This window comes from Labrys sp. E2SS-1L, from assembly GCF_057073705.1.
In genome coordinates this window covers 854402-969744 of record NZ_CP172713.1, presented here as the reverse complement: position 1 = coordinate 969744, position 115343 = coordinate 854402, and the positions used below count along the sequence as shown (strand labels likewise).

Genomic DNA, 115343 nt, shown 5'->3' with positions numbered 1-115343 from the left:
ATCTGGTAGCCGAGGAGCGGGCCGACCAGCAGGATGACGACGAGAACCACGACCAGCTTGACGGTCTGCGGCAGGCTCTGGTCCTGGATCTGGGTCAGTGCCTGGGCAAAGCCGATGAGCAGGCCGACGACCAGCGCCGCCACGATGGCAGGCCCGGAGAGGATCAGCACCATCCATAGGGCACTCTGGACCTTGGCAAGAATGAAATCATTGGCCATCGGGCGGTCCTTGCGGTGCAACCGTCAATTGTAGCTGAGGATCAGGCCGTGCATCAGGCGCGACCAGCCGTCGATCGCCACGAAGAGCAGCAGTTTCAGCGGAATGGATATCAGTGTCGGCGAGACCATGATCATGCCCAGCGTCATCAGCACATTGGCGACCACCACATCGATGATGAGGAACGGCAGGTAGAGCAGGAAGCCGATCTCGAAGGCCCGCGTCAGTTCGGAGGCGACGAAGGCCGGCACCAGGATCTGCAGGTCGTCATCCTTCACTTCCGCCCGTGCCGGTTCCGGCCACAGCCGCTTGGTGCCGTCCAGGAAGAACTGGCGCTCCTGGGGCTGGGTGTAGCGCAGCAGATGCTGCTTGAGCGGTTCGCGGGCCAGCTCGGCCGCGCGCGTCAGGTCCTGCGTGGTCTGGAACTGGATGTTTTCCTGCTGCAGACGTCCCGAGATCTCGCCGATCAAGGGCGTCGTCACATAGACCGTCAGCACCAGGGCGATGCCGTAGATCACCAGGTTGGGCGGTGTCTGCTGGACGCCGAGCGCGTTACGGATGAGGAAGAGGACGACGGAGATCTTCAGGAAACCCGTCATGGTCACTACGGCCAGCGGCAGAATGCCGACCAGGCCGACCGCGACGAGAAGGCCGAGAAGATTGGGCGAGCCCTCAAGCATCAGTTGCCGTGCGAACGATACGCACTCCCATGCCGTCACCGACCTTCACGATCTCTCCGCGACCGATGCGCTTGCCATTGGCCACGAGATCGACCGCAGGCTCGGAAAGCTCGGGGAGCGGCACGATGGAACCGGCAGCGAGCCGGCTGACCTCGTGCAAAGGCATCGTCATGCGGGCGAGTTCGAAGACGACCGTCACCGGCAAATCCTCCAGGCCCGCGTCGTCAGGCTGTCCGCTTGCCGATTGTGGTTCATCCATGATCCATCCCCATCTCGTTTTGCTGATCGGCATCGGCGCCGAAACAAGTCTGCCGCTCTGTCCGATCGGCTCCGCCAGCGCCGCCCGGCGCCCGGCCAGCACCACCAGGACCGTTTGCGCTCCGCGGGTCCAGCCATCGGTCATGACGATGTCGCCGGGCTGGAGGGTACGCAGTTCCCCCACCGAAAGGCTGGTCGCGGCCCACCAGAGGCTGACGGGCAGGGGCAGATCGAGCCGGCGAACGGCAGGCTTGCCCGATGCGGTGTCGAGGATACGGCCGATCCTGGTGGCGAGCGTGGTGTCCGCCTGCAGAAAGCAGGCGCTTTCGGCCTGGCCAGTGGGCCGGAGGGCAAACGCGAAGGGCATATCGGGCGGGGAGCTGAGCCCGGTGGCTGCGATCAGCTCGATCGTCCCGTCCAGTTGCTGTTCCAGCCAGGCGATCTCATCCCGCAGGTAAGATTCCAGCAGCAGGGCAGCATGCGCGGGGGCCGGCGGCCCGACTGTGGCGCCGGGATTGGCCCGCGCCAGCCAGCGTTCGAACTGTGCAGGCGCGAGACAAAGACGGCCCGTTGCGGCACCGACCTTGAAGTCGATGGCGGTGGTCGTGTCCGGATCCACCGCCGGTTGCCACAGGACGGAAAGCAGGAACTCCTCACCGGCAATGCGGATCTTCACAGGCGGACGATGGCGATAGAAGGCGTTGAGGGCCGCGGCATCCGCAGGGGTGATCGCTTGCAGGCGGGCCGCCGAGACCGGGGGGGCGGCCGCAGGGCGCTGTCGCGTTTTTCCAAGTGCCGCTAGTCTCTGATGCATGCGAAAATCACGCTCTTCCTGGCTTGAGCTTTGACGCGGCCGCGAGGGTCGCTTCCTCCTCGATCGTGATTTCCTCGATCGCCTCCAGCCGGCGCCTGCTGCGCGATCTCATCTCGTCGACGAGACGGGTCAGTTTCTCGACGGCCTTGCGCCGGGCGTGGTGGTCCTCGCGTACCTGCATCAGCTTTTGCTGCTGCCCGGCTTCAGCCTGCCTCGCCTCTTCCGTCGCCTGCCGCAGCTGCTCCACTTCGCTGGCGGTAAGCTGGAAGCGGCCGCGCAGCGCCAGCAGGTCCTGGGCCGTCAGCGGCCGGCCCATGAGATCGACGAAGGAGGCTCGTTCGTCGGCCGCAGCCTGCTCGAGGCGAGTGGCGAGCGCGCTGGCCGCCGATCGCGCCCGATCCTGTGCTTCGCGAGCCAGGCGCTGCTGGTGGGCAACCGCTTCCAGGGCGCGTCGCTCGCGCAAGCTGCGGATCCTGTGGAGCTGGGAGATGATCGCCGGCCTAGCCATTGACGATATCCCGCAAGCGTTCGGCAGTGTGTTCCATGGCTTCCTGCTGGTCGGAGGGCTGACGCAGGAAGGCATTGATCCGGTCGATCTTGGCGACGGCTTCATCGGCGACGGCGTCGCTGCCTTTCTGGTATTCGCCGATGCGCACCAGCAGTTCCACCTCGGCGTGGCGCGACATCAGCTCGCGTATGTGGGTCGCGTCGGCGCGGTGCTGCTGCGAGACCACCGCATTCATCAGGCGGCTTCTGCTGCGCAGGATGTCGATGGCCGGGAAATGGTCGCGCCGGGCCAGATCGCTCGACAGGAAGACATGGCCGTCGAGCAATGCCTGCAGCTCCTCGGCCACCGGGTCGAGCGTGCCGTCCCCTTCGAGCAGCACACTGTAGAGGCCGGTGATGGTGCCGATCTGCCCCGGGCCGGCCCGCTCGAGCAGGCGCGGCAACGCCGCGAAAAGGGAGGGCGGAAAGCCGCGCCGTGTCGGCGGTTCGCCCGAGGCCAGGCCGATTTCGCGCTGGGCTCGGGCGAAGCGTGTGATGTTGTCCATCGCCAGCAGGACATGCTGGCCCCGGTCGCGGAAATATTCGGCGATGGTGGTGGCGACGAAGGCGGCCTTGACGCGTTCGATCGCCGGCCTGTCCGAGGTTGCCGCAACGATGACGGTACGCGCCATGCCCTCGGGGCCCAGCGCATGCTCGACGAATTCGCGCACTTCGCGGCCGCGCTCGCCTACCAGCGCGACCACAGCCACATCCGCGTCGGTGCCGCGTACGATATTGGCGAGCAGGGTCGATTTGCCGATACCTGGCTCACCGAACAGGCCGATGCGCTGGCCGCGGGCACAGGTAAGCATGCCGTCGAGCGCGCGGATGCCGAGCTGGATCGGTTCGCTGATCAGCCCGCGCGAGAGCGGCGACGGAGGGAAAGCGTGTACGGGGCGCCGGTCATCGAGGGTATCGCCATAGAGCGGCCGGCCGTCGAGCGGCTCGCCAAGAGCGCTTACCACGCGGCCGAGCAGGCCCGGACCGACGCCGATCTGCAGCTGGGCCGCCACCGGAATCACTTCGGTCAGGCTCGACAGGCCGGCCAGGTCGTCGAGCGGAACCAGCACGGCAGAACCATCGGCAATGCCGACGACCTCGGCCCTGACGCGGCGGCCCGTCTTCGGATCGACCAGGTCGCAGATTTCGCCGAGCCGCGCCTCTTCCACCGTGGCATGGATGACGACCCCGACGACTTCGCGCACCCGCCCGCTTCGTGTTCGCTGGTTCTCTTCCCGCAGCCGCTTGCCGAGGCGCGGAACGATGTCGGCGAGTCTCGCGTCGATGTCGATGGAGGCGTCGGTCATGACGCCGCCTTTCTCGCCGACCCGAGTGCAGCGGCGACGGCATCGAGCTGGGTTCCGATACCGGCATCGATCACGGCGGCCTCACTCGCTACGATGCAGGCATCACGCGCGAGGGCAGGATCGGTCTCGACCTCGATGGGGAAGCCGAATTGCCGCTCCCGCGTGAGTGCGTCGAGTTCCTCGCGAACCCTGCCATATGAATCGGGGTGAACGGTGAGCCTGAGATATTTGGCCTGCCTGACCTCGGCGACGGCCTGGCGGGCGATCTTGGCGACGAGTTCGTCGAGATCGAAGCTGCCCAGCAGGCGCCGGGCGACTTCCAGTACCAGGCCGCTGACCTGGTTTTCGACACCCTCGAAATAGCGATCGAGCTTGGCCGTCGTCTCGGTGACGAGACGTGCAGCCTCCCGTTTGCCTTGGGCAAGCCCGTCTTCATAGCCCTGCGCATATTCGGCGGCATAGGCCCGCCGTCCTGCCTCGCGCAGGTGTCCGGCGTCCTGCCGCGCGGTTTCCAGAAAGCCATAGCCGTCCTGCCAGGCCCTTGCCTCCGCCGCGCGCAGGATGCGCCCGGTCGGGCGCCTGGGTCGATCGGCCAGGGGGCCTGTGTCCTGCCCTGCCATCTTCTACCTCGAGCCAGCGGCCCGCCGCACGATCGGCGGGCCCAATTGCGTAGAAGGCGCCGGTCCGATGCCATCGAGTTCCGGACGGGGCGGCAGCTTGAGGCGGACCCGCATCCCGACACCCGCCGGCAGGGCATCGCACCAGGCGCCGAGGCAGCGCCAGCCATCGGCCGTGACCCGCCCCGCCAGGCCGGCGATCGGATCGAGGTCCTGTTCGGGACCGGCAAGGTCGCGATTGACCACCGCGAATTCACAGAGCGCTTCGCCGAGTTGCGCATGCAGTGCCGCCGTGGTCTCACGGCGGATCACGCCGGCGAAAGCGGCGGCCCAGTAGATCGCGCCGGCTTTCAGCGCGATATCGGCCAGCGCGTCCGGGTCGCAGAGCGCGATGGCCCGGTCGCCTTCATCGACCTGCGGCTCCTGGGGAGAAAAGCCGTAATGCTCGCCGATCAGGCTGGAGAGCCTTGCCTCCAGCCGCCCGGCAGTCAGCATATGGGCGCAAGCCTCGTCACCCAGCGAGCCGCCGAAACAGGGAACCAGGCGCGCCGCAATCGCATGAAGGGCCGGCTTGTGCAGAAAGGACTGCCAGGCCTGGTCAGCATCGATCTTGCCGGTCATGGCGCCCTCTTCACGGCGCGAAGGGGAGGAGCGCTGTCGAGAGTGTAGACATCGCGCCGCCGCCGCCAGTGAAGATAGGCCAGGCTCCCGACCAGGAGCACGACCATGGCGATCAGCCCATAGACGATCCACATGGCACGCGCGAGGTCGTCGGGATGCAGCCAGATGCCCATGAAGTTCGTGAGGCCCGGCTCGCTCGTGGTCGGCTCGACCGCCGCCGCGACCGGCACGAGGATGACCGAAACATTGTCATAGGTCAGGCCGGCAACGCCGTTGGCAACCAGCATCTTCACCTGCGGCACCAGTTCCTTCATGTCGACCGAGGTGCGATGGCGGATGAAGACCGATGCCGAGGACGGCACCAGTTGCTGCTTGAGCGGATCGTTCTCCGGCAGGACGAGATGGACGCGGGCCGACAGCACGCCGTCGATGTCGGAGATGGTTTGCGAGAGTTCCTGGCTGAGGCCGTAGATCATCGCCGCGCGTTCCTCCACCGGGGAGGAGACGAGCCCGTCGCGCTTGAACACCTGGCCGAGGGTGGCGAATTTCTCCTTCGGCAGCCCGATCGCGTCGAGCACGGACATGGCTTCGGCAAAGCGCGCCTTGTCGACCAGGACGGTCACCGTACCTTCCTTGTCGATCTGGCGCTGGGCGGGAATGCCCTTGCGCACCAGGGCGGCGACCACTTCGTTGCCCTGGCGCTGGCTGAGGCCGGTATAGAGTTCCACTGTGCAGGCCTGCAGGAACAGCACGCCGACAAGAGCAAAGACGGTGCCGAACCGGCGCAGCCAGGCCGGCAACCGATGCATCGATACTGGCCTCACGGAGCCCCCGCCACGCACTATTGCTGTTTGATCAGCGTGTTGACCGAGCCGGTGGCGGCCGTCACGCTGTTGATGGCGACGGAGACATTGGCTGCCGCCCACATGAAGGAAATGGCGCGATCCAGCGTCAGATCCGCGTTCGGCTGGCCCGGTGGCCCTTCATTGCCGGCCGCCGCATTGCCGGTTCCTTCGCCGGCCGGCGGGGCGGAACCCGTCTGGGGCCCGTTCTTGGCAAAGGCCGACTGGGCCTGCTGCACCACCCCTTCGAGCGAGTGGAGGGCACCGCCGACGAGGGCGGCGGGATCATTGGGCTGCCCGGTTCTGCTAACGCTCTTTTCCATCTCCACGAGATAGTCGAAGAGCTGATGCTCGACATTCGCCTGTGGCTGGGGCGGTTGGAACTGGGTGGGTGCCGCCGAAACCGCGCCTATGGCAGCGTCTGCAAGCTGCATGTTCATTCCTCATCGATCGCCGATTGGGGCCTGCCTTCCGGTTCCAGCTCAGCCTTCCTCGTTGCGGGCCTGCTGCATGCCTTCCAGAGCCCGGTCGCCCTGCTGCTGGGCCATGCTCACGGCGAAGTTGGCGAGGGTTTCTTCCATCTGCTTCTGCAGGGCCGCTTCCTGGCTTTCCTTGCTCGGGTCGGGCTGATTGGTCGGGCTGATGCCGTTGCTCTCGATCTTCATTTGCTCTCTCCTGGATGCTTGGCGGCGGGCGGGGTCTCGACCTCGGCGCGCCGGCCTCGGAAAACACGCACCGGCACGACATTTTCGGCCGAACCGTCGACTTCGCGCGCCCGCGTCGGACCGGATGGCTCGGTCAGCACGCCGAGCGCCTTGCGGACGGCGTCGATATAGGCAGGCGGGCCGGAAACCGAGACGACCCGCTCGTTCTGGGCGATCTTGATGGGGTAGCGTGCATCGGCGACGCCGAGTTCCCGCAGTCGGCCGGGGATGCCGGGCAGGGTGGCTGCGTCGACCTTGAACATGTCGGTACGCATTTCGGCTTCGGTCGCCACGGCCAGGCTGGAGCCATCATAATACCAGACCAGTCCGTAGCGGTCGCAGACCCATTGCAGGAACTCGCGCGCCGTGCCTATCGGCATGCCGGCACTCAGGCGACCTTTCACCCCGTCGCTGAGCTTTACCGGAACGTGGATGTTGCGGCCGAACTCGGTCAAGGCGTCGCGTACCGACTGGTCGATGGTGATGTATTTGTAGGGACCGGCAGGCCAGTCAGGCTCGGCTGCGCGCGTGGGCAAAGCCGCCACGCACAGGCAAAATCCGACTGCGAAGCCGAGAATGGCAGGGGAGCGACGACGCGTTCCCATAGCCATCCTGCTGGTCTCAAATTCCATGCCCCTTACCTGTGCAACGACGCGTCCGCTCTTCGAGCGTGAGTCCCATGCGGCATGATTTGCCTGCCAAACCGTGCCGCACATTATCGTGATCGTCGCTGAAATGAAAGTCCAATTGGATTATAGAGCCATAGGCAAGTGCCAAACGCTTCAGATTCGTGCTGCGGATGGAGGTACGTTGTTACGGTTTTCGAACGAGGCGACGCGCAGGGGAGAGCAGGGAAAATGACGGTCGAAGCAGGGCGTCTTCATGCGTGCCGCTGGCTGCGAGGCAAACCCATGATCCTACAATCCGTCATGCGCAGAGCCGCGATGGCTGTCGCTGTCGCCGGCACCTTGTCATTGTCGATGATGGGTATCGCCGCGGCCCAGGCCGGCGGCTACGATCCGCGCACATGGGTCTATGACGGCGAGGATGACGTGGTCATCGCGCCCTCGGACAATCCGGGGGATGTCGTCGGTGAGCCCGCCCCTGGGGCCGCCCGTCAACCGGCGACGCGGCGCACGCCGCCGATCGCGCGCCAAATCGTGGCCTTCGCCGAACCCCATCCCAAGGGATCGATCATCGTCGACACCGGCGAGCGCCGCCTCTACTACGTGCTCGGCGACGGCAGGGCGCTCAAATATGCCATCGGGGTCGGACGCGAGGGTTTTTCCTGGTCGGGCCGGGACCGCATTCTCGACAAGAAGGAATGGCCCGATTGGCGTCCGCCTGCCGAAATGCGGGAAAGAGAGGCCGCACAGGGACACTACCTGCCGGTGCGCTTGGCCGGTGGGCCCAACAACCCGCTCGGCGCGCGTGCGCTCTATATCGGCAATACCCTCTATCGCATCCACGGCACCAATGCGCCCTGGACTGTCGGCACGGCCAATTCTTCGGGCTGCATCCGCATGACGAACGATGACGTGATCGATCTCTATCAACGCGCCTCGATTGGCGCCGAGGTCGTCGTGCGGTAGTCGGAGGTACGAAAATACTGATAAATTCTTGTAGAAATTGCCGACAAGGGCGCTCCGCAACCCTTCCGGGTGCTGTGTTGGCTTCCAGGGCCGAGGCTGGCGTTTGGGACGAACCTATCGGATGCACAGAGCCATATTCGGGAAGAGGATCCGGTTTCTGGCCCACGCTTTGGCATAAATCATTGTTTTGGCATCATTTTTTTAGGTCCGACGGTCAGTCTTCCCGGGAAGGTCGCCCTGGAAGAATCAGGTCTTCTTTCCGCCTGCCCAGAAAGCCGCGATCACGCCGACGGCGATGAAGATCATCATCGCGAAGAACACCTGGGCGATCTGGAAATTGAGGGAATCCCTGGCCACGAAAAGAGCGGCGACGGGCGCCGCCACGAACAACAACAATCGAATGATCACGCCCATCTGTGCCTCCATGGCTCGCTTCGAAGCCAGGGAGCAGATTGGGCTTGTCATCGGTGCCTTGCATTGACCTGAATCAAGGCGAGATCGGACTCCTGCGGGCTCGGAATGCTTCCGAACTCATCTCATGCCGTCGCGCCAGGCAGGTAGATGCGGTCCCCGGCAAAGATGACGTCCGGGATAGCGATGTGGCCCATGTTGAGCAACACCGTTTCCCGCACATCGGCCGAATGGTTGCGCGCGATGCCGCCCATCGTATCGCCGTCGCGGGCGATGATCGGCTGATAGCCCTGGCGTTCGAGTTCGGGATTGAGACGTCCCTCGCCATCCTGTGCTCCGGCCGGATGGGTCTGCACGAAACTGGCTTCGACCCAGCCCTGATGCTCCGTGCCATCCGCGCCATGGGCACTGACGGGAACCCAGGTCCTGCCGGATTCGTCGGTTTTGGAAACGCCCGTTTCCTTGACCAGGGAACCTGGCCGGATCACCGTCTCCACACCGGAATCGCCAGCCGGCTCGTCCCGCAGATTGAGCCCGTCATCCGCCGAGACGACGAACTGGGCCGGCGTCGCCTCCGATGTGCCGGGTTCTCTCGGCAGAGGCTTGTTCGGGCCCGCTTTCGTCGTGGTCGGCGAGGGAGTTGAGGAACTGGTGGCGGTAGGCGAGGTGGTGGGCGTTGGCGTCGTCTTTGACGGCGTTGGTGTTGGCGTTGCTGGCGCCGGTGTCGTCGGCGTCGGGGTCGGCGTGGAATTGTTGCCGGAGGGCTGTACCCCTGGGGCATTTGCCTTGTTCTGCTGATCCAGCCAATTCGCGATCACGATGCCGCTGAACAGGATCATGCCGCCGCCGAAGGTGACACCGAAGACGACACGATCGAAGCCTGACATGCTAGGCTCCCATTTCCCGCGTCCCAGTCCTGTCCGGGCACCGCGTGCCCACAGATAGGCCGAACCGAGGAGGAAGGCGGCGTTGTCGACCGTATCGGCGGCGCCCGGAACGAAGTCGAACCCTTTTGACACGAAATCCGGCACGCCAGGCAGGCTCGAGAGGTTCGAGCCGTCCTTGGGGATGGAATCGCCGAGCGAGAGGCCGCTCCCGATCGCATAGGAGGGCAGGTTCCATTTGTCGGCCATCGGCATGGTGGGCCGGCCGGTGCGGGCTTCGCGCACGGCCTTGGCGAAATAGAAGGCGTTGCTTCCTTCAAACAGGGCTCCGCCGGCACCGCCCAGAGTGACCGAGGTCGGGATGCCGGCCGCCTGGGTCGGCAGATAGCTCAGCGCATCGCCGATCTTCATGATACGGCCCAGCGGCGTGTGGAGCGCCGTCCATTTGCCCGGCAGGGCCGCAGCGGCGCTCATGGTCAGACCGCGCCAGGCGAGACCACCGGCTCGCATGTAGGCTTGGACATGCGGTGGCAGGGCTGGCCAGACGGCGGCAAAGGTGGCCGTGGCGGTCGTGGTGAGAACGAGATCGTCGACGCCCATCGCGCGCATTTTTGCCAGCGCCCGCACTGGCGCCGAGGCGGGCGTGTAGCCGTTGAGGGCCGAGCGCTGGTTGCCTTTCAGCAGGGCGGTCTGGAAAGGCTTGAGCACATCGACCTGGGCTGGCGTGAGGGCCTGCAATTGATCGTCCTTCAGGCCTGCCAATTGGTTCGGCCTGAGTTTCTTCACCTGCTCCGGCGTCAACTCAGCCAGTTGCGAGGGGTTGAGCTCGGCCAGATCGAGATATTTGATGCGTTTGGGCGCGATGGCGCGCAATTGGTCCGGCGTCAGATCCCTCAATTGATCGGGCGTGAGATTGACGATTCCACTCGGCGAGAGGCGGGCGATGTCATCCGGAGACAGGTTGCGGACCTCGATGAGTTCGTCCAGGAGCTTGCGCCCTTCCTCGCTCATCGCTTTCTTCTGGGTGTCGCCAACTGCCTCCATCTGCGCCAGCGTCAATTCGGGAATCTGCTTGCGTGTCAGGGTGGCTGCCATATCGGCGACAGATGCATTGGGCAGAGCGCGCAGCTGTTCGCCGGAAAAGGCTCTGATCTGCGACTTGGTCAGTGCCGAAAGCTGATCGGGTTTCAGCCATCCGGCCTGCTTGGCGTCCAGACTGGCGATATCGAGATATTTGACGCGATTGCTCGGGATCGCGCCGATCTGGGCCTGCGTCAACTGCCCCTGCAGGCCGGACCGCTTGAAGGCTTCCCATTGCTTCAAGGTCAACCAGGAGACCTGCTTGGGCAGCATGGAGCCGATATTCAGGTCTGCAATACGGTTCTCTGGGATCGAGCGCGTTTGAGCCCGCGACAGATGAGGCAGCAGCCCCGCCTGATTGAAGGCTTTCCATTGGCTGTTGGTCATTGCCGCGATCTGGGCCTGAGAGAGACCCCCGATCTGTCTTTTCGTCAAACTGGCGCTATCGAGATATTGGACGCGATTGTCGGGTATCGCCCCGATCTGGCCCTGAGTCAGGTGCTCCTGCAGGCCGGCCTGATGGAGCCCCTGCAATTGCTTGCCATTGAGGGCCGCGACCTGAGCCTTGGTCAGCGAGCGAACCTGGGATTTCGTCAGGGATCCGGCGTCGATATTCCTGATCCTGTTTTCCGGAATCGCCTGCAATTGGCCGCGCGTGAGCGAACCCTGCAGTCCGGCCTGTTTAAAGGCTTCCCACTGCTTGGGCGTGAACGCGGCGACCTGATCCGGCTTCAGCCAGGGCACGTTCTTGGCGTTGAGCTGGGTAAAGTCCAGCTGTTTGGGATCGGTGGCTTGCAATTGCTTGCGCGTGGGAGGCGTGATTTTCGGCGATTGGCCCGAAGGGGTGGGGCCGGTCTTCTTGCCCAGGGTGATCGGGTCGATGGGGCCGTCGCCGGCACCATGTACGCTGCTCGGGGAGGCAGGAGGCGCCGCATCCCTGCCGCCTCCAAACCAGAAGTCGCTCTGGGCGGCATGGTTGGGCTGCTGGAGCGTTGCGCCACCGGAAACATCGGTTAGCGGCAGTCCGGGCAGTTCGACCACCTCCTTGCCTCCTTCGGCAGGCTTGATGGCGTCGGCAAGCTCGACAGGTCCGTCATAGGCGCGCGTCCGCACGCCGAGCCTGTCGGCCACCTCGCCGGCGAGGGACCGCGTGAGGGGACTGCCGGTTTGATGGTCGAGGGAACCGGCGCGGCAGGCGAGGATCGTGATGCCCTGGCCGTCGCGATAGCCGGCATTGCGCAGGTCCTCGATCAGCTGGGTCGCGCCAGGCAGGTTGGTCTCGTCGGCGATCACCAGGAAAGTGTCCTTGTCGACCGCGCCCTTGTTGGACAGCCCGATCGACAGGTCCTTGGCAGCCACAGGCTGCCCGCCGATCGTCACCGTACCGTCGGGAAGATAGTTCAGCGTGCGGCCGTTTTCCGAGCCGAACGAGCGTGTATTTACCGAGGCAGGCAATGCCGTCGAAGGGGACCCGCCGGCCGACTCGTCGGCCGCGGCGAGCGGCTTGGTGGCTCGCAGCCCCTTGACGCCCAGGCCCGTGCCGGCGACGCCGACGCCGAGGCTGGTCAACGCGCTGGCGAATTCAAGGCCGCTCATCTGGTCGCCATAAGCGGCCAGGTCATGGGCCGACACTGCCGTCAGCGGCACGCCCGTGCCGATGGCCGCCCAGTCGAGGCCGCGCGCGGTGCGGTTCAGCCCGCCCGAACTCCTCATATAGGCGTCTGCCGTCGTGGCGACGGAGCTGCCTTGCCCGGTCATGCCGATGCTGGCCCGGAACGCCTGCGTCACCGACAATTCCGTGGTTTTCGCCATGCCGATGGTGCGCAACACGCTCGATCCCATCGGCAGGACGGTGGTGGCCACCGTGCCGATGTTCATCATCGATTCCATGTCGCCCAGCTCGCCGCCATGCTGGAGATAGTCCACTTCCTTGATAACGGCGCGGGTGCCGAGATAGGCGCCTCCGGCATAGGCCACGCCGGCAGCGAGCGGCGAAAAGGGATTGGGAATGACGGCGACGGCCGTGGCGAGGGCGGTGCCGATGCCCACGATCGGATCGATGATCTTGTCGAAGGTCGAGACATTGCGGGCCTGCACGACCTCCAGGTCGATCTTGCCGTCGGCCCCGGGCTTCATGCTGAGGCCAACAGGCACGATCAGCTTGCCGCTTTCCTGGAACTGGCGGTTGTTGTCCTGGAAATCCTTGATGGACTCGAATTTCTGGCCGGTGGCATCGACATACCAGGTCTTATCGCCATCCTGGACGGCGAAAAGCGAGACCTGTTGCGCACCGACCTTGTCGTCGACATAGAACAGGGGCACGACCTTGACCGAGGCGGTGTTGCCGCCGATGTCGCGGATCTCGTCGACGACCTTGTCGAGGGTCGTGCGGCCATCGTCGCTGGAAGTGTCGATGCCGAGGGTGCGCGCAACCAGCCCTTCCTGGGCCTGGCGCCCCTCGAGCGGCGTGAACTGGTCATTGTAGCCGGAATTGTAGAGGTTCTGGAACGTGGCCTGGTAGACCGACATCGCCTGGTCGGGATGGTCGTCGAGATAGACGCTCTGCAGATGGGCATAATAGGGCGCCGATCCCGCATCGTCCAACAGCTTGAGCGGCTGGGTTAGCAGGAAGGAATACCATTGCTCGGAGCGCTCGGCCGATTGGCGGGCATTCTCGACGCTGGCGCGCTGATCCTGCGCCGCATCGAGCCGGATCTGGGCCGCCGCGACGTCGGGATGGACCCATAACCACTGGCCATTGATCTCCATGCGAACAGGCTTGCCGCTCTTGACGATGGCATCGATGCCGCCGCGCTGCACGTCGCCGGCCATGTCCGGGGTCACCTGCACCTTCTGGCCATTGACCGTGACCTCCACGGGCTGGGTACCCTGGGGCAGCAGGCCTGCCGGCGCCTCGACACTGCCCGGGCCGTGCTGCTTGAGGGCGCCATCGAGATCGGTCTTCAGCCCGGTGATCTGCTTGTCGAGACCGTCCCGCACCAGACCGAGCTGGTCCTTCATCATCGCCTGGATCTGCTGGCCGGCCGAAACCTGCGCAGCCTTGGCCGCCGCCAGGCCTCCCCGGCCGTCGGCGTAGCACATATTGGCGTTGGCGGGGTTGTTGAGAAGCGCCTGCCACTGCTTGTTGAGTTCGCCGTTGCGCAGGTCCTCGCGGATGTTCTTGTCGCTGGTCGTGAAGGTCAGTTGGACCCGTTTGGTATCGTGCTCGTATTTGGTCTCCAGGTAGAGCTGATGATCCTTGGGATCCTCTATGACGTGCTGTTCCTTGATCTTGCCCAGATAGTCGCCGCCATAGGTGGAATATTCCTTCTCCATATCGAAGGAGCCAGGATTGGCGGCGCGGTACTGTGCCAGAATCTTCTGCCGGAGATCGGTGGCCTGAACTTCCTGGCCAGAAAGCGTGCTCGTGGCCGAATAGAAGTTGGAATAGGTCGTGGCTGCATCGACCTGCTTGCCGGCATTCTCGCTCAATGTCTTGGCATCGCTGAGATTTTTCTCAGCCGCCGTGCGCTCCGGCGTGCCCGGCTTGGTGGCGTTGACCTCCTGCTGCCGGACGCCGACGAGATAGTCCGCCAGTGCCTTGTCGCCCTGGCTGGAAGACAGCCCCGCCTGGTAGAACAGCGCAGTGACGTCGTCATGGGCCGCCTTGGACTGGGCGTCCTTCAATTCGTAGTTGGTATGATCGTCGGCGGCGGTGGCCCTTACCGTCGTCTGCCCGGGGAGGGGGGGCGGAGGCGGCAATGTCGCCTGCTTGCTGATCGCCTGGTCGAGAAGGCGTTGGGCCTTCTCGTAGTTCTCGCGCGCCGTCGTCGCATTGGTGAGCTGGCTGTTGGCATCGGTGAGGGCCTTCTTGGCGTCGGCGAGCGAGCCCTCCGGCGTCGGCGCGTTCCATTGCAGGCCGAAGGGGGCCAGCTTGTCGTCGAGCAGGACCTTGGCGTCGGTCATCGCGCCCTTATAGGCGGGATCGAGCGCGTAGACGTTCAGCTGTGCCTGTGACTGATTGACCTTGGCACTGGCCTCGGCCCGCTGCCCGATGGCGACGTTTTCGGCGTCCATCGCCTTGGCGACCACCGGATCGACCCATTTGCCGTTCTTCGGCACCCAGTCGCCTCCCGACGGTGCCTTGCCGGGGGGCGGGGTGCCATAGGGGTTTTCCGCCGTCGGGTTGGTTCCAGGCTGGCCCTCGCCATATTTTGCGATGGCGTCCTGGGTTTTCTGGTGCAGGTCGGTGACGGCCTGCTGCAGGCTTGGCAATTCCTCGCCGGCGAAGATGCCGTCGAGGGTGGTCTTGATGATCTCGGCCTTCTTGGCTTCCTGCGGATCGGAGCTCTTGGGGTCGATGGAGACGAGGGTCTGGGCGAGCGCGGCCTCGGCGCTGTCGGGCTTGACCTTGACGTCGCGCCCGGTGGCGTCGTCATGCAGGGTCATGCTGCCATCCGGCTTGGTGGTCAGCGTGTAGCCGTTGAAGGTCACGGAGACGGTGGTGTCCTTGCCCTGCTTCACGGTGCGCGTGGTGCGACCATTGCCCTCCACGACGCTCTTGGTCTCGGTCCCGTTGGCTTCCGTGCTGGTGGTGACCGCATTGCCCTTTTCGTCGGTCGTGCGCACCGTTCGGGAATCGTGCTGATAGTCCTGGTAGTAGCCGGTGACCGTCTTGCCAGTCTTCTGGTCGACGATCTCCGTCGATTGCACGTCGCCATTGTCGCTGGTGGGCTGGCTCGTCTTGACCTCCAGGCCCGCGGCCGCGAGCTGCGCGGTCACCTGCTCCTTGGTCAGCCCGCGTTCGGCGGCGATCTGGTCGATGCTCTTGCCGGCGGCGACATCCTTCCCGATGCCCTCGGCCCCCTTGCGGGTTGGGTCCTGGCTGGCGGCAAGCGTGGTCTTCTGCCCCTTGGCATCGGTCACCACCGTGGTGGACTTGCCGTCCGCGCCGGTCGTCTTCACCGTCGTCACGCCATTGGAGAGCTGCGTCGTCTGGGTGATCGTTCCCGTTCCCAGATCGTCCTCGCGGCGGGTTGTCGTCGTTCCCGTCTTCGGGTCGTAGTTGGTGGTGATCTTCTGGCCGGATTCGTCGCGCACCGGCGTGTCGGTCTCCTTGCCCTTGGCGTCCTTCACCTGGGTGTAGTAGGTGCCGTGCTGGAAATCGTAATATTCGGTGACGGTCTGGCCGGTCTTGGGGTCGCTGATCTCAGTGGTGCGGACGTCGCCATTGTCGCTCTTCGGATCGGTTGTCTTGATGTCGAGGCCGCCGGCCTTGAGCTCATTGAGCACCTGGTCGCGCGTCAGCCCGCGTTCGGTGGCGATCTGGTCGACGCTCTTGCCTGCCTGAACGTCCTTGACGATGGCGCCGGCATCGGCCCCCGGCTTCGGCGTATCGACGGGAGCGGGATTGTCGACGAGGGTAACGGCCGGCGTGCCGCTCTGGGGCGTGACGAACAGGGCCGGGGTCACCGTCGGCGTACCGGATGAAGGGAGCAGAGGCGTGCTGTTGGCAAGGGCCAGCGGCGTGACGACCGGGCTTGGTGCCGTCGCCGGCGGTTCGAGTTTCGTCAGCTCCGTATTGGTCTGCTTGAGTTCCTTCTGCAGCTTGGTGGCCTCTTCGGCCTCGCCCATCTTCTGTGCGAGTCGGATCTGCTCGCGCAGCTTCTGCGCCTGGGCCCGAAGTTCTGCGATGCGGTCGATGTCGTTCTTGGGCGTGATCTTCGGCGGAGGTGGCGGCGGCAGAAAGATGGGACGAACGACCATGCGTTGAATCTCCAAAGGCAGCCCGATTTCCTGCGCACCTCCACCGGAACGCCTGAGCCGGGTTTCAAAGTGGCTGTGGCGCCCTCATCGCGAGGGCGTCCAGTAGACATCGTATTCGCTGAGATGCTGCTCCACGGCGCGCATCGCTTCCTTGACGTCGACGCCGGACCGTTGAGCGATGAGAGCGATGAGGATCTCCGCCGCCGCGAGGGCCGGGGTGACGCTCCTGAAGAAGGAATGGGATTCGACCGTGACGATGACGCTGGCACGCGCCAGGCGTGCCAAAGGCGACACGCGGCTGTCGGTGATCGCCACGATGGTCACGCCGCGCTTGGCCGCACGGCGTGCCACCTCGACCGTGGCGCGGGCATAGGGCGCCATGCCGACCACCAGCATGACGTCTCCGGGACCGGCATGACGAAGGGCATCGACCTCGCCCTTGGCGGCGGCATCGAGCAGCGTGCCACGATCGTCGAACAGCGAGAGCAAGCGGGAAAAGTGAGTCGCGACGACCTGTTCCGACCGCAGTCCCAGGCAATAGACGCGCCGTGCTTCGATCAGGATGTCGGCGACGGCGACATGCTGCATGGCGCTGGTATATTCGCCGAGGCGGGCGACCTGGGCGGCGAGCATGTCAGTGGTCGCGCTGACCGTCGAATAGCCCTGGCCGTCCTCCGCCACGCTCGGTGTCTCCACCGCTTCGGCCGGCTTGGCGGCCGATTTGGCCCCCGGCTCGCGCAGTGCCTGCGCATAGAGGGCCCGCATGTCCTCATAGGCTTCCAGGCCCAGCCAGCGGGCAAGGCGCATCATGGTGGAATGCGAGACACCGGCCCGCTGCGCCTGCTCGCGCATCGATATCAGCGCAACCTCCTGGGGGTGGTCCAGCACGAACCGGGCCGCCAGCTTCAGTTGCGACGGCATGGTCTCGAACCGCTCGACCAGGAGCTGCGTCAACGGACCTTCTCTCATTGCGGCGACCCAAATCTGTTGATGACAAGAGTATGACATGGCCTTCGCCAATGCAACAATTGGAACTTATTAATAGCGTGCATTCCAAATGGACTTTCATTCCGAGATTCACTAGCATGCCGGCGACGGCGATCCGAGCGATGCCCTTCGCAGTCTTGTGATCTCGCCGTTCGAAGCGCGATTCAAGGAGTGAACGATGTCCGTGTCTTCCCTAAATCCAAACGCATCCAGCACCCCCAGCGGGGCTGTCGACGATGCGATCGCGAAAATGGAAAAGATGTTCTTGCTGAACCTGAAGCTTCAGGTGGCGACGACTGAAATCGGCGTCAAAAACAAGGCCGCCGACAACATCACCCGCGGCAGCAAGACCTGAATGACGAGCGCCGCCGGCCCCGGCCGGCGGCGCTCGAACCGTATTGTCCGAGCCGTTTTCCGAAGGCGCAGATCGGAAAAGGTGGCCCGACTGGGGATTGGGGACTGGAACGATGCCCACCGGAATGATCGACAAGGCTCAAGGTGAGGCGCATGCCCTGCGTCGGCCCTCGCCACCGCCGGCTGCGGACAAGACCCGATTCGAGCCCGAATCGGCCGTGAATTTCCAGGTGACCGATGGCCTCCACAAGGATGCCAGCCTCGGGTTGGACGAGGCGGAGCATACGATCGGTTCCGGCAGGGATGCCGACATCGTCCTGAGGGATGCGGGGATTGCGCCTCTTCATGCGCGCCTGCGCTACCGGGGCGGCCGGGTGGAGATCGAGGCCCTCGGTGGGGCGCTCAGCCTTGCAAAGGGCGAGATCCTGCCTGAGGGCCATGGCCGCCGCTGCCGCCTGCCGCTCGAAGTCGGCATCGGTGAAGCGCGGTTTCGCCTGGAAGCCCGGCGTGGATCGTCAAGGGCCGCACGTTTGGGTGGCGGAACCTGGCTCGGGCGCTTGCTTTTCGCGAGCGGTGCCGTGATCGTCACGGTGGTGGGAGCCTCGCTTGCCCTGAACTGGCTGCCGAGCGCCACGGCATTTTCCTCCCAGCCCCACCGGACGGAAGCACCGCAGACGCTTGCTGACATCACCGAAAAACCCGCCGCACAGCCGGTCGTCGCGAGCTCGACCGATGCGGCTGCTCCGGCGAGCCGTGCTCGTGACGACCTCGCGGGCCGTCTGGCGGCTGCGGGATTCTCCAATCTGACCATCGCCACGGAAAAAGACCGGCTGGTCGTCTCGGGGGTGCTGCCGGCGCAGCAAGGCGAGGCCTGGCGCGACGTCCAGGCGCGCTACGACCAGGCTTATGGCGACCGCGTGCCGCTCGTCTCGCGTGTCGAGACGGGCAAGCCCGCACAGTCGCCGCCGCTCACGCTGCGGGCGATCTGGTTCGGCGAGCGGCCCTATGTCATCGCCAGCGACGGCGCTCGCTATCACGAAGGGGCATTCGTCACCGGCGGCTGGACCATCGAGAAGATCGGCGAAGATGATCTGCGCCTGGCCAAGAACGGCTCGACACTCACCTTGAAATACCGATGACCCGACGGCTGGATGCCATTCGCCTCGATGCACCCCATCTCGGTTCGTCCAGTCAGGAGACGAACGTCAAGGGCTTGCAGGGGCCTCCGGTCAACCGGCGGCGACTGCATTCGATCGAGTCACGCTCCGAAGAGGCCGGCAAGGCCGGTAGAAGCGAGCGTTCGGAAGCCACGCCGCGATCGGCGGGCAGAGCGGCCGGACCATCGGCCAAGCGCTCCCTCGACGACGAACTGCAGGATCTGGTGATGCCCAAGGGAGCCGGCTCGGCCATTCTGCGCCGTTCGGTACCCATCCTGCGCTACTGCATCACCGATCTGGTGCCCCAGTTGGAAGGTGGAGACCAGCTTCGCAGCCTCGCCCGATCGCTGATGGAAGAGGAAATCGAACGTCATCGCGACCTGATGGCGCGGCTGCAGAAGGAAACCGAGAGCTGACCGACCGGCAGGACACCGTAAAGCTGCTGCACCTGCTGGGCTATCTCTATGGTCGCCACGGCCAGGTCAAGCGCGGCACGGCCTATCTCCTGATCGCGGCGCAGCTCGAGCCGGCGAATGCAGAAGTCCTGCAGACCCTGGCCCATCTACTCGTGCTGGGCGGCGAGGCAGGCAAGGCGCTCGCCACGATCGAAAGGCTGGAGGAACTGGAAAGCGCCGACCATCCCGCCCTCGCCTTGCTCAAGGGCAAGGCCTTGCTGGCGGCGGGGCGCCCCGTGGAAGCGCGGCGGTCCTTTCAGGACTTTCTGGCGCAACGAGAGCTGAATGAGCATGCCTGACCGCCTTCTGACGTTCCTTGCCAAGGCCGCCAAGCGCGCCGATCTCGTCATCGCGATCATGATGCTGGTCGCGGTGATCATGATGCTCATCCCGTTGCCGACAGAGCTGGTCGACGTGCTGATCACCATCAACATCGCCATCAGCGTGCTGGTGCTGCTCGCCGCGCTCTACGTCACCCATCCGCTCGATTTCTCGTCCCTGCCATCGGTGATCCTGGTGGCGACGCTGTTTCGCCTCGCCATCACCATCACCACGACCCGCCTCATCCTGCTCCAGGCCGATGCCGGCCAGATCATCACGGCCTTCGGCACCTTCGTGGTCGGCGGCAGTATCGCAGTGGGACTGGTGGTGTTCCTGATCATCACCATCGCGCAGTTCCTGGTCATCGCCAAGGGCGCGGAGCGGGTCGCGGAAGTCGCCGCGCGCTTCACTCTGGATGCTCTGCCGGGCAAGCAGATGAGCATCGACGCCGAATTGCGCAATGGCGACATCGACAAGACGGAGGCGCGCCGGCTCCGGCAACGTCTGGAGCGCGAAAGCCAGCTCTTCGGCGCCATGGACGGTGCCATGAAATTCGTCAAGGGCGACGTCATCGCCGGCATCGTCATCATCCTGGTCAACCTGATCGGTGGTATCGCCGTCGGCACCCTGCAGCACGGCATGTCGGTTGGCGTGGCGGCCTCCACCTATGCCCTGCTGACGGTAGGCGATGGCCTGGTAGCCCAGATCCCGGCGCTGCTGGTGGCGGTGGCTTCGGGCACCATGATCACCCGCGTTTCAGGAGCGGAGGGCGAAGGCGATCTCGGCGGCCAGATCGCCGGGCAGCTGTTGCGCGATTCGCGCACGCTGGGCCTGGCTGCGGTCATCCTGGCCGGTCTCAGCCTCGTGCCTGGCTTCCCCACCATCATCTTCCTGATTCTCGGTGCCATATTGGGTGTTGGCGCCTATGCCCTCCATCGCAATGCCAAGGGGACGAAGGAGGAGGGACAGAGCTCGAACTCCGCGATTGCCTCCGATGTCGCGCGGTCCGGCAAGGCTTCCGGTTCCCTCACGGCCGAGGAAGGGGAGGAGACCCTGCCTTCGAGCCGGATCCTGGTTCGCTACGGCAAGGGCACGCTGCTCGACAGGGCCGTGCTGGACGAGCATGTGGGCGGTATTCGCCAGCGCCTCTACGATGATCTGGGCGTAGAGCTGCCCCGTATCGGGGTCTATGAAGACCCGGCCGTGCCGGGCCAGCACATCCGGATCGACGTGGAGGAGGCGCCGGTCCTGGAGGCGGATCTGCCCGAAGGCCGTATCAAGGTCGAGGGCGATGTCGCCAACCTCGCTCTGCTCGGCCTCGCCTACGAGGAACATCCCGCCGGCCCGCGTGACCAGGCCTTGTGGGTCGACGCCGGTGCGGCACCGGCCTTGGCAGAGGCTGGACTGGTCTCCTCCGAGCCGGGAGAAGTCGTCGGCCAATGGGCCGAGGACGTGTTGAGGCGCTATGCCGGGCACTTCGTCGGCATCCAGGAGACCCGGGCACTGCTTTCCGAAGCCGAGCAGGACTATGGCGAGCTGGTTAGGGAAGCCCGCGAAACGGTGCCGCTGCAGAAGATTGCCGAGGTGCTGCGCCGTCTGGTGGCGGAAAACGTGCCGATCCGCAATCTGCGCATCATTCTGGAAGCCTTGGTGGATGCAGGCGCCCACCAGCAGGATCCGGCCCTGCTTGCCGAGCATGTGCGCGTTGCGCTGAAGAGGCAGATCAGCTTCCGAGCCGCCGACCGCAACCGCGTCATCGCCGCCTATGTCATGCAGCCCTCGGCAGAGGAACTGCTGCGCGCTGGCCAGCAGACGGCGGCGATGGGCGGCTTCCTCGGCCTGCCGGAGGAGCAGGCCCAGTCCATCGTCACGCAGATCGGCCGGGCTCTCCGGGAAACTGCGCCCGATGCCGCACCGGTCGTCCTGACGGCGGGAGACGTCCGGCGGCACATGCGCACTTTCCTGGCGCAGCACGGCATCGAGCTTGCGGTTCTGTCCTATCAGGAGCTCGCACCGGAATTCAACGTGCAGCCGCTCGCCACCATCACCAGCCTGCAGGGCCAGGGCGCTGCCCGGCCTTCGCTCGCAACCACCCGCCCGGCCAAACAACATGAGGGGGCCGCCTGACACGGGGCAGGCACGGGCGCCATCGGTAGACGACAGGAGAGGAACGGAATGACAAGTCACGGCAGGGCCGGCCTTTGCATGGTCACACATGCAACGGGTCTCGCCCCGGAAATCGGTTGGTCTCTCCTGTATCGGCAACTGGCCGTGCTTGCCGCTTTCGCGCTTCTCCTGCTGGGCCTGGTGCAAGGCGCCTATGCCCAGACCATGACCAGCCTGCCGAGCAAGCCCAGCGTCGACCTCGCCGTGGGGCAGGGGCGGCTGTTCCGCTTCAAGCAGCCGGTCGAATCCGTCCTGGTCGCCGATACCACCATTGCGGATCTGCAGATCGTCTCGCCGCAACTGGTCTATGTCTTCGGGCTGAAGCCGGGCCTGACCAATCTGATCGCCGTGACGGCCGACCAGAAGGTCGAGGCGACCACGGAATTCCGGGTCAGCACCGATCCCCGACCTGCCCAGCGGGCCCAGAAGGTGATGCAGCCGCGCGGGGCGACCAATCTCACGATTTTCGGGGACCGCATCGTCGCCAGCGGCAATGCCGGCAGCGTCGACGAGGCGCTCGATACCGACGATGTCGCGCGTACCTACTCGCAGCCGGATCGGCCGCCGATCAACGACACCACCATCTCCGGCTCTCAGCAGATCAACATCCGCGTGCGCTTTGCGGAGATCTCGCGCTCCGAATTGCTGTCCTTCGGCGTCGACTGGGGCGTCTTCGCCAATTCGGGCAACTTCTCCTTCGGCCTCTTGAAGACCGGCGGTGTGAGCGAGGGCGGCGGCAATCTCGGCATTGGCCTGCGATCCAATGCCGTCAATGTCAGCGCGCTCATCGAGGCGCTGCAGCGCAACGGCATCGTCAAGATCCTGGCCGAGCCGAACCTGACCGCGGTCACCGGCCAGACGGCAAGCTTCCTCGCCGGCGGCGAGATCCCCGTGCCGATCCCGCAAAGCCGCGATACCGTGACGGTGGAATACAAGTCCTTCGGGGTCTCGCTCAACTTCACCCCGACCCTGCTCCCCAACAACCACATTGCCATTCACGTCAAGCCGGAGGTCAGCTCGATCTCCGATTCCGGCGGTGTCAGCCTGAACGGCTTCAACCTGCCGAGCTTCGTGGTGCGGCGTGCCGATACCACGGTGGAAGTCGCAAGCGGGCAGACTTTCGCGATCGCGGGGCTGTTCCAGCAGAGATTCGCGAAAAGCCTGCAGAAATTCCCGTTCCTGGGTGACGTGCCTGTGCTCGGCACGCTGTTCCAGTCCGAGCGTTTCCAACGCGAGGAAACCGAACTGGTGATCCTGGTGACGCCCTATCTCGTCCAGCCGGTGCGAGGCCATGACCTTGCTACCCCGATCGACCGGCCCGCCCGAAACAAGAAGGCTCGCAAGCCAGCGAATACCGCCGGCATGGGCCTCATCGTGAAATAGGAAGGACGGGAGCGATGCGCGCGAATTTGCTGCGGGCGGGTCTTTGCCGGGGTGTGGCTCTCCTCGGCGTGATGGGACTGGCCGGTTGCTCGGCCGGCCCGACAGCCGATTATTCCCCCGGCTACAGTTATGTGGCGACCAATGCCGGCCATGGTTCGGCCAAGGGCGCGACAGGTTCGGTGCTGGTGCCCGATGCCTGTCTTGGCCCCCCGGCCGATGTCCAGCGTCCGGCCTGGGGCACGGTGGAAGCTGCCATGCCCGATCTCGGAGCCCATCTGCCGCCGGGCTGCGCCAATGCCTATAACCTGCAGCGCATGACCGAAAGACAGGGGGATCTCGTCGAAGGCCGGCGCATGGGGCCGGCTGCCGGGGTCACGACCGCGCGCGCGGCCCGCAAATATCTGCTGGGAGAGAAGGAGGGGGATGCATCCTCATCGGAAAATCTCGGCGGTGCCGGCGGCGGCGCGACGCAGCAGTCCTCCGACTAGGGCCGGATTCGGACCGAGGGAAGGACCGGGCCATCGCCTAAAGCATTTTCCAGGAAATTTGACAGACTTTTCGGCTAAGAAAATGCGTCAGAACAAAGATCTAGAGAAGAATGACAATTCGGAGAAAAGTCGTTTTTCCCTAGCTGGCGCTGGCCCCGCCGTTCATCAGGCCGAGCGCCTCGGCGCGCTCCTTGGGACTGGACTTGGCGCGGATCGAGCGGGTGCGGGCCAGCAGCGCATCGACCTCGCTGCTGGAAAGGCCGACAGGCGGAGCGGAGCGGACCTGGCTGTCCTGGCCCAGCAGGCCGTAGCAGACCACGAGGTTGCGTTTGTGATGCAATTGCGCGTCCGGAGCCGCGGCGACCTGCTGGATGAACGGCATCGCCTTCGGCGCGTCGCCGGCGAGGGACGCGGCGAGCGCCATATTGGCCTTGATGTCGAGGTCCGCGGGCGACAGCGCCAGGGCGCGCGAGAAGGAGGCCTCGGCCGGGCCGGTCTGGCCGGCCACGGTCTGCGCGACGCCAAGCCGATTATAGGCGCTGGATGTGTTGACGATCTGCGCGCCCTCGCCGAGGGCGCGGAGCCCGGCCTCGTTGTCGCCGGTCGCCATCATGGCCGAGCCCAACCCAACCAGGGCCTTGCCATCCTTCGGCGATTTCGCCAGCGCGGTGCGATAGGCGCTTATCGCGCTGGGATAGGAGCCGGCACGGACATAGGCATCGCCGACCTCGACATTGGCCGTCGCGGAGGCGTCCGGCGCTGCAGCTGCCCTTTCGTAGAGGGCGAGCGCAGTTCCCTTGTCACCATGCGACTCGACATCGGCAGCCAGCCGCATCAGGCGGGAGGATTGCGTGTTCGATGCGCTCCCCAGGCCGACAGCGGGCGTGTTGGCAGTATGCGCCGTGGTGCAGGCCGAAAGCACCATCATCGCAAAGACGGGACAAAACGCCGTGCGCAGCCGCATGCCGATCCTCCTGAAAGCCGCCGGATCATATCGCAAGCCTCCTGCCGCGGAAACCATATACGCAGGTCATCCACGAGGAACCTCGCGAACATGCACAATCGCGCAGGAAATAGCGTTATCGCGCATGGTATAGGGCGCTGAGATGTCCCAGGAAAGCGAAGAGAAAAAGCTTCCCGCTTCGGAAAAGAAACTGCGCGATGCACGGCGCAAGGGCCAGGTTTCCAACAGCCGGGACCTTGTTTCAGGCTTCTCGATCTTCGCGGCGCTGGCTTTTCTCTATATTGCCGGGTCCGGCATCATGGATCGCATCAAGCAATTCGCCGAGCTTGTCGCGAGTGCGCAATCGGCTCCCTTCGCCCAGACCGCCAGTGCCCTCATTCATCAGGCCATGCTCACGCTTCTCTATATCGTGGTGCCGCTGGCGGGTGTCGTCGTTGCCGTGACGATTCTGGTCAGCACCATCGCGACGCGCGGGCCGGTGTTTTCCTTCGAACCGCTCAAGCCGCAATTCGAGCATGTCAATCCTGCCAAGGGGTTGAAGCGCATCGCATCCCTGCGCAATGTCGTCGAGTTCGCCAAGAGCCTGATGAAGACGCTGCTGCTAGCGGCCGTCTTCGTCGCCATCATGGCCGCCTGGCTGCAACCGCTCTTCGAGGTTCCAGCCTGCGGCCAGTCCTGCCTCGAGCCGACGCTGCTGGCCATCCTTACGCCCCTGGGGGGGGCGGCGGCGCTCGCCTTCATCGTGGTCGGCCTCGTCGACATGCCGATCCAGCGTGGCCTCTTTCTGCGCGACATGCGCATGACGAAGACCGAATACAAGCGAGAACACAAGGACTTGGAGGGTGATCCTCTGATTCGACAGGAACTTCAGCGCCAGCGTCGTGACACGGCCAGCCGGCCCTATAGGCTCGGCCTTGCCAATGCGGTGCTGGTCATCGCCGGCCCGGAGCGCCTGGTGGGTTTGCGCTATGTACGCGGCGAAACCCCCGTTCCCGTCCTGGTCGGCAAGGGCGAGGGCGCTGCTGTGCCGGGCCTGCGTGTGCAAGCCCGCGAACTCGACCTGGCAATCGTCGAGGATGGAGCCCTGGCCGAAGTCCTGTTCGAGCGCACGGCTCCCGGCGCCTATGTCGAGCCCGACTATTTCCCGGCCATCGTCGCCCATCTGGTCAAGAACGGGCTGGTCTAGAGCAAAGGGCGTTCAGGCTGAAACGCACTTTTGCTCTAACTATTTGTTTTAACGAATTTTCTTGAGCGAGAAGTCTGTCGGCTTTTCTGGAAAACGCTCCAGGACATCGTCGCCGGTCAGGCCACCGGGACGGCGATGCCGAGCGCCGCGAGAGCGACATCGATCTGCGCCACAGAAGCCGGTCCGGCATTGCCCTTGCGAACCTTGGAGGCGGTGTTGTCGATATGCACGGTGACTTCGCCCGAACCATAGTCGTCGGGCGCCGTGAAATCCTCCCGGGCGTTGAAGCGCGAGGGATCCGTATAGGTGGAATCGGACGAGGCGGTCTGCGGAAGTTTGGTGGCATCGCCTTTAAGGCCCGCGAGCGTATGGTGCAGATTGCTCACCAGCGTGTCGCGCGCCGCCTTGGGCATGGCGTTGATCCAGTCGATGAAGGCCTGCCGGCTGGTGGGGTCGTTCATCTTGAAGCCCTTGAGTTCGCCATATTGGATGAGGAGAGGCACGGGGCTGTAGCCTTCGCGGCTCTGGTTCCTCAAGGCGGTGGCAGCCTCTTCCGACAGGCCGGCATGCTTGAGGAAGGCAGTCGCGTCGGCGGTCTCGAATTCGTGATTGTCGCGATTGCCCGCCACGACGAACTGGGCGATTACCGCGCCGATGACGACGGCCAGCCCGATCGGTCCGAAGGCGGTGCCGGTGCCGAGCGCGGCCATCACCGTGCCGCCGCCGGCGACCAGGGAGAGGCTGCCCATCGTCGGATCGCCCGCCTTGAAATAGTCGACCGCGTTCCAGACATCGAAGATGGCGCCGACCGCACCGAGAACCTTCACCGCCGGCTTGCTGCTGGATCCGAACACCTCCACCGTCTTGTTGCCGCCCGAGAGAAGGCCAAAGCCGTGCGAGAGCTCGATCGCACGCTGGCTGACGCCGGCGGCATCGATCACCATCTTGAGGCCGCCCTTCCAGGTCGGATTATTGGCAAAGTTGACGCCGGTATTGACCAGGCCCGCCAGGGTAGCGGCAGTGCCGATAATGCGCAGGATCTTGCCCGGCGTCGTGTCGTTCTTGAAGGCCTTGATGCCATTGGTGTCGGTGATGTCGTCCAGCCCTGCATTGAGCTGGCGCATCTTGCGCTCCACTTCGGCGGGCGTGTCACCGGCCTTTGGCAGTGAATCCTCGACCAGCTTGACGGCCTTGTCGAGCTCGCTCTGCTTGACGCCGAGCATCTTGGCCATGCTGCCGTCCTTGAAGGAGACGAGCGCATCGTCGACCTTCTTGAACGTCGCCGGATTGCTTGGGTCGAAATCGGCGAAGCCGGGGATCACGGTGCGGCGGATCAGCTGGGTTGCCGCTTCCTCGACGATCTTGCGGCCGCGGTCCGTCAGGCGCAGCGTGCCTGCCAGCTTGTCGAACTTGGGCAGGCCGAGCAGGGTCGGCTCCTGCGTCAGCGTCATGTTGAGCGCCATCGCGGTCTTGTCGTCGGCGAGCAGTTTGGCGACGGCGTCGTTGGCCTGTTTCTGATACCGGGCGAGCTCGGGCGGCAGATTGCCCAACTGGTCGATCTGGACCAGGAGCTTCTTGCCGTCCTCGCGGATCTGGGCGGCGAGGTCCTGCTCCTTCTGCTGCCATTGCGGGCCCTTGCCCGTCTTGTAGTCGGCGATCGCCTGGGTGAGCTGCTCGGGCGTCATCAGCGGGCCCTTGCTGGCGATCAGATATTGCAGCTCCTTGGTGTGTTCCAGATAGGCATCGACATCCTTGTTCACGGTGCCGGCCGCAAATTGCTGCACATTGGGAATGACGGTTTCGTCGACCGGGTAGCCGAGGGCAAGCGGGTAATCTAGGCGCGAGCCGCTGGCGATGGCCTGGGGGATGGAGTTGATGTCGTAGCTTCCGATCTCGGCGAAGCGCGTGACGATGGTCGATGCGCCTGGTGCGTCGCCTATCTTGTCGATGATCGCCATCAGGTTGGACAGGCCTTCCATGCCGATCAGATCGGTGCCGATCTCGCGCTGACGCGTGGCATTGGCGGCCTCGATGGTGGGCAGGGCGGCCTGCATCAGCTTCACGGCGAGGTCAGGGTCGGCCTTGTCCACCAGGCCGCGCAGATTGTACATCACGGTCGCGGCATCGCCCTGGTCGCTGACCGCCGTCTTGGGATCGTAGTTCTTCAGCTGCTGGGTCGCTTCGTCGGCAGCGGCCTGGATGAGGGTGAGGGCATCCTGCGAATTGGCGATGGCCCGCTTCACCTCGGGTGTCGCCTTGGCGTAGCCCTCCGCCATTTTCTCGAAGGCCTTGCCGGGGCTGCCTGCGGCATTGGCGTCGTCGATGATCTTGCGCGCCGCGGCCTCCACCTGCGGCCCGGCATGGCCGGAGGGGCGCAGGGCGATGCCGAGATCCTTGCCGGCCGCTTCGATGGCGCTCTGCGCCGGGCCGCCATCCGTCCAGTCGCGATCGAACAGGCGCTGCAGCGCGGCCGGCCGCGCGGCTTCCGGCAAGCCGCCCAGATAGGCCTTGGTGTCGGCAGTGAGTTGTTTCTGCTCGGCCGCGAAATCATAGTTCGGATCGTCGGAATCGGCGCCCTTGTTGCCGCGTTCATAGAGGCCTTTCGCGAAAGCCTCCTCCGGATCGGTCTCCAGCCCGCGCTCGCGAATGGCCGCTTCGGCGCTGGCCTTGGCCGGGCCGCCATCCGACCAGTCATAGGCAGCGATCCTGAGGGCAGCCGCCTGGCGCTGGGATGGCGGCAGGGCATCGAGATAGGTCCCGATATCGGCCTTGATCGCCGCACCACCGGCCTTCAGCTCCTCCAGGGAGATTCCGTCCTGGTAGCCGAGCTTGTTGCCCTGGCCATAGAGATCGTCGAGGAACGCCTTTTCTCCGGACGGCACGCCGCCGGCACCGGCTGCGGACTTGGCAACCAGCTCGGGCGCGCTTTCAGGGACGATGACGACATCATTGGGATGCAGCACCTCGCCATTGGCGTCGAGATGCCCCTTATTGGCCGCGATAAGGTCCGCAAACTTGACATTGCTCTCGGCCGCGATCTTCCACAGGCTGTCGCCCTGTTCGACGATAACCGTCTTTTCCGTTTTCGGATCGAGCTGCTTGGGCCCGCCGGCATCGGCACGCTCGCGCACGGCCTTGTCGATCTGCGATTCGAAGAATTTCTGCTGCTGCGGGGGGAGCGCGAAGCTCACATTCCGGATCGGATCGAAGCGAAACCGTGCGTTCGGATCTATACGAAAAGACATGCTGCGTTACCCCGCCAGAATCAGTCGTGCCATGGCGACGGCGCATCCGCCGCGAACGGCTGCGCGGCCAGTTTGTGGGCAGCACTATGGCCGGGGGTGGATGATGGTTTGATGACACGCCGGGACCATCCGGCGCGGGCCTGGTGGATTCCGCGAGGCGAAGGCGGACACGTCAGATCCTGGACTGGCCCATTGGGAAAGGCTGGACTATCGTCGCATCTCACTTGTGATATCGGTGAGTTGATTGCCGGAAGATTTCCATCTGCGATGGTCGACGGCGAATAGTCCGATCAAGATTTGGGGCCGGTATGGGTACGATCTGGCAATCACTCCTGGCAAACCTTGCACTCGTCTCGATATTTCTGGTGGGATGGGACATCATTTCGGATCTCGCCAGGCGGACGTCCAGGAAAGTTCAGGATCTCCTCCTGGGTGCGGTGATGGCGGGCGGGGCCATAATATCCATGCTGTTGGCCATGCCGATCGCCTCCGGCTTCATCGTCGATCTGCGGTCCGCCTTCATCGCTTCCGCCGCCTTTTTCGGAGGATGGAGAGCGGCTGCCATTGCCACCCTGTGCGCGATCGCCTTCCGGCTCTATCTCGGCGGCGCAGGGGCATGGCCGGGTGTGACAGGCATCCTGATCTCGGCAGCCGTCGGGCTGGGCTATCACTACGCCATAGGCGGCCGGCGCCGGAAGTCGGTGGATATTCTCGGGTTGGGTGCTGCGGTCGCTGCCGGCAGCGCCATCGGCTTCATGCTGTTTCCATCACATGCGGGTCTCGAGATTTTCAAACAGGCCGGTTTGCCGCTGTTGTCGTTCGTCTTCGTCAGCCAGATCATCATTGGCGTCCTGCTCGACAGGCAATGGCGTCGACGCGAACTGGCGGAAGCCAATTTGATCTTCAGTGCGATGGTGCGAGAGCTGCCGGATTGCCTCAATGTGAAGGATAGTCAGGGCCGTTTCATCGCCGCCAATCCCGCAACGGCCAGATTCATGCGGGCCGGTTCGGTGGATGCCCTGATCGGCAAGACGGATTTCGATTTCTTTCCCACGGATCTGGCGGAGAAGTTTCGACAGGACGAAGTGTCGACCCTGGAGCGTGGCGAGACGGTGCGGATCGATCAGCCGGCCGTGTTTCCGGACGAGCGGAAGGGCTGGATAGCGACATTGAAAGCGCCGTTCCGTGACGAGGCCGGGCGGATCGTCGGCATCATCACCTATAATCGCGACGTGACCGAGCAAAGGCGTGCGGCCCAGCTCAAGAACGAATTCATCTCCACCGTCAGCCATGAATTGCGGACGCCGCTGACCTCGATCCGCGGCTCTCTCGGCCTCATCGCCGCCGGTGTCACGGGCGCACTGCCTCCAAAGGCCGCCAATCTCGTCAAGATCGCCCACACCAACAGCGAGCGGCTGGTTCATCTCATCAACGATATCCTCGACATGGAAAAGATCGAGTCGGGCAAGATGGTGTTCCAGGTCACCAGGACGGCGCTGCGCCCGGTTCTGGAGCAAGCCATCGCGGGCAGCACCAACTACATGTCCGAAAAGCAGATCCGCATCGCCCTGATGGACGACGCCCCTCGTGCGGAAGCCGTTCTCGATCCGGATCGGCTGCATCAGGTCCTGGCCAATCTCCTGTCGAATGCCATCAAGTTCTCACCCGACGGCGAGACGGTAATCCTCCGATTGCAGCGCCAGCCGGGCAGAAAGCTGCGCATATCGGTGATCGATCGCGGCAGCGGCATTCCGGACACTTTCCAGGATCAGATTTTCGAGAAATTTGCCCAGGCCGATGCCTCGAACACCCGCAGCAAGGGTGGCACCGGCCTTGGCTTGAGCATTGCCAAGACGATTGTCGAAAAGCTCGGCGGCAGCCTCTCTTTCGAAACAGGAGAGGGAACCGGCACGGCCTTTCACGTCGATCTCCTGGAAGCGGAACGGCCGCCCAGGCCGGAACCGGCCGTCATCGTGCGCAAGCGGGACAACCGGCTCAGGGTACTGATCTGCGAAGACGAGGCCGACATTTCCGCTGTGCTTGCCATGCTTCTCGATGCGGAGAATTTCACCAGTGATGTCGCCCCCGACATCGCCTCGGCCAAGACCCTTCTGCGCACACGCGACTATGTGGCGATGACGCTGGACATCAAGCTGGCCGGGGAATCGGGCATCGAGCTCTTCCGCCATATTCGAGCCTCCGCCACCAATGCCGACATTCCGGTCATCGTGATCTCGGCAGTCGCCGACGAAACCCGGCGCTCCCTCAACGGATCGGCGATCGGGATCGTGGACTGGCTGGAGAAACCCGTCGACCCCGATCGTCTTCATGCCGCGCTAGAAAAGATCGTCACCCGCAAGCTCGATCGGCGGCCCAACATCCTGCATGTCGAGGATGACGAGGGTGTCCTGACCGTGATGTCGGAAGGGTTGGGGCCGGATGTCTGCATTTCCTCGGCCCGCTCCTTGGTGCAGGCCCAGGAGGCGATTGCGCTGCAGCGCTTCGATCTGGTCATTCTCGACATCGGGCTGCCGGATGGGTCCGGGCTCGACCTCCTGAAGGATCTGCCGCCCGAGACGCCGGTCATCGTGTTCTCGGCCGTGGAGCTCGACCAAAATCTCGGCGATCGCGTCAGGGCCATCATGACCAAGACCAAGACGTCCGAGCTGGATGTGGCAAGGCTCGTCAAGAACTTGCTACCGACCTTCGATATTCATATCCATGCGACGACCCCCGGGGAGTGAATCGATGCCGACCAAGATCCTTTATGTCGACGACGAGGATGACATCCGGGAAATTGCCCAGATCTCCCTGGAGCTCGAACCGCAATTCGAGGTGCGTTCGTCCGCCTCGGGCAGCAGGGCGCTCGTCGATGCCGCAGAGTGGCAGCCGGATCTGGTTTTGCTGGATGTCATGATGCCGGGCATGGACGGACCGGAAACGCTGCGCCAGCTGGCTGCATCGGCCCGAACGGCTGCAATTCCGGTCGCCTTCGTCACCGCCCGGACCCAAACGCATGAGGTCGTGCGATATCGTGCCATGGGCGCGATCGGCGTGATCGCAAAACCGTTTGATCCCATGGCGTTGGCGAAGGATGTGAAGAGACTGCTTCAGGAGCGTGGATCAGGCCGGCAGCTTTTGTGAAGGTCTGACTGGTGCGGTTCATTCGGACAGGATGGAAAAATCGGGCTTGTTCGCTAGCCCTGTTCGCTGCCATTGAGATCATGTGCTTGTCTCCGTTCATGTCGGTTGCCTTCGCCTCGGAGGGCAAGGAATGGTCCTTTCCCATGCCAGGTCTTACGGCCACACCCGAAAAGCTCGTCGTCATCGGTGTGAAGGAGAATGGACTTTTCAAGCCGACCGAGGTCGTCCGGCCTGGGCAGGAGGACAGCAAGCGGCCATCACGGCCGGCCTCCTTTCCCTTCGAGGCCAATTTGCTCCCTCTGCTCGATCATCGCGTTTTTGGGGTGGAGGAGCGCGTCCAACTGTCGTCGGATACAGCGGGGGTCGTGATCCGATGCTCCCCGGGGCGTCGACCGGCCGGCGTGGTATTCAGCGCGGCCGGATACCGGCTCCCGCCCGGCATGCGGGGGGCGTTGCGCATCGAGGGGCAAGGTTCGACCGGTTTCGGCCTAGCCCTGACCGCGCCGGGCGAGGATGCGCCCGAGCGCCCCTCCGGCGGCATGCAGGCCCTACCTTCGTCCATCCCTTCGGCAACCTGGCGCAACACCGACGGTGTCCGCAACCTGGTCGTGACCTGCCCGCAGGGCGACGCGACGGTGACGATCTCGGCTTTGCACCTGGTCCCCGATAGTGTCGGAGACCATCGGGGCGTCGGGAGCTGGATCTGGGACCTGCGACCCTGGCTCGCCGATCCCGGCCGGTTGGTGGACGAAGCCCGGCGCGAGGGGGTCGATCGTCTCTATGTGCAATTGCGCATCGAGGGGGGGCAGGTCGAGGACGCTGCCCAGATTGTCCGTTTGATCGAAGTGCTCGCTCGCGCCGATATCGCCGTGCATGCGGTGGAGGGCGATGCGGCAATGGCCACGTCTGCCGGGCGTGCCCATGCACTCGACCGGGCCAGGATATTGCAGCGCTTCAAACAGGCCGCTCCTGGGCTGCGTTCGTTCCAATATGATATCGAGCCCTATCTCCGGCCCGAATATGCCGCCGATCGTGCTGCCGGATGGCGTGAGTGGGCGACGACCGTCAAAGTGCTTTCGCAGGTGTTTGGCGAGCCCATCGAAGTGGTGCTGCCCTTCTGGATGATCGATGATGCGGCGGGCGAGCAGGCTCTGGAAAGTGTGCGTGGATCGATCGGGTCAATTGCCGTAATGGCCTATCGCACCGACCCGGCAATCGTCGAGCAAATCGCGCAGCCATGGCTGAATTGGCAGGGCGCTGATGCAATTCCGGTTGGCATCGCGCTCGAAAACGGTACAGTTCCTGACGAATATCACAGAACATATGTTCGAGCTCGGCGCGGCGAGGTTCTGCTTGATCGCTCAGAAGATGGGGGCGCTGTACGAATACTGACCGAACAGATCTCCGATTCAAAAACTAAACCTGTTTTTTCGCTAAGTCACGAAGTTGAGGTGAATTCATCGCGAATCAGCTTTATGAATGCTCGCCAGACCCTGGCAGAGGCTCGAAGAAGGCTTGAGCGGACATTGTCGGCATGGCCTGGGTTCGGTGGCTTGCTGATCCATGAATTGCTTGGGCCGGGGCAGTGACGGTTGACGTAGGACAGTGCAAGTGAGTGCTGCGAAGACAAAGGTCCTGATCTGCGACGATGACCCCTTGTTGCTGGAGCTCATGGAGTTTCGGCTGCAGGCAAAGGGCTATGACGTCGTCAAGGCGGTCGATGGTGCGGAAGCGCTTTCCCGGGTCGGAGGGGAGCGGCCGGATATCGTCGTACTCGATGCCATGATGCCGAAATCGGACGGATTCGAGGTTCTGGCCCGCATCAAGAACGATCCCGACCTGTCTGCGATTCCGGTTGTGATGCTGACGGCCCGCAAGGGGGAAAAGGACATCGTTTCCGCTCTGGAGAAGGGGGCGGACGACTATCTGGTCAAGCCCTTCATTCCCGAGGAATTACTGGCGCGGCTGGCACGCCTGGTTTCGCGGCGGCAGGGCAGGCGCGGATGAAAGGGCGGGCGGGCGCCGTCGCATTGACGCTTCTTCTGGCGCTCGGGCAGGCTGCTTCGGCCCAGACCTCCGATGAGCTCTATGCTTCCGGCGTCAAGGCCCGTCAGCAGCAGCATTTTGACGAGGCTGCCGATCTGTTCAGACGTGTCCTGGCACAAAAGCCCGACAATACAGATGCCCTCGTGCAATTGGGCTTCGTCGAACTCGGCCGCAACGATCTTGCGGCTGCCCGCGAATCCTTCGCCAAGACGCTTGCCCTCGCACCTGCCTATGCGGACGCCAAGTTCGGGCTGGCGGAGATCGAGTTCCGCTCCGGGAATTTGGATGCGGCGCTCGGGCTCGTCGAACCGCTCGCGCAGGAGCATCCCGACAATGGCGATTTTGCACAGCTTCTCGCCAATCTCCGCAAGGCGCAGGCAGCGAAGAAGCAGGCGGCGACCGCGAGGCCTGTAAAACCCGGCCCCGCCAAGGCTTTTCACCCATCCAAGCCTCACCCATCCAAGCCTCGTCCGGATCCCGTTGGGGCCTTGCTGGAGAAGGGCCGGAAGCTCAGAAATGCCGGGCGCTTTGCCGAGGCCGAGCAGGTCTATCGCGATGCCCTCAAACGTGCACCGGGCAATACGGACGTGCTGGTGGCGCTCGGCCTGGTCGCGGGCTTCCAGCAGAAGTTCGAGGAGGCAGGCCGTTTTTTCGATGCCGCTCTTCGGATCAGGCCTTCCTTGCTCGACGCCAGGCTCGGCAAGGTGCGGCTCGCTCTTTGGCAAGGCGATGTCGCGCTTGCCAGGACCCGCATCGACTCCGTCCTGGCCGACGCACCCGGCAATTCGGAAGCCCTTGTCCTCGCGGGGCGGATCGCCATGCTCGAAGGCGACCATGCTCGCGCGGCCCGGGTCTACCAACAGGTCCTGGCGCGGGAGCCTCGCAACAGCGAGGCCCTGGTGGGGTTTGGCGATATCAGCCGGGCAGAGGGCGATGACGATGCGGCGCGACAGGCCTATCGCCAGGCTTTGGCCATCGAGCCCCATTCCCAGGATATCGCGCAGCGACTGGCCGTGCCGCCGCCTCGCAAATGGCGTTTCGACATCGGCAGCGAGGTCAGCGCCTTGACGGCGGGGCAGGGAAACTGGACGGATAGCATCGTCGGCCTGTCCTACCGCCTGACGCCCAGCACCACCGTTTCGGGCAAGACCCGTCTCGCCACGCGTTTCGGCCAGACGGACCTGCAGGTCGAAGGGCGTGTCGACCACGCTTTCTCCTCGCGATTTTCGGCCTATGCCCTGGTCGCTGCGACACCGAGCGCGGATTTTCTGGCCCGCTATTCCGTCGGCACCGGTGCTTCCTGGCAGGCGGTTTCCCGCACGAACGGCGTCGGCCCGCTGTTTCTCAATGTCGATGCCCGTTATGACGATTTCGCAGACACGCGGGTGACGACGATTTCGCCCTGGATCCAGGGTTATGTCTTTGATGGCCGCCTCGGCCTATCGGCCCGCTGGGTGCACGCACGCGATGATGCTGATACCCGCGCCGACGGCTATGTGCTTCGGGCCGATGTCGTGGTGACGCCGCGATTGTCGCTGTTCGCGGGCTATGCCGATGCTCCCGAGATTTCGGACGGCTCCCTGGTGCCAACCCGCTCCGTCTTCGGTGGTGCTGCCTATGACCTTACCGACGACCTGACGCTGAGGGCCAGCTTCGCCCATGAAAGGCGCCGGGCCTTCGATCGCAATACCTTCGGTCTTGGCCTGACCGCCCGGTTCTGATCATGCTCTGGCTGATATGGTCCATTTCGATTGTCCTGAGCGTCTTGTCGCTCCTGGTCATGGGCATGCTGATCCTTCGGCGCCTGCTCAAGCAGCGCCGGAAGGCGGCCGAGGCACAAGCCCGCCAGACCGTGCTCAGGGCATTGATCACCTTCTCCCACGACCGCGACCGTCAGGTCCTGAAGCAAGTGGTCGCCAGCGTTCCGCCACGCGTGGCCCTGGATGCGGGTTTCGAGTTCCTGGCCCTGTTGCGGGGAGATGAGCATGATGCCGTCATCGCACTTTTTGCCGAGTGTGATCTGCCCGCCGAAGCAGGTCGCCAACTTCGCAAGGGCAATGCCGCCGCGCGCATTCATGCCGCCGAGATGTTGGCCAAGTTCAAGTCGAACGACACGGCAGCCGCGCTGCAGACGGCTTTGGAACGTGATCGCTCTCGGGAGGTGCGTCTTGCGGCTGCGATCGCTCTTTGCGATCTTGACGCGTTGCCTCCACTCGATGCCGTCTTGCGCCAGATCGGCCTGACCGGCCAGCGCTCCCGGCGCCTGGTCGATTTGTTCAGGCGTCTGCCGGCCGATCGTTTCGATGAATTGAAGGCCCATATTGCCCGTCCCGATACCACGGCCTTCGTCAAGTCTGCGGCGATCGAGGCCCTGGCCCGGACGGGCGACCATCGGCTCAATGACCTCTTCCAGCAGGCAGCCAAGGAGGCCATTCCCGACGTCGCGGCAGCGGCAGTCCGGGCCCTGGGTTTGCTCGGCCATGCCGATGCTGTCCCCGTTCTCACCGAGGCCATGGCCCATGGCGACTGGAGCGTCCGGGCGGAGGCGGCCGAGGCCGCCGGTCGCCTGGGGCTGCCGGATTTCGTCGCGCCTCTCCTCGTGCTGCTGGACGACGATATCTGGATGGTGAGCTACACGGCCGCAAAAGCCATGCGCGGCATCCCGCCATTGGGCGAGGACAGATTGCGCGAAGTCGCCGCGGGTGAGACCTCCCTTCGCCAGCGCATCGCCTCGCTCGTTCTCGCGGAAGGACCTGCATGATGTCGGACTGGGCTCACTACGCTACGCTAGGAGCGGGCATCCTCGCCTGGCTCATCATTGCCCTGGGCCTGATTCAGACGCTGGTCTATCTGCTGCAGCTCTTGGTGGCCGCTTATGCGCTTTCGCGGCGGCCGCCCGTTACGCGCTCGGCTCTGCTATGGCATCGCTATGCCGATATCGCGCCGCCGATCGCCCTGATCGTGCCTGCCTATAACGAGGAAATGAACATCGTCGAGAGCGTCCATTCGATGCTGGCGCTCGAATATCCCAATTTCGAAGTGGTGGTGGTCAATGACGGCTCCAAGGATCAGACATTGCAGCGTCTGATCGAGGGCTTTCGGCTGGTGAAGTTCCAGCGGCCACATGAAGACGCCCTCAAGCACAAGCCGATCCGCGGCCTCTACTCCTCGCCCATGAACGAAAGGCTGTTCGTGGTCGACAAGGAGAATGGCGGCAAGGCGGATGCGCAGAATGCCGGCATCAATGTCTGCCGGGCGCCTGTCTTCTGCGTCATCGACGGGGACTCGATCCTGGAGCCGGATGCGCTGATGCGCGCCGTCCAGCCCTTCATCGAGGATCCGGAGCGTGTGATCGCAGTGGGCGGAACCATTCGCATCGCCAACGGTTCGCGCATCGAAAGCGGCCGGGTGCAGGAGGTCAACCTGCCCAGGCGCTGGCTGCCGCTGTTCCAGATCGTCGAATATCTGCGCGCCTTCCTGATGGCACGGCTGGCCTGGAGCCGCATCAATACCTTGATGCTGGTCTCGGGCGCCTTCGGGGTGTTTCGCCGGGCCGAGGTCGTCGCCGTCGGAGGCTTCACCAAGGGCTCGATGGGCGAGGATCTCGATCTCGTCATCAAGCTTCATCGCCACATGATCGATGCGGGGCGGCCCTATCGCATCCAGTTCATTCCCGAACCGGTATGCTGGACGGAGGCGCCGGAAACGCTTGGCGTTCTCGGCCGCCAGCGTTCACGCTGGCAACGTGGCGCGCTCGAATGCTTCTTTCGCTATCGCTCGATGCTGTTCAGGCCGCGCTATGGCCGCGTGGGCTTCCTCGGCCTCGGCCACATCCTGGTGGTCGACGTGCTCGGGCCGATCGCCGAGGTGCTGGGCTATGTCCTGATCCCGGTGAGCTGGTTCCTCGGCTTCCTGTCCACGCCCTATATGTTGGCCTTTGCCGCGCTGGTCTTCGTCTACGGCGTGTGCGTCAGCGTCGGGTCGCTGGTGCTGGAGGAAATGGAACTGCAGCGCTTCCCGCGAGCGCGTGATCTGGCCATCCTGACCCTGGCTGCCGTGGTCGAGAATTTCGGCTACCGTCAGCTCAACAATTTCTGGCGTATCAAAGGGTGGTGGCAATATCTGCGTTCCGACCAGAACTGGGGCGAGATGACCAGGACGGGTCTGTCGGGGGCAGGCAAATAGCGCTTTGCCGCCCCATCATGCCAAGGCTGATTCGAGTTCCGCGATAAGCCGAGCGAGGTGCTGCTGAATGGCGACCTGATCCGTGCCGTCGGGCGCCGTAAGGGCCGTTTCAAGCTCGAATGCGCAGCGGCTCACCTCGGGAAAGCCGAAAGTGCCGCCGGCACCCGACAGCGAATGCGCGATCCTGACGAGATCTGCGTGTTTTTCCGAAGGAACTGCTATTTGGTCGTCGGCAAGCGTCTTCAGGGCAGCGAGCTGGCCATGCGCGCGTTCGATAAACCGCAGCCGCAGGCGCGCAATGGGATCTTCAATAATCGAAGCCTCCTGTGTTCGGGACGAAGCGGACCCATCCTACAGCGCCGGGCGGCGCGCAGCACACAATCTATTGGGCGCGAATGCGATCCAAATTCATCTTGTTGTTCCTGTATGTCGCGGCAAGCGACGTGCAGTTTCGTGGCGCAGCCCTCTGCTCACCAGGACGGGCCGGCACCTGTGGTTGCAGGCATTTGTCCAGGCGCCGCTTGGTGTCTGCTGCCTTGCGTTCGGCAGATCTGACATCGTCAGCCTTCATGTCCGCGGTGTTGGACCTGAAGGTGAAGCAGCTCTTTGAAGGGCTGGTATTGCCGGCGTAGTTGCAGTTTCCGAAGGTGAAATAGATACGGCCACCGACATCGACGACTTCGTAACCCCCGACATTGCGTTGATAGGTCACTTTCTGGAATTGCCGCAGTTTGATGCAATCGGAAGGAAGCGGGCGTCCTGACTTGATTTTATCGAGGGAGACGAAAAGCGTGCAGGCCGGCTGGTCGGGATACCGCGTGTATTTCTCGCCGAGCATCTGCGCAGATGCCGATGTTACTGCCGCAAGCGACAACGACAAGATCGCGACGAGAGACGAACTATGCATGACTCGCTCCTACTCAACCGTGGTTGAACAAATGTGATCATCCAGGTGTGGAGTAAGTGAGGCCTGAGGCTGCTTGCGAGGCTTCGCAGCATGGTTTTGCGCCAATACAGCCTGCCAAAGGCGACCGTGAAGTCGCTTTTCTAGCCGCGAATCTGGCCCAGGACCGCATCGCAATGGTCGACGAAGGCGTCGGCGTGCTCCCGGCGGAAGCAAAGGGGCGGGCGGATCTTCAGAGTGTTGCCATAGGCGCCTGCGGCGCCGATCAGGACACCGCGCTCGCGCAGCCCGTTGATCATGGCGCTGGCCGTTTCCGGCGCCGGCGTCTTGCTTTCGCGGTCCGTGACGAATTCCAGGCCGATGAACAGGCCGGCGCCGCGCACTTCGCCGATGGCAAGATGGCGGTTGGCGATCTTCCTCAGGCTGTCGCGCAGATAACGGCCGACATCGCGGGCATTCTCGATGAGACCCTCTTCCCTGATCACGTCGAGCACGGCGAGGCCCGCGGCCGCGGCCACGGGATTGCCGCCGAAGGTGTTGAAATATTTGTCGCGGGCGTTGAACGCGGCGAGCAGGTCTGGTCTCAGCGCCATGCCGCCCATGGGGAAGCCGTTGCCCATAGGCTTGCCCATGGTGACGATGTCGGGGACGATGCCGTGGCGCTGGAAGCCCCAGAGCGCATCGCCGGTGCGCCCGAAGCCCGGCTGGACCTCATCGGCGATGAAAAGGCCGCCCTGGGCGTGGACGGCGGCGATGACCGGGGCCAGCAGGCCGGGCGGGTCGGCGTGGACGCCATCGCTCGAGAAGATGGTATCGGCGATCATGCCGGCAAAGCGGATGCCCTTGCTCGCCATCTCCTTGATTGCCGCCATCACGGCGGCGGCCATGACCTCGCCGGGATGTTCGTCCGGCTTGCGATAGGAATCGGGCGCCGGGACGGTGCGCACATGCGGTGCGAGCGGGCGGCCGGGGCGCGACGACGGCGAAATGTCGGTCACGGCCGCCGTGTTGCCGTGATAGGCCATCTCGCTGACGATGAAGCCGGTGCCACCGGTCGCCGCCTGGGCGACACGCAGGGCAAGGTCGTTGGCTTCACTCCCGGTACAGGTGAGGACCAGATTGCCGATCGCCTCCGGCAGGGTCGCCAGCAGGCGCTCGGCATAGTCGTCGACGACGGCATTGAGATAGCGCGTATGGATGTTCAACCTGCCGACCTGCTGCCGGATCGCCTCCACCACCCGCGGATGGCAATGCCCGACGGAGGGTACGTTGTTGTAGACGTCGAGATAGCGCCTGCCATCCGCCCCCTGGATCCACACGCCCTCGGCGCTCACCGCCTCGATGGGCTCCCGATAGAACAGCACCGCGCCTTGCCCGAAAGTGCCAAGGCGCCGCTCCACGGCGCGGCGCGCCTGCTCGTCGCTCGGTTTGGCCGCTTGCGGGTCATAGGCGTTGAGGGCGAGGATTTCCTTCTCGATCTGCATGGCAGGGTCCAGGCGGGTTCGGGGGATGGCTGACGGCATCTCCCGGAGGAGACGAGCAACTTTGCAACCACCATCGAGTTGTGTGTGAGGTTCCACAATCTTCAAACACCCTCAGCACAGACTTTGAAGAATATCAGGAGCGGGTGTCATCGCATCTCTCAAACTATGCAAAAAACGACGCCAAATTTATCCGTTTGGTCAATACATGAAACCGGCCGGGTTGGATGATTGCATGTGGATGTGAGGAAAGTTCCGCATTTTTTGTGGACATTCCACATTTATCGGCACAAGATCATGAGAGAGGACGCCAAGTCCCGTTTCCGGTAGTGACGCCAATTGGTGGGGTTCTCGATGGCAAACGATGCGCCGTCCGCGGAGAAGGAAGACAGATATTCCCGTTCGGTCCAGCCGAACCAGGAACGGGACCGGCTTTCCAAGGAGGTGCGCCAGCAGCGCATCATCGCGCAGCTCTCCGCCGCACCGACCTTGCGTGCCTCGGAACTGGCCGCAGCCCTCGGCGTTTCCGGGGAGACGATCCGGCGTGACCTGCTCGAACTGCATGAGCAGGGCCTGATCAATCGCACCTATGGCGGGGCCTCGCGTCCCTTCGCCCACGAACCGTCACGCAGCGACCGCCGCCACGTGATGATCGCCGAGCGCGAGGCGATCGCCGCCGCCGTCTCGGCCATGATCCTGCCCAAGGAAGTGCTGATGCTGGGCGGCGGCACCACGACCTATCACGTCGCCCGCTTCCTGGCTGCCCGCAACCGCGACATCACCGTCATCACCCATGATTTCGCCGCCGCGATGGCGCTCGGCACCAACCCGACCATCCGCGTGCTGTTCTGTGCCGGCCGCCTCCATGCCAGCGAAGGCTATCTGTTGGGGTCGCAGACCATCGCCAGCATCAACGGCTACGAGGCCAACCGCGCCATCGTCGGGGCCACGGGCCTGGGCGCCCGCGGCATCTACGATGCCGACGAGGAGGCCGGTGCCGTCTACGCCGCCATGGTCCAGCGCGCCGCCGAGGCGATCGTGGTGGCCGATCATGCCAAATTCGACCAGCTCGCGGTCGCCATCTGCTCGCGCTGGGATGCGATCGACCGCCTGGTTACCGACAGGCAGCCGCAAGGCTCGCTCGCCGGCGGCCTCAAGGAGGCCGGCACCGAGGTGATCGTGGCCGGTCCACGAAACGAGAATGCCGGGGAGGGCGCACGCTAACCCTTCACGCCAGGTGGCCGCAGAGCCGCTGACGGGCCCGGTCATCACCAGATTGCCGGCCAGCCATAACAAGATCGAACATCATCCAGACAGACGGAACGGGGCCACCTCATGCATCATCCTGCCATCCGCACGCGACCCGCGGCATCACGGCCGATCCATATCGGTCGGCTCACGTTGGAAATCACGCAGGCCGAGGGGGAACGGATCTGTCATTGCGAGCCGGCCAAGGGCGCCAGCGAGGCCTGCTACATGCTCCTGGTCCCCTTGAGCGGCAGGCTGCACTATGCGCAGGCCGGCCGTACGGGCAGTGTCGGGGCGGGGGAATATGTGCTGCTCAGCCAGATGGAATTTCACGAATTCGCTGCCCAGGCCAATACTGCGCTCATGGTCCTGCGCATTCCCGTGCTGGAATTGCGGGGGCGGCTGACATCGGTGGATGATCACATCGGCCGCCGCTTCGGGGCCAATGTGCAGATGACACGCCTTATGGTGGATCTGCTGCGCAGTGTTGCGGAGGTCTTCGTTGATTGCCCGCCGCCCAATCCGGAAGCGCTCGCCACCGAGATCTTCAGTTTCGTGGCACTTGCCATCGGTGCCGAGGATCGCGGCTCGACCGTGGATGTCCGCAATGCGCGCTACCATCTGCGCCGGCGTATTTTCGAGTTCATCGAGAAAAACCTCGGCGACCAGGAACTGACGCCCCGCAAGATCGCTGCCAGCAGCAGGATTTCGCTGAGCTATCTCTACAGCCTGTTCAACGACGACGACACCACGGTGAGCCAGTTCATGCAGCTCAGGCGCCTGCAGCGGGCCTATGAGCTGCTCGTGGCCGATCCGGGGGGGCGCCTCACGGTCTCGGAGATCGCCTATCAGGTCGGCTTCAAGAACGTCTCGCATTTTTCGCGCAGCTTCAGCCGCCAGTTCAACATGGCGCCGCGCGATGCCCGCCGCACCGCGCAGGAGGCGCCGGAGCTGAAGATGCCGCTGCCGGCGGTGGAGACGCAGGAGCGCCTGCCGCGCCGCGGCTTCACGGCCCATACCCTGCAGGCTTCGCCCTGAGGGCGGGTCTTCGGACCCGCTCAATTGCAACGGCAAGCCCGGCGCTTCCGAGTCTGTTCGGACGCCCTGACTAAAGAACTATGCAAAGGTCGAGAAAAACACCTTTCGTCATGCCCGGTACCGGCACATCAGCCTGATTTCAACGCTCCGTCATGCTACCGCGTCATACCCTCGCCAACGAGACAGTGCCTGGCGCCTTCGTCACGGTTCAATCCCACTTGGAAAGCTGGAACCGCCGGAAAGTCCGGCGCGGTTCAGCTCCAAAGCGCGATCCTGTCTTACTCTGACGACGGCACCTGCGGGATCTTTGCATCGGGAATAGCCGGCTGCGCTCCGGTACGCAGCCGCTCCCTCAGCCCTTGGAACAGGACGTAAAGCGGAGGGATCACAAAGATGCCGATGAAGGAAGCGAGTATCATACCGCCGAAGACGGGTGTACCGACGTTCCGCCGCGCAATCTCAGAGGCGCCGGTGGCGACCACCAAGGGATACAGTCCGAGAATGAAGGCAAGCGACGTCATCATGACGGGACGGAAACGCAGCCGTGCTCCCTCCGTTGCGGCCTCGAGCAAAGGCACCCCCCGCTCGCGCTGCTCCTTTGCGAACTCAACGATCAAAATGCCATTCTTGGCGGCAAGGCCGATCAACACAATCATGCCAATTTGACCATAGAGGTCGAGTGTAAGGTGGCCGATGGTGATCGCGGCAAAAGAGCCGAGAATACCGACCGATACTGATAGCAAGACGGGAACCGGGATGGTCCAGCTCTCATAGAGGGCCACCAGAAAGAGGAAGGCGAACAATACGGCGAAGGCGAGGATGAATCCGGTCTTGCCTTCAGCTCGCTTTTCCTGGAATGCCGTGTCCGTCCACGCTCCGCTGTACCCGTCGGGCAGGGTAGCGGCTGCAACGCGTTCCATCGAGGCAAGTGCCTGCCCCGATGACACGTCAGGAGCGGGGGCACCCTGTATCGTCACCGCTCTCTTGTTGTTGTAGCGAATGAGCGAAGGCGGCCCGACAACGACGCGCACTTCGACGAAGGAACGCAGGGGCACCATCTTGCCGTCCGCGTTGCGGACATTGATGCGATAAATGTCTTCCACAGACTTGCGATCGGCAGCTTCGGCCTGGACCTGGACCTGCCAGGTCCGCCCGAACAGGTTCATATCGTTGACATAGTAGCCGCCGAGCGAGGCCTGAAGGGCCTGGAAAACATCGCTGAGGGAAAGACCCAGGATCTGGGCCTTCTCACGATCGATATCGAGGAACAGCGACGGATTGTTTGCCGAGTAGGTGCTGAATACGCGTGTCAGTTGCGGATCCTGATTGGCCGCCACAGTGAGCCCGCGAACAACTTGGGCCAAGGCCTTCGGATCGCTGCTGCGCAAGTCTTGAAGCACATAGGTGAAACCGCCGCCTGTCCCCAAGCCGACGATCGGCGGAGGGGCGAGCGGAACGACCGAGCCATCCCGAATTTGCCGAAGCTCTGGCCCCAGCCGGGCAATCACCGCGCTGGCCGAGAGGGACCGGTCTTTCCGATCTTCAAATGGCTTGAGCGTTACGACGATGAAGGCGGCGTTAGGCTGAGAGTAGTTGTCGATGAAGTTCAGTCCGATGATCGATGTGTAATCGGCTACGGCGTCCTCCTTCTTCAAGATCGTCTCGGCCTGTCGTATCACATCGCTGGTGCGTGCGACGGACGCTCCTCCCGGCAAGGAAACAACGACGAAGAAAGCCCCCTGATCGTCCTCGGGAAGGAATCCGGTCGGTGTCTTCTTTCCCAGGAGAAAGACGCCCCCCATCGCAGCGCCCACGCCAACGATGCCGATCACGGCAAAGCGTACCAAACGCGCTACGACGGCGCCGTACCCGTCCCGGATCCGGTCGATAGCGCGCATGACATAGCCGATCGGGCCACGCTTGGGGCCATGGGATCCCGGTTTTAGGAGAATGCCACACAGTGCCGGGGACAATGTCAGGGCGTTGATTGCCGATAGCAGCATGCCAACGGCGACCGTGACCGCGAATTGCCGGAACAATTCACCGGAAATTCCAGGAATGAATGCAACCGGAACGAACACCGACAGGAGGACGAGGGTAACGGCGACGATCGGGGCGGTGATCTCCGCCATGGCTTTCTTGGTGGCATCGGCAGCCGACAGTTCCGGGTGCTCTTCCATGATGCGTTCGACGTTCTCGACGACCACGATCGCGTCATCGACGACAATGCCGATGGACAGCACGATGGCGAGCAGGGAAACGGTATTGGCCGAGTAGCCGATCGCATTCAGAACGATGAAACTGCCAATCAAGCTGACAGGAACAGCCAAGGTCGGGATCAGCGTCGCCCGGACGCTGCCCAGGAAGAGATAAACGACGAAGACGACAAGAATGAACGCCTCGATCAGCGTCTTCTGGACCTCATGGATCGTATCCTTGACGAAGACGGTCGGATCATAGGTCACCTTCCAATCAAGATCGTCCGGAAATTTTGCGGCAAGCTCGGTCATGCGCGCCCGCACCGCGTCGAGGGTGGTAATGGCGTTGGCCCCCGGCGATTGATAGAGCGCGAGCACCGCCGAAGGACCGCCATTGAAGAGCGTCTCACGATCCAAATTGGCAGCGCCGAGTTCCAGCCGGGCGACATCTCCCAGATGCAGGAGCGACCCGTCGGGATTGGTCCGCAACACGATTTTCTGGAAGTCCTCGATCGAACTGAGCCGCCCCTTGGTCTGCAAGTTCAGCTGCAGCTGCTGATCGTCCGAGATCGGGCGTGCGCCGATCCGCCCCACTGCTGCCTGGACGTTCTGCGCCTGGATTGCACGAATTATGTCGCCAACCGCGAGATTGAGTCCTGTCAGGCGATCTGTGCGCACCCATGCTCTAACGGCATAGTCCTGCGGTCCCCACAGACTGGCATCACCAACGCCCGGTATGCTTTTCAGGTCGTCGAGGAGGTTGATTGTGGCGTAGTTCGAGATAAACAGAGGATCATAAGTGTGCTTTGGCGAGTATATGGCCAGAACACCAAGGAGCGCCGAGGACTTCTTTTTGACGGTGACGCCCTGCTTCTGGACGTCTTGGGGAAGCTTGGAAATCGCAGTCTGGACGCGATTATTCATATTGACGGTATTGATGTCCGGATCGGTTCCAAGTTCGAAAGAGCCGATGAGCGAATAGCTGCCATCATTGCCGCTGACGCTCTTCATATACATCAGCTTATCGACACCCACGACTTGCGCCTCGATAGGCTGTGCAATCGTCGCATCGATAATGTCGGCGGAAGCGCCTGGATAGGATGTCGTGACCGAAACCTGCGGCGGGACAATGTCTGGATATTGCGCGATAGGGATGACAAACAAGGAGAGCAGACCGGCTATCACCGTGATGATGGCAATGACAATTGCCAGGCGCGGCCTATCGACGAAAACCGAGGAGAGCATGGCTTACTTTCCCTCGCCTATGATCGTCGCAGGTGTGGCTCTCACCGGTGTTCCCGCGCGAAGGCTTTGGAAACCCTCCGTGACCACCTGTTCTCCACCGGACAATCCATCGGCAATGATTGCGCTAGCGCCACTTTCGCCCGCTGTCTTGATGCGTTTGACGACAGCCTTGCCATCCTCCACCACGAAGACGTAGATGCCGGCTTGATCGGCAATCAGCGCAATCTGGGGCACGAGCACTCGTTCTTGCGGTTTACCTGTCTGAAGCTCGACCTTGACCAATTGCCCATCGATCAAGGTGCCCGATGGATTCGGTATATCGGCCCGGATAACGACCGTGTCCGTGAGACGATCGACTGTCACATCAACGAAATTTATCTTACCGACCTGGTCGTAGAGTGTCCCGTCGGAGAAGCGGACCCTGACTTCGACAGCTTTGCCCTCGCCGGTTTTTCTCGCTTGGCTCAGATCTCGCTGGCTGACCGGAAAGGTCACATGCATCAGGTCTTGACTGACAAGTGTTGCCAGAACACCGCTGTCTGGCCCAACAATATTGCCCTTGGTCACGGCAGTTCTACCAATGCGGCCAGCGATCGGCGCGTAAATATCGGTGTAGCCAAGGTTGATCATCGCTGTTTGAAGGCTTGCTTGCGCCGATGTTACGCCACCTTTGGTTTGGGCCTCCTGGGCAACGGCCTGGTCTCTGGCGACGACGGTTCCCGCATTGCGTGCAACGAGGTCTTCCGCGCGTTGGCGCTGGATGGTTGCGAGCGTCAGTTCGGCCTTCACCCGCTCAAGAGCGCCTTGAGCTTGTTCGACGTCGGCCTGAAACAGCGATTTCTCGATCTTGTAGAGGGGGGCTCCCACAGCAACGGTGTCGCCTTCGCGAAACGACACGTCATCCAGCACGCCCTTGACGCGGGCCCTGATCTCGACACGCTCCGGCGCCTCGATACGGCCAACGAAGTCGACCGATTGCGTGACAGGGCGACGCTCGGCAACGACGGTGGAGACCGGCACCGCCGGGACATCCGCGGCAATCGAAAAAGCCGAAAAGGAGAAAGAAAACGAAAGACCGATTATTGAAGCATAGCCTCCACGCCGCACAGCGTTTAACCAGCTCATCGACTTTTCCTTCCATAAATCTCTTACACGGTGTCAGATCTTGAGTTTCAGTTCATGAGATAGGCTTTAGTGTGCGTTTTCTATTGCGGCTTACATTATGCCAGTCGTGTGAAAGAGATAAATTTCGGGCCTTTTCAGTAAGATATTTGGTTTTTGGCGAGTGTTTCTTTCGTGTACGCTTATTTTTGAAGATTTATATTAGAAACAAATTGCCATTTCAGTGCACGGAGTAGTTGTTCATTCCAATTTCGTAACAGTGCGTGTCCCGCTGTAAAAATAGAGCTTCATGATGGGAGCCACTCAAAGGGGCGGCGCACCCTGGGCCAGTTTCGAACAACCACATTTTTTCTTCCAACCACAGTACCCCTGCGAACCACCCGTCTGTTTCCCGGAATGATCCTCCGATCTCCTCGGCGAATATGGGGTCTGCCCAGCGGATGGCGTGCCATGGCCCGGCGCGCTGCGATTTGAGTCGTTCCGTTATTCAACAACGCCTGACTGCCATCGACGCCGCCAGCCGGCATGGCTTGGGCGATATGCGACGAAGCAGGCGCTATAACGATGGCAAGCAATCCGCCTAAGCATCTCACAATTTAGCTCCCTCATAGGCGTAACAAGCACCCTTATATGAGGTACATCACCAGTTCGGCCATCTAAAGCGAACCTCCTGATTTTTTTAAAAAAACTAAACCAACACTGGTGCTATTTCCACATATATTTTTAGAGCTTTTCATGGATGATGAGTTGATCTTAATCCTTCAAACTCGACCGATTTTGTTTGGATTTTTCACCTAATTTTCTCGATTGGAAAAATGAGCGGAAGACGATGAAGGCGTCGAAGTTCTCGGCCGCGTAGAAAATGGCTCTACTGAAGCAGGGTAATGAGGGTATCTCACCCGCAGATATTTGCGGCGCAGTGAGCGACAACCGGCGCTGATCTACCTTAATTGTAAAAATATGTAGGCACACTTTCGCCGGAGATGAAGAAGCCAAAGCAGCAAGAGGATAAGCGCGTGCGGTTGAAGAAGACCGCCGTGGACCCAACGCCGGATCGCGAACGGTTGCAGGACGTCATTCGTCGAAACCTCCAAGGCCTGCCTGGAAGCGGCAGGTGGTGCATGGCATGCCCTGCGATTGGATGATTTCGGTCTGCTCGACGGTATCGTTCGTCGCCCGATATAGGCTGTGCTGGGTCTGGGCCACCATCTGAGGGATTGGTTCGCAGAACACCGTACTCGGCCGGACCCTGTTGGCATCGTCCAGAGTCGATCGCGGCACCGCAACCCCGCCGACATGGTACAAGCGGGCAGCCGTAGGCTTGATCCGGGCATCCCGATCGCGCTTCTCGTCGAGATCGCGCACTCGGATCTACACCGGACACCTCGTCCGGCGGGGGACGAGCCCGGTGATGACAAAATGTCGAGGTTGCTGCGACTGGCGGGCAGCTTCAGATCTGCCGCAGCCAGCTTTCCCAGCGCGGGTCGTACATTACCTGGCGCGCGCGCATATATTTCCACACGCCATATTTCTGATAATCGAAGTCCCAGCTGTTGAGCTTGCGGTTCACCACGGCCCAGCTTGCCCATTTGACGTCGGCCAGCGCCCGGTTGAGCATGACGCGGGCCACCATGTCGGGCCGGACCGAGCCGCAATATTCCTCGATCAGTTCCAGGGTCTTCTGCTCGTCGTAGAACATCTCGGCGAACAGCACGCCGAGCTCATAGGCGCGTTCATTGTTGGAAGCGAACTCGTAGTCGATCAACTTCATCGGCCGCGAGTTGGGGGCACCATCGGCACTGATCAGGAAATTGCCGGGCATGGGATCGTTGAAACAGGGCACGAGATCGAGCCCTGAGGCGAGGAAGGCGGCCTTGGCCTGGCGATAGCGATGCTCGATCCACGGCATGGCCGGCGGGAAATGCGCGCCGAGCTCGCGGCCCTGCTCCATATGCTCCTCGATCATGTCGAAGATGGTCTTGGTCAGCGAAAGCGCCGGGCTTGCATGCAGGCGGCGATAGATGCCGAGCACGTCGACCTGGATGGCGGGGTCGGAGAAATCGGCATTGGTGCAGGCCCGATAGCCATCCAGGAATTCGCTGATCTCCAGCCCATCCGCTGCGTCGAAGAACACCACTTCCGGCGCCACGTCGATGGCGTGGGCGTTGCGCGCGGCTTCGTTGGCGGCAACGCGGTCGATGAACATTTCGGATCCCGCGCCGGGCACCTTGATGAAATAGCGCCTGGTGTCGCCCTCGATCTCGGCGACCCAGTTCTGGTTCATCAGCCCGCCGACCAAAGCGGTGTAGTGCACGCCGCGGCCCTGCCAGGACGGTACCCTGGCGACGGCCTGTTCCAGACGGTGTTCGGCTTCGCTTGCGGCCTCGCCGAGGTGTTTCTTGACGGACATCAGATCCTCCGCAGCGCTTCGCCGAAACGCGGCGAGTGCACGGCCATGCGGCAGCGCACCAGGCGCCAGCTGGCGAATTTATGGAATTCCAGGGTGTTGCGCGGCGAGCGGGCGGCGACCAGCGTGCCGATCAGGCCCCAGCGCAGGTCATCTGCCACGCCATAGAGCCAGGCTCGGTTGTAGGCGGCCTCGTCGAAGCCGCCCTGGCTGCGGGCGAAAGCATCGCGCGCCTCCGGTTCCTGGTCGAAGGCCTCGGCGAGGAAGCTGCCGAGATCCTCCAGCGGGTCGGCATTGCCGGCCCTGTCCCAGTCGACCAGGCGAATGTCGCCGGCCTCGCTGATCATGATGTTGGAGACGTTGCCGTCGCCATGGCTGGGAACCGCGGCCTTCCGCCCCGGCACCAGCGCCTCGCCGGCATAGCGAAGTTCCGCCAGCAGCCAGTCGGCATCGACAGGCAATTGGCCCTTGGCTGCGCGGGTATCCCGATGGAAACGCTCGATCTCGTCGAAGACACTGGCGGTGCGGGGGAGGGCTGGGCTCGCCTGGAAACGTCGTCGCGCCGCCAGGACGCGATCGACAATATCCTCCTCGAGCAAGCGCTCCAATGTGGCGGTGCGCCAGCCGGCGTCGAGATCTTCCGTCACCAGGCCACCCGTGCTCTCGTCCGCAAGGTAGACATGGGGACCTATGCCGAGTTCGGAGGCCTGCCGCGCCGCCTGGAAGGCGCAGGCGACGTCGATATAGAAGGCGGCGTCGGGATGCATGAGCTTGACGAACAGGCTGTCGCCGCTCGCCTTGTCGCGTACCCGCCAGGGTGAACCATCGACACCCCGCCAACTCGGTGAGGCAAGCACCGGTATGGCGGGTTCCGTGGTGATCGTGCGCGCCGCCCAGCCGGGCAGCTGTCGGACATGGGCCTCGACCCGTGCCCGCTCCTCCTCGAACATGCTCATTCCGTCGTCGGTCCCCCGGAGCCTCTGCGAAGTCGCCAAGACCTTTGCGACATCTCTGGAATCGCAAAGGCATGTCGAAACAAGGAGCTAGGGCCGGAGCGTTTCGTTTGACGCATTTTGCCCTAGCGATGGTGATTTTGGAGGCGATGGCGCAGGCCATTGCCCCGATCCTATCTTCGCCGCGAAAGGCTGCGGTGAGGATGCCTGATGCTCCATGATTTCTTGTCCGGCAGACCGCGCCTCTACCCGAGCTTCGGCAAAACCCGTTAGGTCGGGCGATATCACCGGCGCCCCTATCCGCGCCGGAACAGGGAGCCTTTCATGTCCATCACCAGCCTTGTCGCCATGAGTGTCGGTGAAATCGTCGACGCCTATGCGGCGGGGGAGCTTTCCCCGGTCGAGGTCACGCAGACGGTGATCGAGCATTCCGAGGCGACCAATGCCGCGGTGAACGCATTGTTCTGCCTGCGGCCGGACGAGGCGCTCGCCACGGCCCGGGCCTCCGAGGCCCGCTACCGGGCCGGCACGCCGGCCGGCGTGCTCGACGGCATCCCGGTCACCGTCAAGGACAGCGTCGCCATGGTGGGCTGGCCCTATACCCACGGCATCGCCGCCAATCGCGACCAGCCGGCCTCTACCTACAATTCGCCGCCGGCCCTCGCTCTCATGGAGACCGGGGCTCCCATCTTCGCCAAGACGACCATGCCCGATTGCGGGCTGATGGCATCCGGCATCAGTTCGCTGCACGGGATCACCCGCAATCCCTGGGGCCTGTCCTGGAACACCGGAGGCTCCTCGGCCGGCGCCGGCGCCTCGGTCGCTGCAGGCATGGGGTTCCTATCGGTCGGCACCGATATTGCCGGCTCGGTGCGCCTGCCTGCGGCCCATTGCGGACTCGCCTCGCTCAAGCCGAGCCATGGCCGGGTGCCGCATCTGCCGCCCGATACCATGCGCATGGCCGGCCCGATGGGACGGCGCGTCGAGGATATCGCCCGCATGTTGAGCGTGCTGACGCGCCCCGACGAGCGCGACACCTGGAGTTTTCCGGGGGACGGTATGCAATATCACCGGCATCTCGAGCGCGACCTCAAGGGGCTGCGCATCGGCGTCCTCACTGATATGGGGTTCGGGCCGAAGCCGGAGCCCGCCGTGCGGGCCGCCGTGGAGGCCGCAGGCCGGCTGCTGGAGGGGGCAGGGGCAATCGTCGAGCCCTTCGTCTCACCGCTCGATCAGGACGCCTATGCGCCCATCGACCTCTATCTGCAGGTTCGGGGCTTCGTCGAGTATAGCGATTTGCCGCCGCATGACGGCAACGGCATCAACCAGTATGTGCGGGACTGGGCCCTGCAGGGGGCTTCGCATTCGGGCGAGGATCTTTTCCGCAGCCTCGGTGTCATCACGAAGATGAAGGCAGCCCTGCTCGCGGCCTTCGAGGGCTGGGACTATGTGATCGCCCCGACCCTGCCCGTGGTGAATTTCCCCGCCGAGGAACCGGGCGTCTCGCGCGAGGTACCGCTGGCGCACACCGTGTTCACGGCTCTCTTCAACCAGACGGGCCAGCCGGCCTCCACCGTCTGCACCGCCTTCGACGATCGGCATCTGCCGATCGGCATCCAGGTCATCGGCCATCGCTGCGACGATCTCGGCGTCCTGCAGGTGACCAAGGCGCTGGAGGACCTCAGGCCGATCACCATGGACTGGCCGCTCCAGCCCCGGGCATGAGGCGCGCATGAGTTCGACATTGAACCAACTGCTGCAGATCTTTGCAAAGATCGGCGCCACGCCGGATGGTGGGGTCTGCCGTCTCACCGGAACGCCTGAAGATGGCGGAGCACGGGTGCGGCTTGCCGCCGAGATCCTCAACCGTCAATTCGGCCTGCATGTCGACCCCATCGGCAACATGTTCGGCATCGCCACCCTTGCCCCATCGTCGCAGGAGGCGGTGATCGTCGGTTCCCATCTCGACAGTCAGCCGACCGGCGGGCGCTACGATGGCGTCTATGGCGTGCTGGCGGGCCTGCTGGCCGTCGAGGCGGTTGTCGCACGCGCGGCGGCGGAACCGGGCAAGGCCAGGCGCAATCTGGTTGTCGCCAACTGGACCAACGAGGAGGGCGCCCGCTTCCAGCCGAGCCTGACCGGCAGCTCGGTCTTTGCCGGGACGCTGGCGCTCGACGCTGCGCTCGGCCTTATCGACGGGGCTGGCGTCGCCCTGGGCGAGGCGCTGGCCGCCATCGGCTATCGCGGTACGGCAGACTTGCCCCTGCAGCCCCGGCGCTATGTCGAGCTTCATGTCGAACAGGGCCCTCTGCTGGAAGAGGAAGGTATCGAGATCGGCGTCGTCACCGGCTGCTGGGCTGCGCGCAAGCTGTCTCTGGTCTTTCACGGCGAGCCCTCGCATACCGGCCCGACGCGCATGGCGCGTCGCCGCGATGCGCTGCGAGCCGCCGCCAGGGCGATCGAACTGCATCATCAGCTGATCGAAGCGAGCGGCAGCGGTGCCCATGCTTCGGCGGCCCGCATCACCGTCGATCCCAATTCGCCCAATGTGACGCCGAGCCGGGTCCAGGTCTGGTTCGAGTTCCGCCATGAGGAGGCGGCTGTGGCCGTTGCGCTGGGCGATGCTTTTCTGGCTGAGGCGCAGGCTGCGGTGGCGCCTCTGGGTGTCGACATCGAGATCGCGGTCGATGAGCAGCGCGGCACGGCGAGCCTCGATCCGCACGGTGCGGCATTGACCACGGCGGTCGCCCGGGAACTGGATCTGTCTTCTATGGAAATGAAGACGATCGCAGGCCATGATGCGCTCGCCCTTAACAAGCGCATGCCGGCGTCGCTGATCTTCGTGCCGAGCCAAGGCGGCCTCAGCCACAACCCCGCCGAATTCACCGACGAAGCCGCGCTCGACAAGGGGCTGGCAGTGCTGACGGAAGTGCTCTGGCAGCTGGTGACGGAGGAGTAGGGTTCGGGGTACTTGAAACCCGACCGGGAGAGGTGCAATCAGCCTTCTCCCCTTGTGGGAGAAGGTGGCCGAGCGTGCGAGGTCGGATGAGGGGTGAAACGCAGCCTTGCAGGCTATTCGTGCCACCCCTCATCCGCCCCGTTGGGGCACCTTCTCCCGCAAGGGGAGAAGGTTATTCGTGCTTTATTTTGGACCGCTTAGTCTATTCAAGCCGCTGCCGATTTCTCCCCCGCTTCGGCATCGAGCAAATGGCAAGCGGCGAAGCTGCCCGGGCGGTGTTCCCTTAAGGCGGGCGTCTCGGTGCGGCAGCGCGCGAAAGCCTTGGGGCAGCGGGAGGCGAAGCTGCAGCCGGGTGGGATGTCGATCGGGCTCGGCGGCTCGCCTTCGAGCAGGTAGTCCTTGGGATCGAAGGGCTTTTCTTCCAGCGTCGGGGCCGCCGAGAGCAGGGCCTTGGTATAGGGATGCTGAGGCTCGAAGAAGAGATCGTGATTATCGGCGATCTCGACCATTTCGCCCAGATACATCACCGCGATGCGGGTACACACTTTCCGGACCATGGCGAGGTCATGGGAGATGAAGACATAGGTAAGATCGTTCTTCTCCTGCAGGCTGGAGAACAGCTCGATGAGCTTGGCCTGTTCGCGCTGGTCGAGGGCGGACAGGGTCTCGTCGAGGATCAGCAGCTTGGGCGAGAGCACGAGGGCGCGGGCGATCGAGATGCGCTGGCGCTCGCCGGTGGAGAGGGCATTCGGCAATTCATCATAGAGGCGTGGCGACAGGCCGACCTCCTGCATGGCCGCGATCACGCGCTCGCGCAGGGCCTTGCCGGAATGGCTGCCGCGGATCAGCAGGCTTTCCTCGATCATCCGCCCCACCGTTGTGCGCGGCGGCAGGGCATTGTAGGGGTCCTGCAGCAGGAGCTGGAACTCGCCGCGCTTGGCCAGCAATTGCTGGGCGGAGAGCGTGCGCAGCGAGACCCCGCCGAGGATGATGTCGCCCTTGTCCGGCGCCTCCAACCAGGCGAGCAGGCGGGTCAGGGTCGACTTGCCGCAGCCGGATTCGCCGACAATGCCGAAATTCTCGCGCGGCAGGATGTCGAAGCTGACGCCGCGCACCGCCTGGATATGGCGGTAGGTGTTGAAGGTGCCGCGCTTGCGGGCAAGATAGGTGCGATGGGCCTCGGCCACCCGCATCAGCGGCGCGTCGGCGTCGTTGCGGCGCGAGAGTGGTCGTTCGCGCGTCGACCAGATGCGGGGCACGCTGGCGATGGCGCGGCGGGTATAGTCGTCCCCGGGGGCCTGCATCAGCGCAGCAAAGGGCTGTTCCTCCACCAGCCGGCCCTGATGCAGCACGGCGGTGCGGCCGCCGAACTGGCCGAGCGTCGCCAGCGAGGACGACAGGTAGATCGTCGCCGTGTTGTGGCGTTGGCAGAGGTCATGCAGCAGCGCCACGATCTGGGCGGCGATGGTGACGTCGAGGGGCTGGGTGATGTTGTCGGCGATCAGCACGGCGGGTTCCGCGCAGATGGCGTCGACGATCATGGCGCGCTGCATCATGCCGCCGGAGAATTTGGCCGGATATTCGAAATAGCGCTCCTTGGGGGAGGGAATACGCACCTCGCCGAGCAGCTGGATGACGCGCTCCTCGCATTCCTTCCGGCTCCAGGCCGGGCGTACGCTGCGCAGCTTCTCGCAGATCTGCACGCCGACCGGCTGGGTCGGGTCGAGCGAGCTCTGGGGCTTGGAACCGATATAGGCGATGTCGCGGCCGACGATGAAATTATCGCCGGCGGCGTCTCCGGTGATGTCCTTGCCGGCGAACAGCACGGAGCCCCGGCGATAGGTGAGGCTCTCGGGCAGCCAGTTGGCGAGGGCACGGCTCAGCACCGTCTTGCCGGCGCCGCTCTCGCCGTAGATGCCGAGGATTTCGCCGGTATGGAGGGTGAGGGCGATGTCGTCGAGCACCGGCGCCTCGTCGCGCGGCGAGCCGACGGTGAGATGACGGGTTTCCAGGATCGGGGAATTGTCCATCTCAGGCGCCTCCATAGATCTTGTTGCGCGCCTTTTCGAGGGCGGATCCCATCAGGTTGATCGATGTCAGCGCCAGGGCCAGAAACACGCCGGGGCTGGTGGCGATCCACCAGGCATTGATGAGATATTTGCGGCTGTCGGAAATGATCGAGCCGAAGCTCGGCGTCGGCGGCTGGATGCCGAGGCCGAGGAAGCCGAGGATCGCCTCGAAGATCATCATGCGGGCGACGTCCAGCACGGCGACGAAGGCGATCGGGGGCAGGATGTTCGGCGCCGCATAGAGTAGCAGGATGCGCCAGTCGCCGGCGCCCAGCACGCGCAGGCCGCGCACATATTCCTTGCCGCGCTCGGTAACGGCGGCGCTGCGGGCGACGCGGGCATAGAGCGGCCAGCCAGACAGGGCCAGCACGATGATGATGGTGTGCACCTCAGGCTTGGTTACGCCCAGGATGGTGATGGCCAGGATGATCATCGGGATCGAGAGCTGCGCGTCGGTGATGCGCATGATGATGGTGTCCCACCAGCCGCCCTTGAAGCCGGCGAGCAGGCCGAGTCCGCAGCCGATCAGGAAGACCAGCGCCACGGTGACCACACCGATCAGCAGCGAATAGCGCAGGCCGATCAGGCAACGCAGCAGCATGTCGCGGCCGAGCTGGTCGGTGCCGAGTGGATGCAGCCAGGTCCATTTCTCGCCCAGGAACAGCGGCGGAAGGAACTTGTCCTTCACCACCATCTTGGTGGCTGAGATCGAGGAGAGCTCCGGATAGATCGCCGAGGTGAGGAGCAGCGCCAGGAAGACGAACAGGCCGACGCGAAAGCTCGGCATGGCCCAGGCGCTGGCCAGGATGCGCCGGCTGATCGACTGGGCCCGTTCATAGGTGGGCGCGGCGTCGCTGGTCACGATGCTCATGCTCAGATCTCCACGCGGGGGTCGATGAGATAGGCCACGAGATCGACCAGGATGTTGATGAAGACGAAGACGGCGCTGGTGGTGATGGCGATGCCCTGGATCACCGGAAAGTCGCGGCCGAGCACGGAGACCACGGTGAGATTGCCCAGGCCCGGATAGTCGAAGATGTATTCGATCACCAGCACGCCGCCGATCAGGGTGGAGAGCTGGATGCCGAGCAGGTTGACCAGCGGCACCGAGGCGTTGCGCAGGGCGTGGGAATAGACGATGCGCCGGCGCGACAGGCCGCGCACGCGGGCTTCGTCGATGAAGGGCGCCTGCATCACCTCGCCCAGGGAGGTGGTCAGGGTGCGGATGATGAAGGGCGAAATCTCGACCGCCAGCACGAAGGCCGGCAGCAGCACATAGCTGAAGCCCTTGTAGCCCAGCGCCGGCAACCAATCGAGCTTCACCGACAGGAACAGGATCAGCACGATGGCGAGCCAGAAATTCGGGATGGAGACGAAGAGCGACTGCACGCCGAAGGCCAGGGCATTGGGCCAGCCATGCTGGTTGAGCCCGCCCGCGAGCCCGATCGGAAAGGAGATCAGCAAAGCGAAGACCAGGGCGACGCCGGCCAGCTGCAGGGTCAGCGGCAGGCGCTCGAGGATGAGGTCGGCCACCGGCGCCATCTCGGCCTTGGTCGGATCGACATATTGCCCGCCCGCCGCGACGCCGCCGCTGCGCGGCCTGATATAGGATTGACCGAGATCGCCCTTGGCCAGGCCCATCATGTAGCGGCCATATTGCACGATGATCGGATCGCGCAGCCCCATCTTGGTGGCGACTTCCTCGACGACATTGTCCGGCGCCATGCCGCCCACGATCAGGCGGACGGGGTCGCCGGGGACCACGCGCAGCAGGGTGAAGATGATCAGCGACGTCAGGGCCACGATGAGCAGGCCCTGGGCGATCCGCTTGATCAGGAATTCGACAATCAGCATCGGCAAACAGTCTCGCGTCCAAACAACCGCTGGAAAAAAGTGGAGCCGGCCGGGGGGACCGGCTCCAGTCCCTCGCGGCTCAGGCCAGGTTTGCCTTGCTCATGTCCTGCATGCCGTTGGGATAGATGTAGAGACCGTCGAGCTTCTTGGAGTAGGCGTGGATGAACACCGAGGTGAACAGGGCCAGCGCCGGCGCCTTGCGCGCGATGGTCGGCAGGGTTTCCGTCTGCAGGATCTTCTTGCGCTCCTCGATGGAGCCGGCGTTGCGCTCCTTGTCCAGCACCGCGTCGATCTCCTTGTCGACGATGCCGGTGATGCGCTTGGAGGAGGAGTGGAAGTGGGTGCGGATCACCAGGTCCGGCTCGGGCGAGCCTGTGCACCAGCCGCAATCGATCATGTTGCCTTCGCCGCCGCCCGGCTTGTCGTAGAGCAGATTGCCCCAGGCCGCGACTTCCAGGGTCTGCAGGTTCACCTTGAAGCCCTGCTCCTCCAGCATGCCGGTGATCAGCTCGGCATATTCCTTGGTCTTGGGATAGAAGCCGACCGAGGAATAATAGGTCAGTTCCGGCAGGCCCTCGCCCTTGGGGAAGCCCGCCTCGGCCAGCAGGGCCTGGGCCTTGTCCGGATCATATTCGGGATAGTCGGCGACTTCGGTGTAGCCGAACTTCACCGGCGAGATATGGGCCTTGGAGAAGGTGCCGGAGACGCCGAGGACTTCCAGCACCTGCTTGCGGTCGATCGAATGGCAGGCGGCGAGGCGGATGCGCGGATCGTCGAAGGGCTTCTTGGAGCAGCGGAAGAACAGATATTTGTTCTCGACCGAAACTGCCTTGTGGATGGCGAAACGATCGTCCTTGGCGATGGTGTCGACCTGTTCCTGCTCCAGGCGCTCGATAATGTCGGCCTGGCCGTTGAGCAGGGACAGCGTGCGTGTCGTGGTGTCGCCGACGAAATGATATTCGACGCCGGGGATCTTGGGCGCGCCGAATATGAAATCGGTATTGGCGGCGAGGATGGTGGTGTCGCCCTTCTGGTCGACATATTTGAACGGGCCGGTGCCGTTCATGCGGGCCGAGAGCTGCGCCTTGTTGGCGACGTCCTTGGCCGCCATGACGGCAGGAAGGACGAGAGGTAGTAATAGAGCGCGGCCGGATAGCCATAGTCCTTGGTGTTGATATGGCAGGTGTGCTCGTCGACGATGTCGACCTTGACCTGGCCCGGATACCATTGCGCCGGCCTGTCGGCTTGGGAGCCATATTCATAGGTGGCCTTGACGTCGGCCGAGGTGAAGGGCGTGCCGTCATGGAACTTCACGCCTTTACGCAGCTTCACCTCGAGCGTGTAAGTGTCGATCGGCTTGAGGGACTCCGCCAGCTCGAACACCAGCTCTTCCGGATTGTCGGGCTTCATCGGTGCCCGGGTCAGATAACCGAACACGAAACCCTCGACGATGAGCTGGCCGAGATTGGTATGGGTGGTCGGGTCCCAATTGCCGGTCAGCGCCTCGGCGCCCAGAAAGCGCAGGGACCGGCCTTCGGCGGCGAAGGCCGAGTTGACCAGGAAGTCGGGGTTGACGCGGCCGAAGCCGAAGGCGCCGGCTCCGGCCAGCGCGCCCAGCATTAGGTCTCTGCGGTTGATCATCTCTCGTTCCTCTGAATGGGGGCGCAGAAGTTTTTCGGGCTCGCCTTCCGATCCGACGCAGTGCCGAGCCGTCCCGTCTTGTGGTTGGCGGGTGATGAAACTCTAGACCAGATGGCGCCGGAGCCTGATGCCTACAGCTCCACGATTCCATTGCTGACCCTTCTCGCGCCATGCCCAATCAAGAGGCATGGAAACAGGGCCATGCAGCGGGCGGCTGCCGGCACAGGAATGCAGGAGTTCAGGCAATAGGCGCTGCGTGCCCGGCCGGCCTATGATCCCAGCCGAATCGTGTCAGGGAACCTCGCCGATGCCGTCATTCCAATCCATGAATCTGAAGGGGATCGTTTCGGATCTCGACGGAGTGGCCTATCGCGGCGACAGCCCGATTGCCGATGCCGTCGAGGCCTTCCGGCGCTGGCGTGCGGATGGCATTCCCTATGCGTTCGTCACCAACAATGCCACGAAATCGGCTGCGGATTTCGCGGCCAAGCTCACGCAGATGGGGATTGTCGCCGAACCGGAGCAGGTCTTCTGCGCGGTCTCGGCCACGGCAAGCCTGATGCGCCGTCGCTGGCCCAAGGGGGCCCGTGTTTTCGCCATCGGCGAGCAGCCCTTGTTCGAGGCGCTTGAACAGGCCGGTTTCACCCCGGCGGGGGACGATGCCGAGGTCGTGGTGCTCGGCTTCGACTATCAGCTGAATTACGCGAAACTGAGCACCGCGGTGCGCGCCGCCCTCGGTGGAGCTGCGGTGGTGGTGACCAATCCCGACCTGCTGGTGCCCGTCGAGAATGGCTACGAGCCCTGCGTCGGCGTGCTGATGGCGGCCGTCCAGGCGGCGGTGCCGTCCTGCCGGCCGATCGTGGTGGGCAAGCCCGAGCCGCTGATGATCGAGGAAGCGCTCGGCTTTCTCGGCACGCCGCGCGAGGGGACGATCATGATCGGCGATCAGATTGCCACCGATATCCTGGCCGGCCAGCGGGCGGGCCTGCGTTCCGTGCTGGTGACGACCGGCGTGGCGGCTGCCGCCAGGCCGGATGTGACACCGGATATCGAGGTGGCGAGCTTGCTCGATTTGATTGGGAGCTGAACCTCGACCTTTGTCGTCACCGGGCTTCGTCCCGGTGATCCAGAAGCCACGAACTCATAGAACTGCAGTGAATGGATGCCCGGGACGAAACCCGGGCATGACAAAATGGAGCATTTCTCGGCCCAGCCTCGGTCTCTGAGTCAAGCTGCGGGGACTCGCCCCCCGATCTGAACCCTTGTCCACTCTCAGGCGAAATAGATGCCCACCGAGCCATAAGGACCGAAATCGGCGTGGATCGTGTCGCCATGCCGCGCCTCGATGGGGCGGATGAAGGAGCCGGCGAGCACGATCTGTCCGGCCTCGATGCCTTCGCCATAGTCAGCCAGCCGGTTGGCGAGCCAGGCGATGCCGCGCGCCGGCTGGTTGAGCACGCCGGCGCCGAGTCCGGTTTCCTCGACCTCGGCATTGCGCGTGACGATGGCGCCGATCCAGCGCAGGTCGACCTGATCCGGCCGCATCGCCCGACCACCAGCGACGATGCCGGCATTGGCGGCATTGTCGGCGATGGTGTCGACAATGGTGCGGGCCTTCCGGGTCTGAGGATCGACGCGCACGATGCGCGTATCGAGGATCTCGAGGGCAGGGGTGACATAGTCGGTGGCTTCAAGCACGTCGAAGACGGTGACGCGTGGGCCCCGCAGCGGCGCCTTCATCACGAAGGCGAGCTCGGCCTCAATGCGCGGCTGGATGAAGCGGTCGGCCGGAATGGTGGCGCCATCCTCGAACACCATGTCGTCGAACAGCACGCCGGAATCAGGAATGTCGATGTTCAGCGCCGACTGCATCGCCTTGGAGGTGAGGCCGATCTTCCAGCCGATCACCCTGGCGCCGCGATCGATCTTCTTCCTCGCCCAGGCGCCCTGGATCGCATAGGCATCGGCCATGTCCATGCCGGGATGTCTGAGGGAGAGGAGGCCGGTCTGGCTGCGGGTGCGTTCGGCCTCGTCCAGGCTTGCGGCGGCGGCGGCGATGTCGTCTGGCGTCAGCATCTCAGGCCTCGTCGGCGATGGTATTGGTGAGCGTGCCGATACCCTGAGCGCTGACTTCGACGACGTCGCCGGGCTTGAGCCAGATCGGCGGATCGAAGCGTGCGCCGGCACCGGTCGGCGTGCCTGTGACGATGACGTCGCCGGGAACCAGCGTGGTGAAGGTGGAGATATAGGCGATGATCCTGGTGAAGGAGAAGATCATCCGGCTGGTGCGGTCCTTCTGGCGAAGCTCGCCATTGACGCGAGTGGTAAGCTCGATGTCGGCGAGCTGGGCACTGTCCGTGTAGGGAATGAGCCAGGGGCCGATCGAGCCGGTGCGATCGAAATTCTTGCCCTGGGTGACGTTGAACTTGGCATGGCGCACCCAGTCTCGGATCGTGCCCTCATTGCACAGCGATAGCGCGGCGATATGGCTGAGCGCCTTGGCCTCGGCAATGCGCCGGCCGCCCTTGCCGATGACGATGACGATCTCGCCCTCATAATCGAGCTGCGGGCTTTCAGGCGGGCGGATCAGCGGCTGGCCATGGCCGGTGAAGGAACGGGGGAAGCGGATGAAGAGGGACGGATTGGCCGGCGTCGCCTGGCCGTCCTTGTATTCCTCGTTGCGGTCGGGAAAGTTCACGCCCACGCAGATCAGCTTTTCCGGCGCGGGGATCGGAATTTCGAAGGTGATGTCCGACAGGGCATAGTCGGGGGGCAGCGATGACGCTTCCTCGGCGAGTCGTGCCAGGGCGCCGGCTGCGATCACCTCGCGCAGGCTTGGCCAGCGTTCGCCATGGCGCTTCGACAGGTCGATGATGCTCTCGCCCTCAGCGAGGCCGTATTTCAGGGTTCCCTGATGGGAGAAGGCGGCAAAACGGGGCCTGTCGGTCACGATCGTCTCCTTGAAGATCTGGGCGGGGCGCATTCAGGACCGAACACGCGCCTTTTCGGTGTTTCCGGGGGCAGCGATGTCCAGGCTGGCGATCAGGGAGCGATAATCGGCTGGGCCTTGAGGATGGAGTCGATGACGGGTGTGCCGGCGAACTGGCTGCCATGCTCGAACCAGGATTTGGGGGCGGGAGCGCCCCACAGCGTCTGGCGTTGCGGGTCCTTGAGGTCCCATTTGATCGGCTCGAGGTCGGGATCGACCGTCTGGTAATCCGAGCAATAGATCTCGATGCGGTGCCCGTCCGGATCGAGGATATAGAGGAAGAAGGCGTTGGAGATGCCGTGGCGCCCGGGACCGCGCTCGATATTGGCGACCCAGCCCGATGTCGCCATCAGGTCGAGCAGGTCGATGATGTTGAGCGGGGTCGGCACCCAGAAGGCGGTATGATGCAGGCGCGGCCCGCGGCCATTGGTGAAGGCGATGTCGTGCACGCCGCCCTTGCGATGAGTCCAGGCCGCCCAGAGCCGGCCGGTCTCCTCGTCCTCGGTATATTCGGTGACGCGAAAACCGATCTCGTTGTAGAAGGCCACCGACGCGTCGACATTGGGCGAAAAGCAGTTGAAATGGTCGATGCGCAGCGGCTTGACGCCGCGATACAGTGCATATTTCTGGTGGATCGGCGGCAGGCGGTCCATCTTCGAATAGAATTCGAGCGGAATGCCCTGGGGATCGCGGGTGCGGAAGGTCCGGGCCTGGTAGGGCCGTTCGATCCAGTCGACCGGCAGGTTCCTGTCCTTGAAGAAGTGAGCGGCCCTGTCGAGGTCGTCCTCCGAAAAGACCTTGAAGCCGAGGTCGCGGGCCTCGGCGGTGTCAGCTTTTTTGAGGATGATGCAGTGATGGCCGCGCTCCTCCATGGCCCTCAGATAGACGGTATCCGCCGTCTCGTCGGTCACCTGCAGGCCGAGAATGTCGACATAGAAGGCGCGCGATTTGGCAAGGTCGGTCACCGCCAGCTCGACATGGCTGAGCCTGACGATGTTGAAGGGTGGATGGAGAACGGGTTGGGGTATGGGCATCGGATCTTCCTCCCGCCCGCTCCCTTGAGGGGCGGGCTGTCTTCTATGGCGGCCAGGCCTGGGGCCTGTTCCTTCGAGCGGTCAATCAGCCGCCCAGCTTCGTGATGGCGTGGGGCTTGGTGGCGAAGGCGATGTTCTTGGTCTCCATGTAGAAGTCGAAGGACCAGTCGCCGCCGTCACGGCCGATGCCGGAATTCTTGACCCCGCCGAAGGGCGTCGGCAGGTGGCGCACATTCTCCGAATTGACCCAGATCATCCCGGCCTCGAGCGCATCGGTGAAACGCAGGGCCCGGCCGAGGTCGGAGGTCCACAGATAGCCGGCCAGGCCATATTGGACGTCGTTGGCCAGGGTCAGGGCCTCGTCCTCGTCGGCGAAGGGGATCGCCGTCAGCACCGGTCCGAAGATCTCTTCCTGGGCGATGCGCATACGGTTGTTGGCAGCCGTAAACAAGGTTGGCGCGACATAGCAGCCCCCGCCCGGCCCTTCGACCTTGGTGCCCCCCGCGGCAACCTTGGCACCTTCGGCCTGGCCGATGGCGATATAGTCGAGCACCTTCTTCTCATGCACCGGGTGGATCAGCGGACCGACCACGGTTTCCGGATCGAGCGGATGGCCGACCTTGATCCGGCTGGCCTTCTCGGCGATCAGCGCGGTGAACTTTTCGTAGATGCTTGCCTCGACGAGCAGGCGCGAGGAGGAGGTGCAGCGCTCGCCGTTCAGAGAATAGATCATGAAGACGGCGGCGTCGGCCGCCCGTTCAAGATCGGCATCGGCGAAGACGATCACGGGGTTCTTGCCGCCCAGCTCGAAATGCACGCGCTTCAGGGTCTCGGCACCCTGGCGCATGATCATCGCGCCGGTGCGGCTCTCGCCCACGAAACCGATCGCCTTGATCAGGGGGTGCTCGGTGAGGGCGCGGCCGGCATCCTCACCAAAGCCGTTGACGAGGTTCCACACGCCCTTGGGCAGGCCGGCTTCCTCGGCGATCTCGACCAGCAGCCTTGCCGTCAGCGGCGAGAACTCGGCCGGCTTGTGCACGACGGTGCAGCCGGCGGCGAGGGCCGGGGCGATCTTCCAGGTCGACAGCATGAAGGGCGTGTTCCAGGGGGTTATGATCCCCACCGGCCCGATCGGCACGCGCGTGGTGACGTTGAACTGGCCCTCGGCGCGCAGCGACTTGCCGTCGCGGGCTTCGGGTGCCCGGTCGGCGAAGAAGCGGAAATTCTCGGCGCCGCGCAACGCGGCCTTGGCCATGAACTTCAGGGCCTGGCCGGTGTCCATGCATTCGACGAAGGCGATCTCCTCGGCGCGCGCCACGATGGCGTCGGCGATCTTGTGCAGGAGCTTCTTGCGCGTCGTGCCCGGCATGGCCGCCCAGTCGGCGAAGGCTGCCTTGGCGGCCTTGGCGGCGCGATCGACATCGGCGGCCGAGCCGCGCGTCACGCGGGCCAGGGGCTTCAGATCGATCGGCGAGAGCGTCTCGAAGGTCGCGCCATCGGCGGCTGCGACGTCCTCGCCGCCAATGCGGTTGGCAACCACGCCATGCTTGAAGTGGTCGAGATAACTCTCGGCTTTGGTTAGGTTTTCCTGCAGTCTGGACATGACAAATCTCTCGCAAATCGGCCGCGGGTACCAGGGCTCAGGCCCTATTGTCCGCGGAGGCGTGGGTGGATGGCGTTGCGTTTCCAGCTCAACTCGGAATCGATTTCCCGGATTTCCAGCGAAAGCGCGAAGTGAGGAGTTTCGAACAGGGGAGCGAGGACCTCGCCCGCGACCGCAAAAAGGGCCTCGCCGGTCCGCCTCTTTTCGTCCGCGCTGCGGCCCTTGCCGATGCGAAAATTGAGGTCGACGAAGGCATTCTCCGGCAATCGGTCGGCAATGGCGAAATGCTCCGCGTTCAAGGCCCGGACGCGGATGGCACCGAGTTCGAACAGGCCGGTAGCCAGGATCGCGGCGTGCAGCCGGTTGCAGAGTTCGCCGATATCGGCGCGGCCTTCGAGATTGCCGGAATATTCGATGGTGAGATGCGGCATGGTTCCCAGCGTTTCCCGATCTATTTAATTAACATGTTAATAATTTAACCGGCGATGTCAAGCCTCGATTTGCAGGGTATCGGCGAGCTGGAGGCTTTCCTTCAGATAACGCGACAGGCGCCCGGCCGCGTCCGGGGTGTCGGGCCTCTGCGCCAGCCAGCCGATATAGGTCAGGCTCCGCAAGGTCAGGAACAGCGGCAGGGCGGCAAGGGTTTCATCGCTCAGATCGCGACGGCTGCGATAGCCGGCGATCAGCGCGCGCTCGATGGTGGGATAGGCAGGCTCGCGCCGGTTCTTCAAAAGCGCCGTAGCGATATCGAAGAGGCGATAGCCATGGCCGCAATCATCGAAATCGATGAAGGCCACGCCGCCATTGGTGATGAAGACATTCTCACGCACGAGGTCGGCATGGATGAGGCCGTAGTCGAGGCGAGGGGCATGGCTGTCGAGGGTCTGGCGGAGCCGGACTCGGAGCGCGGCAAGCGCTTCACTTTCTTGTGGCGAAAGGCCCGGACACTCCCAGAACCGTCCCCAGAGTGGCCGCCCGCCCACGAGCCCCTCAGCATCCCAGGCCGGCCGGTGGAAACCGGGTGGCTGCTGCCAGGCATCGGCGAGATCATGCATGGTGGCCATGGCCTGGCCGATCCTGAAGAAGAGTTCGGTCTGTTTGCCCGGCGACTGCGCCAGGGGTGTTCCCGTCTGGCCGAGCGGCATACCCTCGACCCAGCTGACGACATCGGCATGCTGGGCAGCAAAGCGGGCATTGCCTGCCAGGGGCACGAGGCTGCGCCCGTCGGCAGCCGGAATGGACGCCGGCACGGCCAGTCCACCCCGCTTGAGAGCCGTCATCCAGGCAAGCTCGGACTGCAGTGCCGCTTCGTCGTGATAGCCGGCGCGGTGCAGCCGCAAGGCGGCCGGTCGACTGTCGGCGAGGACGATGCCGAAAACCGCATTCTCCCGGTATTTGAGGAGCTGCGCCTGCTGGGCCGGCACCGGCCAATGCCGGAGCGCTTCGCCGGCCCGTTCCAGCAATGCGTTCTTCAGCTCTTGCGTGAGATTGTCGGCCATTGTCGCCTCATGAAACTGCTCGCCGGTCGGTATTCTTAGCCTCCCCTGGAGGGGGAGGGTCGACGCGTAGCGGCGGGGTGGGGTGATTGTCTCAACCGTCGCATTTTTCACCCCACCCCGGCCTTTCAGGCCGATCCTCCCCCTCCAGGGGAGGGGTAAGTCTCATAGGCTGGACAACACGTCATCGAGGGTCGAGAGCATCAGGTCGGCATGCTCGGTCGAGAACGGCATGGGCGGGCGGATCTTGGTGGCGCATTGATGCACGCCGATCTTGCCCATCAGCACGCCGCGCTCGCGCATGGCGTTGACGATGCGGGTGGCCAGATCCGGGGCCGGTTCCCTGGTTGCCCGGTCCAGCACGAATTCGGTGCCCATGAACAGGCCGCTGCCGCGGATGTCGCCGATAAGGGCGTGCTTGCCGGAGAGCCGCTCGAAGCCGGCCCGCGCATGGGCGCCGACGGTGCGGGCATTCTCGATCAGCTTCTCTTCCTCGATCACGTCGAGGACGGCCATCGCCGCGGCGCAGGAGACCGGATTGCCGCCGAAGGTGTTGAAATAGCGGAAGGCCTTGCGGAAGGCGTTGAGCGTATCGATGTTGGCGACCACGCCGCCGACCGGATGGCCATTGGCCATCGGCTTGCCCAGCGTGACGATATCGGGAACGAAGCCGGCGCGCTGGTGGCCCCACATATGGCTACCGGTGCGGCCGAAGCCGGGCTGGACCTCGTCGGCGATGACGAGGCCGCCGGCCTTGTGCACGGCCGCCACCGTCCTGTCGAGGAAGCCCGGGGGCAGGTCGGGAAAGCCTTCATTGGCGAAGAAGGGATCGATGATCAGGGCAGAAAAGCCGTGCGGGCTTGCCTGCAGCGAGGCGATCGCCTCCTCGACCTTGCCGGCAAAGGAGACCGCGAAGGCCTCGCCCGGCACCCCGCCCAGCGGGCGGTAGCTGTCCGGCGCCGGCACATGGCGGACATGGCCGCCAAAGCCGCCGACCGGCGGCATCCGGGTGGAGAGCTGCGACACCGCGGCGGTGTTGCCGTGATAGGTATGGTCGGTGGCGATCACGCCGGTCCGGCCAGTCACCGCCTGCGCCATGCGCAGTGCGACGTCATTGGCCTCGCTGCCGGTGCAGGTGAGGATGGCGGCGTTCAGGCTGGCGTCGAAGGTCGCGGTCAGGCGCTCGACATAATCGAGGATGCCCTCATGCAGGTAGCGCGTATGGGTGTTGAGGGTCGAAGCCTGGCGCGTGATTGCCTCGACCACGCGAGGATGGCAGTGACCGACATGCGGTACGTTGTTGTAGCAGTCGAGATAGCGCCGGCCCTCGTCATCCCAGAGCCAGACGCCTTGGCCGCGCACCAGATGCACCGGCTCCTCATAGAACAGCGACATGTTCCGGCCGAGCAGCCTTTCGCGGCGGGCGAGCAGAGCGGCGTTGCCGGCCATCTCAGCGCCCTCCCGCGGCGCTCAGCCCGGCATCGAGGGCGGCGACGATGCGCGCCACGTCCCCGGCCGTGATCACAAGCGGCGGTGAGATGATGACATTGGCCCCCGAGGTACGCACCAGCACACCTGCCTCATAGGCGATGTCCTGCACCTTCTGCACCACATCCTTGGCGGCAGGCGTCTTCCTGGCGCGATCGCCGACCAGTTCGAGCGCCCACATCAGGCCAATGCCGCGCACGTCGCCGACGAGTTCGTGCCGGGCCTTGAGCCCGTCGAGACCCTGGTCGAGCTCGGCGCCACGGGCGGCAGCGTTGGTGGCCACGTCGAGCCGGCGGATTTCCTTCAGCGTGGCGATAGCCGCCGCCGCGCCGATGGGATGGCCGGAATAGGTGTAGCCATGGCTGATGGTGGCGAGCGTGTTCTTGTTGCTTTCGAAGGCCTGCGCGATCGTCTCCGAGATCATCGCCACGCCGAAGGGGAAATAGCCGTTGGTGATTGCCTTGGCCGTCGACATCAGATCGGGCTTGATGCCCCACAGGCGCGATCCGGTCCAGGCGCCGGTGCGGCCGAAGGCGGTGATCACCTCGTCGGCGATCAGCAGGATGCCGTGCCGGTCGCAGATCTCGCGCATCAGCGGCAGGAAGCTCTCATGCGGCACGATGATGCCGCCCGAGCCGAGCACCGGCTCGAGGATCAGGGCCGCGATGGTATCGGCACCCTGGAAGGCGATTTCCTCTTCGAAGAGCCGGCCGATCGCCGCCGCGATCTCGGCGCCGTCCTCGGTGCCGAACGGATTGCGGTAGGGCCAGGGTGCCGGCAGATGGTATACGCCCGGCAACAAGGGCTCGTAGTTGCGGCGGAAGTGCTGGTTGCCGTTGACGGAGGCGCCGCCGAAATGGGTGCCGTGATAGCCCTTCTTCAGGGCGATGAACTTGGTGCGCTCGGGCTGGCCGTTGACCCGGTGATATTGGCGCGCCAGCCGCAGGCAGGTTTCCACCGAATCCGAGCCGCCGGAGGTGAAGAAGGCGCGGCTGAGTCCGTCCGGCTTGAACCACTCCGCCAGCTCATAGGCGAGCTCGATCGAGGGCGCGTTGGTGGTGCCCCGGAAGGTCGAGTAATAGGGCAGTTCATCGAGCTGGTCCTTGATCGCCTGTTTGATCGGGTCGCAGGAATAGCCCAGATTGACGTTCCACAACCCGCCGACGCCGTCCAGCACTGTCTTGCCGTGGATGTCGGTGATCTCGACGCCCCTGGCGGAGGTGATGATGCGCGGCGGATTGGCCTGCATGTCGGCCGGATGCGCCATTGGATGCCAGAGCTGACGGGCATTGTTCTCGATCAGGAAATTGGTCTCACGCATCGTTCATTCCTCTCAAAGGCCGAGCATGGCCAGGGCCTGGGCATAACCCTCGGCTGGCCGGGTGACGTCGAAATGGACATGGGGCAGGCGCACCGCTCTGGCGCCCTCGATGTTCTTCAACTGGTCGTCGACGAAGACACAAGCCTCCCGGGCGATCCCGAGCTCGGCGAGCACCTGCTCATAGGCGCGCGGGTCAGGCTTCAGGATGCCGGTATGGGTGGCATCGACGATCACGTCGAAACGGTCGATCAAGGGAAAGCGTCGGCGGAATTCGACGCCGTAGAACAGGTCGAGTTCGTTGGAGAGGATGGCGAGCTTCAGCCCCGCCGCCTTCACCTGCAGGATGGCATCGCGCGCTTCCGGGCGCAGCACCAGTTCGGGCTCGGCGCCGCGGGCCCGGCGCACGAAGGTCTGCATATCCGTCCAGTCCTCGCCGACCATCTGGCCGACCTCGCGGGCCCGGGTGAGCCAGTAGTCGCGCTCGCTGATCTCCTGGCGCTGCATCGAGACCCAGAGCGGATCGGTTTCCGGGGCGAAGGGGCCGCGCCAGGTAAGCGTATCAGGCTTCAGGCCGAGCGTGCGCTCGGTGACGTCATGCGTTTCGAACAGGGTGCGGGTGACGACGCCGCCGAAATCGAGGATGAGGGCGCGCTCGCCGGTCATGGCCGTCCCTCCGGCACGATGCCTTCGACCACCCAGGTGTCGAAGAGCGCGAGCGCGACGTCCGAGAAGTGCGGTGCGTTGATATGAGCGTCGATCTCCCGCAGGGCGACGCTCGGCGGCAGGACCTTGCGGATCTCGTCGACGAAGGCCGCATGTCCCGCCGGATCGTGCAGCGGCTCGCCCGGCTTGTCCCATTCCTGCAATCCCTCGATCGGCAACAGGAAGGCCGTCTTGCCGGTGGCTCGCTCGAGCTTGGCGGCGACCACGCGCGCGATCTCGCGCCGGCCTTCGGGCGAGGCGGTCACCGAGCCGATCAGGCGGTTATGGGCGTGATAGGGACGGTCGGCCAGGATCGGCGGCGGCTCGCGCCAGGACGGCAGGTCGACCATATCGACGGCGCCCGGTGCGACGATCTGGGGAATGCCGGCGCGCCCTGCGTTTTCAAGCCGGTCCGGGCCGGAGGTGACGATGCTGCCGTAATGATGGTTGCTGACTTCCTGGATGCAGAAATCGAAGACCGCCGCGAAGCCGCCCTTCTCGGCAATCGCCTCGAAAGCCCGTCCGCCCATGCCGGTGGCATGGAATACCGCCACGTCATAGCCGCGCCGTTCCAGCTCCGGCTTGAGATGTTTCATATATTTGAGGCAGGTGGAGCCGAGGGAAGTCATGCCGATCAGGGGGCGGGCGGCATCCGGCTTCCGGGCGTGCCGGGCCGCTCCCACCACCGCGCCGCAGGCCTGCGAGAGCACGGCACAGCAAATGCCGCTGAGGCCGTAGAGGCCGCCGGCCCACAGGATCATCATCAGGTCGGGCGCGATGCGCTCGGGCGGAACGAGGTGGGAATAGGCGATCGTCGAGACGACGAATTTGGGGATGCCCACTGGCAGGACGGCCGATACGTCGAGGGCGAGGTCGGTGCCCATCGAGCCGCCGAGCGCGATGATGCCATCCACCTTGCCGGCCCGGTAGAGGTCGAGGACGAGGGCCGACGCGCCCTGTGCCATCAGGGCCATCGCGCTGTTCTCATCCCCGCTGGTGATGATGGCATCGATGGAGGTTCGGGCAGCCGCGGCGACATCGTGCCTGGAGTGATCGGGGAGATAGGGCGGATCACCCAGGATGCTGACATCGAGCATGACGGGGCGTCCGCCCGCTTCCCGGATGACGGAGGCCATGAACTGCAGTTCGTCCGATTTGGTGTCGCCCGTTCCGATGACGAGTATTCTGGGCACCGAGACCACCGTGCTCATCAGGCAGTCCTCCCAAGACGAGTGGTACCAAGACGAGCCTTGGCTTCAGCGGGGCGTTCCAGACCGTAATATTTTTCCGAAATGGCCTCGGCAGTGGCGACGGCCTGAGCACCCAAGGCCTGCAGGGCCGTCTTGCCGACACGTACCGTCGGGGCGGCAACGGCGATGCATCCGATCGGATGGCCGTTGGGTGCAAGGATCGGGGCGGCCACGCTGACCACGCCGATCTCGAAGCCCTGATGGCCGATCGAGAAGCCGCGAGCCCTGGTTTCTCCGAGCAATTCGCCAATCCGGGCCGGATCGGCGATCGTATGCTCGGTGAAGCGTTCCAGCGGCGATGCCAGGGCAGCCGCGATCTCCGCCGCGGGGCGGAAGGCCAGGAAGGCGAGCCCCGACGCCGTCGCGTGGAAGGGCAGGTTGCCCCCGACATCGACGATGACCCGATGAGCCCGTGGTGAATCCTCGACGTGGATGGTGGCGAGCTGGCCGCCCGAAAATTCGGAAAGATGCACCGTCTCGGCCGAGGCCTCCGCCAGTGCCTTGATATGGGGCAGGGCGATGCGCAGGAAGGGATAGCGGGCCTCGCGAATGCGGGCGAGGCGCACCGGCGCCGCCCCGATGCGGTATTTGCGTGTCACCAGATCCTGCTCGACGAAGCCATGCTTGGTGAGCTCCACCAGGAAACGCCGTGTGGTGGCCTTATCGAGGGCGCAGAGCCGGGCGATGTCGGTCAGCCCCGCCTCCTCCTCAAGGCGCGACACGGTGTCCAGCAATGAAAGGGCCTTGCCGATCGTGCTCATTCTTCCTCCACCGGGGTCGGTTCGTGTCGGCTTCCGGTGCACCGGGAGCCTTGCGGGTTCTTCTGCCGGGACCCGAGATAATTAACATGCGAAATAACTTGACAGCTGCCGCGGTTCTTTGCAAGTCTATATTTGAAGTAACGGTTCAAATATTGAACCGAAGTTTGCGCATCAATACAGACGGCCAACAAGAATAAGGGGCAGCATCGTTCATGCCGTTTCAGACGAAACGGCGGGCGGGCTTCCCCATGCATGCCGGCGCCTTCAACCAGGGGAACGAACACCCATGACCGTGCAAGATTCGCGGCAAGATTCGCGGCAAGACACGCGACACGACTCGCAAAGCCAACCATCCAACCAGCTCCGCAAGAACAGCCTCGGCGTGGGGGCGATCACCTTTCTGGTGGTCTCGGCTGCAGCGCCGCTGACGGCGGTCGCCGGCGGTGTGCCCCTGTCCATGTTGCTGGGCAATGGCCCCGGCATCCCGCTGACCTTCGTGCTGGTCACCCTGATCCTGCTGCTCTTTGCCGTCGGCTATGTCGCCATGGCCCGCCATATCCGCAACGCCGGCGCCTTCTATGCCTATACAGCCCAGGGGCTTGGCGGCCTGATGGGCGGCGCGGCGGCCCTCATCGCCATTCTCGCCTATAATTGCATGCAGATCGGCGTGTTCGGCATGTTCGGCGCGGCGACCAAGGGCTTCTTCGCCGAACAGTTCGGCCTGGACCTGCCCTGGTGGGTCTGGACTTATGTCGGCATCGCCGCGGTGGCTGTTTTCGGCTATCGCCGCGTCGATCTGTCGGCCAGGATCCTCACCGTGCTGGTCGCGCTGGAATATCTGGTCGTGCTGGTCATCGATGCGGCGATCTTCTTCAAGGGCGGCGATGCCGGCCTCACCCTCACGCCCTTCACGCCGGCGGCGTTCTGGAGCGGCACGCCTGCCATCGGCATCCTGTTCTGCTTTGCCGCCTTCATCGGCTTCGAGGCGACCACGATCTACAGCGAGGAGGCCCGCGAACCGCACAGGACCGTGCCGCGGGCGACCTACATCTCCGTGCTGATCATCGGCGTGTTCTACATGCTGACCTCATGGCTGATGGTGAACGGTGCCGGCGTCGACAAGCTCGTGCCGCAACTGCAGGGCCTTGCCGATCCGACGACCTTCCTCTTCGGCCTCGCCGAACGCTATGTCGGACACTGGATCACCGTGGTGATGAGCCTTCTGTTCATCACCAGCCTGTTCGCGGGCGTGCTCGCCTTCCACAATGGCGTGGCGCGCTACATCTATGTCGCCGGCCGCGAGGGGCTTCTGCCGCGCTCGATCGGCGTGACGCATCCCCTGTTCCAGAGCCCCCATGTCGGCTCGATGATCCAGACCGTCATCGCCGTGCTGGTGGTCGCGCTCTTTGCCGCCACCGGCCAGGATCCGGTGCTGGCGCTGTTCTCCTGGCTCACCAATGTCGCGACCCTGGCGATCATCCTGCTGATGGCCTTCACGGCGTTGGCGATCGTTACCTTCTTCACCCGCAATCCAGGGCTCGAAGGCAATGTGCTGGTGACCAAGATCCTGCCGGTGGTGACCGGCCTGATCCTGCTGGCCCTGGTCTATTTCATCGCGGTGAATTTCGGGGCATTGGCGGGCGCCAATGGCGTGCTCGCCGTGTTGCTGCCGGGCCTGGTGCCGATTGCTGGCATCATCGGCTTCCTTGCGGCTGCCCGGCTGAAATCCGCCGACGCTACTGCCTTTGCCAGGCTGGGCGTCGGCCAGGAGGCGTAGCCTGACAGCCGCAAGAGCAAATCTGGCCTTTCGCGAGAGGCTGCCTGAAGGATCGGGAAACACGACCTTTGTCATTGCCGGGCTTTGTCCCGGCAATCCGGAGGGCAACGCGACCTGAAACAGCGAGGACTGGATGCCCGGGACAAAGCCCGGGCATGACAACAACGGAGCTTTTCTCAATGAGCGACTGTGGTCGTGGGTTGAAGACGGGCGATCGCTCCAATCCTGACGGTGGACATACGCCCACCGTCCCCATCCGTGAGAGTTCAGAAATGCAGGACCAGATCGACCGCCTTCGACATAGTCCCATCGCCCCGCAATCGCTGTTCATTGGTGGCAATTGGAGCGAGCCGCAGGATGGCGCCGTCCTCGACGTCATCTCGCCGATCGATGGGCAGAAGTTGACCACAATCGGCGATGCCGGGGCTGGCGATGTCGACCGCGCCGTGCGCGCCGCCCGCCTCGCTTTCGAGAAAGGCTCCTGGTCGAAGGCGGCGCCCTCACTGCGCAAGAAGGTGCTGCTGCGCATCGCTGAACTGATCGAGCGAGATGCCCTCGATCTTGCCGTGCTGGGCGTGCGCGACAACGGTACGGAAATGGCCATGGCGCTGAAGGCCGAGCCGGGCAGTGCGGCGGCGACCTTCCGCTACTACGCCGAAGCGATCGACAAGGTCTACGGGGAGATCGCGCCCACGGCCAGCGACGTGCTCGGGCTCATCCATCGCGAGCCGGTCGGCGTCGTCGCCGCCATCGTGCCGTGGAACTTCCCGATGATGATCGGGGCCTGGAAGATCGCACCGGCGCTGGCGGCCGGCAATTGCGTGGTGCTGAAGCCGGCGGAGGGAGCTTCGCTGAGCCTTCTCAAACTGGCTGCCCTGTGCGCCGAGGCCGGCCTGCCGGAAGGCGTACTCAACGTTGTCACGGGCAGGGGGGCGGTGACAGGCGAGGCGCTCGGCTTGCATGGCGATATCGACGTCATAGCCTTCACCGGTTCGGGCGTCGTCGGGCGCAGGCTGCTCGAATATTCGGCCCGCTCCAATCTCAAGCGTGTCTATCTCGAGCTCGGCGGCAAGTCCCCCAACATCGTGTTCGCCGACGCGCCCGATCTCGATCGGGCGGCAAAGCTCTCGGCCCAGGGCATCTTCCGCAATGCCGGCCAGGTCTGCGTCGCCGGTTCGCGCCTGCTGGTGCATCGTTCCATTCACGAGCCCTTTTCCGAAAAGCTCGCCGCCATCGCTTCCACCATGAAAGTCGGCGATCCGCTGGAGCTCTCAACCGAGATCGGCGCCGTCTCCAGCGAGGCGCAGCTGAAGAAGGACCTGGCCTATGCCGAGCAGGCCCTCGGCGAGGGCGCGCGCCTGCGCACGGGCGGCCGGCAGATTCTCCAGGAAAGCGGCGGCTTCTACATGCAGCCGACGATCTTCGATGTCACGCCCGGCATGACGCTCGCGCGGGAGGAAGTCTTCGGCCCGATCCTGTCGATCATTCCCTTCGAGACGGAGGCCGAGGCGATCGCTATCGCCAATGCTAGCGATTACGGCCTCGCTTCCGCTGTTTGGACCGCCGACCTCTCGCGCGCCCATCGCATGGTTCGCGCCCTGCGTGCCGGTGTGGTGCATGTCAACACCTATGGTGGTGCCGACAATACCGTGCCTCTCGGCGGCGTAAAGCAGTCCGGCAACGGCCATGACAAGTCGCTGCACGCTTTGGACAAATACAGCGATCTCAAGACGGCCTGGATCCAGCTTTGACTGAACGCGTGGTCATCACCAGGGCGCCAGGCCTGGCGCCCTGGTGGGTGGGCCAAAACTATTGATTGATCTCCGGCTCGACCAGCCGCGCCAGGTTGCGCAGCGAGTCCTGCCAGCCGAGATAGCAGGCCTCGGGTGGGATGAGGTCGGGAATGCCGGCCTGCTCGATGTTCAGCTCGGTGCCGCAGGACACTTTCTTCAGCGCCACGGTCACCACGATCTCGCCTGCCAGATTGGGATCGTCGAACTTGTCCGTATAGCGCAGCCGCTCGCCTGGCACGAGTTCGAGATATTCGCCGCCGAACGAATGGCTATGACCCGTGGTGAAGTTGCGGAACGACATCTTGAACGTGCCGCCGACGGTCGGCTCGGAATGATGCACCGTGCAGGTGAAGCCGTTCGGCGGCAGCCATTTTGCAAGGGCATCCGCTTCGAGGAAGGCCCGATAGACCTTTTCGGGGCTGGTGGCGAGAACGCGGTGCAGGCGGATGGTGCTGGGCATGGTCATTGTCCTCTTGACTGAGAGAGCGGAAAGTCATGGGCGAAGGCATTTGCCATGCCCCGAGGACGAACACCGCTCCACCGGTCCGACAGGGCGGCACAGATTTTTTGGCACCCGCCTCCATCGGCCAAGGCCTCGCGGGGATTCCATCGAGGCACAGCTCGGTCGATGGCGGCGTTCACATCCCTCCGGAAGGCAGGCCCTCCGGCAAGCGGATCTGCCTGGCTTCGCCGCCGCCGCTCCAGCTTTCCAGATCGAGCTTCCACAGCGGCGGCAATTTTGCGAAGGGAGGCGTGGTATGGGCGATCACGATCGCCGCGCGCCGGCTGTCGGAATCGACCTTTAGGTTGATCGCCTTGACATGGGCCTTGATGGCGTCGAGCCCGATCTCGAGGATACCCGCGATCTCCTGGTTCGACTTGCCCTGGGCGATCCAGGATGCCACCTCGACCTGGCGCGGCGTCAGCGTGGGAAATGCCAGCCGCAGCCGGTGGGCCGGCGTGAGCTTGGCCAGGGTACGTTCCTGAGCCTGGCGGTAGCATCGCAGGATGTGAGTGCGGAAGGCCTGCAGCCGATCGCGATCATCATCGCTGAAAGCCGGCCGGCCCACGATGCGATGGCCGACGATCGAAACGGCATAACCTGAGTGCTCCATCACGATCCCGATCATCCGGCGGGCTCCGGACGGCAGGAATGCCTCCCTTGCGATCGGGAGTTCGATGAATTCCTCATCGCTGAAGAAGTCCGACTCGCGCAGGGCCTTATCGCCATAGAAGGACGGATCATGCTGCCAGAACGGATGGGAGTGCATATGCCGCGCGAAGGCCTGCATGGCGTTGGCCCGCCGGCCGGGATCGTCGCCGACGGATACCAGAGCGCGAAAGTCACGGCTGGGATGGTGAAATTCCGTGAAGCTTACCACTTCCGCATCGACCAGGCGGCCGATGGCGGCGAATAGAAGAGCGGGAAGCGTCTGCAGATCCGGCTCCGCTTCGTAGAGGCGAATGATCTCAGTATCGAGTTTGTTGTCCCTGTCCATGGGATCCTGCGGAAAAATCTGGGGTGCGATTTCAGTTTTTGCGTCGTTTCACCGATTGCAGAACCTACCTGCCGCAGTAATGCTCCGCGATCGACACCCATATCAGCACAATCATACCCCTTCGGGTAATAGTCAGACGAAGATTTATTGGGAATGTTGCTGTTCTATCCACCGTGGCGCAGCGCGTTGGATTCGTCAGTGGCCGGCGTTGCCGTGATCGGTCCTGACCCTTCGATATTCTATCGACGGCCGCCGGGGGCATTGCGGTGACGATATGGGAAGGCGCGGCGGCGGGTTCCGCTGCAGGGCAATCTGGCGGCCGGCGTGGCGGTCGCTCCAAAATTGCATCGAGCAGACGCCGTCTATGGGCGTTGGCCACGGTTTCTCCTCTCGCAATGATGCTCGGTGTGACCGGCCTGGCGGCCCCCGCTCGGGCCGGAGCCTGTACAGTCGACTCCACCGCCTGCGACGCTGCCGGCGGTGCGGGCTATGATCGTGGCGGCATCGGCGGGGCCGGTAATGGCGGCGGCGGCAACGCCACCGCCTTCGAGCCTGGCGGCGCCACGGTGCAAATCCCCGGCACGCTCGGGGATGCTGGCGAGGGCGGGGCCGGTGGGGCAGGGGAAGGCGCGGGAGGAACCGGCGGCGGGCGCCAGGTTATTTACGGCGTGGTTGTGGCTACTCCTGTCAAAGCCGACGACGGCTCGCCGGGATCGAATGGATTCAATTTTTCATCCGGCGGCGGTGGCGGCGGCGGCAACTATATTATCGGAACGAATCTCAGCGTTTCGGGCATTGGGGCTCTCCGTGGCGGCAATGGCGGCACCGGCGGTTTCGGAACGTCGGGCTCGGCAAGCAATGGCGGTGGCGGTGGCGGCGGTGGTGCGGGCGTGGTCTCCATTCAGCCGAATACCGTCATCGGCAACCAAGGGCTGATCCAGGGAGGCAATGGCGGCAATGGTGGTGGCGGCGGAAACCCGGGCGGCGGCGGTGGCGGTGGTGACGGTCTGCTGGTGTTCGGCAACGGTACGAACATCGCCAACCTGGGAACGATCGTCGGGGGCGTTGGCGGAAGCGGCACGGGCGGATCGATCGGAGGCAACAGTGGCGCCGGGGTCAACCTAGTCGGCAGCGGCGTCAACCTGATAAACTGGGCGGATATTGTCGGTGGGGCTGCCAATGGCGCCGAAGCCGGCATCGGTGTGATGACCAATGGCAACAGCACCATCCAAAATCATGGGAAGATCAGTGGCGGGCTCGAGGCCAATGGCCTGACCCATGGTGCCTCCATTCGCTTCGGCGGGACAGGCAACACGCTGAAACTGTGGTCCACCTCGATGCTGGTGGGCGACATCCAGCTGATCACCAACGCTGCTGCGACAATAACCGCACAGGAGGCCGGTGTGCCGGTGGTGAGCAATGCGATCACACTCGGCACCGGCTCCTCGGTGACGTTCGACACGACCGACGGCGATCTTTCGATTTCAGGCGTGATATCCGGCGCGGGGCAGGTCACGGCTACAGGCGGCGGCACGGTCGTGCTGTCAGGCGACAACAGCTATACGGGCGGCACCAGCATCTCTGCCGGGACATTGCAGCTCGGCGTCGGCGGCACCTCGGGCTCGATCGTGGGGAACGTGACGGACAACGGCCTATTGGTCGTCAATCGTTCTGACACCTCGACGCTGTCCGGTATCGTCTCGGGTAGCGGGGCGCTCGTGCAGAGGGGCACCGGCACCACCATCCTGACCGGCGCGAATACCTATAGCGGCGGGACCACCATCGAGAAAGGCACGCTCGCGCTCGGCGCCGGAGGCAGCCTCGCGGCGAACGGCAATGTGTTCATCACCGGAGCGGGCGGCAGCTTCGATATCAGCACTTCGGGCGGCAACCAGACCATCGGCGCCTTCGCCGGCAATGGGGGCACCACGATCATGCTCGGCTCGAACACATTGACCTCGAGCACTGCCTTCAACACGACCTATGGAGGGGCCATCACCGGTACCGGGGGGCTCGTGAAGCAGGGGGCGGGCACGCTGACCCTGTCCGGGCAGAACACCTATGGCGGCGGCACCACCGTAGCCGGAGGTACCCTGGCCCTTACGGGCGCGGGCAGGCTGGCTGCCAATGGCGCCGTGACACTGTCGGGCCCTGGCGCGGCCTTTGATATCAGCCTTGGATCTGGTGATCAGGCCATCGGCGCGCTCGCAGGTGTCTCCGGCACCGCGGTATCCCTGGGTAGCAACTCCCTGATCCTGAACACCGCCACATCGGTCGATTTCGGCGGCGGGATCACCGGCCAGGGCGGCCTCGTCGTGCAGGGGGAGGGTATCCAGATCCTTACCGGTGCCAACACCTACACAGGCGGTACGACGATCGCCGTCGGCACGAGTCTCCAGCTCGGCAATGGCGGCACGGGTGGCTCGATCGTCGGGAATGTGGCGGTCAACGGCGCTCTCATTCTCAATCGATCCGACAACCTGACCTTGGATGGCACCCTGTCGGGCAGCGGCGGGATCCTGCAGCGCGGCCAGGGCACGACGCGGCTGACGGGCGACAGCAGCGCTTTCACAGGCCGCGCCAGTGTTGTCGGCGGCAATCTCGTGATCGCCGGCCAGCTCGGCGCGCCCACTTCAGTCACGGGCGGGACCCTCACCGTGGACGGCGTGCTCGGCGGTCGGGTCGATGTCTACGGCTCTGGTACGGTGACCGGCGGGGGCACGATCGAAGGCGATCTCGTTTTCTCCGGCGGCGTTCTGACGGGAGCGGCCGGCAAGACTCTGACCGTCGACGGCAATCTCGACCTCGCCTCCAGCACGAACGTCAATGTTGCCCTGGGTTCGGCCTCGGCGACACCGCTCTTCCAGGTCGGCGGCAACCTCACGCTCGACGGCACGCTCAACGTCACCGACCAGGGCGGCTTCGGCCCTGGCGTCTACACCTTCATCGGTTACGGCGGCAGCTTGACCGATAATGGACTGGAGATCGGCACGTTGCCGGCCGGTGTCGTCCCGGACAACCTGACCATCCAGACCTCGGTCGCCGGTCAGGTCAACCTCATCTCCACCGCCGGTATGGCGCTCGGTTTCTGGGACGGCGAGAATGCCGGCCAGCGCGACAATGGCGCCGTGGACGGTGGCGGCGGCGTCTGGCGCGCCGACGGGCGCAACTGGACTGACAAGGACGGCTCCATCAATGGCCCCTATCAGCCCAACCCGACCTTTGCGGTCTTCCAGGGCACGGCCGGCACTATCCGCGTCGACGCCAGCGCCGGCGCGATCGCGTCCGCCGGCATGAATTTCGCCGTGGACGGCTATCGTATCGAGGGCGATGCCATCGCCCTCGCGGCCTCCGGCGGCGAGAGCATCATCCGCGTCGGCGACGGCAATCCGGCGAGTGCCATGACGGCGACCATCGCCTCCGAGCTCACCGGCTCCAACAAGCTGGTAAAGACCGATTATGGCCGGTTGATCCTCGCTGCCGACAACAGCTACAGCGGCGGGACCCGGATCGAGGGCGGCACGCTGCAACTCGGCAATGGAGGCACCACCGGCTCGGTTCTCGGCGATATCGCCAATGACGGCCTGCTCGCCGTCAACCGTTCCAACACCTTGACCCTGTCCGGCGTGATCTCCGGTTCGGGCGGGCTCTGGCAGGCCGGCAGCGGTACGACCATCCTGGCCGGCACCAACACCTATACGGGCGGCACCGAGATCGGAAACGGTACGCTGCAGATCTCGGCCGACGCCAATCTCGGCGCGACTTCCGGCGGCCTGATTTTCAACGGTGGCAAGCTGGCGACGACGCAGACCTTCGACATGGCTCGCGCCATCACGCTGGCGCAGGCCGGCGAGTTCAATGTCGGCGGCCATACCGTGCTGGGCCTGACCGGCGCCGTCTCGGGACCGGGCGACCTGCTCAAGACCGGAGGCGGGATCCTGCGTCTCGACAATGCCGGCAATGCCTATGGCAACACCCTGGTGCGCGAGGGCGGGCTGATCGGCAATGCCGCCTCGATTTCGGGCAATATCGGCAATGCGGGGATCGTCGTGTTCGACCAGACCACCGATGCCAGCTTTGCCGGCGATATCGTCGGCCTCGATGGGACCTCCGGTGTCATGGATAAGCGGGGAACCGGCAGCCTCACCCTCACGGGTGTTTCCAGCCTCGACTGGGCGATTGAGGCCGGCAACCTCACCAGCGCCGCCGAACGCTTCGGCGGCAGGGCGCAGATCGTCACCGGCGCTTCCCTCACCTTCGACCAGACGGCGAACGCCTTCTATGGCGGCTCCCTCCTGGGCAACGGCAAATTCATCAAGGCCGGCTCGGGCACGCTCCTCTATGACGGCGACAGTTCGGCCTTCGCCGGGACGACGGACGTCACCGCCGGCGAGCTGATCGTCGGCTCGGACGCCGGCCATGCCAGTGCCGTGCTCGGCGGTTCGCTCAACGTCGAGGACGGCGCCTTGCTCGGCGGCCATGGCACTGTCGGTTCCGGCGTCGGTTCCGTCATCACCATCGCTTCCGGCGGCACGCTCGCGCCGGGCAACTCCATCGGTACTTTCACCGTCAACGGCAATCTCGTCTTCGACGCGGGCTCGCATCTTGCCGTGGAGGTCGATCCCGCTGGCACGGATGCCGATCTCGTCCATGTCACCGGCAATGCCACGCTGAAGGGGGGCTCCGTCGCCCATATCGGCGCTGACGGTGCCTACAAACTGCGCTCAAGCTACACGATCCTGTCCGCCGACGGCACCTTGTCGGGCAGCTTTGACAGCGTCACCACCGATTTCGCCTTCCTGACCCCGGAGCTCGCCTATGACTATGGGGCGGGCACCGTCGATCTCAACCTCAAGCGCAATTTCATCGACTTCAGCAGCGTCGGCCAGACCCGCAACCAGCGGGCGACGGCCGGCGGCATCGAGAGCATCGGGCTGGCCGCAGGTCACCCGGTCTACGATGCCATCGCCCTTCTGCCCGACGACAAGGCGCTGATCCGCGCGGCTTTCGACCAGCTTTCCGGGGAGATCCATGCTTCCGCCAAGAGCGTGCTGATCGAGGACAGCCGCTTCATTCGCGATGCCGCCACCGGCCGTATCCGCGCCGCCTTCGGCGATGTCGGCGCTTCGTCCTTGCCAGTCACCGTCTATGGCGCGGGCGGTCCGCAGGCGGCTTCGCCCACCGCCGATCGGCTTGCCGTCTGGGGCCAGGGCTTCGGCGCCTGGGGCCGGATCGACAGCGACGGCAATGCCGCCAAGCTCTCGACCTCGACCGGCGGCTTCTTCGTCGGCGCCGACATGCCGGTTTTCGAGGCCTGGCGCTTCGGCGTGCTCGCCGGCTACAGCCGCAGCGACTTCAAGGCCCGGGATCGTGCCTCTTCCGGCACCAGCGACAATTACCATTTTGGCCTCTATGGCGGCACGAGCTGGAACGTGCCGGGCGGTCGGCTCGGCCTGCGCACCGGCCTCGCTTACACTTGGCACGACATCGACACCAGCCGCTCGGTCGTCATTCCTGGCCTCGTCGACAGCCTGAAGGGCGACTATCGCGCCGGCACCTTCCAGGCCTTCGGCGATCTTGGCTATCGGGTGGATACATCCTATGCATCGCTGGAGCCGTTCGCCAATCTCGCTTATGTCAGCCTCGACACGGGCTCCTTCACCGAGCAGGGCGGGGCGGCGGCGCTCCATGCCAATGGCCAGGCCACCGACACCTATTACTCGACCCTCGGCTTCAGGGCCGCGACGAATATCGATGTCGGCGGCACTACCGCCACGCTGCGCGGCTCGCTCGGTTGGCGCCACGCCTTCGGCACCACCACGCCGCTCTCGACCCAGGCCTTCTCCGTCGGCAACGCCTTCACTGTGGCGGCCGTGCCGATTGCCCGGGATGCGGCAGTGGTGGAAGCCGGCATCGACGTGGCGCTTTCGCGCGCCGCAACCCTCGGTCTTTCCTATGATGGGCAGCTTGCCGCTTCAGCCCGGCAGCATGCCTTCAAGGCGAATTTCAACTGGCGGTTCTGACGCCCGGCGCCAGTCGATTGCCTCGCAAAGCTGACTTCCGTTATATTGTTCACCAGGCCCGACAGCAATGATGGCTCATAGTCATGCCGGGCGCGGCATCATCGCGGATCGAGGCTGGGGAACGTCATGGCGAGTTTCGTGCAGTTCCTGCAATATTCCGGTGTGTTTGCCGCCCAAAACTTCCTGGTGGTCCCGGAGGGCGGCTTCAATCTGGTTTGCCTGCGCGATGCCCAAGGCGTTCACCTGGCCTACGACAAGGCCCGGCTGCAGATCGACGATATCAGCGTCGAGCAGGTCGAGCGCATTGCCCAGGATTATGTCGACACCCGCTACGGCAAGCTGCAGAGCCAGGAGCGCGACGATCAGTTGCTGCGCCTGCGCACCGCGCTCTATGGCACCATACGGCCGCAGGCCGGGGCACGCGCCCTCAAGGTTCAGGCCAAGGGGACCGGCATTCCCCCACTGACGGGCACGCGCGGCAGCACGGTCATCAAGCTCGACGTCGCCATCATGCCACGCAAGAGCTACTCGCTCGCCTTCAAGTTCCTCAGGCATTTCGACCAGGCGGGCAAGGTCGTCAACGCCACGAAGTTCAAGCCGGATGACGCGCCCTGGTTCCTCACCCGGCTGAACTGGATCTTCGGGGCCCAGACCAACATCTTCTTCACCCCGGCCGGCGCCGACTGGATCATGGTGGAAAAGGCCCTGGGGCCGAAGATCATGCGGGATGTCTTCCGCCAGGACATCGTGCCGCTTAAGCAGAATGGCGCCGATCTCACCTGCTTTCTCGTCGGCGATTACGATGCCATGGCGAGCGAGGCGGCGGGGCAGTTCCTGCCGGACGAGCAGGTCTGCGTGGTCGTCGACCGGGGCAATCCGGGAGTGTTCGACTATGGCGAGGCCTTCATCGGCGTGATGGCGCACGAGGTCGGTCACTTCCTGCACCACAAGCGCAATCTGGGTGGCAGCGGCCACCATAACCGCGGCGGCATCCTGCTTTCCAGCGGCCTCGAAAGCCTGGAGCTGGACAGGCAGCTCGTCAGCGACCTCAACGCCTGGACATAGCGCCTGGTTTTCCGGCGCTCCGGCGTGTTTTCGGCAGGTTCTGCGATTTGTCATGCCGGGTTTGACCCGGCCATCCACAAACACCGGCAAGGGGCTGGATTGCCGGGTCAAGCCCGGCAATGACAAGGTTCGCGCATATCAGAACTCTGCTGCAGGCAGCAGCTTCCCGCCTCAGGCCGGCAACACGACCACCTTCGTCCCCACCGGCGTCTGGCCGTAGAGGTGGAGCATGTCCTGGGTGAGCAGGCCGGTACAGCCGCTCGTAACGCCGGAGCCGATCGACTGGGGAATGATGGTGCTGTAGAGCGTGTAGAGCGTGTATTTGCCGTTCTGATAGAGATAGAGCGTGCGGGCGCCGAGCGGGTTGTTCAGGCCGGGCGGCATGCCGCCGGCATATTTAGCGGCCTCCGGCTGGCGCGCGATCATCTCCCTGGGCGGCGTCCACACCGGCCATTCGGCCTTGCGCCCGACATAGGCATCCCCATGCCAGAGGAAGCCCTGGCGGCCGACATTGGCGCCGTAGCGGGTGGCGATCCCCTCTCCCTCGATGCGGTAGACATAATATTTGCTCGGATCGACGATGATCGTGCCGACCGCTTCCTTGCTGGGGTACTGCACTTTTCGGCGATAATATTTCGGGTCGATCTTGCTGACATCGACCGCCGGGATCGGGAATTTCTCCTCGGGCACTGCCGCATAGAGCCTCGCCGCCTCGGCCCGGCTCAGGCCGCCTGACGTCGCACAGCCGGCCAGCCCCAGCGCGCCGAGACCGGCAGCCGAGCCGACCAGAAACGACCGGCGGCTGAGAAGTCCCGATCCGAGCCCGGGCTTGGCGGCCTCGTCCATCTCGCCGGTATCGGCAATCCCACCGTCCATGATCATGATCTTCGCGTTCCCTTGTCCCATTGCCCGACCAGAGAAGACAGCGGCATGGGCCGCCGAATGTCTCGCTGGGCTGAAATTGCCCTTACATGGTCCGATTGGCAAGCTCGGGCCTTCGCGCGGCCGGTTGCCATGCACCAAAATCGGTGATCTCTCGCGGGCCCGCAATCGACTTTCGCCGAACTCCGAGAAAGTTCTGCAGATCATGGCAGCGACGTCCGGGGCCAAGCCGCGCGCTTCATGCCTCGCCTATGGCGAAGGGAGCCCGCGACTTTTCCAGTCGCTGCGCGGGACCGGATTGCCGACCTGGAAGGCGAAGGCGATTACCTTCGTCGCCTTGGCATCGACTTCGCAGCGATAGCTCAGATCGTACCATTGCGAATTGGCGGCGAACGCCGCCTTGGAGTCCTCGAGCACGCTCCCTTGCTCGAGCAGTTCGCGAGGCAGCATATCGGGGACATAGGAGGGCGAAGCATGCAGCAATTGCTCGTGGAGTTCCGTCACGCAAAGCTGGCCCGCTCGCTCGCCGCGAGACATGCTTCCCATCGCGAGCATTGCGTTGATGTCGTTGGTTGTCTCCTGCGAAAACAAGGTCTTGGCTTCAGGAAGCTTGGAATTTGGTTGAGCTTGATTTTGGGCTTGAGCGTTGATTTTGGCTGGCGCGGCCGGTGTCTTTGTCGCGACATCCTGGGGAGCGGGATCGGCCGCAGCCGTCATCACGGGCAGTGGTTTCGGCTCACTTGTTTGCGCCGGATCGGGGCGGCCCGGAGGCGAGGCAGAACCGTTTGCGGAGCTGTTGCCATCCCTAGCCCTTCGAGGCCCACGATCCTTGTCGCCAAAAAGAAACACCGGCTTCATGACCGGCGGCGTCGCCTGCCGATCGCCCGTCGCCTTGGATGACGGTGGTTTCGCCGCACTTTCGGCCGGCGGCTGTGCGGGGCTGGCCGGCGGCGGAGCTTCGGCTTTCGGCTTTGGTTTCAGGGGCGGATCGACCGATTGTACCAAGTCGACCGTTATCGTCTGTTCTTCCTTCAGGGGTGACACCAGCGATCTCGGCAGGATGAGCGCGGCGACCAGCAAATTGAGGAGAAGGGAGGCCAGCAGGCTCCACTTCCACCATCGCTGATCCTGCTGATCGTTTCTCATCCCGGAAGATGTGGAACCAAATATCGGCAGTATCAAGCACGAGGGCCTGCCGGGTCGAAATATCCTTCGGCAGCTAGGGCGGATAGTCGCCACCGCCACACCTGCAGCTCGGCAACGGCTCATCGTGCGATGAAGTCCTTCCGCCACTTGCCAACAGCAGCCTCATGGACTTCAAGGAATGAAACCAGGGTCGATTTTGGTATACTATGTGGTGCTGCGTTCTCGGGGCGGATGCGCGTGATGGATCAGGAGAGAATTCTAGCTGCAGTCCTCTTGGTCGATGTCGTGGGGAGCACGCCGCTCTATGAGCGCGTCGGCGATGTCGGCGCCTTGCGGCAAATCTCGGACTGCCTGGATGCGGTACGCGCGATCACCGCCCGATATGGCGGCGAATTCATTCACTCGAAGGGCGATGATGTCCTAAGCCTGTTCAAAAGGCCGGAGGCGGCACTGAAGGCTGTCCGCCAAATCAACAGCCAGCTGACGAATGGGGCGTTGAGGACCAGGATCGGATTGCATTTCGGCGCGGTCATTCGAATGCGGGGCGACATCTTCGGCGACGTCGTCAATGTCACCGCGCGATTGTCCACCACGGCAAACCCCGGGGAAGTGCTGGTCAGCCAGAGCTTCTTCGAAGCGCTTATTCCGGAAAGCCGCAATGCCTTGCGGCTCCTCGACAGCATGGCCTTCAAAGGAAAGCAGGAGCCCTTCGATGTCTATACCCTGCGGGAGGACGATGTGGCGCTTAGCACGCAGCTTGCCCGCCAGAGCACGGTTTTCGACAGGCTTGCCGGCCCGGTACGGCACCTTAACCTCGTCATCCGATATGGCGATCAGCTGCGATCCTGCCGCAACAACGAATCCGTGACCATCGGCCGGTCCCCGGAGTGCGATATCGTCGTGCCGCGGCCCTGGGTCTCCAGGCATCACGCGACCTTCACCATTTCGAACGGCAGGGCCAAGCTTGCCGAGCGAAGCTCGTCGGGCACCTTCATGTCGACGGGGACGGATCTTGAAGTATTCGTGCGCCGCGAAGACGTTCTGCTCTTCGGCTCCGGCTTGATATCGCCCGGTGTGCGATCATCCCTCAGCGAAGCCCAGATTCTATACTACGAAATCATCTCGGGCTGACCGCTGCTCACGCAGCTCAGCAAGACCGGCGGTTCGCCGGTCTCCTAAAAAAGATAGGTGCCGCCTCACGGATTGACCCATTTATTCTTCGGGTTTTTCAGCCAATCCTGATAGTGCCCGATGATGTCGTCGCGTGTAATCTTGTAGCCCTTCCTGGCGGCGGCTGCCTCGATGTTGTCGATCATCATCTTGCCCATCGCCTGCATCACCTGATCGGCGTCGGGATTGCCGGTCGTCCAGCTCGTCGGCCAGCCTGTATAGGGGTTCCAAGGCACCGGAACGCCGCCCAGCTGAATGGGCGACAGATTGTCGGAGGCGATCTTGAGCCCCATGGTGCTGACATAGGCAAAGGCTGCGTAGGGTGCGGCCTGATCGAACGCCTTGTCCCAATCGATATTGGGTTGATCGAGGGCATCCAGGACACCGGGCGGTTGCCACTGGAAGGTGACGACCACCGAGCGGTCGCGTTCGTCCTCGTCGAGAGACTCCAGGTGCGGCCAGCTATCGCGATAGAACGGATTGGCGGACACCTGCTGCTTGGCGCCGGAGCCGCCGGACGTGAAGAATTTTGCCGATGAGCCGGCGAGCTTGCGCAAATATTTGTCGATGTTTGCCGCGCGTCGTTCGGAGAGGCCATTGTTGTCATAGCTCTCTCCGCCGGTCCGGCTGGCATGGCCTTCGACGCCGATCCTGAGCTCGGCATGCGCCTTGATGAACAGGCGCATCACGCCATCGATCGCCTTCAGGTGCAGCGCCTTGGGCGCGTCGCTGCCCACGTCGTAATTATAGAGGAGGAAGAACGCGAAGTTCTTCATCGGCGCTGGCAGCCAGAGGGCCAGGCCGTCACCGGTCTTGTTCGGATCGGCTCCCTTGCCCACGAGCTGCGCCAGGACCTCGTCGCGGATGCGAAGCCATTGGACGACCAGATTGTGGTCCGCCTTCGGGTCGAGCTTGCGCGAGATGCCGGTGCGCGCTCGAAACCGCCGATCGGCCTCTCCAGACACATAGTCGCGCTGAGGCGTGGACAGTTGTTCGTAACGCTTTGACCAGACGCCGGGTATGTATTGGTCGGTCATGTTCGCTCCACAAATGCGTTGCTGTGCAGAACGATCGGTCCTTGCCCGTCGCTCGGCGAGCGGGCTGGAGCAATCGTTCTAATGCGGGTTGAAGAAACCGAGAACGCGGGTGGCGGACAGCGAGTGCAGTGCCTGCACGAAGCCCTCCACACTCAGTGTTCGAGGTGTATCCAGGCGCAGGCCGCTTCCACCGGCCAGTCGCACGAAACTCGAATTGCCCAGGGCCGCGATCGCATCAGGATACGGCTTGGCGTCGTCGTCGACGCCGGCACGTGCAAAAACCTCCTGGAAGAACGCGGGCATGATTGTGCCTCTATATTTTGCGCTCGCATGCACATCCCGGAAGAACAGCTCGCCGCGAACGGCAAGTTGCCGACGTCCGCGCGACCTGACACCGTGCCCTGTTTCAAGTCATTCGCCGCCAGCTCTTGCATGCAGCCAAAGGCGGATGGCTCAGGGATCCTTGCCCGGCAGCTCATTGCCGGATCCCGCTATATTATGCCAAGGCGCTGATCAGTATATCCCCCAAAGATGGGACCCCCAATAAGTATCGCCGGATTAGGATGTTCATTGAAAAAGAGAATAGAATTTCTGAAAATGTATTATTCTTATAGAAAATAACAATTAATACAATTGATGTTTATTTTCAAAATTTCCAAAAGGAAATTATCAAATTTGACGGATTATGACGCAAAGAGCCGAGACTGTCATGTCAATATGAGAGTAAGATTCGATGTTTGGATATATAGTATTCGTGATTTTTTCTTGAAATTCAATCCAAATTGAAAGTAATTACATTTTTTGTCGACGATATTCTAGCCTCCAAAGCTCCCCGCCTGTCCCAACACATGCGCGTAGCCTCTGTCGAAATAGAGCAGGGCGTGGCCGTCCTTGCGGCTGCGGATGTCGACGACCTCGCCGATGAAGATGTGGTGGCTGCCCACCAGATGCCGGTCGATCAGGTGGCAGTCGAAGGAGACGATGGCGTCGGCCAGCGCCTGGTTGCCGGAGGGGAGGTCGATCCAGTCGGCGGCGGCGTAGCGGGAGTCCATGTCGGCGCGCTGGCCGGCGAAATAGCCGGCGAGGTCCTGGTGGTCCGGTGTCAGCACGTTGACGCAGAACCGGGCGTTCTCGATGAAGACGCCGGTCTGGGCCGAGCGGCTGTTCATGCATACCAGCAGGGTCGGCGGCTCGTCGGTCACCGAGCACATGGCGGTGGCGGTGAAGCCGCCGCGCCCGGCGCTGCCATTGGTGGTGACCACGTTGACGCTGGCGCAGACCCGCGCCATGGCGTCGCGAAAGTGGGTCCGGGAGACGGGATCGGGCATGGCGGCGGCCTCACTCGGCCGCGGCGGCGCGTGCCGGGCCGGCCTCGCCGAGCGGCGGCAGCCAGGTCTCGCCGGTCCAGCCTTTCTCGTCATAATCGGCCATGCATTGGTCGACCAGGGCTTCCATTTCCCGAAGCCGTCCGCCACGCTCGGCGCCCTTGAGCACCTGCAGGCGGACTTCCTCGGGTGCGCCGGCATAATTGAGCTCGTACAAAGCGTGGCGGCCGGCGAATTCCGTGCCCGTCGCGTCCCATAAGAGCTTCATGATCTTGATGCGCTCGATATGGCCCATGTCGTTGGAGCCGCGCACATATTGGGCGAGGTAGCGGTCGATCTCGGGGTTGGCGAAATCCCGGGCCGAGGAGGGCAGATAGATCAGGCCGGAGGCGATGGTGCGCCTGACGATGTCGATCACCCTGGGATAGGCTTCCGACATGAAGGTGCGGTAGGCGAGCGCTGCTTCCAGGTTGGGCAGCACGGCACCATCAGCCCAGGGAATGGGGTTGTGGGCCATGGCATTGGCGAAGGACCAGAACTGGTGGCGGATGGCGATGACTTCGCCGAGCATGGCCTGGTTGCCGCGGAAGGCATCGCCGCCGGTGGCGCGCAGGGCCTTGGCGAGCAGGCCGGCGAGGAAATCGAGCTTCACGCCGAAGCGGATGCAGCCCTGAAAGCAATAGCCATGCATGAAGCCGGAGGCGGGATGGAACGACAGGATCTTGCCGGCATCGCGCAGCACCAGCACATCCTCCCAGGGGATGAAGACGTTGTCGAGCACCAGGATGGCGTCGTTCTCGTCAAAGCGGGAGGAGAGCGGATAGTCGAAGGGCTGGGCGGTGCGGTTGGCGGTTTCCTCATAGGAGGTCCGGCAGAACATCTTCACCCCTGGCGCGTTCATCGCCAGGATGAACATCACGGACAAGGACGGGTCCTCGGTGACGGTGGCCGAGCTCTGGGCGAGGAAATTGTAGTGGGTGAGGGCGGAAGAGGTGGCGACGACCTTGGCGCCGGAGACGTAGATGCCCGCATCGGTTTCCTTGGTGATGTGGACGAAGACGTCCTTCACCGCGTCGGCCGGCTTGTGGCGGTCGATCGGCGGGTTGACGATGGCATGGTTCATGAACAGCACGGCTTCCTGGGCGCGCTTGTGCCAGGCCAGCGCATTGTCCCTGAAGGGGCCGTACCAGTCGGCATTGGCGCCGAGCGTGTTCATCAGCGCCGCCTTGTAGTCGGCGGTGCGGCCCATCCAACCATAGGTCATGCGGGCCCAGTGGGTGATGGCGTCCTTCTGCGCCACCAATTCGGCCGAAGAGCGCGCGACGCGGAAATATTTGTGGGTGTAGCCGCCCGAGCCCGTGTCGGTCGGCGCGGTCAGGATCGGCTTGGTCTTCTCGTCATGCAGGGCGTCGTAGAGCCGGGCCAGCGAGCGCGCCGAATTGCGCATGGCCGGATGGGCGGTGACATCGGCTACCCGTTCGCCATTGATGTAAACCTCGCGCCCGTCGCGCAGCGAAGCGAGATATTCGGCACCCGTGAAGGGTCGTTTTGTATCGGCGCGAAAATCTTCTGATCGCATCGCCGTCCTCCCTGATGTTCGTTGAGGTGAGGCTAGGCCTTGCCGGCGGCGTGTGCCATGGACAGAATGGCAAAATCGCTTGTACTTTTTTCGGCGGCGCTGATGGCTCATCAGGTTCCCAGTTTCTTCGTCTATGGCGAGCCCGATCGCCCGATCGATCTTGGGTTTTTGCATGTGGAAACGGTGATGGAGCGCAGATCACTGCATTCAGGCCGGGTTTCCGCTCATAAACATGACAGGATGGCTCAGATCACCTTCTGGAGCAGGGGCCGGGGCGAATATTTCATCGAAGATCGGCGGCTGGACTTTATCGCACCAGCTGTCAGCTTCATTCCCAGCGGCGTGGTGCATGGTTTCACTGTCGCGCCGGATGAAAGCGATGCCGTCGTCGCCTCGATTGCCGACAGTGCGCTGCCGCCGATCGCTGCGCTTTCGGCCCTGCCGATCGAGGAGCCGCTCATGGTGCGCGGACAGGCCGAGAGCCGTTTCTGGCCTTCTCTGGCCGCGACCATGCAGCGGCTGCTCGAGGAGTATCAGCTGGGGCAGGGGGCACCCCTGGCAGCCTTGCTGGCCGTGGCGATGAACGACATCGCCCTGCTCGGCCGGACCGGCCGTACCGGCGAACGCGAGGGCCATGACCTTGCTTTCGCCTTCCGGCGCCTGGTGGACCGGCATTTCCGGGATGCCTGGCCGGTCGAGCGCTATGTCGCGGCGCTCGGCACCACGCCGCATCTGCTCGCCAGGGCTTGCGGCACCTCCCATGGCCTGTCCGTCAAGGCCTTCATCGACAGGCGGCGCCTGATCGAGGCCAAGCGCCTCCTGGTCTTCACCATTCGCTCGGTCGAAGACGTCGCCTATGAGATCGGCTTTCGTGATCCAGCCTATTTCTCGCGCTTCTTCCGCAAGCATGTCGGCGAGCCGCCGGGCCAATGGCGCGCCGGGCAGGTGCAATCTTCCCATCTGGGGGCGGCGAAAGAACCATCGCCGACGGTTTGATCAAACGTCGATGTATGCGAGTAGTGCTCAATTCCCTGAGCCGCTATCGGGGGACGATGCATGGATGAAGTGAAGGAAGCGCTGCCGGTGATCGAGGAAGCAAGGTTGAAGGAAACGCGGCGTTCCCTGCCGATCGCGCTCCTGCGGGCGCGCGAGGCCGTCATGAGCCATTTTCGCCCCATGCTCGCCAATCACGGTGTGACGGAACAGCAATGGCGCGTGCTGCGTGTCCTGAACGAGGCTGGCACGCTCGATGCCTCCGAGGTCGCCGATCGTGCCTTCATCCTGGCGCCCAGCCTGACCCGCATGATCCGTTCGCTGGAGGAGCGCGGCTTCATCTCCAAGCACAAGGACAAGGGCGACGGGCGCCGCGTGCTCCTGAAGCTCGCGCCCGCCGGCGAAGACGTCATCCACGAAGTCCTGCCCGACAGCCGCAAGATCTATGCCGTGCTGGAAGAGCGTTTCGGCCGTGAGCGCATCGATCAGCTGGTCGACCTTCTGGGAGAACTCGCGACGTTTCGCAACGAATCCGAAACGCCCGATGATCTTGCGTGAGCCGATGACCGCACCCGCTTCAGTCCTGCACGAGTTGCCCGGTGGGGAAGAGCTGCTCGCCTGGTTCGGCCGGGTACCGAGCTTCCACGATGGCTATTTGCTGGAGATCGCCTTCTTCGGCAAGGGGCAGGCGCTCATGCGCATCCATGCCTGGATCCTGACGGACAAGGTCGATGACCAAGGCCATCTGATCACCGACAGACATGCCGTCGTCACCTTTGCCCTGGACGGTGTGAATACCATCGAGTGCAGAGATTTCGACATGGTGCCCGGCATCATCCTCGATCTGGATGTCACGCGGGTGGAGGAGGGCCTACGCTTCGAATGGAGCGCGAGCTATGGCGTGGGTGGTGCCGTCACGGCGCGGCAGGCCCGCATCACGCTGGAGCCGGGCAGGCCCTGAAGGCGTGCCTCGCGTGTCAGGCCGCGACCAGTTCACCCGCCTACCTGGCGGGTCGAACATTCATAGATCCTGTTTCCCGTGCGGGCGTCGATGCCTTCCAGGCTCACCTCATAGCCCCAGAGGCTGCGGATATGGCGCAGCGTCGCGTCGCGGCTGTTGGGCTCCAGCACGATGCCGTCATTGACCTTGTGCTGGAGGCGCAGATGCCGGTCGCCCAGCAGATCCACGTCGACGACCTGGATGTCCGAGCGGTTGGCGCCGATATCGTAGCTATGGGCGAGGGCGGTGCGAATATTCTCGTAGCCGCGCTCATTGTGGATCGAGGCGACCTTGTAGAAGGATTCGTTGGCGGCATCGGACAGGACGAACATCCGCCATTTGCGGATCAGCGTCGGGCTCAGATATTGGCGGATGAAGGACTCGTCGCGGTAATTGGCCCAGGCGTCGAGCAGGACTTCGCGCCAATTGCCGTTGCCCGCGAATTCCGGAAACCAGTCGCGATCCTCCGGCGTCGGCTCGGTCGAGATGCGCTGGATGTCCTGCATCATGTCGAGGCCGAGCGCATAGGGATTGATTCCGGAAAAGCGGGGATCGTCATAGCCCGGCTGGAACACCACGTTGGAATGGTTGCGCAGGATCTCGAGCATGGCGCCCTCGCTGATCCGGCCACGGTCGAACAGCGCGTTCATCAGCGTATAATGCACGAAGGTGGCGCAGCCCTCGTTCATCACCTGGGTCTGGCGCTGCGGATAGAAATATTGGGCGATGACACGCACGATCCTGAGGATTTCCCGCTGCCATGGCTCGAGGATCAGGCTGTTCTTCTCCAGGAAATAGAGCAGGTTTTCCTCGGGAAGATTGAGTGCTTTCTTCCGCTCGGGCGTGCCGTCCTTGGCATCGTCGGGCCTGTCGCCGCCTTTGGAGGGCGGCAGCGTGCGCCAGAGATCATTATAGGTGCGCTCTTCATATTCCAGCCGCTCGCGCACCCCCTCGCGCTGCTTTTCCGAGGATAGTTTGGGCGGGCGGCGATAGCGGAACACGCCCTGTTCCATCAGTGCATGGGCGGCATCGAGTATGGCTTCCACTGCAGCGACGCCATGCCGTTCCTCGCAGCGGGTGATGAAGCCCTTGGCGAAATCGAGATAGCCCAGGATCGCGCCCGCATCCGTCCATTGCTGAAACAGATAATTGTTCTTGAAGAAGTGATTGTGGCCGAGCGCCGCATGGGCCGTTACCAGGGCCTGCAGGGCCATGGTGTTTTCTTCCATCAGATAGACGACGCAGGGGTTGGAGTTGATGACGATTTCATAGGCGAGCCCGCGTCCACCCTTGCGGTACATCAGCTCCTGATGGAGGAAATGCTTGCCGAACGACCAATGTCGATACATCAGCGGCATGCCGACGGACGAGTAGGCGTCGAGCATCTGTTCGGAGGAGATGATCTCCATCTGCACGGGATAGGTGTCGAGATTGAGCTCCTCGACCGCCAGCGCCTCGATGGCATCATAGGCCCGCGACAACGTCTTGAAGTTCCAGTCCGAGCCTGAGAACAGCAAGTCGGCGTTGGGCGCATGCTTGGGCGTCGGCTTGGGCATCGGCGCTCCTTTCACCCGCCCTGCGAGGCGGGCTGCCTGGTGAAGAGCTGGCGAAAAACCGGATAGATGTCCGAAGCCTTGGCGATGCGGCTCATCTGGAAGTTCGGCCAACGCTCGGTAACGGCCGCATAGGCCTGCCAGAGCGAGGTTCCGTTCTCGGTGCCGCCGAAGATATGACTCTCGCGCTCGTCGATGATCTCGACATAGGCGAAATACTGGCACAGGCGCATGATCTCGCCATCGAGCAGCGCGATGCAACGCCCGGAATCGGTGGCGATGTTGTCGCCGTCCGAAGCCTGGGCGGCATAGATGTTCCATTCATTGGAAGGATAGCGCTCCTTGATGATGCGCTGCATCTCCTCCAGGGCGGTCGAGACCACGGTGCCGCCGCTCTGAGTCGAGTAGAAGAAGGTCTCCTCGTCGACTTCCTGCGCCTCATGGGTATGGCGAATGAAGACGATGTCGGTGCGCTCGTAGCGCCTCTTCAGAAACAGATGCAGCAGGACGAAGAAGCGCTTGGCCAGGTCCTTTTCCCGTTCCCCCATCGAACCGGACACGTCCATGAGACAGAACATCACCGCATTGGCGTTCGGCAGCGGCTGTGCGTCGAAGCGGTTGAAGCGGATGTCGACCGGATCGATATAGGAGATCACCCGGCGCCGGCGTTCCAGCCGGTCAATCTCCGCGCGCAGCTCGGCGATGCGCTGGTTCACTGCGGGACCCGCCGCGCCGGTATCGATCTCCTGCAATTCCCGGAGAATTGCGTCCAGGTCCTCCTGTTTCGGGCGCTTGAGGGCAATGCGGCGGCCATGGCTGTTGCGCATGGTGCGCCCGACATTGATATTGGTCGGCGAGCCGCTCACCGAAAAACCCGCCCGCCGCGGCTTGACGATCAGGATCTCCTTGAGGTTGAGCTTGACCATATCGGGCAGCTCGAGATCCTCGAAGAAGAGGTCGAGCACCTCCTCGCGGGTCAGCACGAAGCGGAAATCGTCTTCCGAGTCGGTCAAGCCCGGAGCCGAGCCTGACCCTGCTCCCTGATTGGGCTTGGAGACCCTGTCGCCCGGCGCAAACTGCTTGTTGCCGGGTAGGACGTGATGGCGACCGCCGCTGTCCCTGGCCTCGCGGAAGGTCGGCTCGCTCGTGCCGTGCACCGGCATCGAGACGGAATGCTTGGCATCCACATCCGCGATCTTGCCCGTCTTGATCTGGTCGCGGATGCTCTGCTTCAGCTCGGCGCGCGCCCGACGCAGGAAGCGCTGACGATTGCCAAGGCTCTTGTCCTTGGGATTGAGGCGGCGATCGATAAAGATTGGCATGGGAACACCACCCGGCCGGGATCAACCCGCCTTGTTTACACGCATATACCAATCCACCAGCCGACGCACCTGCCGCTTGGTGTAGCCGCGTGCCTCCATGCGCTGCACGAACTCCGTATGCCGCTTCTCGGTCACGCTGTCCTGCTTGGAGCCGAAGCTGATCACCGGCAGGAGATCCTCGACCTGGCCGAACATCCGCTTCTCGATGACTTCCCGCAGCTTCTCATAGCTGGTCCAGGCCGGGTTGCGGCCGTTGTTCCTGGCCCTGGCGCGCAGGGTGAATTTAACCACCTCGTTGCGAAAATCCTTGGGATTGGCGATGCCGGCCGGTTTTTCGATCTGGGACAGCTCCTTGTCGAGCACCTCGCGGTTGAGGACCTGGCCGGTATCGGGATCTTTGTAATCCTGATCCTCCACCCAGGCATCGGCATAGGCGATGTAGCGGTCGAACAGGTTCTGGCCATATTCCGAGTAGGATTCCAGATAGGCCTTCTGGATCTCGTGCCCGATGAACTCGGCGTAGCGGCTGGCCAGCTCCGATTTGATGAAGTCGAGATAGGTGGTTTCCGTTTCCTTCGCGAACTGCTCGCGCTTGATCGCCTCCTCCAGGATGTACATCAGGTGCACGGGATCGGCGGCCAGTTCCTGGGTATCGTAGTTGAAGGTCTGCGACAGGATCTTGAAGGCAAAGCGCGTGCTGACGCCGGTCATGCCCTCATCGACGCCGGCGGCATCGCGATATTCCTGGACAGCCTTCGCCTTGGGATCCAGCTCCTTGAGATTCTCGCCGTCATAGATGCGCATCTTGGTGTAGAGCGGCGAATTGTCGAACTCGGCCAGCCGGGTCGACACCGAGAATCGGCTGAGGATATCGAGCACCTCCGGCGCGCAGGGGCTGCTGGCCAGTTCGCTTTCGCGCAGCAGTTTTTCGTAGATCTGCCTTTCCTCGGTGACGCGCAGGCAATAGGGCACCTTGACCACCAGGATGCGGTCGAGGAAGGCTTCGTTGTTCTTGTTGCTCTTGAATTGCAGCCACTCCGACTCGTTGGAATGGGCCACGACGATGCCTTGATAGGGGAAGGCGCCGAAATTTTCGGTGCCATTATAGCTGCCTTCCTGGGTGGCGGTCAGCAGGGGATGCAAAACCTTGATCGGTGCCTTGAACATCTCGACGAATTCGAGCAGCCCCTGGGTCGTGCGGTTGAGCCCGCCGCTGTAGGAATAGGCGTCCGGGTCCGACTGGCTGAAATGTTCGAGTTGGCGGATATCGACCTTGCCGACCAGGGCTGAAACGTCCTGGTTGTTTTCGTCGCCAGGCTCGGTCTTGGCGATGCCGATCTGGCGCAGCCGCGAGGGCACCAGCTTGACGACACTGAATTTGGAGATGTCGCCGGACAATTCATCGAGACGCTTGGCCGCCCATGGGGAGATCAGGCCATTCAGGCGCCGCCGCGCGATGCCGTATTTGTCTTCCAGGAGCTCGCCCATCCGATCCGGATTGAACAGGCCGAGCGGCGACTCAAAAACCGGGCTTATCTTACCGCCCACTTTGAGCGTGTAGATGGGGCGCTCTTCCATCAACTTCTTCAGCCGTTCCGCTAGGGAAGACTTGCCACCGCCGACGGGACCGAGGAGGTAGAGGATCTGCTTGCGCTCTTCCAGGCCTTGGGAGGCATAGCGGAAATAGCCGACGAGCCGCTCGATCGTATCCTCCATGCCATAAAAATCGGCGAAGGCAGGATAGGTCTTGACCGTGCGGTTGGCGAAAATCCGCCCGAGGCGCTCGTCCTTGCTGGTATCGACCAGTCTCGGCTCGCCGATTGCGTCAATCATCCGCTCGGCCGCGGAGGCGTACATCGACTGGTCCTCGCGGCATGCGAGCAAATATTGCTGGAGGCTCATCTCCTCCTGCGCCGCGCTGGTATAATGTTCCGCAAACAGGTCGAAAACGTCGCTTCTCTCAGTCATGGCAGCCTCCCATGGTGGCTGATCGGGTTGACTGCGCCCTTGCTCACTCAACTGCAGGAAACCCGTAGAGTTCCGAGTGACTCACAAAGAACATCCGCTAAGATTGCGGCAGATTATGGTAGTCTGGTGCCGATAAGTATTTTTATCTAGAGTGCGATCGAAAAATTAATGTTCGTCGCTCAGCCACCTCACGCTTGTGGCCCTCGCCGCAAGTATGAATCGGCTGATCAACAAGGACCAATCTAACGCATCATCGTTGATTCGTCCGTGCATGTGCGCACCGTTCACAGCCAAAATACACTGCCGGCAGCCCGGAAGGGCACGTGATGCGGAGGCGGGCATGGCATGGCTGGCAAGCCGCGGCAAAGCGACGCGACCGGCGTCGAGGCCGCCTGATGTGTGTTTTCTCGAAGGGACGATCAGCGATAGCGAGCGAAGACCTGGGTGGTGCCGTCCTTACGCAGCAAGAGGACGTCATAGGGCTCGGCATCAGCTCTGCCTTCACCCATGCCGGGCGAACCGATGGGCATGCCGGGTACCGCCAACCCGACCGCGTCGGGACGTTCGGCGAGCAGGCGCGCGATCTCGCGGGCCGGAACATGGCCTTCGATGACGTAGCCGCCGATCAGGCCGGTATGGCAGGAGGCGAGGCTCTGCTCCACGCCCAATTGCAGCTTGCGCCGCTGCAATTCGTCCGACGGGAGTTGCCGGACGTCGGTTGCATAGCCCTGCTCCTGCAGATGACGGGCCCAGCCGACGCAGCAACTGCACCCCTCATTGGTGAGGATCTCGATGACGGGGCCGGCCGCATGGGCAAGGCAGGGCAGGGAAACCAGCGTCGCAACCGAAAGGCCGCGAAGGACTTTCACGACTGAGTTTATTTTCATCTTCAGGCCTTTGTATCGATAATTCGATGTAATTTCTGAAGCTTGGTCTCACGCGGCTCATGCATGTCGAGCATACTGGCAAACTTGCCATCGGCATCCATCACATAGACGCCGGCGGTATGATCCATGGTGTACTCGCCGCCTTCCATCGGCACCTTGCGGGCATAGGCGGCGAAGGCCTTCACCATGGCGTCGGTTTCCGCCCTGCTGCCGCGCAAGGCGAGGATGCGCGCATCGAACGAGCTCATGTATTGCGCCAACAGGTCCTGGCTGTCCCGTTCGGGATCGACAGTGATGAAGAGGACGTTGAAAGCATTGGCGGCAGGGCCGAGGGTGCTCATCAGATCGGTGAGATCGGACAGGGTGGTCGGACAGACGTCTGGACAATGGGTGAAGCCGAAAAAGGCGAGATAGGGCTTGCCGGCAAGACGTGCATTGTCGATCGTCTCTCCCTTGTGGGAGGTCAGCCGGAAGGGACCACCGACCCTGGCCATGTCGATGACGGGTTTGTCGGTCGCCGGCCCGGCGGCGCCTTTCCATGTCTCCGGCAACAGGGCGTTCGCCGCGAGCAGGAGCGCGGCGACCGCGATGGCACACCAAGCGGCGATGCGGACGATTTTCAGACCTATCATCGTGCCCGCTCCTTGCGCAGGCCTTGCCCTGCCAATTCCAATGTCAATTCCGTTCGCCTCGTTTGTTTTGGTGGATTCTCGGCCGCTTCCTCGAAGGCAAGGAGCGTATCGGCAACTTCGGTCCTGAACCAGGACGAAGCCGGATCCTGGTCGAGACGGGCCGACCAGACCATCGAGACGGCCGGCAGCGCGAGGTCGAGGGGAGCCGGCCCCGCCGCCAGGCCGAAGCGCGGCCCGTAAAGCTGTGCCATGCGCGTCGGTATCGTCGTGATCGTCGGGGAGGCGGCCACCGTCGCCAGCACACTCAGAAATTCGGACGATGCCGACACCACGTTGAGCTTGGCGTCGATGGCATCGAGGGCGGCTTCAAGGCAACCTTGCAGGCTGTCGGTCAGTGTGACCAGCGCATGTGGCAGCGCCAGATAGTCGGCCAGGCCGATCGGCATGGCAATATCAAGCCGGCCAGGATTGAAGACGCAGCTCAAGGCCTGCTCGAACAGGAATTGCGCCTTGTGGCGCTGGGCAACGGCCTGGAAGCAGCCGACGGCGAGATCCAGAGTGCCTTCATCCAGCAGGCGATGAACCTCGTCGCTTCCCGCCTGTCGGCTGAGCAGCCTCACGCCGGGGGCGGCTCTGCGCAGGCGGGCCGTGAGCCCGGGTATCAGCAACAGCTCCACCTCGCTGGAGAAGCCGAGGCGGAATGTACGTTCCTCCGTCGCCGGGTCGAAGGTGGAGGGCGCGTGGAGTGCGGCTTGAATCTGTGCCAGGGCCAGGCGAACCGGCTCGGCCAGGGCAAGCGCATGGGCGGTGGGCTGCATGACGGTGCCGACGCGGACGAAGAGTTCGTCCAGCAACAGCACGCGCAGGGTCGACAGGCTGTGGCTCATCGCCGGCTGCCCAACCTTGAGGCGGGTCGCTGCACGCGTGACGCTGCGCTCCTGCATCAAGGCGTCGAAAGCCACCAGGAGGTTGAGATCGAAGGAACGAAGATCGAAATGGTTGATGTGCGACATGAGCCGTATCGATTTCTAATATGATCTCGATAACGCTAAATCCTGCACCAGACAATGCCGTTCTTCGAGCCGGCAGATGTGGAGCAGGATATGAAACAGGACACGGAACAAGCCCTCGGATCCTATCGGGTCGGCGCAGCCACCATCACCAAGATTCCGGAATTGGCACTCGACGGGGTCGATGCCGCTCTCCTCTTTCCCGATTGTGATCCCGGCGCGGCAGCCGAGGAAGCACGAAAACTGGGACGAGGATCGGTCGACGAACAGACGGGGCTGTTGCGCCAGAGCGTTCACGCCTGGCTGGTGACGACACCGGATCGGGTCATTCTCGTCGACACGGCTTCCGGCAACGACAAGGAGCGTCCCGGCCTGGCGGTGCTGCATCACCTCGACGAGCCGTTCCTAGAGCGGCTGAAGGCGGCGGGCGCCAGGCCTGATGACGTCGACCTGGTCCTGCTGACCCATATTCACGCTGATCACGTCGGATGGAATACGCGCAGGGTAGAAGGACGCTGGGTTCCAACCTTTCCGAATGCCCGCCATGTCTTTTCCGCCCGCGAGCGCGCCTATAATGCGGCGCTCGCGGCAGCGACAGGCTCGGACGCCGCGATCCGGGCCGAAGCGGACCTGGGCGCCATGGCTCGCCTGCCGCTGCCTGGCGTGTTCGAAGACAGCATGAATCCCATCATCGAGGCGGGACTGACCCGGGAAATCACGGTGGACGGCTCGGAAGCGGAGGAAGGCTTCTTCTTCTTTCCCAGTCCCGGCCACAGCATCGATCACACCTCGATCGGTTTTCGTTCGGAAGGCGAATACGCCCTGTTCTGGGGCGATGTGCTGCATCATCCCCTCCAGATTGCCAGGCCGGACTGGAACTCGGCCTATTGCGAGTTCCCGCCGGCAGCCGCCGCGTCGCGCCTTTGGGCACTGAACCATGCGGCCGAGACCGGTGCCCTGGTGCTGACCACGCATTTCGCCGAGACCTCCGCCGGCCGCGTCCGTCGCGACGGCAAGACCTTCAGCTGGCAATTCGTCTGAACAAGGAGCCCGTCATGACTTTAGCCGACACCCTGTCGATGCCGCGCATCATTGCCCGGACCCAGCTGATCGCGAGTGACACGCCGGGCGTCCAGCTGCAGCTCCTCAACAAACGGCCGGACGGCATGAATGCCTTCTGTCCCGAGAGGACCCTGGTGATGATGCATGGCGCAACCTTCTCCTCGGCGAGTCTGTTCGACGTGCCAGTCGGCGAGGGCTCGTTCATGGATGTGCTGGCGCGTGCGGGCTACGATGTCTGGGCTGTGGATGCGCGGGGCTATGGCGGCTCCACGCGCATGATCGAGATGGAGGAGCCGCCCGAAGGCGGTGTTCCGCTGACGCCGGCCCTTACCGCGGCGCGGGATCTTGCCGCGGCGGTCGACTTCATCCGCCGCGAGCGTGGCATCGCTCGGCTCGGTGTGCTCGGCATGTCCTGGGGCGCGACAATTGCCGGCATCCTTGCCAGCCGGCCCGAAGCGCCTGTCGAGAAATTGGTGCTGGTGACGCCCCTCTGGCTCTCGGAAAGGCCGTTGCGCATCGATGCGGGCGGGCCGCTGGGAGCCTACCGCCTGGTGAGCCCGCGGGCCTTCGAGGCAGGGTGGCAAGCGCCGGCGCCCGAAGAGGCGAGGGCGACCCTGATTCCCAAGGGCTGGTTCGAGGCCTGGGAGAAGGCGACCCTGACGACCGATGCGGATTCGCCCGTGCCGGGCACGATCAGGGCCCCTTCCGGTGCCGTGCAGGATGTGCGCGAGCATTGGACCTCTGGCAGGCCGCTCTATGATCCGGCCGGCATACGCTGTCCGGTGCTCCTGGTCGGCGGTGAATGGGATATCGATGTCCGGTTCGACATGGCACACGATCTGTTCACTCGCCTTACCAAAGTGCCCTACAAGCGGTTCGTCGAGATCGGGCAAGCAACGCACATGGTGCTCATGGAGAAGAACCGGGCGCAGGCTTTCGATACGGTAATCGGCTTCCTTAATGAAGGCTTCACGCGGGGCGACTAGGTGGCTCGATAGCAGGCGGGCTCGCGCATGCCGAGCTTTGATGGCTCTGGGTTACGGCGCGGACCCTCGATATCGATGGAGCCAAGGAGAGGAAAGCATGAGGACACGCGCGATCGGTTGGCGCAGGACCGCGATGGCTCTCGCCATCGCCGCCGTACTCGCCGGGCTCGCCTTGTTTTTCTTCCTCGCACGCTTTCTCGATCCCGATGCCCTGTGGAAGATCGTCGACGGGCAATGCGTGCCGGAACAACAGCAGCAGGCCGAGCGCCGGCATTGCATCGAGGTCGACCTCGGCAAGGGTGTCGATCACGGGTTTGCCATCCTCAAGGACAATGCCCCGACAAAACCCTATAATTACCTGCTCATCCCGACGAAACGCATAACCGGCATCGAGGACGAGGCCCTGCTGGCGCCGGATGCGGAGAACTATTTCGAGCATGCCTGGGCCGCGCGCTTCCATCTCGGCGCGATCCTCAAGCGCAACCTGGATTGGAACATGGTTGCGCTGGCCGTGAACTCGGCAAAGGACCGATCCCAGAACCAGCTTCATATCCATGTCGGCTGCGTCAGGCCGGACATTCGCAATGCGCTGAAAAACAGCGAAGCGAAGCTTTCAGAAGGCTGGTCGCCCCTCGGGCTGCCGACCTCCGATCGTCCCTATCTCGCATTAAAGCTGAGGCAGGACAGCCTCTCCGGCTTCGACCCGTTCCGAAAGATCGCCGACGACATTCCCGGAGCCAGGGCCGCGATGGGTCTTCAGACCGTCGTCGTGGTCGGCGCGGTCTTCGGGGACGAGAGCAAGGGCTTCTATATCCTCAGCCGACGCCGGGAGGATGGCTCACCGGCTCATGGCGAGGACCTGATCGATCCGACCTGCCAATTGGCCAGGCAGTCGCAATAGACTGGCTGGGACCGGAGCCTGGAGGCTGCTACGCTGACGGCCACGCAGCAGCGCGGTCTCGCGATGAGGCCGAGCAATGCGGCTGCACGGGGAGGGCGCCATGATCGATGAGACGATCGCGAGGGCAATCGTGGAGCAGATGGCGGAAGCGCTGATCTTTGCGACTGTCGACGGCAAGATTGCGCTGTGGAACAGGGGAGCGAGCCTGCTGTTCGGCTTCGAGCGGGATGAAGCGATCGGCCAATCGCTCGATCTCATCATTCCGCCGCATCTCCGGAACGCGCATTGGTCGGGGTTCGATGCGGCGATCGAGACCGGACGATTGAAGTTGAATGGCAAGCCGACCCTGACGAGGGCGCTGCACAAGACGGGGCGCAAGCTCTATGTCGAAATGAGTTTTGCCCTGGTCGAGACCGACCAGGGCATCCTCGGTTCCGTCGCCGTGGCGCGTGACGTCACCGAGAAGGTCGAGCGGGAACGGGCTGGCGCGATCCGCTAAGGCGTTTTGCGATTTGACGGAATCGGCAAGAATCGCAAAGACGCGCCGAACCAAAGAGTTAGAGTAAACAAGCGTTCACGCTTGAACGCGTTTTGCTCTAGGGAGTGCGTTCAATCGACAATACCATCCTTGCCTTCGATGGCCATGAGCGTCGCGGTCAACAGGGCGATCAGCCGCTCCTTGCCGTCGCGCTCGGCAAAGACCTCGGCCTGGGCGAGCGTCAGCGTGCGCCCGGCCTTGATCACCTTGCCGCGCGCCGTGATATGCTCGCCCGCTGCCGGGGCCAGGAGATTGATCTTGAATTCCGCCGTCAGGACGCCCCGGTCGGGCGGCATCAGGCTGAGAGCGGCATACCCCGCCGCACTGTCGGCAATGGCGCTCACGGCTCCGGCATGGACGAAGCCGTGCTGTTGCGACACTTCGCTTCTCGGGACGAGAGATATCTCCACTTGTCCTGGCAAAACTGCGGTGAGGGTTGCCCCGAGCGTGCGCATGAGGCCCTGCTTTGCAAAGCTGGCCCGAATGCGGGCCTCGACCCGCGCAATGTCCGGTTCCGTCACAGGACCTCCATTTGGAAGATAATCAATGCAGCGTCATCCGTGACGCACGACGCCGACACTTCGGCACACTGGCTAATAAGCCAGCGATGCCCGGATGGAAATCATGCGATGAAGACTGGCTCCGGCCGATCGCAAGTCCCGATCGGCAAACGTCTTGCGCTCTACGTCGAATGAACTGCTCAGCATAATAAGACGCATTGTAATCACTAGGTTTTCTTGAGATAATGCAGACAGTGCGAAGAACGCCCGGCTGAGGATGTTCTCAAGCAACGCACGGTGGTCCTCAAGGGCGTTTGAGCCAAGCTCATCGTAGCCTGAGAGGAGGCGCGTTATGGCAACGTTCAAAGTCATGGGGCCCTTGGGGCTCTTGCAGCACCGACGCTGGGAGGACATCGCCTCGATGATCCTCGGCGCCGCAATCATCATCTCTCCGCTATGGCTCGGCACCACCGAAACGCCGACCGTGATGCTGGTCACGGCCCTGGTCGGCGCGGCCGTCGTGGTGCTGGCCAGCCTGGAGGTGGTATTCCTGCGACGTTGGGAGGAAATCCTGGCGCTCGCCTGCGGCCTGTGGCTGGCAATCCAGCCATTCGTGTTCGCCTATGATCCACCGCTGCGCAACTGGCACATCGTGCTTGGCGCGCTGGTGGCGATCCTGGCGATCCTGGAACTCTGGCAGGACCGCAATCGCGACATGTCGGCGTAGTTTGCGCGACCGGACAGATATGGCCAGGCCTCTCGCCAGGCCTGGCCTGCTTGTCAGGCAGTCAGAAGCCGAACCTGATCTGATCCCTATCCAACAAGTCGAAGAGAGCGCTGTATGGCGCCAAGGCCGGCTCTGTCCTTGTTCCATGGAGACTGAAGAGTCGGGCGTGAGGTCGATGCCGGAAGAGACGCGCCGTGCTTGGTGAAAGCCCGCGAGCCGCCAGTTCGAGCACGCTTGGCGGCGGGTTCAATTGCTGTAGTGTCTCGGCTTTCGAATGCGAGTCGCGCCAGAAGGGAAGAGATGATGACTGCCTTGTTGCCGAATGTGGACCCCGAAGGTCTCCTCGAATATTCGGTGGTCTTTACCGATCGCGCGCTCAACCACATGTCGCAGGTCTTCCAGGGCGTCATGCGGGACATCTCGCAAACCTTGCGCCGCGTCTACAAGGCGGAAGAGGCCGGCGGCGTGGCCCTGGTGCCCGGCGGCGGCACCTATGCGATGGAGGCGGTGGCGCGTCAGCTCGCCCAGGGCAAGAAGGTGCTGGTCATCCGCAATGGCTGGTTCTCCTATCGCTGGACGCAGATATTCGAGATGGGCGCCATTCCCGCCGAGAGCATCGTGCTGAAGGCGCGCCAGACGCAATCGGAATCGGGCGTGCGCCAGCTGCCCTTCCAGCCCGTGCCGATCGAGGAGGCCGTGGCCACCATCGAAGCGGAGCGCCCGAATGTCGTCTTCGCGCCGCATGTGGAGACCGCCTCCGGCATCATGCTGCCGGACGGATACATGAAGGCAATCGCCGATGCGGCGCACAAGGTCGGCGCGCTCTTCGTCCTCGACTGCATCGCTTCGGGCTGCGTCTGGGTCGACATGAAGGAAGTCGGCGTCGACGTGCTGATCTCGGCGCCGCAGAAGGGATGGAGCGCTTCGCCCTGCAGCGGCATCGTCATGCTGAGCGAAGCCGCGAAAGCCGAGGTAAAGGCCACGACCAGTTCCTCCTTTGCCTGCGACCTGAAGAAGTGGCTCGAGATCATGGAGGCCTATGAGAAGGGCGGCCATGCCTATCATGCCACCTTGCCGACCGATGCCCTGCGCGGGTTCCGCGACGCCGTGCTGGAAACCGAGGCGAGGGGCTTCGAGAAGGTGAAGGCGGCACAGCTCGAGCTCGGGGCTCGCGTGCGCCAGCTCTTCGCCCAGCGGGGTTTTGCCAGCGTTGCCGCGCCGGGCTTCGGAGCCCCCGGGGTCGTCGTCTGCTATACAGACGATCCCGGCATCAAGTCCGGTGCCAAGTTCGTTGCCGTCGGCGTGCAGGCGGCTGCGGGCGTTCCGCTCATGTGCGACGAGCCTGCCGACTTCCAGACCTTCCGTATCGGCCTTTTCGGCCTCGACAAGCTCGCCGATATCGACCGCACCGTGGGCAGTCTCGAACGGGCTCTGGGAGAGGTCGTGGGTACCGCCAACATCAGGTAGCTGCGAAGCGGAGCGTATTGCCGGCCCTGTCCCCCGAAGGGATCACGAAGGCTGGTGAAGAGCGGCGGGCCGGCGCTGCAGATCAGACGTGTTCTGGTCGTGGCGCAGTTTCAAGAGATCGGCCGCATCCCGCACCACTTTCGAGATCTCGAGCAGTTGTTTGACCAGAGGACTTGTCTTGCGCCAGATCATGCCGATGGTGCGCGAGGGCTGGGGGTTTGCAAAGCGGGTGATGGAGACCTGTGCCGAGCGCGTTTCCATCGGCACGGCCATTTCAGGGATCAGAGTGACCCCGATGCCTGCGCCGACCATCTGGACGAGCGTCGAGAGGGAACTGCCGTCCAGCAATTCGCGTGTCCGCAGGGACGGGGCATTGCAGAAGGCCAGGGCCTGATCGCGGAAGCAATGACCCTCCTCGAGCAGGAGCAGCCGCATTTCGCTGAGCATCTCCCGGTCCGGCACGGGCTTTCCCTCGTCCTCGCTCGGGCGCACCAGCACGAAGCTTTCGGTGAACAGCGCGACCTCGTTGAAGGAAGGTTCCGATACCGGCAGGGCGACGATGGCCGTATCGAGACGCCCGTCGATGAGTTCCTGGATCAGCCTGGGGGTCACGGTTTCGCGCACATGGATATCCAGGCCTTCATGCGAGCGGGCGAGATTGGAGACGAGGGTCGGCAGCAGATAGGGGGCGACGGTCGGGATGACCCCGATGCGCAGCGGCCCGACCAACTGGTCCTGCCAGGCCTGGGCCAGGTCTCCCAGCGCCTCGACGGCGCGCAGAATGTCGCGGGCCCGCGTGGCGAACTCGGTGCCGAAACTCGTGAGCCTGATCTGGCGCGCACCTCTTTCGAACAGCGCCAGGCCCAAGCCTTCCTCCAGCTCCTTGATCTGCATCGACAGGGCCGGCTGGGAAATCGCGCACGCATCTGCCGCCCGGCCGAAATGGCTGTGCCGCACCAGAGCCTCGACATAGCGCAGCTGCCGCAACGTCAGATTTTTCATAACCTAGCCTTATCGCGACAATCGGAAAAGCTGACTTAAACTGATGGCCGGACTCTAGTAAAGCTCTAAACGGGGATGGTGATGCGAGTCGAAGGCGACTCGAATCCCACATGTGACCCCGCCAATGCCGCCTTGAGGGCGCACAGAATCCGGGTGGCCGCGATTAATGTCGTTTGCAAGGTGTTCCATTGCGGTGAGCGGCTGGCATGAAACCATGCCGCGCCCCGTGTGCCATTCGTCCCGGTGGCCGTGACACGCGCGTGTTGTTCTCAGACGCGATAGTGCCCGGCCAGGCAAATTTCATCACAAGAACCATTGGAGGCAATGATGGACGGAAGCGATACGCCGAACACCGGCAAGTGCCCGGTAGCGCATGGGGCGCGTCCCGGCTTTGAGGTTCGTTCGAACCGTGACTGGTGGCCGAACCAGCTGAACCTGAAGATCCTGCACCAGCATTCGAGCCTGTCCAATCCGATGGGCAAGGCGTTCGACTATGCGCAGGAATTCAAGAAGCTGGACCTGGCGGCGCTGAAGCAGGACCTGTTGGCGCTGATGACGGATTCGCAGGAATGGTGGCCGGCCGATTTCGGCCATTACGGCCCGCTGTTCATCCGCATGGCCTGGCACAGCGCCGGCACCTACCGCACCGGCGACGGGCGTGGCGGCGCGGGTGCGGGCCAGCAGCGCTTCGCTCCGCTCAATTCCTGGCCCGACAACGTCAATCTCGACAAGGCCCGCCGCCTGCTCTGGCCGATCAAGCGCAAATACGGCAACGCGATCTCCTGGGCCGATTTGATGATCCTGACCGGCAATTGCGCCCTGGAATCGATGGGCTTCAAGACCTTCGGCTTTGCCGGCGGCCGCGAGGATGTGTGGGAGCCCGAAGAGGACGTCTACTGGGGCAGCGAGAACGTCTGGCTCGACGACAAGCGCTACAGCGGCGACCGCAATCTGGAGAACCCGCTGGCCGCCGTGCAGATGGGCCTGATCTATGTCAATCCGGAAGGCCCCAACGGCAATCCCGATCCCCTGGCGGCGGCGCGCGACATCCGCGAGACCTTCGCCCGCATGGCGATGAACGACGAGGAGACGGTGGCGCTGATTGCCGGCGGCCACACCTTCGGCAAGACCCATGGTGCCGGCGATGCCGCCAATGTCGGGCCGGAGCCGGAGGCCTCCGGCATCGAGCTGCAGGGCCTTGGCTGGCACAACCAGTTCGGCAGCGGCAAGGGGGGCGACACCATCGGCTCGGGGCTCGAGGTGACCTGGACCTCGACGCCGACCAAATGGAGCAACAACTTCTTCTGGAACCTGTTCGGCTATGACTGGGAGCTGACCAAGAGCCCGGCGGGTGCCCATCAGTGGCAGCCCAAGCATGGGGCGGGCGCCGGCTCGGTGCCGGATGCGCATGACCGCTCCAAGCGCCATGCCCCCTCGATGCTGACCACGGACCTGGCGCTGCGCTTCGACCCGGCCTATGAGAAGATCTCCCGGCATTTCTTCGAGAACCCGGAAGCCTTCGCCGATGCCTTCGCCCGGGCCTGGTTCAAGCTGACCCATCGCGACATGGGCCCGCGCGCCCGCTATCTCGGCCCGGAGGTTCCGGCCGAGGAGCTGATCTGGCAGGATCCGCTGCCGGTCGTCGACCATGGCCTGATCGACGACAAGGACGCGGCCGATCTCAAGGCCAGGATCCTGGCCTCGGGCCTGTCGACCGCCGAGCTGGTCTCCACCGCCTGGGCTTCGGCCTCGACCTTCCGCGGCTCCGACAAAAGGGGCGGGGCCAATGGTGCGCGCATCCGCCTGGCGCCGCAGAAGGACTGGGAGGTCAACCAGCCGGCGCAGCTGGCCAAGGTGCTCGGTGTGCTGGAGGAGATCCAGCAGGGCTTCAACGCGGCGCAGGCCGATGGCAGGAAGGTCTCGCTGGCCGATCTGATCGTGCTGGGCGGCAATGCCGCGGTCGAGCAGGCGGCCAGGCAGGCCGGGCAGGACGTGGCGGTGCCCTTCGCGCCGGGCCGCACCGATGCGAGCCAGGAGCAGACGGATGTGGAATCCTTTGCCGTGCTCGAGCCGGTGGCGGACGGCTTCCGCAACTATCTGAAGACGACCTACAGCGTGCCGGCCGAGGGACTGCTGGTCGACAGGGCCCAGCTCCTGGGCCTGACGGCGCCGGAACTGACGGTGCTGGTCGGCGGCCTTCGGGTGCTCGGCGCCAATGCCGGCGGCAGCCAGCACGGCGTGCTGACCGACCGGCCGGGCGCGTTGACCACCGACTTCTTCGTCAACCTGCTCGACATGGGCACGGCCTGGAAGGCGACCTCGGCGGCCGAGGACGTGTTCGAGGGTCGCGACCGCGCCACGGGCGAGGTGAAGTGGACCGGCACCCGCGCCGACCTGGTGTTCGGCTCCAACTCCCAGCTGCGGGCGCTGGCCGAGGTCTATGCCAGCGACGATGCCAAGGCCCAGTTCGTCGCCGACTTCGTCGCCGCCTGGGCCAAGGTCATGAACGCCGATCGCTTCGATCTCGTCTGATCTTCGGGTAAAGCGTTCGAAACTGCCTATATCGGTGGTTTCAATCATGCGGGGGCGGCCTTGGCCGCCCCCGTTTTCTTTTGCGGGCTCGCCGTACATCCTTCGCCTGCACGTCCGGACGGAGGCGACGGCCCGTCATTGCTCGGCAGGGCAATCGGTGTCATCCGGGCGGCCAGTCTTTCCACCACCCGAACGAGCAGGATTTCTACCCGTCCGGGCGTTTCCAACCGGGGCAAAACGCGGTCTGCTAAGCCAACCAAAAATCCCCAGAACCAAGCATTCGGGGGAACAGGCGAAAGGCCGGTATCGGGCCGCCTGCGGGATCGTGGCTAGAGCGTTTTGCGATGAGATGGTGTCACCTCGAATCGCAAAGGCGCGTCGAAACAAAGAGCGAGAGCAAACAAGCGGTCACACTCGAACGCGCTTTGCTCCAGCGAACGGGGGACGCCTTGGACGAGAGCAGGCCACTCAGTTTCCGCGAGGATGTACGCAGCCTGCTGTTCAGGCTGCTGCTATCCGTCGTGAGCGAACGCGAGCCATCTCTGGCTGCGGTGCTGGCCGGCACCGAACCGCTGGATACGCTCGACAAGAAGCAACGCATCTGCGCCCTGCAGGCGACCGGGATCTGGTTCCAGCTGGTCACCATCGCCAACGAGCTATTGGCCATGCGCGCCCGGCGTGAGCTCGAGCAGGTCGGCGGCGCCGACGAGATCGTCGGCTCCTTTTCCAATGTGATGGGGGAGATCGCCTCCGCCGGCTATCCGGCCGAGGAAGTGCAGGCCGCGCTCGATCAATTGTGGGTCGGGCCGACGATGACGGCCCATCCGACCGAAGCCAAGCGCGTCACCGTTCTCGAGATCCACCGCCGCATCTATCGCAAGCTCACCGAACTGGAGCAGCATCGCTGGGCGCCGCGCGAGCGCGAGCAGCATGTCAACGATCTCGCGAGCGAGATCGAGCTGTTGTGGATGTCCGGCGAATTGCGCCTCGAACGCCCCTCGGTCGAGCGCGAAATCGCCTGGGGCCTCCACTTCTTCCGCGAGGTCATCTTCGAGGCGACACCCCGGATCTACGAGACGGCCCAGGAGGCGCTGGCACGCCACTATCCGGAATATGACCTCAAGGTGCCGTCCTTCCTGCATTTCGCCTCCTGGATCGGCGGCGATCGCGACGGCAACCCCAATGTCACGGCCAAGACCACGGCCTATGCGCTGGATGCCTGCCGCCAGGCCATCATCGGCTGGTACATTCAGCAGGTGCGCCGTCTGGTGGCCTTGCTCAGCGTCAGCGCCAACGTCGTCGACATTCCCGAGGATTTCGGCAAGGCCCTCGAGCGCCTCCTGCGCTCGACGGGTGCCGCATCGGCCGTCATGGCCCGCAACCCGGGAGAGCCGCTGCGTCAGTTCGCGGCGGGCATGTTGGAGCGCCTGCGCGCCATGCGCAGCGAGTCCATGGCAGAGCCCTATGTCCGCGCGGACACCTTCAACGCCGATCTCAGCGAGCTGGAAAACGTCCTCGTCCGGCTTGGCGGCTCCCTGACGGCACGGCGCCTCATTCGTCCCCTGCGCCAGCAGGTCGAGAGTTTCGGCTTCCGCACAGTCTCGCTCGACATCCGGCAGAATTCCACCGTGGTCAATCGCGTGCTGGCCGAGCTGTTCGGCCAGATCCCGGGAGGCGACTCTCCGCAGCCGGAAACCGGCCCATGGAGCGCGCGCCTGCGGTCCGAACTGCAATCGGGCCGGAGACCGGTTTTTGACCGGGCAACCTTGTCCGACGAAGCCCGGGAATTGCTCGACCTCTTCGACGTCATCCGCGAGGCTTCTGCCGATCCGGGTGCAGGCGCGATCGGCGCCTTCATCCTGTCGATGACGCGCTCCTGTGACGACCTGCTCGCCGTCTATCTGCTGGCGCAATATAGCGGTCTAGCCACGGCCGCCGACGGTAGCGGCACCATCAATCTGCGGGTGGTGCCGCTGTTCGAGACCATCGCGGACCTGCGGGCCGCCCCCGACATTCTCGACCAGCTGCTGGGCCTTTCCATCGTGCGCCGATCGGTGCGCGAATTCGCCAACCGCCAGGAAGTAATGCTCGGCTATTCCGACTCGAACAAGGATGGCGGCTTCCTTGCATCCAATTGGGAGCTGAGCAAGGCGCAGCGGCGCATCACTGCCCTCGGCCTCAAGCGCAAGGTCAAGATCAGCTTCTTCCATGGCCGCGGCGGTTCGGTCAGCCGCGGCGGGGCGCCGACCGGCCGGGCCATCGCGGCCCAGCCGGCCGGCACCATCGACGGCGTGATGCGCGTCACCGAGCAGGGCGAAGTGGTATCGTCGAAATTCGCCAATCGCGGCACCGGCCTCTACCAGCTCGAGATCCTGGCCGCGAGCGTGTTCGCCCATTCGGTCAAGTCGCGCAACGAGAGCCAGCTCAAGGACAATCCCGAGTTCAACGAGGCGCTGGAAGCGCTGACCGGCATGTCGCAGGCAACCTATTCCGGCCTGATCCGCGAGCCGGGTTTCATCGATTATTTCAACCAGGCGAGCCCGGTCGAGGAATTGTCGCTGCTCAAGATCGGCTCGCGCCCGGCCCGGCGTTTCGGCGCCCGTGACATTGCCGACCTGCGCGCCATCCCCTGGGTCTTCGCCTGGAGCCAGAACCGGCACCTGATCACCAATTGGTATGGCATCGGCAGCGCGCTCAACTCCTTCGTCGGCGTCCGCGGCGAGGCGGGGCTCGATCTGCTGCGCCAGATGTTCGAACGCTCGCGCTTCTTTCGCCTCGTCGTCGACGAGGTCGACAAGGGGCTCTACCAGACCGACATGGAGATCGGGCGTCTCTATGCCTCGCTGGTGCAGGACGGCGAGGTTGGCGAGCGCATCTACCGCAAGATCGCGGCCGAATATGAGCTGACTCGCAAGATGATCGCCGAGGTCAATGGCGGACTGGCCCTTTCGGAGCGGTTTCCCTCCTTCAAGCGCCATTTCGACCAGACCCGCCCGCAGATGGATGCGATCCACCGCCTGCAGGTCCAGCTCCTGCGTGAAGTCCGCGCCCAGGACGGCAAGTCCGCCAGCCCCAAGCGAGCGGTCAATGCCCTGCTGCTTTCGATCAACTGCATCTCGGCCGGGCTCGGTTGGACCGGCTGACGATGGTCATATCAGCGCCTCCGGGCGCCATAAGGGAGGAGTTTCATGGACAGCCCCGTCAGAACCGATAGCACGGATATCGGCCATTTCTTTCACGATACCTTGTCCAAGGCCGATCCGGCGGTCAGCGGTGCGATCGGTCGCGAGCTCCATCGCCAGCGCGAGGAAATCGAGCTGATTGCCTCGGAAAACATCGTCTCCAGGGCCGTGCTGGAAGCGCAAGGCTCGGTCCTCACCAACAAATATGCCGAGGGCTATCCGGGGCGGCGCTATTATGGCGGCTGCCAGCATGTCGACGAGGTCGAGGACCTTGCCCGCGAGCGGGCGCGGCAGATGTTCAACTGCAGCTTTGCCAATGTGCAGCCCAATTCCGGCAGCCAGGCGAACCAGGCGGTGTTCATGGCCCTGATGCAGCCGAGCGATACCTTTCTCGGCCTCAACCTCGCCGCCGGCGGACACCTCACCCATGGCGCGCCGGTCAACCAGTCGGGCAAATGGTTCAACGTGGTTTCCTATGGCGTCGACCCGCAGACGCACCGCATCGACCTCGATCAGGTGCGCGACCTTGCCAGGACGCATCGGCCGAAAATTATCCTGGCCGGCGGCTCGGCCTATCCGCGCATCATCGATTTCAAGGCTTTCCGGGAGATCGCGGACGAGGTCGGCGCCAAGCTCTTCGTCGACATGGCGCATTTCGCCGGCCTGGTCGCCGGCGGCGTCCACCCCAACCCGCTCGACCATGCCCATGTGGTGACGACCACGACGCACAAGACCCTGCGCGGTCCGCGCGGCGGCATGGTGCTGTCGAATGACGAGGAGTTCGGCAAGAAGATCAATTCGGCGGTCTTCCCCGGCCTGCAGGGCGGCCCGCTGATGCATGTGATCGCTGCCAAGGCCGTGGCCTTTGGCGAGGCGCTGACCCCTGCGTTCAAGACCTATGCCGCCAATGTCGTCGACAATGCCAGAGCCCTCGCCGAAGCGCTGTCCTCCGGCGGTGTCGACATCGTGTCGGGTGGCACCGATACCCATCTGATGCTGGTGGACCTTACCCGCAAGAACCTCACCGGCAAGGCGGTGGAAGCGGCGCTCGGCCGGGCTCACATCACCTGCAACAAGAACGGCATTCCCTTCGATCCCCAGGGGCCGATGGTGACCTCCGGCGTGCGCCTGGGCACGCCAGCCTGCACGACACGCGGCTTCATGGTCGAGGAATTCAAGGAGGTCGCCCGCCTCACATTGGCGGTGATCGATGGTCTCGCCGCCAATGGCGAGGAGGGCAATGCCGCTGTGGAAGCCGGGGTGCGCCAGGAGGTGAGCGGCCTGCTCGCGCGCTTCCCGATCTATGAGTGAACGACGACGCAGCGGAGGGCCATGGCGACTGTTCGAGCCATGGCCTTGTCCCGCCGTTGTCTTAGGGTTCTAGCTGCGTATCCCCGACCGTACCTGCGGGCTTGTCATGGCTGCAACGTGACGTCGTCGGCCTTGGTCACGCGGGCGAGCAGCGGGAAGATGCGCTGGAAGGCGAAGGCGTGCATGTCGGCAGCGCGGCCTGTGCAGGCGTCCTCCACCAGCACGACGGCATAGCCGTGTTCATGGGCGGCGCGGGCGGTCGATTCGACGCCGATATTGGTGGCGATGCCGC

General features: G+C 63.7%; 94 protein-coding genes and 1 pseudogene (2 of these 95 running past the window's edge). 38 read left to right on the top strand and 57 right to left on the bottom strand.

What is annotated here, in order from left to right:
• The 11 genes from ACIGJE_RS30055 to ACIGJE_RS30005 form a co-directional block, all read right to left on the bottom strand.
• Nucleotides 1–218, bottom strand: partial view of an EscS/YscS/HrcS family type III secretion system export apparatus protein gene (locus ACIGJE_RS30055; RefSeq protein WP_068281421.1) — the 5' portion only. The gene continues 55 nt to the left of window position 1, outside the view; the window shows 218 of its 273 coding nt (coding positions 1–218); its start codon is at nucleotides 216–218; the stop codon falls past the left edge of the window.
• A 24-nt stretch (nucleotides 219–242) separates the two neighbouring features.
• The gene (gene sctR, locus ACIGJE_RS30050; RefSeq protein WP_311936348.1) at nucleotides 243–896 is read right to left on the bottom strand and encodes a type III secretion system export apparatus subunit SctR; all 654 of its coding nucleotides are present in this window, start codon (nucleotides 894–896) and stop codon (nucleotides 243–245) included.
• A complete protein-coding gene (gene sctQ / locus ACIGJE_RS30045; protein WP_415085154.1) occupies nucleotides 889–1830 on the bottom strand; it encodes a type III secretion system cytoplasmic ring protein SctQ in 942 nt (313 codons plus the stop codon). Before sctQ ends, sctR begins: the two co-directional genes overlap by 8 nt.
• A 145-nt stretch (nucleotides 1831–1975) precedes the next feature.
• Complete coding sequence (gene sctO, locus ACIGJE_RS30040) at nucleotides 1976–2476, bottom strand: type III secretion system stalk subunit SctO (protein ID WP_311936342.1); 501 nt, start codon at nucleotides 2474–2476, stop codon at nucleotides 1976–1978.
• Nucleotides 2469–3821 carry a FliI/YscN family ATPase gene (locus ACIGJE_RS30035; protein WP_415085152.1) on the bottom strand — a complete coding sequence of 451 codons (1353 nt, stop codon included), beginning with the start codon at nucleotides 3819–3821 and terminating at the stop codon, nucleotides 2469–2471. Before ACIGJE_RS30035 ends, sctO begins: the two co-directional genes overlap by 8 nt.
• Nucleotides 3818–4441: a type III secretion system stator protein SctL gene (gene sctL, locus ACIGJE_RS30030; protein ID WP_415085150.1), complete on the bottom strand. Its 624-nt coding sequence runs from the start codon at nucleotides 4439–4441 to the stop codon at nucleotides 3818–3820. The genes ACIGJE_RS30035 and sctL overlap by 4 nt, the downstream gene beginning before the upstream one ends.
• Nucleotides 4442–4444: 3 nt before the next feature.
• Nucleotides 4445–5059 carry a hypothetical protein gene (locus ACIGJE_RS30025; RefSeq protein WP_415085148.1) on the bottom strand — a complete coding sequence of 205 codons (615 nt, stop codon included), beginning with the start codon at nucleotides 5057–5059 and terminating at the stop codon, nucleotides 4445–4447.
• Entirely contained in the window at nucleotides 5056–5868 is an 813-nt protein-coding gene (gene sctJ, locus ACIGJE_RS30020) for a type III secretion system inner membrane ring lipoprotein SctJ (RefSeq protein ID WP_311936335.1), read from the bottom strand. The genes ACIGJE_RS30025 and sctJ overlap by 4 nt, the downstream gene beginning before the upstream one ends.
• Before the next feature lie 32 nt (nucleotides 5869–5900).
• Entirely contained in the window at nucleotides 5901–6335 is a 435-nt protein-coding gene (locus ACIGJE_RS30015; protein WP_415085145.1) for a hypothetical protein, read from the bottom strand.
• 48 nt (nucleotides 6336–6383) lie between these two features.
• Nucleotides 6384–6566, bottom strand: coding sequence for a hypothetical protein (locus tag ACIGJE_RS30010; RefSeq protein ID WP_068281412.1), 183 nt, complete (start codon nucleotides 6564–6566; stop codon nucleotides 6384–6386).
• Nucleotides 6563–7210 carry a type III secretion protein gene (locus tag ACIGJE_RS30005; RefSeq protein ID WP_415085143.1) on the bottom strand — a complete coding sequence of 216 codons (648 nt, stop codon included), beginning with the start codon at nucleotides 7208–7210 and terminating at the stop codon, nucleotides 6563–6565. The genes ACIGJE_RS30010 and ACIGJE_RS30005 overlap by 4 nt, the downstream gene beginning before the upstream one ends.
• 339 nt (nucleotides 7211–7549) lie before the next feature.
• On the opposite strand from ACIGJE_RS30005, the gene ACIGJE_RS30000 reads away from it, so the two are divergent.
• Nucleotides 7550–8197 carry a L,D-transpeptidase gene (locus tag ACIGJE_RS30000; protein ID WP_415085141.1) on the top strand — a complete coding sequence of 216 codons (648 nt, stop codon included), beginning with the start codon at nucleotides 7550–7552 and terminating at the stop codon, nucleotides 8195–8197.
• Between the two features lie 246 nt (nucleotides 8198–8443).
• On the opposite strand, the gene ACIGJE_RS29995 is transcribed toward ACIGJE_RS30000, so the two are convergent.
• The 3 genes from ACIGJE_RS29995 to ACIGJE_RS29985 form a co-directional block, all read right to left on the bottom strand.
• Nucleotides 8444–8611 (bottom strand): hypothetical protein, encoded by a 168-nt coding sequence (locus ACIGJE_RS29995; RefSeq protein WP_367626048.1) that lies wholly within the window; start codon nucleotides 8609–8611, stop codon nucleotides 8444–8446.
• Nucleotides 8612–8733: 122 nt separating this feature from the next.
• Nucleotides 8734–16338, bottom strand: coding sequence for an SH3 domain-containing protein (locus tag ACIGJE_RS29990; RefSeq protein ID WP_415085139.1), 7605 nt, complete (start codon nucleotides 16336–16338; stop codon nucleotides 8734–8736).
• Between the two features lie 84 nt (nucleotides 16339–16422).
• Nucleotides 16423–17292: a MurR/RpiR family transcriptional regulator gene (locus ACIGJE_RS29985; RefSeq protein WP_367626046.1), complete on the bottom strand. Its 870-nt coding sequence runs from the start codon at nucleotides 17290–17292 to the stop codon at nucleotides 16423–16425.
• A 211-nt stretch (nucleotides 17293–17503) separates the two neighbouring features.
• Between ACIGJE_RS29985 and ACIGJE_RS29980 the strand changes: the two genes are divergently transcribed.
• The 7 genes from ACIGJE_RS29980 to ACIGJE_RS29950 all read left to right on the top strand — a co-directional run bounded on the left by ACIGJE_RS29980 (nucleotide 17504) and on the right by ACIGJE_RS29950 (nucleotide 23649).
• Nucleotides 17504–17680, top strand: a complete 177-nt coding sequence (locus ACIGJE_RS29980; RefSeq protein WP_156771301.1) for a hypothetical protein — start codon at nucleotides 17504–17506, stop codon at nucleotides 17678–17680.
• Nucleotides 17681–17792: 112 nt separating this feature from the next.
• Entirely contained in the window at nucleotides 17793–18818 is a 1026-nt protein-coding gene (locus ACIGJE_RS29975) for a SctD/MshK family protein (RefSeq protein WP_415085136.1), read from the top strand.
• Nucleotides 18815–19252 (top strand): hypothetical protein, encoded by a 438-nt coding sequence (locus ACIGJE_RS29970; RefSeq protein ID WP_311943935.1) that lies wholly within the window; start codon nucleotides 18815–18817, stop codon nucleotides 19250–19252. Before ACIGJE_RS29975 ends, ACIGJE_RS29970 begins: the two co-directional genes overlap by 4 nt.
• Before the next feature lie 152 nt (nucleotides 19253–19404).
• Entirely contained in the window at nucleotides 19405–19590 is a 186-nt protein-coding gene (locus ACIGJE_RS29965; RefSeq protein ID WP_367626043.1) for a hypothetical protein, read from the top strand.
• Nucleotides 19577–21739: a type III secretion system export apparatus subunit SctV gene (gene sctV, locus ACIGJE_RS29960; protein WP_415085133.1), complete on the top strand. Its 2163-nt coding sequence runs from the start codon at nucleotides 19577–19579 to the stop codon at nucleotides 21737–21739. The genes ACIGJE_RS29965 and sctV overlap by 14 nt, the downstream gene beginning before the upstream one ends.
• Nucleotides 21740–21817: 78 nt before the next feature.
• Nucleotides 21818–23161, top strand: coding sequence for a type II and III secretion system protein family protein (locus ACIGJE_RS29955; RefSeq protein ID WP_415085131.1), 1344 nt, complete (start codon nucleotides 21818–21820; stop codon nucleotides 23159–23161).
• Between the two features lie 14 nt (nucleotides 23162–23175).
• Nucleotides 23176–23649, top strand: coding sequence for a hypothetical protein (locus ACIGJE_RS29950; protein WP_415085129.1), 474 nt, complete (start codon nucleotides 23176–23178; stop codon nucleotides 23647–23649).
• A gap of 139 nt (nucleotides 23650–23788) precedes the next feature.
• Here the strand turns inward: ACIGJE_RS29950 and ACIGJE_RS29945 are convergent, their stop codons facing one another.
• Nucleotides 23789–24613 carry a tetratricopeptide repeat protein gene (locus tag ACIGJE_RS29945; RefSeq protein WP_311943942.1) on the bottom strand — a complete coding sequence of 275 codons (825 nt, stop codon included), beginning with the start codon at nucleotides 24611–24613 and terminating at the stop codon, nucleotides 23789–23791.
• Between the two features lie 142 nt (nucleotides 24614–24755).
• On the opposite strand from ACIGJE_RS29945, the gene ACIGJE_RS29940 reads away from it, so the two are divergent.
• Nucleotides 24756–25799 carry an EscU/YscU/HrcU family type III secretion system export apparatus switch protein gene (locus ACIGJE_RS29940; protein ID WP_367626039.1) on the top strand — a complete coding sequence of 348 codons (1044 nt, stop codon included), beginning with the start codon at nucleotides 24756–24758 and terminating at the stop codon, nucleotides 25797–25799.
• 116 nt (nucleotides 25800–25915) lie between these two features.
• Here ACIGJE_RS29940 and ACIGJE_RS29935 read toward each other — a convergent pair whose 3' ends face one another.
• Nucleotides 25916–29044: a LysM peptidoglycan-binding domain-containing protein gene (locus ACIGJE_RS29935; RefSeq protein WP_415085428.1), complete on the bottom strand. Its 3129-nt coding sequence runs from the start codon at nucleotides 29042–29044 to the stop codon at nucleotides 25916–25918.
• Between the two features lie 308 nt (nucleotides 29045–29352).
• Here ACIGJE_RS29935 and ACIGJE_RS29930 point away from each other — a divergent pair, with 308 nt between their 5' ends.
• The 7 genes from ACIGJE_RS29930 (at nucleotide 29353) to ACIGJE_RS29900 (ending at nucleotide 38419) form a co-directional block, all read left to right on the top strand.
• Complete coding sequence (locus tag ACIGJE_RS29930) at nucleotides 29353–31788, top strand: ATP-binding protein (RefSeq protein WP_311943946.1); 2436 nt, start codon at nucleotides 29353–29355, stop codon at nucleotides 31786–31788.
• 4 nt (nucleotides 31789–31792) lie between these two features.
• A complete protein-coding gene (locus ACIGJE_RS29925) occupies nucleotides 31793–32188 on the top strand; it encodes a response regulator (protein WP_311943947.1) in 396 nt (131 codons plus the stop codon).
• Between the two features lie 86 nt (nucleotides 32189–32274).
• Nucleotides 32275–33777 (top strand): hypothetical protein, encoded by a 1503-nt coding sequence (locus tag ACIGJE_RS29920; protein WP_415085431.1) that lies wholly within the window; start codon nucleotides 32275–32277, stop codon nucleotides 33775–33777.
• 22 nt (nucleotides 33778–33799) lie between these two features.
• Nucleotides 33800–34195, top strand: coding sequence for a response regulator transcription factor (locus ACIGJE_RS29915; protein WP_068281395.1), 396 nt, complete (start codon nucleotides 33800–33802; stop codon nucleotides 34193–34195).
• Nucleotides 34192–35955 carry a YaiO family outer membrane beta-barrel protein gene (locus ACIGJE_RS29910; protein WP_483680418.1) on the top strand — a complete coding sequence of 588 codons (1764 nt, stop codon included), beginning with the start codon at nucleotides 34192–34194 and terminating at the stop codon, nucleotides 35953–35955. The genes ACIGJE_RS29915 and ACIGJE_RS29910 overlap by 4 nt, the downstream gene beginning before the upstream one ends.
• Nucleotides 35956–36020: 65 nt before the next feature.
• Complete coding sequence (locus tag ACIGJE_RS29905) at nucleotides 36021–36995, top strand: HEAT repeat domain-containing protein (RefSeq protein WP_483680416.1); 975 nt, start codon at nucleotides 36021–36023, stop codon at nucleotides 36993–36995.
• Nucleotides 36992–38419 carry a glycosyltransferase family 2 protein gene (locus ACIGJE_RS29900; protein ID WP_483680415.1) on the top strand — a complete coding sequence of 476 codons (1428 nt, stop codon included), beginning with the start codon at nucleotides 36992–36994 and terminating at the stop codon, nucleotides 38417–38419. Before ACIGJE_RS29905 ends, ACIGJE_RS29900 begins: the two co-directional genes overlap by 4 nt.
• Nucleotides 38420–38434: 15 nt before the next feature.
• Here ACIGJE_RS29900 and ACIGJE_RS29895 read toward each other — a convergent pair whose 3' ends face one another.
• From ACIGJE_RS29895 to ACIGJE_RS29885, 3 genes are all read right to left on the bottom strand, one after another.
• Nucleotides 38435–38704 (bottom strand): Hpt domain-containing protein, encoded by a 270-nt coding sequence (locus ACIGJE_RS29895; RefSeq protein WP_440725153.1) that lies wholly within the window; start codon nucleotides 38702–38704, stop codon nucleotides 38435–38437.
• A gap of 97 nt (nucleotides 38705–38801) precedes the next feature.
• Nucleotides 38802–39326: a hypothetical protein gene (locus tag ACIGJE_RS29890; RefSeq protein ID WP_483680414.1), complete on the bottom strand. Its 525-nt coding sequence runs from the start codon at nucleotides 39324–39326 to the stop codon at nucleotides 38802–38804.
• A 140-nt stretch (nucleotides 39327–39466) separates the two neighbouring features.
• Nucleotides 39467–40807, bottom strand: a complete 1341-nt coding sequence (locus tag ACIGJE_RS29885; protein ID WP_483680412.1) for an aspartate aminotransferase family protein — start codon at nucleotides 40805–40807, stop codon at nucleotides 39467–39469.
• 351 nt (nucleotides 40808–41158) lie between these two features.
• Here ACIGJE_RS29885 and ACIGJE_RS29880 point away from each other — a divergent pair, with 351 nt between their 5' ends.
• Together ACIGJE_RS29880 and ACIGJE_RS29875 are read left to right on the top strand one after the other, a co-directional pair.
• Nucleotides 41159–42028, top strand: a complete 870-nt coding sequence (locus ACIGJE_RS29880; RefSeq protein WP_311943960.1) for a DeoR/GlpR family DNA-binding transcription regulator — start codon at nucleotides 41159–41161, stop codon at nucleotides 42026–42028.
• 111 nt (nucleotides 42029–42139) lie between these two features.
• A complete protein-coding gene (locus tag ACIGJE_RS29875; RefSeq protein WP_483680410.1) occupies nucleotides 42140–43090 on the top strand; it encodes a helix-turn-helix domain-containing protein in 951 nt (316 codons plus the stop codon).
• 278 nt (nucleotides 43091–43368) lie between these two features.
• Here ACIGJE_RS29875 and ACIGJE_RS29870 read toward each other — a convergent pair whose 3' ends face one another.
• The 5 genes from ACIGJE_RS29870 to ACIGJE_RS29850 form a co-directional block, all read right to left on the bottom strand.
• The gene (locus ACIGJE_RS29870; RefSeq protein WP_483680408.1) at nucleotides 43369–46533 is read right to left on the bottom strand and encodes an efflux RND transporter permease subunit; all 3165 of its coding nucleotides are present in this window, start codon (nucleotides 46531–46533) and stop codon (nucleotides 43369–43371) included.
• Nucleotides 46534–46536: 3 nt separating this feature from the next.
• Entirely contained in the window at nucleotides 46537–47658 is a 1122-nt protein-coding gene (locus ACIGJE_RS29865) for an efflux RND transporter periplasmic adaptor subunit (RefSeq protein WP_483680406.1), read from the bottom strand.
• 1071 nt (nucleotides 47659–48729) lie between these two features.
• Nucleotides 48730–49020 carry a hypothetical protein gene (locus tag ACIGJE_RS29860; RefSeq protein ID WP_483680404.1) on the bottom strand — a complete coding sequence of 97 codons (291 nt, stop codon included), beginning with the start codon at nucleotides 49018–49020 and terminating at the stop codon, nucleotides 48730–48732.
• 85 nt (nucleotides 49021–49105) lie between these two features.
• Complete coding sequence (locus ACIGJE_RS29855; protein WP_415085447.1) at nucleotides 49106–50065, bottom strand: phosphotransferase; 960 nt, start codon at nucleotides 50063–50065, stop codon at nucleotides 49106–49108.
• Nucleotides 50065–51018: a phosphotransferase gene (locus tag ACIGJE_RS29850; RefSeq protein ID WP_483680402.1), complete on the bottom strand. Its 954-nt coding sequence runs from the start codon at nucleotides 51016–51018 to the stop codon at nucleotides 50065–50067. The genes ACIGJE_RS29855 and ACIGJE_RS29850 overlap by 1 nt, the downstream gene beginning before the upstream one ends.
• Before the next feature lie 321 nt (nucleotides 51019–51339).
• On the opposite strand from ACIGJE_RS29850, the gene ACIGJE_RS29845 reads away from it, so the two are divergent.
• Both ACIGJE_RS29845 and ACIGJE_RS29840 read left to right on the top strand, forming a co-directional pair.
• Entirely contained in the window at nucleotides 51340–52740 is a 1401-nt protein-coding gene (locus tag ACIGJE_RS29845; RefSeq protein WP_483680400.1) for an amidase, read from the top strand.
• Nucleotides 52741–52747: 7 nt separating this feature from the next.
• Nucleotides 52748–53974 carry an allantoate amidohydrolase gene (locus ACIGJE_RS29840; RefSeq protein ID WP_483680399.1) on the top strand — a complete coding sequence of 409 codons (1227 nt, stop codon included), beginning with the start codon at nucleotides 52748–52750 and terminating at the stop codon, nucleotides 53972–53974.
• A 206-nt stretch (nucleotides 53975–54180) separates the two neighbouring features.
• On the opposite strand, the gene ACIGJE_RS29835 is transcribed toward ACIGJE_RS29840, so the two are convergent.
• From ACIGJE_RS29835 to ACIGJE_RS29820, 4 genes and pseudogenes are all read right to left on the bottom strand, one after another.
• Nucleotides 54181–56004, bottom strand: coding sequence for an ABC transporter ATP-binding protein (locus tag ACIGJE_RS29835; RefSeq protein WP_440724901.1), 1824 nt, complete (start codon nucleotides 56002–56004; stop codon nucleotides 54181–54183).
• A gap of 1 nt (nucleotide 56005) precedes the next feature.
• Nucleotides 56006–56914: an ABC transporter permease gene (locus ACIGJE_RS29830; protein WP_394313601.1), complete on the bottom strand. Its 909-nt coding sequence runs from the start codon at nucleotides 56912–56914 to the stop codon at nucleotides 56006–56008.
• Nucleotides 56915–56916: 2 nt separating this feature from the next.
• Complete coding sequence (locus ACIGJE_RS29825; protein ID WP_105860342.1) at nucleotides 56917–57897, bottom strand: ABC transporter permease; 981 nt, start codon at nucleotides 57895–57897, stop codon at nucleotides 56917–56919.
• Between the two features lie 79 nt (nucleotides 57898–57976).
• Nucleotides 57977–59538, bottom strand: a pseudogene (locus ACIGJE_RS29820) (ABC transporter substrate-binding protein).
• 307 nt (nucleotides 59539–59845) lie between these two features.
• Between ACIGJE_RS29820 and ACIGJE_RS29815 the strand changes: the two are divergent.
• Nucleotides 59846–60625 carry an HAD-IIA family hydrolase gene (locus tag ACIGJE_RS29815; RefSeq protein ID WP_311943977.1) on the top strand — a complete coding sequence of 260 codons (780 nt, stop codon included), beginning with the start codon at nucleotides 59846–59848 and terminating at the stop codon, nucleotides 60623–60625.
• A 185-nt stretch (nucleotides 60626–60810) separates the two neighbouring features.
• On the opposite strand, the gene hpaH is transcribed toward ACIGJE_RS29815, so the two are convergent.
• The 11 genes from hpaH to ACIGJE_RS29760 form a co-directional block, all read right to left on the bottom strand.
• Nucleotides 60811–61614 (bottom strand): 2-oxo-hept-4-ene-1,7-dioate hydratase, encoded by an 804-nt coding sequence (gene hpaH / locus ACIGJE_RS29810; RefSeq protein WP_483680397.1) that lies wholly within the window; start codon nucleotides 61612–61614, stop codon nucleotides 60811–60813.
• Nucleotide 61615: 1 nt separating this feature from the next.
• Nucleotides 61616–62488, bottom strand: a complete 873-nt coding sequence (locus tag ACIGJE_RS29805; RefSeq protein WP_483680395.1) for a fumarylacetoacetate hydrolase family protein — start codon at nucleotides 62486–62488, stop codon at nucleotides 61616–61618.
• Nucleotides 62489–62580: 92 nt separating this feature from the next.
• Nucleotides 62581–63561 (bottom strand): 3,4-dihydroxyphenylacetate 2,3-dioxygenase, encoded by a 981-nt coding sequence (gene hpaD, locus ACIGJE_RS29800; protein WP_311943982.1) that lies wholly within the window; start codon nucleotides 63559–63561, stop codon nucleotides 62581–62583.
• A gap of 85 nt (nucleotides 63562–63646) precedes the next feature.
• Nucleotides 63647–65164, bottom strand: a complete 1518-nt coding sequence (hpaE, locus tag ACIGJE_RS29795; RefSeq protein ID WP_483680392.1) for a 5-carboxymethyl-2-hydroxymuconate semialdehyde dehydrogenase — start codon at nucleotides 65162–65164, stop codon at nucleotides 63647–63649.
• Between the two features lie 44 nt (nucleotides 65165–65208).
• Entirely contained in the window at nucleotides 65209–65595 is a 387-nt protein-coding gene (locus ACIGJE_RS29790) for a 5-carboxymethyl-2-hydroxymuconate Delta-isomerase (RefSeq protein WP_311943985.1), read from the bottom strand.
• Between the two features lie 57 nt (nucleotides 65596–65652).
• Nucleotides 65653–66663 (bottom strand): phosphotransferase enzyme family protein, encoded by a 1011-nt coding sequence (locus ACIGJE_RS29785; protein ID WP_483680390.1) that lies wholly within the window; start codon nucleotides 66661–66663, stop codon nucleotides 65653–65655.
• 162 nt (nucleotides 66664–66825) lie between these two features.
• Nucleotides 66826–68109, bottom strand: coding sequence for an aspartate aminotransferase family protein (locus tag ACIGJE_RS29780; RefSeq protein WP_483680388.1), 1284 nt, complete (start codon nucleotides 68107–68109; stop codon nucleotides 66826–66828).
• Between the two features lies 1 nt (nucleotide 68110).
• A complete protein-coding gene (locus ACIGJE_RS29775; protein ID WP_367626017.1) occupies nucleotides 68111–69469 on the bottom strand; it encodes an aspartate aminotransferase family protein in 1359 nt (452 codons plus the stop codon).
• A gap of 12 nt (nucleotides 69470–69481) precedes the next feature.
• Nucleotides 69482–70132 carry an HAD family hydrolase gene (locus ACIGJE_RS29770; protein ID WP_483680386.1) on the bottom strand — a complete coding sequence of 217 codons (651 nt, stop codon included), beginning with the start codon at nucleotides 70130–70132 and terminating at the stop codon, nucleotides 69482–69484.
• Nucleotides 70129–71382 (bottom strand): Tm-1-like ATP-binding domain-containing protein, encoded by a 1254-nt coding sequence (locus ACIGJE_RS29765; RefSeq protein ID WP_483680384.1) that lies wholly within the window; start codon nucleotides 71380–71382, stop codon nucleotides 70129–70131. Before ACIGJE_RS29765 ends, ACIGJE_RS29770 begins: the two co-directional genes overlap by 4 nt.
• Nucleotides 71382–72182, bottom strand: coding sequence for an IclR family transcriptional regulator (locus ACIGJE_RS29760; protein WP_483680382.1), 801 nt, complete (start codon nucleotides 72180–72182; stop codon nucleotides 71382–71384). Before ACIGJE_RS29760 ends, ACIGJE_RS29765 begins: the two co-directional genes overlap by 1 nt.
• A 286-nt stretch (nucleotides 72183–72468) precedes the next feature.
• Here ACIGJE_RS29760 and ACIGJE_RS29755 point away from each other — a divergent pair, with 286 nt between their 5' ends.
• Nucleotides 72469–73959, top strand: coding sequence for an APC family permease (locus tag ACIGJE_RS29755; RefSeq protein ID WP_483680380.1), 1491 nt, complete (start codon nucleotides 72469–72471; stop codon nucleotides 73957–73959).
• Nucleotides 73960–74231: 272 nt separating this feature from the next.
• A complete protein-coding gene (locus ACIGJE_RS29750; RefSeq protein WP_483681205.1) occupies nucleotides 74232–75710 on the top strand; it encodes an aldehyde dehydrogenase in 1479 nt (492 codons plus the stop codon).
• Nucleotides 75711–75768: 58 nt separating this feature from the next.
• On the opposite strand, the gene ACIGJE_RS29745 is transcribed toward ACIGJE_RS29750, so the two are convergent.
• Entirely contained in the window at nucleotides 75769–76212 is a 444-nt protein-coding gene (locus tag ACIGJE_RS29745; protein WP_187829496.1) for an SRPBCC family protein, read from the bottom strand.
• A 178-nt stretch (nucleotides 76213–76390) separates the two neighbouring features.
• Complete coding sequence (locus ACIGJE_RS29740) at nucleotides 76391–77251, bottom strand: helix-turn-helix transcriptional regulator (RefSeq protein WP_415085476.1); 861 nt, start codon at nucleotides 77249–77251, stop codon at nucleotides 76391–76393.
• 407 nt (nucleotides 77252–77658) lie between these two features.
• Here ACIGJE_RS29740 and ACIGJE_RS29735 point away from each other — a divergent pair, with 407 nt between their 5' ends.
• Both ACIGJE_RS29735 and ACIGJE_RS29730 read left to right on the top strand, forming a co-directional pair.
• Entirely contained in the window at nucleotides 77659–83274 is a 5616-nt protein-coding gene (locus tag ACIGJE_RS29735; protein ID WP_415085478.1) for an autotransporter domain-containing protein, read from the top strand.
• A gap of 126 nt (nucleotides 83275–83400) precedes the next feature.
• Nucleotides 83401–84339 carry a hypothetical protein gene (locus tag ACIGJE_RS29730; RefSeq protein ID WP_415085480.1) on the top strand — a complete coding sequence of 313 codons (939 nt, stop codon included), beginning with the start codon at nucleotides 83401–83403 and terminating at the stop codon, nucleotides 84337–84339.
• Between the two features lie 171 nt (nucleotides 84340–84510).
• On the opposite strand, the gene ACIGJE_RS29725 is transcribed toward ACIGJE_RS29730, so the two are convergent.
• Both ACIGJE_RS29725 and ACIGJE_RS29720 read right to left on the bottom strand, forming a co-directional pair.
• On the bottom strand, nucleotides 84511–85221 hold the full coding sequence (locus tag ACIGJE_RS29725; protein WP_367626010.1) for a L,D-transpeptidase: 711 nt from the start codon (nucleotides 85219–85221) through the stop codon (nucleotides 84511–84513).
• A gap of 249 nt (nucleotides 85222–85470) precedes the next feature.
• On the bottom strand, nucleotides 85471–86367 hold the full coding sequence (locus tag ACIGJE_RS29720; protein WP_483680377.1) for a DUF930 domain-containing protein: 897 nt from the start codon (nucleotides 86365–86367) through the stop codon (nucleotides 85471–85473).
• Nucleotides 86368–86496: 129 nt separating this feature from the next.
• On the opposite strand from ACIGJE_RS29720, the gene ACIGJE_RS29715 reads away from it, so the two are divergent.
• A complete protein-coding gene (locus tag ACIGJE_RS29715; RefSeq protein ID WP_483680375.1) occupies nucleotides 86497–87498 on the top strand; it encodes an adenylate/guanylate cyclase domain-containing protein in 1002 nt (333 codons plus the stop codon).
• Nucleotides 87499–87563: 65 nt separating this feature from the next.
• On the opposite strand, the gene ACIGJE_RS29710 is transcribed toward ACIGJE_RS29715, so the two are convergent.
• The 4 genes from ACIGJE_RS29710 to ACIGJE_RS29695 all read right to left on the bottom strand — a co-directional run bounded on the left by ACIGJE_RS29710 (nucleotide 87564) and on the right by ACIGJE_RS29695 (nucleotide 91478).
• Nucleotides 87564–88574, bottom strand: coding sequence for an OmpA family protein (locus ACIGJE_RS29710; RefSeq protein WP_367626007.1), 1011 nt, complete (start codon nucleotides 88572–88574; stop codon nucleotides 87564–87566).
• Between the two features lie 78 nt (nucleotides 88575–88652).
• Nucleotides 88653–88877, bottom strand: coding sequence for a hypothetical protein (locus ACIGJE_RS29705; RefSeq protein ID WP_367626006.1), 225 nt, complete (start codon nucleotides 88875–88877; stop codon nucleotides 88653–88655).
• Between the two features lie 512 nt (nucleotides 88878–89389).
• Nucleotides 89390–89902 (bottom strand): flavin reductase, encoded by a 513-nt coding sequence (locus tag ACIGJE_RS29700; RefSeq protein WP_367626005.1) that lies wholly within the window; start codon nucleotides 89900–89902, stop codon nucleotides 89390–89392.
• Nucleotides 89903–89912: 10 nt separating this feature from the next.
• The gene (locus ACIGJE_RS29695) at nucleotides 89913–91478 is read right to left on the bottom strand and encodes a 4-hydroxyphenylacetate 3-hydroxylase N-terminal domain-containing protein (protein ID WP_367626004.1); all 1566 of its coding nucleotides are present in this window, start codon (nucleotides 91476–91478) and stop codon (nucleotides 89913–89915) included.
• A 57-nt stretch (nucleotides 91479–91535) separates the two neighbouring features.
• Here ACIGJE_RS29695 and ACIGJE_RS29690 point away from each other — a divergent pair, with 57 nt between their 5' ends.
• The 3 genes from ACIGJE_RS29690 to ACIGJE_RS29680 are packed head-to-tail and all read left to right on the top strand — an operon-like array spanning nucleotide 91536 to nucleotide 93432.
• The gene (locus ACIGJE_RS29690) at nucleotides 91536–92474 is read left to right on the top strand and encodes a helix-turn-helix domain-containing protein (RefSeq protein ID WP_437178701.1); all 939 of its coding nucleotides are present in this window, start codon (nucleotides 91536–91538) and stop codon (nucleotides 92472–92474) included.
• 60 nt (nucleotides 92475–92534) lie between these two features.
• Entirely contained in the window at nucleotides 92535–93029 is a 495-nt protein-coding gene (gene hpaR, locus ACIGJE_RS29685; protein WP_311944012.1) for a homoprotocatechuate degradation operon regulator HpaR, read from the top strand.
• On the top strand, nucleotides 93016–93432 hold the full coding sequence (locus ACIGJE_RS29680; protein WP_311944013.1) for a hypothetical protein: 417 nt from the start codon (nucleotides 93016–93018) through the stop codon (nucleotides 93430–93432). The genes hpaR and ACIGJE_RS29680 overlap by 14 nt, the downstream gene beginning before the upstream one ends.
• A 32-nt stretch (nucleotides 93433–93464) precedes the next feature.
• Here ACIGJE_RS29680 and ACIGJE_RS29675 read toward each other — a convergent pair whose 3' ends face one another.
• From ACIGJE_RS29675 to ACIGJE_RS29650, 6 genes are all read right to left on the bottom strand, one after another.
• Nucleotides 93465–95027, bottom strand: coding sequence for a SpoVR family protein (locus tag ACIGJE_RS29675; RefSeq protein ID WP_367626002.1), 1563 nt, complete (start codon nucleotides 95025–95027; stop codon nucleotides 93465–93467).
• An 11-nt stretch (nucleotides 95028–95038) separates the two neighbouring features.
• Nucleotides 95039–96346 carry a YeaH/YhbH family protein gene (locus ACIGJE_RS29670; RefSeq protein WP_367626001.1) on the bottom strand — a complete coding sequence of 436 codons (1308 nt, stop codon included), beginning with the start codon at nucleotides 96344–96346 and terminating at the stop codon, nucleotides 95039–95041.
• 21 nt (nucleotides 96347–96367) lie between these two features.
• Complete coding sequence (locus ACIGJE_RS29665) at nucleotides 96368–98314, bottom strand: PrkA family serine protein kinase (RefSeq protein ID WP_311944017.1); 1947 nt, start codon at nucleotides 98312–98314, stop codon at nucleotides 96368–96370.
• 419 nt (nucleotides 98315–98733) lie between these two features.
• A complete protein-coding gene (locus ACIGJE_RS29660) occupies nucleotides 98734–99183 on the bottom strand; it encodes a DUF411 domain-containing protein (protein ID WP_483680371.1) in 450 nt (149 codons plus the stop codon).
• Between the two features lie 20 nt (nucleotides 99184–99203).
• Nucleotides 99204–99833 (bottom strand): SCO family protein, encoded by a 630-nt coding sequence (locus ACIGJE_RS29655; protein ID WP_311944020.1) that lies wholly within the window; start codon nucleotides 99831–99833, stop codon nucleotides 99204–99206.
• The gene (locus ACIGJE_RS29650; protein WP_311944021.1) at nucleotides 99830–100846 is read right to left on the bottom strand and encodes a LysR substrate-binding domain-containing protein; all 1017 of its coding nucleotides are present in this window, start codon (nucleotides 100844–100846) and stop codon (nucleotides 99830–99832) included. Before ACIGJE_RS29650 ends, ACIGJE_RS29655 begins: the two co-directional genes overlap by 4 nt.
• 90 nt (nucleotides 100847–100936) lie before the next feature.
• Between ACIGJE_RS29650 and ACIGJE_RS29645 the strand changes: the two genes are divergently transcribed.
• From ACIGJE_RS29645 to ACIGJE_RS29630, 4 genes are all read left to right on the top strand, one after another.
• Complete coding sequence (locus ACIGJE_RS29645; protein ID WP_311944022.1) at nucleotides 100937–101884, top strand: MBL fold metallo-hydrolase; 948 nt, start codon at nucleotides 100937–100939, stop codon at nucleotides 101882–101884.
• A gap of 14 nt (nucleotides 101885–101898) precedes the next feature.
• Entirely contained in the window at nucleotides 101899–102891 is a 993-nt protein-coding gene (locus ACIGJE_RS29640) for an alpha/beta hydrolase (protein ID WP_483680368.1), read from the top strand.
• Nucleotides 102892–102988: 97 nt separating this feature from the next.
• Nucleotides 102989–103792, top strand: coding sequence for a CDP-diacylglycerol diphosphatase (locus tag ACIGJE_RS29635; RefSeq protein ID WP_483680366.1), 804 nt, complete (start codon nucleotides 102989–102991; stop codon nucleotides 103790–103792).
• 100 nt (nucleotides 103793–103892) lie between these two features.
• The gene (locus tag ACIGJE_RS29630) at nucleotides 103893–104291 is read left to right on the top strand and encodes a PAS domain S-box protein (protein ID WP_311944028.1); all 399 of its coding nucleotides are present in this window, start codon (nucleotides 103893–103895) and stop codon (nucleotides 104289–104291) included.
• A gap of 110 nt (nucleotides 104292–104401) precedes the next feature.
• Here ACIGJE_RS29630 and ACIGJE_RS29625 read toward each other — a convergent pair whose 3' ends face one another.
• Together ACIGJE_RS29625 and ACIGJE_RS29620 are read right to left on the bottom strand one after the other, a co-directional pair.
• Nucleotides 104402–104785, bottom strand: a complete 384-nt coding sequence (locus ACIGJE_RS29625; protein ID WP_483681203.1) for a PaaI family thioesterase — start codon at nucleotides 104783–104785, stop codon at nucleotides 104402–104404.
• A gap of 138 nt (nucleotides 104786–104923) precedes the next feature.
• Nucleotides 104924–105202: a hypothetical protein gene (locus tag ACIGJE_RS29620; RefSeq protein ID WP_483680364.1), complete on the bottom strand. Its 279-nt coding sequence runs from the start codon at nucleotides 105200–105202 to the stop codon at nucleotides 104924–104926.
• Here ACIGJE_RS29620 and ACIGJE_RS29615 point away from each other — a divergent pair.
• Together ACIGJE_RS29615 and ACIGJE_RS29610 are read left to right on the top strand one after the other, a co-directional pair.
• Nucleotides 105183–105557, top strand: coding sequence for an SPW repeat domain-containing protein (locus tag ACIGJE_RS29615; protein WP_367625991.1), 375 nt, complete (start codon nucleotides 105183–105185; stop codon nucleotides 105555–105557). The two genes, ACIGJE_RS29620 and ACIGJE_RS29615, sit on opposite strands and share 20 nt — an antisense overlap.
• A gap of 300 nt (nucleotides 105558–105857) precedes the next feature.
• Complete coding sequence (locus tag ACIGJE_RS29610; protein ID WP_311944033.1) at nucleotides 105858–107024, top strand: aminotransferase class V-fold PLP-dependent enzyme; 1167 nt, start codon at nucleotides 105858–105860, stop codon at nucleotides 107022–107024.
• A gap of 42 nt (nucleotides 107025–107066) precedes the next feature.
• Here ACIGJE_RS29610 and ACIGJE_RS29605 read toward each other — a convergent pair whose 3' ends face one another.
• Nucleotides 107067–108026 carry a hydrogen peroxide-inducible genes activator gene (locus ACIGJE_RS29605; protein WP_311944034.1) on the bottom strand — a complete coding sequence of 320 codons (960 nt, stop codon included), beginning with the start codon at nucleotides 108024–108026 and terminating at the stop codon, nucleotides 107067–107069.
• Between the two features lie 324 nt (nucleotides 108027–108350).
• Between ACIGJE_RS29605 and katG the strand changes: the two genes are divergently transcribed.
• The 3 genes from katG to glyA all read left to right on the top strand — a co-directional run bounded on the left by katG (nucleotide 108351) and on the right by glyA (nucleotide 115051).
• On the top strand, nucleotides 108351–110558 hold the full coding sequence (gene katG, locus ACIGJE_RS29600; protein ID WP_483680362.1) for a catalase/peroxidase HPI: 2208 nt from the start codon (nucleotides 108351–108353) through the stop codon (nucleotides 110556–110558).
• Nucleotides 110559–111007: 449 nt separating this feature from the next.
• Entirely contained in the window at nucleotides 111008–113701 is a 2694-nt protein-coding gene (locus ACIGJE_RS29595; protein WP_483680360.1) for a phosphoenolpyruvate carboxylase, read from the top strand.
• A 45-nt stretch (nucleotides 113702–113746) separates the two neighbouring features.
• Complete coding sequence (gene glyA, locus ACIGJE_RS29590; protein ID WP_483680358.1) at nucleotides 113747–115051, top strand: serine hydroxymethyltransferase; 1305 nt, start codon at nucleotides 113747–113749, stop codon at nucleotides 115049–115051.
• A 104-nt stretch (nucleotides 115052–115155) separates the two neighbouring features.
• On the opposite strand, the gene ACIGJE_RS29585 is transcribed toward glyA, so the two are convergent.
• On the bottom strand, nucleotides 115156–115343 hold the 3' end of the coding sequence (locus ACIGJE_RS29585; protein ID WP_367624325.1) for a hydrolase. It continues 382 nt past the right edge of the window; 188 of the gene's 570 nt are visible here — the last part of the coding sequence; its start codon lies off the right edge, out of view; the stop codon is at nucleotides 115156–115158.

Coding starts and splice junctions, on each gene's coding strand:
- ACIGJE_RS29755 (WP_483680380.1), top strand. CDS start 72,469: ATGACCGTGCAAGATTCGCGGCAAGATTCGCGGCAAGACACGCGACAC.
- ACIGJE_RS29950 (WP_415085129.1), top strand. CDS start 23,176: ATGCGCGCGAATTTGCTGCGGGCGGGTCTTTGCCGGGGTGTGGCTCTC.
- ACIGJE_RS29760 (WP_483680382.1), bottom strand. CDS start 72,182: ATGAGCACGATCGGCAAGGCCCTTTCATTGCTGGACACCGTGTCGCGC.
- ACIGJE_RS29980 (WP_156771301.1), top strand. CDS start 17,504: ATGTCCGTGTCTTCCCTAAATCCAAACGCATCCAGCACCCCCAGCGGG.
- ACIGJE_RS29990 (WP_415085139.1), bottom strand. CDS start 16,338: ATGGTCGTTCGTCCCATCTTTCTGCCGCCGCCACCTCCGCCGAAGATC.
- ACIGJE_RS29995 (WP_367626048.1), bottom strand. CDS start 8,611: ATGGGCGTGATCATTCGATTGTTGTTGTTCGTGGCGGCGCCCGTCGCC.
- ACIGJE_RS29645 (WP_311944022.1), top strand. CDS start 100,937: ATGAAACAGGACACGGAACAAGCCCTCGGATCCTATCGGGTCGGCGCA.
- ACIGJE_RS29715 (WP_483680375.1), top strand. CDS start 86,497: ATGAAGTCCTTCCGCCACTTGCCAACAGCAGCCTCATGGACTTCAAGG.
- ACIGJE_RS29925 (WP_311943947.1), top strand. CDS start 31,793: ATGCCGACCAAGATCCTTTATGTCGACGACGAGGATGACATCCGGGAA.
- ACIGJE_RS29625 (WP_483681203.1), bottom strand. CDS start 104,785: ATGCGCACGCTCGGGGCAACCCTCACCGCAGTTTTGCCAGGACAAGTG.
- ACIGJE_RS29955 (WP_415085131.1), top strand. CDS start 21,818: ATGGTCACACATGCAACGGGTCTCGCCCCGGAAATCGGTTGGTCTCTC.
- ACIGJE_RS29765 (WP_483680384.1), bottom strand. CDS start 71,382: ATGAGCACGGTGGTCTCGGTGCCCAGAATACTCGTCATCGGAACGGGC.
- ACIGJE_RS29710 (WP_367626007.1), bottom strand. CDS start 88,574: ATGACCGACCAATACATACCCGGCGTCTGGTCAAAGCGTTACGAACAA.
- ACIGJE_RS29605 (WP_311944034.1), bottom strand. CDS start 108,026: ATGAAAAATCTGACGTTGCGGCAGCTGCGCTATGTCGAGGCTCTGGTG.
- ACIGJE_RS29675 (WP_367626002.1), bottom strand. CDS start 95,027: ATGCCCAAGCCGACGCCCAAGCATGCGCCCAACGCCGACTTGCTGTTC.
- ACIGJE_RS29910 (WP_483680418.1), top strand. CDS start 34,192: ATGAAAGGGCGGGCGGGCGCCGTCGCATTGACGCTTCTTCTGGCGCTC.
- sctV (WP_415085133.1), top strand. CDS start 19,577: ATGAGCATGCCTGACCGCCTTCTGACGTTCCTTGCCAAGGCCGCCAAG.
- ACIGJE_RS29640 (WP_483680368.1), top strand. CDS start 101,899: ATGACTTTAGCCGACACCCTGTCGATGCCGCGCATCATTGCCCGGACC.
- ACIGJE_RS29750 (WP_483681205.1), top strand. CDS start 74,232: ATGCAGGACCAGATCGACCGCCTTCGACATAGTCCCATCGCCCCGCAA.
- ACIGJE_RS29770 (WP_483680386.1), bottom strand. CDS start 70,132: ATGACCGGCGAGCGCGCCCTCATCCTCGATTTCGGCGGCGTCGTCACC.
- katG (WP_483680362.1), top strand. CDS start 108,351: ATGATGGACGGAAGCGATACGCCGAACACCGGCAAGTGCCCGGTAGCG.
- sctO (WP_311936342.1), bottom strand. CDS start 2,476: ATGGCTAGGCCGGCGATCATCTCCCAGCTCCACAGGATCCGCAGCTTG.
- ACIGJE_RS29690 (WP_437178701.1), top strand. CDS start 91,536: ATGGACAGAATGGCAAAATCGCTTGTACTTTTTTCGGCGGCGCTGATG.
- ACIGJE_RS29740 (WP_415085476.1), bottom strand. CDS start 77,251: ATGGACAGGGACAACAAACTCGATACTGAGATCATTCGCCTCTACGAA.
- ACIGJE_RS29650 (WP_311944021.1), bottom strand. CDS start 100,846: ATGTCGCACATCAACCATTTCGATCTTCGTTCCTTCGATCTCAACCTC.
- ACIGJE_RS30035 (WP_415085152.1), bottom strand. CDS start 3,821: ATGACCGACGCCTCCATCGACATCGACGCGAGACTCGCCGACATCGTT.
- ACIGJE_RS29655 (WP_311944020.1), bottom strand. CDS start 99,833: ATGATAGGTCTGAAAATCGTCCGCATCGCCGCTTGGTGTGCCATCGCG.
- ACIGJE_RS29725 (WP_367626010.1), bottom strand. CDS start 85,221: ATGATCATGGACGGTGGGATTGCCGATACCGGCGAGATGGACGAGGCC.
- ACIGJE_RS29835 (WP_440724901.1), bottom strand. CDS start 56,004: ATGGACAATTCCCCGATCCTGGAAACCCGTCATCTCACCGTCGGCTCG.
- ACIGJE_RS29670 (WP_367626001.1), bottom strand. CDS start 96,346: ATGCCAATCTTTATCGATCGCCGCCTCAATCCCAAGGACAAGAGCCTT.
- ACIGJE_RS29970 (WP_311943935.1), top strand. CDS start 18,815: ATGACCCGACGGCTGGATGCCATTCGCCTCGATGCACCCCATCTCGGT.
- ACIGJE_RS29870 (WP_483680408.1), bottom strand. CDS start 46,533: ATGCTCTCCTCGGTTTTCGTCGATAGGCCGCGCCTGGCAATTGTCATT.
- ACIGJE_RS29790 (WP_311943985.1), bottom strand. CDS start 65,595: ATGCCGCATCTCACCATCGAATATTCCGGCAATCTCGAAGGCCGCGCC.
- ACIGJE_RS30005 (WP_415085143.1), bottom strand. CDS start 7,210: ATGGGAACGCGTCGTCGCTCCCCTGCCATTCTCGGCTTCGCAGTCGGA.
- hpaR (WP_311944012.1), top strand. CDS start 92,535: ATGGATGAAGTGAAGGAAGCGCTGCCGGTGATCGAGGAAGCAAGGTTG.
- ACIGJE_RS29815 (WP_311943977.1), top strand. CDS start 59,846: ATGCCGTCATTCCAATCCATGAATCTGAAGGGGATCGTTTCGGATCTC.
- ACIGJE_RS30015 (WP_415085145.1), bottom strand. CDS start 6,335: ATGCAGCTTGCAGACGCTGCCATAGGCGCGGTTTCGGCGGCACCCACC.
- ACIGJE_RS29730 (WP_415085480.1), top strand. CDS start 83,401: ATGGCGAGTTTCGTGCAGTTCCTGCAATATTCCGGTGTGTTTGCCGCC.
- ACIGJE_RS29825 (WP_105860342.1), bottom strand. CDS start 57,897: ATGCTGATTGTCGAATTCCTGATCAAGCGGATCGCCCAGGGCCTGCTC.
- ACIGJE_RS29885 (WP_483680412.1), bottom strand. CDS start 40,807: ATGCAGATCGAGAAGGAAATCCTCGCCCTCAACGCCTATGACCCGCAA.
- ACIGJE_RS29680 (WP_311944013.1), top strand. CDS start 93,016: ATGATCTTGCGTGAGCCGATGACCGCACCCGCTTCAGTCCTGCACGAG.
- sctL (WP_415085150.1), bottom strand. CDS start 4,441: ATGGCAGGGCAGGACACAGGCCCCCTGGCCGATCGACCCAGGCGCCCG.
- ACIGJE_RS29635 (WP_483680366.1), top strand. CDS start 102,989: ATGAGGACACGCGCGATCGGTTGGCGCAGGACCGCGATGGCTCTCGCC.
- ACIGJE_RS29705 (WP_367626006.1), bottom strand. CDS start 88,877: ATGCCCGCGTTCTTCCAGGAGGTTTTTGCACGTGCCGGCGTCGACGAC.
- ACIGJE_RS29745 (WP_187829496.1), bottom strand. CDS start 76,212: ATGCCCAGCACCATCCGCCTGCACCGCGTTCTCGCCACCAGCCCCGAA.
- ACIGJE_RS29855 (WP_415085447.1), bottom strand. CDS start 50,065: ATGTCCGTCAAGAAACACCTCGGCGAGGCCGCAAGCGAAGCCGAACAC.
- ACIGJE_RS29775 (WP_367626017.1), bottom strand. CDS start 69,469: ATGCGTGAGACCAATTTCCTGATCGAGAACAATGCCCGTCAGCTCTGG.
- ACIGJE_RS29720 (WP_483680377.1), bottom strand. CDS start 86,367: ATGAGAAACGATCAGCAGGATCAGCGATGGTGGAAGTGGAGCCTGCTG.
- ACIGJE_RS29620 (WP_483680364.1), bottom strand. CDS start 105,202: ATGACTTTGAACGTTGCCATAACGCGCCTCCTCTCAGGCTACGATGAG.
- ACIGJE_RS29785 (WP_483680390.1), bottom strand. CDS start 66,663: ATGGCCGACAATCTCACGCAAGAGCTGAAGAACGCATTGCTGGAACGG.
- ACIGJE_RS29830 (WP_394313601.1), bottom strand. CDS start 56,914: ATGAGCATCGTGACCAGCGACGCCGCGCCCACCTATGAACGGGCCCAG.
- hpaD (WP_311943982.1), bottom strand. CDS start 63,561: ATGCCCATACCCCAACCCGTTCTCCATCCACCCTTCAACATCGTCAGG.
- ACIGJE_RS29875 (WP_483680410.1), top strand. CDS start 42,140: ATGCATCATCCTGCCATCCGCACGCGACCCGCGGCATCACGGCCGATC.
- ACIGJE_RS29695 (WP_367626004.1), bottom strand. CDS start 91,478: ATGCGATCAGAAGATTTTCGCGCCGATACAAAACGACCCTTCACGGGT.
- ACIGJE_RS29850 (WP_483680402.1), bottom strand. CDS start 51,018: ATGAGCATGTTCGAGGAGGAGCGGGCACGGGTCGAGGCCCATGTCCGA.
- ACIGJE_RS29935 (WP_415085428.1), bottom strand. CDS start 29,044: ATGTCTTTTCGTATAGATCCGAACGCACGGTTTCGCTTCGATCCGATC.
- ACIGJE_RS29975 (WP_415085136.1), top strand. CDS start 17,793: ATGCCCACCGGAATGATCGACAAGGCTCAAGGTGAGGCGCATGCCCTG.
- ACIGJE_RS29900 (WP_483680415.1), top strand. CDS start 36,992: ATGATGTCGGACTGGGCTCACTACGCTACGCTAGGAGCGGGCATCCTC.
- sctJ (WP_311936335.1), bottom strand. CDS start 5,868: ATGCATCGGTTGCCGGCCTGGCTGCGCCGGTTCGGCACCGTCTTTGCT.
- ACIGJE_RS30025 (WP_415085148.1), bottom strand. CDS start 5,059: ATGACCGGCAAGATCGATGCTGACCAGGCCTGGCAGTCCTTTCTGCAC.
- ACIGJE_RS29615 (WP_367625991.1), top strand. CDS start 105,183: ATGGCAACGTTCAAAGTCATGGGGCCCTTGGGGCTCTTGCAGCACCGA.
- ACIGJE_RS29840 (WP_483680399.1), top strand. CDS start 52,748: ATGAGTTCGACATTGAACCAACTGCTGCAGATCTTTGCAAAGATCGGC.
- ACIGJE_RS29890 (WP_483680414.1), bottom strand. CDS start 39,326: ATGCATAGTTCGTCTCTCGTCGCGATCTTGTCGTTGTCGCTTGCGGCA.
- ACIGJE_RS30010 (WP_068281412.1), bottom strand. CDS start 6,566: ATGAAGATCGAGAGCAACGGCATCAGCCCGACCAATCAGCCCGACCCG.
- ACIGJE_RS29780 (WP_483680388.1), bottom strand. CDS start 68,109: ATGGCCGGCAACGCCGCTCTGCTCGCCCGCCGCGAAAGGCTGCTCGGC.
- ACIGJE_RS29845 (WP_483680400.1), top strand. CDS start 51,340: ATGTCCATCACCAGCCTTGTCGCCATGAGTGTCGGTGAAATCGTCGAC.
- glyA (WP_483680358.1), top strand. CDS start 113,747: ATGGACAGCCCCGTCAGAACCGATAGCACGGATATCGGCCATTTCTTT.
- ACIGJE_RS29930 (WP_311943946.1), top strand. CDS start 29,353: ATGGGTACGATCTGGCAATCACTCCTGGCAAACCTTGCACTCGTCTCG.
- ACIGJE_RS29945 (WP_311943942.1), bottom strand. CDS start 24,613: ATGCGGCTGCGCACGGCGTTTTGTCCCGTCTTTGCGATGATGGTGCTT.
- hpaE (WP_483680392.1), bottom strand. CDS start 65,164: ATGTCCAGACTGCAGGAAAACCTAACCAAAGCCGAGAGTTATCTCGAC.
- ACIGJE_RS29905 (WP_483680416.1), top strand. CDS start 36,021: ATGCTGATCCTTCGGCGCCTGCTCAAGCAGCGCCGGAAGGCGGCCGAG.
- ACIGJE_RS29940 (WP_367626039.1), top strand. CDS start 24,756: ATGTCCCAGGAAAGCGAAGAGAAAAAGCTTCCCGCTTCGGAAAAGAAA.
- ACIGJE_RS29865 (WP_483680406.1), bottom strand. CDS start 47,658: ATGAGCTGGTTAAACGCTGTGCGGCGTGGAGGCTATGCTTCAATAATC.
- sctR (WP_311936348.1), bottom strand. CDS start 896: ATGCTTGAGGGCTCGCCCAATCTTCTCGGCCTTCTCGTCGCGGTCGGC.
- hpaH (WP_483680397.1), bottom strand. CDS start 61,614: ATGCTGACGCCAGACGACATCGCCGCCGCCGCCGCAAGCCTGGACGAG.
- ACIGJE_RS30000 (WP_415085141.1), top strand. CDS start 7,550: ATGGCTGTCGCTGTCGCCGGCACCTTGTCATTGTCGATGATGGGTATC.
- ACIGJE_RS29630 (WP_311944028.1), top strand. CDS start 103,893: ATGATCGATGAGACGATCGCGAGGGCAATCGTGGAGCAGATGGCGGAA.
- ACIGJE_RS29880 (WP_311943960.1), top strand. CDS start 41,159: ATGGCAAACGATGCGCCGTCCGCGGAGAAGGAAGACAGATATTCCCGT.
- ACIGJE_RS29610 (WP_311944033.1), top strand. CDS start 105,858: ATGATGACTGCCTTGTTGCCGAATGTGGACCCCGAAGGTCTCCTCGAA.
- ACIGJE_RS29700 (WP_367626005.1), bottom strand. CDS start 89,902: ATGCCCGATCCCGTCTCCCGGACCCACTTTCGCGACGCCATGGCGCGG.
- ACIGJE_RS29665 (WP_311944017.1), bottom strand. CDS start 98,314: ATGACTGAGAGAAGCGACGTTTTCGACCTGTTTGCGGAACATTATACC.